The following is a 115,343-nucleotide window of genomic DNA, read 5'->3' as shown; positions in this document are numbered from 1 at the left end:
CGACCCCTGCGGTGTAGTGAAGCGTCCGGCCCTCGCGGTCCGTGACGCTCGCCAGCGCGGAGGGCATCTTGTCGTCAGTCACCAGGGAGTTCAGGCTTTTCTGAACGGGGTCCGGCTTGGCGGCGGAGGCCGCGGACGGGAACAGTGCGCCGGTGGTCATGACGGCCCCGGTGAGCACGGTCACGGCGAGCAAGGTCTTGCGTCGGCCGCCTCGCGAAAGAGTGGGACTGAACCTCGGCACACGTGCGTGCATGGAACAACTCCTGTCGTGACAGTGGAATGCAAGCGATGAGCGAGTCGGTACGCGCCCCGGTGACGGTGGCGGATTCCGACGCCGGCACCGGATACCGGCTCGTGCAGGCTGTGGGGCCATGCCGGACGGCCCGCCGCGCCAGGGCCTGGCGACGCTCGTGAGCACGGGCCCGCCGGGGTACCGGTCGCCGTTCCCGCGAGCGGGAGCGGCGACCGATACCGTCAAGCGCCGGTGGCGGCAGGGGCCCGCCCACCGGCCTGACCCGCCCTCATCGGGCGCCTGCGGCCGCGGTTCGGGAGCGGCGGCTTACCGGTTGGGTGAGTGAGGGTGTCAGCGGCACAGGGTCGTTTCGACGGCGGCCTGTGTGTGCTGTTCGGTGGCGCTGTCGGCCGGCATGGCGGTCAGCGCGAAGTTGACCGCACGGCCGTCCTCCGTGACACCTCCGAAGGTGGCGTATCCAGGAATGGTTCCGCCGTGGCCCCAGTAGACGCCGCCGCACGGCAACTGCGTGCTGATCAGGCCCAGTCCGTAACGGGCACCCGGGGCGCCTGTGGGGACGGTGGTGCGCATCTGGGCGAGCTGGGCCGGGGGCAGGAGCTTGCCGTCGAGGAGTGCGGTGTAGAAGCGGTTGAGGTCGCTGTTGGTGGTGATCACCGCACCCGCGGCCCAACCCCAGGACGGGTCGAGCTCGGTGACGTCGCGCCAGGGCGAGTCGGCTGTGTCCCGGTGGTAGCCCTTGGCGTGGGGCTCGCGGATGGTCATGTCTCCGGGGGTGGGGAAGTAGGTGTGGCGCAGTCCGATGCGGTCGACGATGCGCCGGTTGACCTCCTCGCCCAGCGGGCGGCCGGTGACCTTCTGGATGATCAGGCCGGCGACCAGGTAGTTCGTGTTGTTGTACTCCCACTTCGCGCCCGGGGAGAAGTGGGCCTTCTGTGCGAGGGCGGTGTCGAGGAGCTCGCGCGGCTCGTAGTACCTCTGCCGGTCCTTGAGGACCGCGCTCTTGTCCAGGTATTCGGGCAGTCCGCTGGTGTGCTGGAGGAGTTGGCGGATGGTGATGTGGCGTCCGTCGATGCCTTCGCCGCGCAGCAGGCCGGGCAGGTAGGTGTCGACGGGGGCGTCCAGGGCGAGCTTCTTCTCGGCGACGAGCTGCAGCGTGACCACGGCCGTGAAGGCCTTGGTGTTGCTGGCCGCCCGTACCTGCCCGTCCTTGGGTACCTTCGCGCCGGTCCTGAGGTCGCCGACCCCTGTGGTGTAGTGAAGCGTCCGGCCCTCGCGGTCCGTGACGCTCGCCGACGCGGAGGGTATCTGGTCGTCGACAACGAAGGTGTTGAGGCTCTTCTGAACGGTGTCCGGCTTGGCGGCGGAGGCCGCGGACGGGAACAGTGCGCCGGTCGTCATGACGGCCCCGGTGAGCACGGTCACGGCGAGCAAGGTCTTGCGTCGGCCGCCTCGCGAAAGAGCGGGACGGAAACTCGGCGATACACGTGCATGCATGGAACAACTCCTGTCGGTAGGGGAACAACGTCAGTGGGTCAGTGGGTCAGTGGGTCAGTGAGAGGTGGTCGCGGCGCATGAATGCGAACCGCGTGGCCCGAGTCGTCATCGGTTGCATGGTGGGTCCTCGGTCCCTCGGTTCCTTGATCGGTTAGAACCGATACCGAACGTAACCGCGCGAGGCGAGCGGACGGCAGCGGTCCCTCTCCCCGACCGGGGGTGTAGCGGGCTCCACCCGCCCGGTGTAGCGCGCACTTATGGCAGGGGAAGACCGTGAAGTGCCGTCTTGTTCCGTGGACTTGAAGGCAAGGGCACTCCACAGCCTGTGATCCGCGAGGTATCTGCTGGGTGGGCCCATCACCGCTCCGCCTTCGCCGGCCGGTTACGTTCTGTTGCCGCTGGTCCGCATCTCGCCGATCTTCGCCCCGGTCCAGCAGGTGTCGCTCCGGTACGACGGTCCATGCTGCACGTCGCCGTCCTGGACGTCCGGCTGTCCCGCACGGCGACGCGCCAGTCACCGCATGGGTGTAGCGGGCTACACCTCAGGTTCGGGGGACGGTCCGATGTGCCGACCGGGGGCGCGGGGAGAAGGTGAACGACGTAGGAGATCCCACCCCTGCACGTCAGGAGGGGGTGTCCGACAGTGAGCCGGAGACCCCCTCCTCACGCGTGACGCGGAAAACGGACACCCCCTCAGGAGGTGTAGTCCGCACCACTCCCGAACGGGGGGCCATCCCTGTCGTTCCGAAAAGACGCCGTTCATAGGCTCTTTTGTACGGACACAGGGCCTTCCTTCCCTCGCCTCTACGGAGAAGCAACTGATGCGCTCGCTCACTCGAACCACCCGACGACACACGGTGATCGCGGTATCGGCAGCCTGCCTGATCGTTCCCCTGGCGGCCTGCACACCGGACGACGGACCGCGACCGGCCGCCTCCGCCACCTCGAAGGACGGAGCAGCCCCGTACGCTCCGAAGAACGACGGGAAGCGCGACGGACGGCTGGACGAGAGGCTGGACCGCACCACGATCCTGGAACTCCAGGAGGAGATGAAGGGCAAGCGGCTGACGTCCAAAGAACTGACTCAGGCGTACCTGGACCGGATCCATCGCCTCAACCCCCGCCTCAATGCCGTCGTCACCGTGAACCCGGACGCACTGGACCTTGCACGCAAGAGCGACGAGCTGCGCCGCACCGGTGAAGAGCGGGGGCCACTGGAAGGCATCCCCGTTCTCATCAAGGACAACATCGACACCGCAGACCGCCAGCCCACCACCGCCGGCTCCACGGCCCTGTTGCACTCCAGGCCCGCACAGGACGCCTTCCTGGTGAAGAAACTGCGCGACGCGGGTGCAGTGATCCTGGGCAAGGCCAACATGTCGGAATGGGCCAACTTCAGGTCCCCCGAGCAGACGGCCGGATGGAGTGCCACCGGCGGCCAGACCCGTAACCCCTACGTACTCGACCGGAGCCCCTGCGGATCGTCCAGCGGCTCCGCGGTCGCCGCCGCAGCCGCCCTGGCCGCTGTGACCATCGGCTCCGAGACCGACGGCTCCATCGTGTGCCCCGCGAGCGTCACCTCCACCGTCGGCATCAAGCCCACCCTCGGCATGGTCAGCCGCAGCGGCATGATCCCTATCACCAGCCGTCACGACACCGCCGGCCCGATCGCCCGCAACACGACGGACGCCGCCCTGGCGCTCTGGGCCATCCACGGATCGGACACCGCCGACACGGCTACCTCCGACGCCGACACCGCCCTCCCCTCCGACTACCGCGAGGTGCTCGACCCGAACGCCCTGCGCGGCAAGCGCATCGGCGTGTGGCGCAAGGGACACACCGGCATCGACCCGGACGTGGACCGTACTTTCGACGCGGCTGTCCAGCGCCTACGAGCGCTCGGCGCAACCGTCGTCGAGGGCGCGGACGTGGCCGACTCCAAAGACATGATGCAGAAGGACATGCTTCCCGCCGTGCTGACCGAGTTCAAGCACGACCTCAACGCCTACCTGGCCGCCACCCCAGGCCCCCACCCCAAGAACCTCACCGAACTCATCACGTTCAACAAGCGGAACGCCACGGTCGAGATGCCGAAGTTCGGCCAGGAGCTCTTCGAGATGGCCGACAAGACCGACGGAGATGTCAACGCACCGGCCTACCGTCAGCACCGTAGTGCCGCGACCCGCCAGGCCCGTCAGGCCATCGACGGCGTTCTCGCCCACCACCGGCTCGATGCCATCGTCACTCCCACCGGAATCGCCGCTCCTACCGTCGAAGCGCTCGAACCCACCCCCTTCGAAAGCTCCACCCGCAACTCCGCAGTGGCCGGCTACCCCCACATCACCGTGCCCGCCGGCTACGCACGGGACACGCTGCCGCTGGGCGTCTCCTTCCTCGGAACGCGCTACAGCGACGCGAACCTGCTCAGCTACGCGTACGCCTTCGAGAAGGCCACCCCGGTCCGCAAGGCCCCCACCTACCTCCCCACCCTGCCCGGCCGGTCCTAGTACTACAACGGTCTTCGCTGTGAGTGCGGTCGGCGGGGGTGGTGGTGATGGCCACGGGCACGGGCACGGGCACGGACGCGGGTGCGGACGCCGTGGCGGCAGGGGATGCGCAGCGGCTGGTATCAGCGGCTCCTCGCCGGCCCGGGGCGGGGCTCGAGCCGGGTGACGGGGACGGGGTGGCTGGTCCGTCGTCGAGCCCGATACGTTCGGCGATACGCCCTTCCTGGCACCAGCGTCGCCATGCGGTACACCGCCGCAGCTCACCCGGAGCAGTCCAAGCTGCCCAAGTAGGCGCAGCAATGGGCCCGCGTGTGAGACTGGTGAGCTCCCATGTTCAGGTGTCGCGTATTCGCGGCCGAGTCCAGATGGGGACTCTAAGTTCTCAGGTGTTTCTAGAGGAGCGACTGTGGCGTTCGAGACCGAAGCCGATTTCGGAGTCGTCGAACGGGGTGAGTGGTCCTATTCGCCGGCAGTCGGCGTCGGACCGCTCCGGTTCGGTATGACCGTCGACGAAGTGGTCGAGGCGGCTGAGGTACTCGGCCGGACGAAGGTCAGCGAGTGTGCACGGGACTACGCGATCTTCTCGCCGACTTGGAAGATCGAAGTCCACCGTCGCGGAGCGGATTCTTCTCCGCCTGCTGTCACGGCCTATGTGAGCCAAGGCGTGGGGCTGTTCTGCATCGCTGCCGACGCCGTGCAGGGTCCCCAGGTCGCATTCGACGGACTTCCGCTGGTCGGGAGAGACCTGTCGGAGCTGGAAAGCGATGCAATCGCGTATGCCGAGGCGAAGGACGTGCACCTTCGCTTCACGCCCGAAGGCTACGCAGGACCGGACGACTCCGGGGTCCTCATGCGCGGGCAAGTAGTCGGGCAGATTCTCCGCTCGCGTCCGCTGTTCATGGTGACGCGCGACGGCGCGAATACCGAATGGGACTCGATGCCGTCCGACGAGTATCAAGTCAAAGGCAAGTACATGGTCTGAAGCAGTAGGACGGACAGCGATGTTCGGGAGTCTTCCCTTCGCTGGTTGACTTCGCCTTGTGATTGCGAGATTCCGCTTACGCCAGATAGAGAGCTGCCAAGCGGGGCAGTCGGCGAGCCATTTCGTGGTGGTCATCGAAAGCGAAGTTCCAGGTGGCGTCCAGCTCCGGGTAGCGGATGGTTGGTGGGCTCGCGGGGAGCTGTTCACCGGTCGCCGAGACACGCCGCTCGTCGGCGCGGACCTCGCCCTCGCGGCGGGAGCGGAGAGGAGCCTGCCCCCTGGAGCCCGACTTCGAGTACGCGGTCCTCGTGATGTCCGGCGAGGCCCACGTCGACGGCGTGCCCGTCCTGCCCGGTTCCATGCTCTACCTCGGCTGTGGCCGCACGGAACTCCCCCTCCGGGCCGTCTCGGACGCGGGCCTGATGCTCCTCGGCGACGCGCCCTTCGAGGAGGAGATCGTCATGTGGTGGAACTTCGTGGGCCGCACGGACGAGGAGATCCGCGAGGCCCGCGACCAATGGATGACGGGCGTTCGCTTCGGCGAGGTCAAGGGGTACGCAGGCGACCGCCTGGACGCCCCGATGGTCCCGCCGACCCCGCTGAAAGAGCGGGGTCGGGTGCGCTGACGGATTCGGGGGTCACCAGTCCACGGTGAGGAATCGGGAGGCGGCGAACGACTTGCCCCCGAGGCCCGCCCAGATCTTCAAGGCGCCTGTCGTGGCGTCGCGGGCGATGATGTCCGCCCGACCGTCCCCCGTGAGGTCCCCCGCCGAGGTCTGCGTGAGAGTCCAGCCCTTGGTGACATCCACGGGCCGATCGAAGTAGCCGTCGGGGTTGTGCGTCCACAGGTGCAGGAGGTTGTCGCCGTCCCGGGCGATGATGTCGGCCTGTCCGTCGCCGGTGAAGTCGGCGGCCGTGGTCTCGGTGAAGTTCCAGCCCGCGGTGACCTGACGGGGCGGGGCGAAGTGGCCGTTGTTCTGGCCGGCCCAGATCTTCAGGTTGCCCGCGGTGTCCCGGGCGATGATGTCGGCCCGCCCGTCGCCGTCGAAGTCACCTGCGGCGGTCTCGGTGTAGTTCCAGCCGGTGAGGGTGATCCAGGGGTAGGCGAAGTGGCCGTCGCCCTTGCCGATCCAGATGTTCAGGTCTCCGGCGGCGTCGCGGGCGATGATGTCGGCCCGGCCGTCGCCGGTGAAGTCGGCGGCCGTGGTCTCGGTGAACTTCCAGCCGTATGTGACGTGCTGTGCGGGCCGCAGGGTGGCGTCGCCCCGACCGAACCACACCTTCAGCGCGCCTGAACGGCTGTCGGCGGCGATGACGTCGGCGATGCGATCGCCGTCGAAGTCGGCGCTCGCCGTCTGTGTCATGTCCAGGGGCGAGCCGCCTGTTCCCGCCGCGAGAGTCTGGGCCATGCGCTCCTTGCCCGCCGCGTTGAGGTGGAGATGGTCGCCGGAGTCGTAGTCGGGGTCCAGCACGCTCGGGGCATCGGCGCTCCGGGTGGCCCGGTCGAAGTCGACGAAGTCGCCGGACTCTCTGATGTGGGCGTTGACCGTCTGCCGGACGAGGTCGTGTGCTGCGCTGTAGTGCGGGGATCCGGATCCGTAGGGCGGAAGGGTCGCGACGGTGACGCGCAGACCGCGGGACTCGGCCTGGGCCCGGACGGAGTCGATGCCCTTGATGAGGCAGTCGGCGCTGGTGCCGGCGTTGATGTCGTTGATGCCTTCGTACAGGACCACCCGACGGACGTTCGGCTGGGAGAAGACGTCGCGGTCGAGTCGATGGAGGGCACTGGGGCCCGCGGCGCTGATCAGCCCGTTGTCGCGGTGGTCGCCGAGAACTCTGTTCGCGTTCAGACCGGCATTGAGGACTCCGGGCCCGGCAGGGCCGCTGAGGGGGGTGCGGGCGTAGAAGTCGGGCCAGCGGTCTTCGGTGTCGACAGGGATTCCGGCCCCGTCGGTCTGGGAATCCCCGAGCGCGACGACGGTGCCCGGGTTGCCGCCGGTGTCGACGTCGGCTCCGGTCAGCAGGGTCCAACGCGGGAACGGCTGGGGGGTGTACGACGCTTTGCCGGTCTCGCCCGCGTGGTCCCCGCTGCCCGCCGCGCTCGCGTACGAGGTGGTCAGCGCAAGGGAATGAAGGGGCGCCGTGGTCACCACTCCGGGAAGGTACACGCTCACCAGGAGGTCCTGACGGGCGACCACGGGCAGGGGGACAGGGTCGCTGAAGGCCTCGGCTCCGGACGGCACGGTGACGCTCGAGGAGCCGTCGAAGGTGACGTTCACGGGCGTACCGGCCGCCGTGGCTTCGGTCGACCGGGTGGCCAGGGTGACCCGGCCCAGCGTGACGGGAGCCGGGGAGAAGGTGTTGCCGAAGCGGAGCCGGACCTTGCTGCCACTGGTGTGCGGGGAGATGGCCATGCGGATCGTCTGGTTCTCCCAGACGTTGGGCTGCGTGATGCCCCTGGGCGGAGCGAGGGACGCGGCCCAGCTCCCTGTCCACGCCGCCTTGCCGTCCGGGGAGTGCGAGGTGTCGCGCACGCTCATCGCGAAGATGTGCAGGGCCGGTGCGGCGGCCGGTCCGATGGCCGAGGGGCAGGTCTGGGGGAGGGCCGGCTTCGGCGCGGCGGGCAGTTTCACGGACGTGACGGTCTTGCCACGGGTGATGGGCACGGTGACCGCGTACAGATTGACGCGCTTCGAGGCGTCGTCGGTCGTGTGGGACGCCGGGACGGAGACCGCCGCGACTGCGTCGTTCACCGGACCGTTCTCCCAGTGGGGTACATCGAGCGTGTACGTGGAGGTGCTGCCGTCGCTGTAGGCGATGGTGCCGGTACCCGTGGCCGCCACCGGCAGCGTCGTGGCGGAGTCAGGCCCCGTCGTGGTGGCGGCGAGGAAGCCGAGGGCGTCGCCCTCGCCGGACAGCGCGACCTCCTGCCCGTCGGCCACGACGTTGTCGGGTTGGCCGTGGGCACCGGCCGGCAGGGCGTAGTCCGTACCGTTCACGATGACATGGGCCCCTGGAGTCCACCCCGCCGCCGCGAGACCAGTTCCGGGATAGCCGTGGTCGTGCCAGTCGAAGTTCGCGGGGGCCGAGCCGTCGGCGGCCGCGAAGGCGGTGTTGTCGAACAGCGAGCCGAGCGGTGCCGGTTCCGGTTCTACCGGTGCCGCCGGAGAGGCGACGGCAACGAGCAGCATCCCGGCGGCGCCGATCATGCCTGCTGTCCTCAGCATGGCGGGAAGGCGCGGGGGTCGGGGCACGGAGTGTCCTCATCTCCTGGGCTGGGATCCTTGTCGGCCACGAGAGCGGCGGGGTGCCGGTGGCCTTGACGCGCGGCGGTGTTCCCTCCGAGCGGGAGGAAGCGAACGGAGGGAACACCGCCGTGTCGTCCACGGGGCGGGGAGGGCGTCAGGACGCCCAGTTGGCCGCTCCGCGCAGGAGGCGGTGATCGGAGGACTGGGTGTCGAGCGGCTGGGAGTCACCGACGACGTCCTTGAAGTGACGCGTACTGAAGAACAGGTAGTCGATCTTGCAGTCGTAGTCGTCGACCGGGTTGGTGAGGTCCTTGCCCAGGCTCCGGAACGTGGATTCGCCGCCCCGGCAGGGTGTGGCGCCCGGCGCACACGCCGGGGTGTTGCCGGGGTCGGCATCGGACTGGTCGGCCTCGGTGAAGAGGCCGCGCGCGTTCCCGCCCACGGCAGGGCCGTAGTAGCCGTCAAGGAAGGGCTCGTACGGGAACCCGTTGAAGTCCCCGCCCAGGACGACCGGGGTGCCGGCCCGCTCCCAGGCCTCCACCTGCCAGCGGAGGTCGGCGGCTTCGGCGTCCCGCAGAGCGGTGTCGGACCAGTACAGGTGGACGCTGCAGGCCCAGCTCTGCCGGTTCTGGAGAGTACTCTTCACGCAGGGCACGCGGATCGGCTCGGACTCCGGACCCTGCGTCAGCTCCAGCGTCTTCGTCTGGACGATGGTGCCCTTGACGAAGACGGCCACGCCGTACGGGTCACCGCCGCACGCGTCGGCGCGTCCGGTGAGGGCTGCGGCGAAGCGGCCGTTGAACCCCAGCGGCGCGAGCTTTCCACTGAGCTCGGTGTACTGGTCCTGGCACACCTCCTGAAGGAAGATCTGGTCGGCCTTCCACTTGGTGGAGTTGGCCTCCTCGACGATGACGGCGATGCGGTGCGCGTTGTTGTATCCGGTGACGGTGTTGGGGCCGGTCTTCTCCTTGCACATGTTGCCGCACATGTTGTAGCTGACGAATCGCAGGGCCTGGGCGGTGTCGTCGGGAACGGTGTCCGCGGCGGCGGGGGAGGCGATGCTGGTGAGCAGGAGCGCCGCCGCGGATCCGAGGGCCGCGGCGAGGGCTTTGAGACTTCTCAACGGAGTGTCCTTCGGGCTGGTGTGCTTGCTGATGGCTCAGGCCGGTGCGCAGGGCGAACGGGCACTACGGGGCAACGCCCGTGGGTGTGCCGACGGCCGCGCCGCAGCGGAGCCCGTGGCAGGGGAGAGAGGGGGGAGGTACCAGCCGTGCGGGACCGGTACGCATCCGTGCGGGAGGACCGAGGTGCGCTCAGGCGAGCTGGCGGATGGTCTTCCAGGTGAGACCACCGAGCGGGATGGCGGTCTGGGCGTTGAGCTGGCCGTCGCCCTTGCCGATGTAGGAGTGCAGGCTGCCGTCCTCCCAGATCGCCATGAGGTCCGCGTGGCCGTCGCCGTTGTAGTCGCCGCCGACCATCTGCCGGACGGTTCCCCAGGTGGCGAGGCCGGTCGAGACCGGGACCTGGGTGCTGATCGTGCCGTTGTTGTGGCCCTGGTAGTAGTGCAGGGTGCTGTCGGTCCACACCGCCATCAGGTCGGCCACCCCGTCGCCGTCGTAGTCGGCGGCGGTGAGCTGGTTGAGGGTGCCCCAGGTGGTGCCGCCCAGGGCGATCGGGGTCTGCGCGTCGACCGTGCCGTCGCCCCTGCCGCGGTAGTAGTGCAGGGTGCCGTCCTCCCAGATCGCCATGAGGTCCGCGATGCCGTCACCGGTGAGGTCCCCGGCAGTGATCTGCTTGATGGTTCCCCAGGTCGTGCCGCCGAGTTCGATCCGGACGTGGTCGCTGATGGTGCCGTCGCCCTTGCCGCGGTAGTAGTGCAGGGTGCCGTCCTGCCAGATCGCCATCAGGTCCGCGATGCCGTCGTTCGTGAAGTCGCCCTTCACCAGGTGCTTGATGGTCATCCAGGACTGGCCGCCCACCAGGGGGATCTGAGCGTTGATCAGACCGCCCTCGCCGTCGCCGGGGTAGGCGTGCAGCGAGCCGTCCGTCCATACGGCCGTCAGATCGGCGACACCGTCGCGGGTGAGGTCGTCCTGGGAGCGGACGAGGGTCTCGTTCTTCACCTCGGTCCGGAACTCGGTCATCTGGGTGTAGACGCCGTAGCCGATCGAGTTCTTGCAGCCGGGGTTGAAGGACGCGATGCCGGCGAGCGCGCCGCCCACGACGAGAGGACCGCCTTCGTCGCCGCCGCAGAAGGTCGCAAGCGCGTCGGTGTCGCCCGCGCACACGGCTGTCGTGGTGTCGAGGGAGACGTTGTTCGCCGCGTACTGGTTCGCGCACGTCGTGTCGTCGACCATGGGCACCCGGGCGCTTTGCAGGTAGAGGCTCCCGTCGACGTCACCGCTGTGCGTGGCGCCCCAGCCGTAGATGGTGCCCAGTGTCCCGGGGGCGTAGACGGCGGTGCCGCTCGCGATGGGCAGCGGGGTGATGTTCAGCGGCTTGTGGAGACTCAGGAGGGCCAAGTCGTTGACATAGGAGGTGTCGCCGATGTTCTTGTATGCCGGCTGCTTCCACTTCTTGGTGACGAACCGCTCCTCGCCCGCGTCCTGAGTGAGGTTGGTGCGACCTGAGATGATCTTCAGGTCGCCGGCCGTCCTGGGTGCGACGCAGTGTTCCGCGGTCGCGACATGACTCGGGCTGACCAGGACGCCGCCGCAGCGGAACGCGTACCCGGTGCCGACCTTCTCGTAGACCGCGACCATCCAAGGGGCCTGTGCGATGTCCGTGTACGTTCCGCCGACGATGTACGGCGTGGCGGTGGGGCCGTCGTCGGCAGTCGCCGGGCCCGCTGTCGCGGTCGCTCCGATCACCGCGAGAAGGGTGCCGGTAAGACCTGAAATGAGTCGGCGCCCTGTTATGCGGCGCGCATTCGTACCCATGTGATGCTCCAGCTTGAAAAGCCAGGCGAAAGCGGTGCCACGCGGGGAAGAGTGAGCGCACCAAATTGCGCGACGCCTGAATCGAGTCGGGCATCGCGAAAAGGAACGAAAGTGATCCCCCCCGACTCCTGTGGGCCCCCCAGCTTGGCAGAGTCGATTGATCCGCTTCACCGTAGGAGCAGGTAAAGGGAGTGTCAACCTACTTCTTGGCGGGCCGTCAGACGTCTCATGGCTCACGTTATGTCGACCTCATTCTGGTTTGACCCTCGTTCGTCAGTGAGGGAGTGCCGAGGGTGGGAAGCGGTTTCCGCTGGAGGTGACACATTTTCCGGTGAGGGCTTCGCGATTACGCGATCCGCTGGTATATCTCTTGCCTTCCTGCGTCTGGAACAGGCGCATGGGGGGATTGAGAGAAAAAGTGAGAAACGCAAGTCTGCGCCCCGGAATACGAATCTGCGGGCGCGCAGTCCAACGTCGCCTCAAGGTGGTCGCCGGGGCGACGGTGCTCGCCGTCGCCCTGGCGCTGACGCCCGCGGACACGCTCCGGTCGCAGCCGGTGGGCGACGCACGTGCTGTCGGAGGTTCGACGGAGGAGATCGCCGGCGGACGGGCCCCGAAGCCACTGCCCGCGCCCAAGGCGATGCCCACCTCACCGAAGAGCGCCGCTCCCGTCTGGCCCGAGACCCGGACCAGGACGGTCACCCCGCGCCGCGGTCAGAAGACCACCGCGGCCGAGCCGGTGACGGTGACTCCGGTCGACGGTGCCGCCACCGGACAGGTGCGGATCAGCACGCTCGACCACACCACCGCCCGCCGACTCGGCGCGGGCGGCATCGCGTTCACTCTCGCTCCCGATACCTCGGCAGCCCACGGTGCCTCGGGAGCCGACGGCACTCTGAAAGCCGAGGGCACCGCGAAAGCGGAAGGCACCCCGAAGGCCGACGGCGCCCCGAAGGCCGACGCCGCCCAGCGGGCCGCCGACCGGCAGTGGGTCCATGTGAACTACAGCGGCGTCAAGAGCGCCGCCGGAGCGAACTTCGCCGACCGCGTCCGCCTCGTGCGCTATCCCGGATGCGTCCTGACCCGGCCGAGGGACGCCAAGTGCGCCAAGGCCGAACCCGTGGCCACCCGCAACGACCGGCGCACCGGGGAACTGATCGCCGACATCGGCCTCAGCTCCAGGACCTCCACCGCCGTCGCCGGGTCCGGTGGGGCCTCGGCCTCGACCGTCGAGCCGGCGGTCTACGCCCTCTCCGCCGGAACGTCAGGTGACACCGGCTCCTTCAAAGCCTCCGCGTTTCCCTCCTCGGGTTCCTGGCAGGCCGGTGGAAACACCGGAAACTTCTCGTACTCCTACCCGTTCACGCTCCCCGACGTGCCCGGCGGCTCCGACCCCGCGCTCGGCCTGTCGTACTCCTCCCAGGCCGTCGACGGCCGCACCTCCGCCAGCAACAACCAGGCCTCCGTGATCGGCACCGGCTGGGAGATCGGCCAGAGCTACATCGAGCGCCGGTACCAGTCCTGCAGCGAACAGGGCGAGCCCACCTGGGGTGACCTGTGCTGGGCCACTGACAACGCCACCATCTCGCTGAACGGCGTCTCCGGCGAACTCGTCAGGGTCGACAAGACCAACTGGCGGCTCAAGAGCGACCAGGGCTGGAAGATCGAGCGCTGGAACGACGAGGCCAACGGCGACGACAACGGCGAATACTGGGTCGTCTCCACCGCCGAGGGCACCCGCTACTACTTCGGCCTCGCCGCGCAGCCCACCACGGGCGCGGCCACCCATTCCACCTGGACGGTCCCGGTCTACGGCAAGAAGGCGGGCAGCCCCTGCGAGGGCACGTTCTGCAACCAGGCCTGGCGCTGGAACCTCGCCCTGGTGAAGGACCGCCACGACACCGAGGCGACGTACTTCTACGGCAAGGACACCAACCGCTACCACCAGCAGGGCGGCACCGCCGCCACCGTCCCCTACGACCGCGGCGGCTACCTCAAGTCGATCGCCTACGGGCACCGGCCGGGTGCCGAAGCCACCAACGCCCCGGGACGCGTCGCCTTCACCTACGCCTACCGTTGCACGGCGCTGAACGACACCTGTGCGGCCCCCACCACGACCAGCACCGCCGCCACGTACCCGGACGTGCCCGTCGACCTGATCTGCACGGCGACGTCGTGCCCGGACAAGTTCCAGCCCGCGTTCTTCGACACGCGCTTCCTCACCCGAGTCGAGGCCCAGGTCGCCGACCGCGACCCCGCCAAGGCCCACCGCACGGTCGACGCGTACACCTTCGTCCACCAGTTCCCGGCCACCGGAGAGACCAACTTCGATCCCAGCCTGTGGCTGTCGAAGGTGACGCGAACCGGCTACGCCGACAACGGCGCCACGCTGGCACTGCGCCCGATGGACTTCAACGGAACCCTCCTGCCCAACCGGGTCGACCCGCCCGCCGGCACCCCGAAGATGAACTCGTGGCGGATCGGCACCGTCACCAACGAACTCGGTGGCCGCACGCGCGTGACCTACGGCCTCGATGCCAACGGCGACGGCCAGGCCTCCGAGGGCTGTACTCCCACCACCCTGCCGACCGACGAGTCGACCAACACCCGCCTCTGCTACAAGGTCCACTACGTGCCCGACGGCGGTACGGAGACCACGGGCTGGTTCCACAAGTACCTGACCCTCAAGGTCACCGCACAGGACGGCGCCAACCTCAGCCCCGAGAAGCCCGTCACCTACCAGTACCTCGGTGGCGGCGCCTGGCACTGGAGCGACGACGACCTCACTCCGGTCGCGAAGCAGTCCTGGTCCGGCTGGCGCGGCTACCCCGAAGTCGTCGTCAAGGCCGGCGCCGGAGGCTCCGCAGCCGTCGCCCGCACCCGCTACCACCGCGGTATGAACGGTGACCGCACGGCGACGGGCGGAACCAGGACGGTCAAGGTCGCGGCGGACTCCTTCGCCGACCTCTATCCGGCGGAGGACCTCACCGACTACGAGTACCTCGCCGGTCAGGTGCGTACCACCGAGGAGCTCACCGGCGACGGTGCCACCGTCCTGAAGGCCACGAAGACGCAGCACTGGTACAAGCGACTCGTCGACGGCCCCGGAGACCACGACGCGTACTTCGTCCGCCCGGGGGCCACCACCAGCAAGGGCCGAACCGCAGCGGGCGGGTACCGCGTCACCCGGAACACCACCGCGTACAACGGCACCTGGGGCATGCCCGAGCAGGTTGTCGACGAAGGCGATCTGGCCGTGCCCACCGACTCCAAGTGCACGGTGACCAGCTTCGCCGTCAACAACGCCAGTCCCAAGTTCCTCCTGATCACCCCGTACCGCGTCGAACTCCGGGACGCCGCAGGCGCCACCTGCGGCACCACCCCCCACTCGCGCAGCGACAGCTACTACGACAAGAAGCACGCGCCCACGGACCTGGGAACGCCCGCCACCCAGGGAGACGTGACCCGCGTCGACATCTGGTTCAACCGCGAGACCTCGTCCCGCGCCTACACCACGTACGACGAGTACGGGCGCGGCCTGGACGCCGTCGACCCCGAGGGCAACACCACCAGCACCCACTACAGCCCGCCCACCGGGAACCCCGAACAGGTCAGCGTCACGAACGCCAAGCAACACAGGACCGACACGTACCTGGATCCGCTCCGCGGGAACCCGGTCAAGGTCGTCGACACCAACGGCGCCACCACGACCACCTCCTACGACGCCCTCGGCCGGGTCACCGAGGCACGCCTCCCCGGCGACCCCACCGCCGCCGAGTACGCGCCCACCTACGCGTTCGAGTACCAGATGGCGGCCAACACAGCCTCCCGCGTCACCACCCGGCAGCTCCTCGGCCTCAAGACGAAGGACGGCTCCATCCAGCCGTACTTCGCCACCTCCTACGCCTATCTGGACACCCTGGGGAACACCGTCGAGACCCAGACGCCCTCCCCGCTCGGCGGACGGATCGTCACCACGGGCACCGTCGACGACCAGGGCCGCGGCATCACCTCCTCAGGCCCGCTCTACGTGACGGGAGCGGCAGGCAGCGGACTCGCCTCGCCGCCCGCCGCGCAGTGGCCCTCCGAGACCCGCACCACGTACAACTCCCTGGGGCAGGCCACGGAGAGCGCCCTCTACTCCAAGGGCGTCTTCCAGTGGAAGACCACCACGGCGTCCGCCGCCGACCAGATGACCGTCACCCCGCCGATCGGCGGCACCACCACCACGTACGTCAACGGTCTGGGACAGACCACCAAGACGGTCGCTCAGGTGGCCTCCGGCAAGACCTCCACCACCACGTTCGCGTACGACATCCGTGGCGAGATGGTCTCGAAGAAGGACGAGAACCTCGACGTCACCTCGACCTATGCATACGACTGGCAGGGACGTGTCCTCGAGACCGACGACCCGGACCGCGGCCGGCAGTGGTTCGGCTACGACCTCGCGGGCCGGCTGAAGTCCAGCACGGACGCCGAACTGCGCGAGACCGTCTACACCTACGACGAACTCGGCCGCCCCGTCGACATCCACCGCGTCAGCGGCGGCTCCGAGACGCCCGTCGCCACGTTCACCTACGACACACTGGTCCGTGGTGTGGGCAAGCCGGTCGCGTCCACCCGCTTCCAGAACGGACGCGCGTACACGACCAGGATCCTGGGGTACGACGAGCACGGACGCCCCACCGGCAAAGAGACGGTCATCCCCGCCGAGGAAGGCGCTCTCGCCGGCACCTACTCCTACTCCTACGAGTACGCGAGCGGCGGCGCACCGACCTCGGTCGTCTACCCGGCCGCGGGAGGGCTCCCCGAGGAGCGCGTCAACACCCGCTACGACGACCTCGGCTTCGTCACCGGAGTCGGCAGCACCCTCGCCGACTACACCTCGGCACTCTCCTACGACGGTCTCGGCCGACTCGTCACCCGCACCGCCGGCACCGGCGACCACCGTGTGGACCGGGGCTACATCTACGACGAGGTGACCGGCCGCCTGACCAACATGAACGCCGCTTCCTACGGCAACCTCGTCCAGGACGTCAACTACCGTTACGACCAGGTCGGCAACGTCCTCGCCGTCAACGACGGCCTCACCGCCCAGCAGCAGTGCTACACGTACGACCTCGGTCATCGCATGACCCGGGCCTGGACCCAGATGTGGTCCAACGGTGGTGCCGGCTGCACGGCCGCCGGGACATGGGGCCCCGCGCCCTACGACGAGCAGTACACCTACGACGAGTCCGGCCGGATCCTGAGCACCGTCAAGGACGGCGTCAGCACGGCGCACTCGTACGGCCCCACGGGCGACACCGCCGCCCATTCGCACGCACCCGTCAAGGTCGGCGGCGCGACGTACCTCTACAACAAGACCGGGCAGCTCACCAGCCGCACGACCGACGGCAAGACGGACAACTTCACCTGGGAGTTCGAGCAGCTCACCAAGATCGCCACGGCCGACGGCAAGGAAACCTCCTTCGTCTACGGCTCCGACGGACAGCGCCTCATCCGTAAGGAACCCACGGGTTCGACGCTGTACCTCGACGGCATGGAGGTCACCACCTCCAGCACCGGCACGAAGGCCACCCGCTACTACGACGGCGGCGTCGTCCGCACCAGTACGGGCGCGGGCGCCGACACCACGAGCGTCCTGGTCAGCGACGCCCAGGGCACCGCGTCGGTCGCCGTCGACCAGTCCACCGGGGCCGTGACGCGCCAGCGCTACACCCCCTTCGGTGCACCCCGCGGCGGTGACGACCAGCTCGAGGGGACCACCGACCGGGACTTCCTGGGCCGACCCAGGGACGATTCGACCGGCCTCATCGCCACCGGGGCCCGCTACTACGACCCCGCCGTCGCCAGTTTCATCTCGGTCGACCCGGCCCTCGACCAGACCGGCGACGCCTACGGCTACGGCAACAACAACCCCGCGACGTTCGCAGACCCGACGGGCCTGGCCCCCGACGACTGCAGCTTCATCGGCGTCAGCTGCAAGCCCACGGGCAACGGCGGGTTCGACGTCACCTACAACGAGGAGTACTACACCAAGCGCGGGCACGAGACCCCGGCGGACAAGAAGGCACGGGAGGCTCGCAACCTCAAGGAGGCCGCCGAGAAGCAGGTGGAGGTGATCAAGAAGGAGATCATCAACATCATCGGCGACCTCATCGGCTACAACGACGCCCGCGACTGCTTCACCAAGGGCGATGTGTGGGCCTGCATCAACACGGCCCTCAACTTCGTTCCCTGGGGCAAGCTCTTCAAGATAGCCAAGGCCGGCTACAAGGCCTGGAAGGCATGGGGCCGTCTGTCCGAGGCCTATGGCGACATTCGAGCGGCCAAGAAGGCCCTCGCGGCGGCGGACGAAGCGGTGGCGGCCGAACGCCAGGCGGCGAAGCTGGCCGACGACGCGGCCGAGGCGAAGGCTTCCGACGACGCCCTGGAAGGCATCACCTGCAAGAGGGACAACAGCTTCACTCCGGGAACACCGGTCCTGATGGCCGATGGTACGACCAAACCCATCGAGGACGTCGCCAACGGCGACGAGGTACTGGCCACCGACCCCGAAACCGACACCACGAAGTCGGAAGAGGTCACCCACACCATCGCCCGCTCGGGCGAGAAGCACCTGGTCGAGCTGACCGTGGACCTGGACGGCGCCCGCGGCACCGATACAGGCAAGATCACCGCGACGCACAACCACCCCTTCTGGGTCGCCGACACGAAGCGCTGGACCAACGCCACCGACCTGAAGCCAGGCGACACCCTGCGCACGTCGGCCGGCACGTACGTCCAGATCACGGCGGTAGAACGCCACACTCAGCAGGCCAAGGTCCACAACCTCACGGTCAACAACCTCCACACGTACTATGTGCTCGCAGGCGCTACTCCGGTCCTGGTTCACAATTGCGACACGGCCTACCGCGGAATGGAGATGGCCGAGGACGGTCTCCCGGCAATGGGGGCTTCCGCAAAGAAGCTCGGTGTACGTGTCGAGGGGAATGCCGACGTTCACCCGTCAGTAAGTGGGACGGTCTCTCCCGGGGAGGGTATGTCCGGCGCGATCAGTCCTCAAGGATTGCCGGTTCACCGTCGCCCTGTGCCATTCGGTGGAACGGGTAAGAACATGGAAATGTTTTCCATTAGGACACGCGACCTACCGGAGGGGCTCACTGCCGTTCGGGATGGGAAGACACACGTGACGATCGGTCCTGCTTACGAGATGCCTCTAGAGCAGTTTGAGGGTCTACTGGCTTCGACGCGCCACCTTTGGAGTCGAGTTGAGCCGTAACGAAGAGGAGGCCGCGTGAGTGCAATGGTCCTTTCTGAAGCCATGGCGGACTGGGTCGAGTGGGATCAGGCCGCATACCTGCTTGGTGTGAGTGTGGGCGCGCTGACGGCTGACGTCCCTTTCTCGAAGAGCAAGAGGATCTTCTGGGAAGACAGTGCAGCTGGGCGAGGTCTTCACGCAGCCCTCCTGGCTTTGGTGGATGCGGGCCTGCTGGAGTCGCGAAACGATGACGAGGAGTTCAGGTGGGCGGCGACCAAGTTTCTCAATCAGTTTGACTGAGCTGTTGACGGGAACGCCCTCAAGGCAGATTGGGTTACCGCAAAAGCCTTGATGGTCAACTAGTCGAGTGAAGAGAAGAATTGCCGGGGAGTGGGCGGATGCACTTCCCGGCAATGTTCACTGCGCGGCAGGTGGAGGGGTTGACGGCATCGTTTTCCGGGATGGGTGCTGGAGACGGTCAGGACGTAGCCGGTCCGGCGCCGTTCCAGGGAGGCCCACGGGTGTGGGTTGTCGCCGCAGACCTCGACTCCCGTGACCCGGCGTGCGGGTGCTCCCGCGCCCAGGGCCCGCTCGATCATGCGGGTGGCGAGTTGCGTCAAGGGTGGCGTTCGGCCACCTCACTGTCGCCGCCCGTGGTGGCAACAACGGTGCCGACATCGGGACGACGAAGCGTGAGTACCACAGGAGGAGCGAGCGGTGGGAGCACCTGCCTCAGCGGGTCCCCAGGAACTGAATCGTGAGTTCGAGAAAGTCATCCGGGTCGCCGTTCTGCGGAGCCTCGACCAGAGCCAGGCCACCCTTGCCCGACTCGAAGCAGAACCGGTTCCCGGCCTCCAGGGTTGCGATGTCGATCATGCCGACGAAGCGAGTGACTGACTTGCACGTCGCAAGAGTGCCCGGTTCTTCGGGCTTCAGCGCGACAATCCGCGATCCGCTGATCGCCCAGAGCTCGTCATAGTCTCGGTAGAAGTCCAGAGTCCTCACGTAGCGCTCGACGGTCGGGGCGGGTCCTCGCAGACGGAACCCGTAGTCCGTCGACAAGGTGATCGCGGTGCCGTTGACTGCGGGAGGAGACGAGGAAGGTGCCGGCAGGCTGCTGCTCGTCACGGGGGTCGGCGTCGTCGCTGCGACGGTCGGGGTAGGCGTGGGGGTCACGGTGACGTACACCGTATTCGGGCGCGCCGTGGGCGACTTGACGAGCGCGGGCAGGCCGAGGAAACCCAGCGCCACACCGGCTACCGCTGCGACGGCAGAGATCAGAGCCGCCCACTCGCCTAACCGCCCGTTCGACCGCCGAGAGCTGTCCGACGCTTCACCTGCCGACGTCCCGGGCGGATCCTGCGGCGGTACCGCCCTTCCCGAGCTGTTGCCACTGTCCTGCGGGCTGCTGGTCATGCGTCTCGGCCTCCGCTGATGGGTGCGTCACGTCGTCGCGCAAGAAGAGTCATACAGCCCGACGAACGGAGGACCTCAACGGTTTCACCATTTCGTGACGCTCTGGCCTGACCTACGCCGCCCGCCGCCACCGGCGGCGCTGCGCCGGCGCTGCCGTGGCGACGTCGTCCTCGGACTTCAGCATGGCGCGGGCGGCAGCGACGGGCCTGGCCATGTGCTGGCTGTACTCGCCTCGCGCCGAGCTTGCCTGCATGTGGACGAAGACTTCGTTCGATTGCCGAGTGGTCGTCAACAGAAGAGTGTCCTCATCAGACAAGCCCGGTACAGCGGCAACCGCATGCGAGCGGTCGCTATGGTCCGCGCCGGGGACGAGCTGCTCCAACGCGTGCCCGGCACGCAGAAGCGGGCCCAACTCCCGACTCGGAGAGATCGGCCCGAGCGTAACGAGACACCGCATCCGCCTCTTGGGCAACGCTCGTCGGGGCGATGAGTTCCACCTCGGCCCTTCGCAGACTCACGTCGCGTCTGGCCGCGTTGGCCTGGTCGGGAATTTTTCGTCCGCTACCCGAAATTCACGATCACTGATCCGGATCACCTCGCGAGCAGCCTGAATGAACTCGGCCACCTTGACCTGCCTCCCCCCCCCCACAGGGGCGGCCGCCCGCTGAGCCTCGGCCGCGATCGTCGCCGCCTCGCGGGCTGCAAGTACCGATTCCAGAGAAGAACGTCGTAGTGGTACCAAGCGGCGGGCAGATAGATCCTTCGGGTGCCCATTCCGGTGAAGGGGGCACGGAACTCGGGGTGTTCACCGGTCCGGTGCGGCCTCCGGGCGCGTGTACGTCCGGCCCTTCCACGCCGCGCCCCGGCCGCGGTAGTGCCGGACCGCCGAGTCGACCGTCATCAGGAGGTAGAGGAACGCGGTGAACGGCAGCAGCGGGGCGAGCCACAGCGGCTGCCGGTAGTAGCGGAGCATCGGCACGTACGTCCCCGCCATCACCGCCCACGCGGCGCCCCCGGCCCACGCCGCCGCCGCGTCCCCGCTCCAGGCGCCCGCCGCCAGGGCCACCGGCGGCACCAGATAGACGAGCGCGAGACCCGCCACCGTCCCCACGAGGAGCAGCGGGTTGTGCCGCAGCTGCGCGTACGCGCTCCGCGCGATCATCCGCCACAGCTCGCCGAGACCCGGATACGGGCGGACGCTGTCGACCCGCTCCGCGAGCCCCAGCCAGATCCGCCCCCCGGCCCGCCGCACCGCCCGCGCCAGCGACACGTCGTCGATCACCGCCTGCCGGATCGCCTCCGGCACGTCCGCCGCCACCGCCGTCTCCGTCCGCAGCAGCACGCAGCCGCCCGCGGCGGCCGTCGCCAGGGGCCGCGGCCGGTTGATCCAGCGGAAGGGATACAGCTGGGCGAAGAAGTAGACGAACGCCGGGACGACCAGACGCTCCCAGAAGCTCGCCACCCGGAGCCGGGCCATCTGCGACACCAGGTCCAGGTCGTCGTCCACGGCCGCCGCCACCAGCCGCCGGAGGCTGTCCGGCTCGTGCGCGATGTCCGCGTCCGTCAGGAGCAGGAACTCGGGTCCCCGCGCGCGTGCCAGCGCCATGCCGTGCCGCAGCGCCCACAGCTTCCCCGTCCAGCCCGGCTCCGGTTCTCCCGGCGACACCACGGTCAGGGGCAGCCCGCCGTACCGCCCGGACAGCTCCACGGCGAGCTTCCCCGTGCCGTCCGTACTCCCGTCGTCGACGAGGAAGACCTCCGCGGTCCCCGGATAGTCCTGTACGAGCAGCGAGGGCAGGCTCAGCGGCAGGACCTCCGCCTCGTCCCGCGCCGGCACGACGACCGCGACCCGCGGCCACGCGCCCGGCGTCGAGTGCCGCACCGGCGGCAGCCGCTGGTCCGTGCGCCAGAAGAAGCCCTGGCCGAGGAGGAGCCAGAGCCAGGCGGCCAGGGAGACGACCGAGAACCAGGCGAGGGTGCTCATTCGCGGCAGTCTGCCCCAGATCGCGGGGGATGAACGGCTCATCGGCTAGGGTGACCGGGTGAAGATCGCGCTCATGGACTCCGGAATCGGCCTCCTCCCGGCGGCGGCCGCGGTGCGGCGCCTCCGGCCGGACGCGGATCTCCTCCTCTCCAACGACCCCGACGGCATGCCGTGGGGTCCGCGCACCCCCGAGGACCTCACGGGGCGCGCCCTCGACGTCGCCCTCGCCGCCGCCGGGCAGCGCCCGCAGGCGCTCATCGTGGCCTGCAACACCGCCACCGTGCACGCCCTGCCCGCCCTGCGCGCCGCCCTCGAACCGGACGTCCCCGTCATCGGCACCGTGCCCGCGATCAAGCCCGCCGCCGCGGCCGGCGGCAAGGTCGCCATCTGGGCCACCCCCGCCACGACCGGCAGCGCCTACCAGCGCGGACTCATCCGCGACTTCGCTACCGGCGCCGAGATCACCGAGGTGCCCTGCCCGGGGCTCGCCGACGCCGTGGAGCACGCCGACCGGGACGCCGTGGACGCCGCCGTCGCCGCGGCGGCCGCCCTCACCCCGCCCGACGTCCGCGCCGTCGTCCTCGGCTGCACCCACTACGAACTCGTCGAGGAACGGATCCTCGCCGCCCTGGAGGCCCGCCGCCGGCCGGGGCTGCCGCCGATCGTCTTCCACGGCTCCGCCGAGGCCGTCGCCGCGCAGGCCCTGCGCCGGATCGGCGCCGAACCCGCGCCCGACGCGGACCCCACCGGCACCCTCTCGGTCCTGCTCAGCGGCCGCCCGGGGCAGCTCCCCGCCACCGCCCTGGGGTACGCAGAGGGCCGCGCCCTCGCGGCCGCGGTCGCCGCGCACTGACCTCCCCCGGCATGCCCGTCACCGACCGTGACCGGGCGACCGCGCTCCGGCGCGCTCCCGTGCCGGATCCTGGGTACTCTCCCTCTATGAGGGAGTCTTCCCGGAACCAGGCCCCGCGCGCCGACGAGCCGTCATCCGCCGTCTGGACCGGCCGCGCCACCAACCGCTTCCAGTGGGTCGCGGCCGTCGCCGGAGCGGCCTGCATGGCCCTGGGCATCACCCTCGCCGTGGAGTCCCCGTGGACCTCCGGCACCGCCGCCCTCCTCATGGCGGTGATCGGCTGCGTCGCGGCCGGACTGCTCGTCCTCTTCGGCACCCTCGCCTTCGTCCACGTCGCCGTGCGGGTCGACGACCGCGCCATGGAGGTCCGCTGCGGCCACATGGGCGTGCCGCGCCGCCGCATCCCGCTCGCCCAGGTCGTCGGCGCCGACTTCGCGCCCAGCGTCACCCCGCGCCAGTGGGGCGGCTGGGGCTACCGCTGGCGGCCCGAGAAGGGCACGGCCGTGATCGTCCGGCGGGGCGAGGGCCTGGTCCTGCGCCTCGGTGACGGCCTCACCTTCACGGTGACCGTCGACGACGCCGAATCCGCGGTCCGCGTCATCCGCGACCGCCTCCACCGCCCGGCCCCACCGGTGCCACCCGCCCCGACCGGCGTCTGACCGGGCGGGGTCCGCCGGCCCCGTACGACCGACCCGAGCACGCGAGGCACGCCCGCACACCGCCTGCGGCCGCCCGGGGCCGGGCCGCACCTGCCTCCTCGTCCACAGGGGCGACACGTAGACTCCCCAAGGTGAGCGCCACCATCACCCCCGTCGACGCGCCCGGACCCGACACCGCACCCACGCCGGTCTCCCGGCTGAGGCGGTTCGTACGGCCAGGGGCGGCTCTGCTGTCCGGGTTCCTGCTCTACCTGAGCTTCCCGCCGCGCCCCCTGTGGTGGCTCGCGCTGCCCGCCTTCGCGCTGCTCGGCTGGACCCTGCGGGGCCGCCGGCTCCGCGCCGGTTTCGGCCTGGGCTACCTCGCCGGACTCGGCTTCCTGCTTCCGTTGCTCGTGTGGACCGGCGAGGAGGTCGGCGCCGGTCCGTGGCTCGCGCTCGCCGCCGTCGAGGCCCTCTTCGTCGCCGCCGCAGGGCTCGGCATCGCGGCCGTCTCGCGTCTCCCCTGGTGGCCGTTCTTCGCCGCCGGGGTGTGGATCCTCGGGGAAGGGGCACGCGCGCGCGTGCCCTTCGGCGGCTTCCCCTGGGGCAAGGTCGCCTTCGGGCAGGCGGACGGCTTCTTCCTGCCGCTCGCCGCCGTCGGCGGCACCCCGGTCCTCGGTTTCGCCGTCGCCCTGTGCGGCTTCGGCCTGTACGAGGCGGTCCGCCAGGTCCGCGCCCACCGGGCCGCCGGCACCGTCCCGCGCGGTCCGCTCGCCGCCGCGGCGCTCGCGGTCCTCGTCCCGGTCACCGGCGCCGTCGCCGCGCTGCCCCTCGTCGACGACTCCGCCGAGGACGGCACCGCCACCGTCGCCGCCGTCCAGGGCAACGTGCCGCGCCTCGGCCTCGACTTCAACGCGCAGCGCCGGGCCGTCCTCGACAACCACGTGGCCCGCACCCGCGAGCTGGCCCAAGCCGTCAAGGAGGGCCGCGAGCCGCAGCCCGACTTCGTGCTCTGGCCGGAGAACTCCTCGGACATCGACCCCTTCGCGAACCCCGACGCGGCCGACGTCATCGACGGCGCCGTCAAGGCGATCGGCGTCCCCACCGTGATCGGCGCCGTCGTCACCCCCGAGACCGGCAAGCTCCGCAACACCCTCATCCAGTGGGACCCCGAGGGCGGCCCCGTCGCGACGTACGACAAGCGGCACGTCCAGCCGTTCGGCGAGTACATCCCGATGCGTTCCTTCGTACGGATCTTCAACAGCAACGTCGACCGCGTGAGCCGCGACTTCGGCGCTGGCAGGAAGATCGGCGTCTTCGACCTCGCGGGCACCAAGGTCGGCCTCGCCACCTGCTACGAGGCGGCCTTCGACTGGGCCGTGCGCGACACCGTCACCCACGGCGCCCAGCTGATCTCCGTCCCCAGCAACAACGCCACCTTCGGCCGCAGCGAGATGACCTACCAGCAGCTCGCGATGAGCCGGGTGCGCGCGGTCGAGCACAGCCGGGCCGTCGTCGTGCCCGTCACCAGCGGGGTCAGCGCGATCATCCGCCCCGACGGCGAGATCGTCGCGCAGACGAAGATGTTCACCCCGGACGTCCTCGTCGAGAAGGTGCCGCTGCGCTCCTCGCAGACCCCGGCGACCCGCCTGGGCACCCTGCCCGAGGCCCTGCTCGCGGTGCTCGCGGCGGCCGGTCTCGGCTGGTCCGCCGCCCGTGCGGTGCGCGCCCGCCGGACTCCGACGGCCTGAGGAGGCCCCGAGCGGCCCCCGGCCCCGACCCGGAGATGATCTAGGGTCGGGGCATGGCTACTCCTGACTTCATCCGCGAACTGCGCAAGACGGCCGGCCACCAGCTGCTCTTCCTGCCGGGCGTCAGCGCCGTCGTCTTCGACGACCGGGGACGGGTCCTGCTCGGCAAGCGGGCCGACAACGGCCGCTGGGCGCTCGTCGGCGGAATCGTCGACCCGGGGGAGCAGCCCGCCGACGCCGTGGCGCGCGAGGTGTACGAGGAGACCGCCGTACGCTGCGTGCCCGAGCGGATCGTGCTCGTGGAGACCCTGCGCAAGCCCGTCGTCTACCCCAACGGCGACATCTGCCAGTACCTGGACGTCGCGTTCCGCTGCCGGGCGGTCGGGGGCGAGGCGCGGGTCAACGACGACGAGTCGACCGAGGTCGGCTGGTTCGAGGTGGACGCGCTGCCGGAGATGAAGCGCTTCTCGTACCTGCGGATCGAGAAGGCGCTCGCCGACGAACCCACATGGTTCCGCACCACTGCAACCGACTGAACTATGGCGTCAGCACACATCGGTGGGGGAGGGGCCCGTTCATAGGGTGCGGAGCATGAGCGCCCCCATCACCGTCCCCGGCACCGAGCCCGGTACGGACGCCGCCTCGCCCCTGCCCCGCGCCGCGGGACTCGCCCTCGACCTCACCGGCCGCACCGCGCTCGTCACCGGCGCGGCCGGCGGCATCGGGCGCGCCTGCGCGCTGCGGCTCGCCGCCGCCGGGGCCCGGGTGAGAGCCGTCGACCGCGCAGCCGAGGGACTGGAGACCCTGGCCGAAGAGGCCGGCGCGCTCCCCGGCGTCCTCGAACCCCGGCTCCTCGACCTGACCGACCTGGACGCGGCCGAGGCGGCGGCGGCCGGCACCGACATCCTCGTCAACAACGCCGGGATCCAGCTGGTCCGCCCCATCGAGGAGTTCCCGCCGGACGTCTTCCACACCGTGCTCACCGTGATGCTGGAGGCGCCCTTCCGGCTCATCCGGGGCGCCCTGCCCCACATGTACGCCCAGGGCTGGGGGCGGATCGTGAACCTGTCCTCCGTCCACGGGCTGCGCGCCTCCGCCTTCAAATCCGCCTACGTGGCCGCCAAGCACGGCCTGGAGGGCCTGTCGAAGACCGCCGCCCTCGAAGGCGCGCCGCACGGGGTCACCTCCAACTGCGTCAACCCCGGCTACGTCCGCACCCCGCTCGTCGAACGGCAGATCGCCGACCAGGCCGCCGTCCACGACATCCCGCCCGAGCGGGTCCTCACCGAGGTCCTCCTCAAGGACTCGGCGCTCAAGCGGCTCATCGAACCCGAGGAGGTCGCCGAAGCCGTCCTGTACCTGTGCAGCCCCCAGGCCTCGTTCATGACCGGCACCTCCCTCACCCTCGACGGCGGCTGGACCGCCCACTGAGGCGGACCCTGTGAAGCTCGTCCACAGGGGTGGTGCGACCACACGTACGGCAGGTATCCCTGTGTCCATGTCCCACGAACACGTCTCCTACCTGGAACTCCTCGCCCGGGGAGCAGGGACGGAGGCCTACGACCGGCCCGTGCTGCTCGCCCGTGCGGGCGGCGCGGGCCCCGAGGTACTGGCCGGGCTCGAAGAGGCCAAGCAGCTCGCGCTGCGGGTCCGGGCCGAGCTGGAGGGGCGGCGGCGCCGCGAGGCGGAGCTCTCCGCGCTCTTCGCCACCGCCCACGACCTCGCGGGACTCCGCGACCTCGACGCGGTGCTGCGCGCCATCGTGCAGCGCGCCCGCTCGCTCCTCGGCACCGAGGTCGCCTATCTCAGCCTCAACGACCCGACCGCCGGCGACACCTACATGCGGGTCACCGAGGGCTCGGTCTCCGCCCGGTTCCAGCAGCTGAGGCTGGGCATGGGGGAGGGGCTCGGCGGCCTGGTCGCCCAGACCGCCCGCCCGTACGTCACCGACGACTACTTCGACGACGCGCGCTTCCAGCACACCCGGACCATCGACACGGCCGTACGCGACGAGGGCCTCGTCGCCATCCTCGGCGTGCCGCTCAGCCTCGGCAGCCAGGTCATCGGCGTGCTGTTCGCCGCCGACCGCAGGGCCAGGGTCTTCGAGCGCGAACAGGTCGCGCTGCTCGGCTCCTTCGCCGCGCACGCCGCCGTCGCCATCGACACCGCCAACCTGCTCGCCGAGACCCGCTCGGCCCTCGCCGAACTGGAACGGGCCAACGACATCATCCGCGAGCACAGCGGTGTCATCGAGCGGGCCTCCGAGGTCCACGACCGTCTCTCCGAACTGGTCCTGCACGGCGGCGGCGTCCACGACGTCGCCGACGCCGTCTCCGAGGTCCTCGGCGGCACCGTCGAGTTCACCGAGGCGGGCGCCGGGTCCGCCCGCCGCGCCGGAGGCCACGCGGTCCGCGAGGGCGACGACTGGGTGGCCGCCGTGTCCGCCGGCGGCGAGACCCTCGGCGCGCTCGTGCTCCACGGGCAGCCCGACCTCGACCCCGTCGACCAGCGCACGCTGGAGCGCGCCGCCCTCGTCACCTCCCTGCTGCTGCTCGCCCGCCGCTCCGCCGGAGAGGCCGAGCAGCGGGTGCGCGGCGAGCTCCTCGACGACCTCATCGACGCCCCCGACCGGGACCGCCGTCTGCTGCGCGAGCGCGCCGCCCGCCTCCGTACCGACAGCGACGCCCCGCACGTCGTGCTCGCCGCCCGCATCGACCGGGCCGCCGGCGGCGCCGCCGACTCCGACGCCGGCCGCCGCGAGAGCGCCGACCGCCAACGGCTCTGGTCGGCCGCCTCGCACCTGGCCGCCACCCGTCACGGACTGGCCTCGGCACGTGACGGCGGCACGGTCCTGCTGCTGCCGCTCGGCCCGGGGGAGAGCGCCGCCGACCTCGCCCGGCAGACCGCCAAGGGACTCGGCGGCACCCTGCGCGAGCCGGTCACGGTCGGCGCGTCCGCGCCCGTACGGGCGCTGCTCGACCGGCCGGACCAGGTGGCCGTCGCGTACGGGGAGGCCCGCCGCTGCCTGGACGCGCTCGGCCTGCTGCACCGCTCGGGCCAGGGCGCGGCGGCCGAGGACCTCGGCTTCCTCGGCCTCCTCCTCGCCGACGGCCGGGACATCGACGGCTTCGTGGGCCGGACGATCGGGCAGGTCGTCGACTACGACCGGCGCCGGGGCACCGACCTGGTCCGCACCCTGGACGCCTACTTCGCCAGCGGCATGAGCCCGGCCCGTACCAAGGACGCACTGCACGTCCACGTCAACACGGTGGCGCAGCGCCTGGAGCGCGTCGGCCGGCTCCTCGGCCCGGACTGGCAGTCCCCGGCCCGGGCCCTGGAGATCCAGCTGGCGCTGCGTCTGCACGGCCTGTCGGACGTCGTCACGGGGACGTGACGCACACGGCCCCGTGCCCCGCTCTCGGTGAGCGGGGCACGGGGCTTTCGTGTGCCGGTCAGGCGTCGGCGCGGACGCGGGCGTCCCCGGGGGTCCGCTCGTCGATCTCCGCGAGGTCGCGGTCGCGGGTCTCGCGGGCGCAGGCGAGGGCGACGACGGTGAGCAGCGCGGCGGCGATCACGTAGAGGGAGATCGGCGTCGAGGTGCCGTAGTCGGCGAGGAGCGCGGTCGCGATGAGCGGTGCGGGGGCTCCGGCGGCCACGGAGGAGAACTGGGCGCCGATGGAGGCGCCGGAGTAGCGCATCCGGGTCGCGAACATCTCGGACAAGAAGGCCGCCTGCGGCGCGTACATGGCCCCGTGCAGGACGAGTCCGACCGTGACGGCGAGCAGGAGGGAGCCGAAGCTCCCCTCGTCGATCAGGAGGAAGAACGGGAACATCCAGGCGCCGACGCCTACCGCGCCGATCAGGTACACCGGCCGGCGGCCGATGCGGTCGGAGAGCGCGCCCCAGGCGGGGATGACCGCGAAGTGGACGGCGGAGGCTATGAGGACGGCGTTCAGGGCGGTCTGCTTGGTGAGGCCGACCTGGGTGGTCGCGTACACGAGGATGAACGCGGTGATCACGTAGTACGAGATGTTCTCGGCCATGCGGGCGCCCATCGCGACGAGCACGTCCCGCCAGTGGTGCTTCAGGACCGCCACGAGCGGCATCTTCTCGACCTGCCCGGCGAGCACCTTGCGCTCCTCGGCGGCGGCGAGCGCCGCCTTGAAGACGGGCGACTCGTCGACGGAGAGCCGGATCCACAGGCCGACGACCACCAGGACGCCGGAGAGCAGGAAGGGCACGCGCCAGCCCCAGGAGGCGAAGGCGGCGTCCGAGAGCAGCGCGGTCAGCGCGGAGAGCACACCGGTCGCGAGGAGCTGTCCGGCCGGTGCGCCGGTCTGCGGCCACGAGGCCCAGAACCCGCGTCGCTTCGCGTCGCCGTGCTCGGACACGAGCAGGACGGCGCCGCCCCACTCGCCGCCGAGCGCGAAGCCCTGCACGAGGCGGAGCGCGGTGAGGAGGACGGGAGCGGCGGACCCGACGGTCGCGTGCGTCGGCAGCAGTCCGATCGCGAACGTGGCCCCGCCCATCATGAGCAGGCTCAGGACCAGCAGCTTCTTCCGGCCGAGGCGGTCGCCGTAGTGCCCGAAGACCAGCGCGCCGAGCGGTCGCGCGGCGAACCCGACCGCGTAGGTGAGGAACGACAGCAGCGTCCCGACCAGGGGGTCGGACTCGGGGAAGAACAGCTTGTTGAAGACCAGCGCGGCGGCCGACCCGTAGAGGAAGAAGTCGTACCACTCGATCGTGGTGCCGATGAGACTCGCGGCGACGATGCGCTTGAGGGAACCGGGGGGCGTGGGAGCGGTTGTTGCGGCGGCCATGTGCACCACTTCCGAGCGGGTGACGGGGACGTTCTCGTGTCGCCACACCGTAGGAATGCACCGGTCAGCCGCGTATGTGGTGGGACACCACAGTTCGATGCCTCCGCATGCACCCGGCCGCCATGGCCACCCTTCGGGGCCTCGCGGAGACCTCCGGGGCGGCCGAACTGGCGCCTGCCCGCGTTGCGTTGATCAGGGATGATATGGGGCCACCGTGCCGACGCCCGTGCCGCCTGCGGAGAGGGGAACCGTGCTGAGGGGGACCTTCACATGCGTGGCAGTGCGAAGGGGACGTGTCCGGTGGCGAGGCCGGTGGTGTCGAGGAGGCGGCCCATGCGCTTGCGGGAGCGGAGGAGGACGGTGCGGTCGCTCACTTTCAGCTGGGGAAAGCGCTCGGCGAGCTGCGCCTCGAAGGGGTCGATCGCGTGCAGGCCGCGGAGCCAGAGCATCACGAGGAGGTTGTCGGAGCCACTGACGGAGACGGCGAGGCGGACCTCCTCCATCCGGGCCAGCGCGTTCCCCGTGGCCGCGAGGTGGGTGTGGGGGACCGCGGTGCGGTAGAGCACCACCGTCGAGAGTCCCGCGAGGGGATGGGCCAGGTCGCACCGGAACGTGATGTCGCCGTCGCAGATCATCCGCTGGAGCCGGCGGCGGGCGGTGTGTTCGCTCGTCCCCGCCTTCGCCCCGAGCTCGGTGTAGCCGAGGCGTCCGTCGACGCCGAGGGCCGCGAGCAGCGCCTGGTCCTCCGGCGCCGGCGGGTGGTGCGTGCGGGCGCTGTACACGGTGGACCCCGAAACTCGCGGAGCGGCGAGCTGCGCGTGCCCGGCGGGCTCCATGGCCCGCATCCGCCAGTCCCCGCCTTCGCTGTACAGCGTGATCCCGAGCCGGGTCCGGGTGGACCGGACGCCCTTCAGCCCGCCGATCAGGCCGTGCACCGAGCGGCCGAGGGACGGCAGGTCGGCGGCGGCGACGGACGCCAGGAGGTCGAAGTCGCCGGCGGTCTCGTCGACGCTGAAGACCCAGGGCATGTCGGCCAGGGCGCGGCTGACCGCTTCGAGCGCCCGCGGCCTGCACCGCACCTCGACGTAGGCGACGGTGGCCGATTTCGCCGCGTCGTACGCGGTGATCCAGGCCAGACCGGTCTCGCGCAGCCGTTCCCAGCGCCGGGCCACCGTCGTCGCGTCCACACCGAGCACCCGGCCGATCTGCGACCACGGCGCCCGGGGGGCGGCCTGCAGGGCGTCGACGAGCGCGAGGTCCAGCTCGGAGAAGCGTACGTCCGCACGAGTGTCGCGGGAATCGGGTGTCACGGTGCCCTCTCTGATGCTTTCCTGCAATTCTCCGGGGATTCCGGCCACGGGCCGGATCGTAGGGGCACTTCCGGCCGATGCCCAGCTTCGGCCACGGTGATGAGGAGTGCCGCGTGTCTGCTCCGTCCCCGCAGTCCGCCCGGAGAACCGTCCGGATCACGATCGTCCTGTTGTTCGCCGCCTGGCTGGTCGACTACGCCGACCGGCTCGTCATCAATCTGGTCCTGCCCTCCCTCGGTGCCGAGTTCGAACTCGGCCGCGGGCAGCAGGGCCTGATCGTCTCCGCGTTCTTCCTCGCCTACGCCCTCGCCCAGATACCCGGCGGGATGCTCGCCGACCGGTACGGCGCGCGGCGGGTCACGCTCTGGGCCCTGCTCGCATGGTCCGTGTTCACCGCGCTGACCGGCTTCGCCTGGTCGTTCGCCGTCCTGCTCGTGCTGAGGTTCGTGTTCGGCGCCGCGGAGGGCGTCTTCCCACCCGCCTCCCTGAAGGTCCTCGTCGAGCGGACCACACCGGGCGAGCGGATGGCCGCCAACGGTTGGATCATGAGTTCCAACGCGGTGGCCGGTGTGCTGACCCCGCTTCTCGTCGCTCCCCTGATCGCGGCCTTCGGCTGGCGGTCGGCGTTCTTCTCGACCGCGGCCCTCGGGGTCTTCGTCCTGGTGGCGATACGGATGCGGCTGCCCGCTCCGGTGCCCCGCACGGAACCGGCGGCGGGCACCCGTCGCCCCGGCACGGCAGGCGTCCTGCGGCTGGGGGTGATCTGGCGCTTCAGCGCCATGATGTTCGGTTACAGCGCGATCGTCTGGGGCTTCAACACCTGGGTCCCCTCCTACCTCGGCGCGGAGTACGGAGTCTCCCTCACCGTGGCCGGAGCCCTCGTGGCCGTCCCGGCCCTCGCCGCGGCCGGAGCGATCGTCCTCGGCGGCCGGATCTCGGACCGGCTCGGCGGCCACCACCGCAAGGTGATCGTGCCCGGCATGACGGTGGCCACCGTCGCGCTGCTGCTGGTCGCCTTCTCGTCCTCGCTCACCGGGTTCGTCGTCTTCGGCACGCTCGCGTCGGTCGCCGTGGCCCTCTGCTACATGCCCATCCTCGCCGTCCCGCTGAGCGGACTGGTGCCGGAACAGGTCGGCGTGGGCAGCGCGGTGGTCGTCCTCGGCGGTCAGGTGGCCGGCATGGTCGTCCCGCCCGTGGTCGGCGCGCTCGCCGACGCCTTCTCCTTCCGGGTGGCCTTCGCCTCCCTGGTCCTCGGCGCCGTCATCGCCGCCGTCATGGCCGTCCTGACCCCGCAGGACGCCGCCTCGTTCCGGACCGCCACCGGCGCGTCCCACCTTCCCGCACCCGTAAAGGAGCACCCGTGACCGCCGCCTCCCTCACCCGCCTGCTGGCCGCCCTCCCCGACCGGCTGCCCGATCTGCGTGCCGTCTACGAGGACCTGCACGCCCACCCCGAACTGTCCTTCCAGGAGTTCCGCACGGCCGGGATCGTCGCCGAACGGCTGCGCCGGCAGGGCTGGGACGTCACCGAGGGCGTCGGCGGCACCGGCGTCGTAGGAGTCCTGGCCAACGGCGAGGGCCCCGTGGTCCTGCTCCGCGCCGACATGGACGGGCTCCCCGTCCAGGAGCGGACAGGACTGCCGTACGCCTCCCGGGCGACGGCGGTCGACGGTGAGGGCGAGGAGGTGGCCGTGATGCACGCCTGTGGCCACGACATGCACGTCACCTGTCTGCTCGGCGCCGCCGCCCAGCTGGCCGCCGCCCGTGAGGCGTGGCGCGGCACGGTCGTCGCCGTGTTCCAGCCCGCCGAGGAGGTCGGCGGCGCGCCGGCGATGATCGAGGACGGCTTCCTGGAGCGCTTCCCCCGCGCCCACGTCTGCCTGGGCCAGCACGTGGCCCCCGCGCCCGCCGGGTTGGTCGGCACCCGGCCCGGACCGGTGATGGCCGCCTCCGACAGCCTGCGGGTCCGTCTCTTCGGCCGCGGCGGACACGGCTCGACGCCTGAATCGACCGTCGACCCGGTCGTGATGGCCGCCGCGGTCGTCATGCGGCTGCAGACGATCGTCTCCCGGGAGACGGCGGCGGCACAGACCGCGGTGGTGACCGTCGGCTCGCTGCACGCGGGCACCAAGGAGAACATCATCCCCGACACCGCGGACCTGCGGATCAACGTCCGCTCCACGACCCCCGTGGTTCGGGACCGGGTCCTCTCGGCCGTCGAACGGATCGTCCGCTCCGAGGCCGCCGCCTCCGGCGCCCCGAAGGGCCCGGAGATCACCGGGCTCAACTCGTTCCCCGTCACCGTGAACGACGGACCCGCCACGGGCACCGTCATGGCGGCGATCGCCGGGGTCCTCGGCCAGGAGCGGGTCTTCACCCTGCCCCAGACCCTCACCGGCAGCGAGGACTTCGGCGTCTTCGGCACGGCCCTCGGTGTCCCCTCGGTCTTCTGGCACTTCGGCGGCGCCGACCCCGCCCTCTTCCGGGACACCGACCCCGAGGCCCTGCTGACGGACGGCCTGCCCGAGACGGTCCCGTCCAACCACTCGCCGTACTTCGCCCCCCTGCCCGACCCCACGATCACGACCGGGGTGACGGCCCTGCTCGCGGCGGCCTCCCCGTGGCTGTGCTCCGAGGACACCCGAGTCACCGGAGGCCAGGAGGACTGACGTACCGCTCCCCGCACGGCACTTTCGCTCGTCCTTCCTTCCCCCCCGTCGTGGCCCTCCGGAAAGGCTTCCGCATGAACCCGTACGACTCCGGCACCGATCTCGCCTACCTCAGCGCCACCGAGGCCCGACGCCTGTTCGAGGCCCGTGAGCTGTCCCCGGTGGAGCTGATGCGCGCGGTGATCGACCGCGCCGAGCAGACAGAACCGGTCGTCAACGCCTTCACCGAGAGACTCTTCGACGAGGCACTCGCACAGGCCCGGCACGCCGAGGACCGCTTCCTCGGCAAGGGCGGCCTGGCGCCGCGCCCGCTGGAGGGCATCCCGGTCGCCACCAAGGAGAAGCACGCCATGGCCGGGCGCTCCCTCACCGAGGGCTCGCTCGTGAACGTCGGCACCACCGCGACCGAGAACGCCCCGGTGATCGACCGGATCCTGGACTCCGGCGGCATCATCCACGCCCGCACCGCCACGCCCGAGTTCTCCCTCGCCACCTTCACCCACAGCCGTCTCTGGGGTGTCACCCGCAATCCCTGGAACCCCGAGTTCACCCCCGGCGGCTCTTCCGGCGGCGCGGGCGCCTCGCTCGCGGCGGGCACCGCGCTGCTGGCGTCCGCCTCCGACATCGGCGGCTCCACCCGGATCCCCGCCGCCTTCACCGGCACCGTCGGCTTCAAGGCCCCGTACGGCCGGATCCCCGGCGTCGCTCCGCTGTCCGCCGACCACTACCGCGGCGACGGTCCCATGGCACGGACCGTGGACGACTGCGTCACCTTCGCCAACGTCCTGGCCGGCCCGGACCCGCGCGACCACGTGTCGCTGCGCCCGAAGCTCGTCCTGCCGACCGAGTACGACACGGTCGAGGGGATGCGCATCGCCCTGTGCCTCCGCCTCGGCGCGTACGACGTCCACCAGGAGATCGAGGCCGACACCCGGGCGGTCGCCCGCGCCCTCACCGACGCGGGCGCGATCGTCGAGGAGATCGGACTCCCGTGGACCAAGGACGACCTCCTCGTCAGTCTCGCCGCGCACTTCTCCACGATCTTCGGCGCCCTCGTCTCCGAGATCGAGGCGAAGCACCGCGACCGGATGTCGACCTACGCGGCGGCCTTCGCCGACGCCATGGCGGAGGCCCGCGAGCGCGTCACCTACCTCGACGGCCTGCGCGTCGAGACCCGGTTGCAGCGCGAACTGGGGGAGGCGATGGCACCCTTCGACGCCCTGATCTGCCCGACGACGGCCGTACCGGGCCTGCCCGCCGGAGACGACCTGCTGGGCCGCCTGGTCGTGAACGGCGAGGACCACGGCGAGCCGCTGTGGGCGGCCATGACAGCTCCCTTCAACATCAACAACCGCTGTCCTGTCCTCAACATCCCCAGTGGAATGTCCAGTTGGGGAATTCCCACCGGCGTCCAGATCGTCGGTCACACCTACGACGACCCGACCGTCTTCCGTATCGGCAAGGCCCTGGAGGGCCTCCGCCCCTGGGCCTACACCCCGGACCGCCGGCCCCCGATCAGGCCGGGTTCGGCGAGCAGCTCCTGAGCGCGCTCGCCGAAAGCCGGTCCCTACGATGAGGAAACCTGTCGAGACGTGAACGCCGCCTGACCGAACGGACCGAGAAGGACCATGAGCAAGCAAGTCGTCACCGTCTGTCTGCCGCCGTGCGAGCCGCACAAGGTGCGGGACGTGCTCGCGGCGGCCATGGCCCCGTTCGAGTACGACGCGCAGGTCGGCAAGCCGGACGAGGAGTGGCAGGGGGAGTGGGACCACTGGTTCGTCGACGCGTACGGCTGGGACCTCACCGTACGGCCCGGGCACGAGGACGATCCGCGGATCGTCCGGGACGAGGACGCCCGGCCGCGCCCCCGCTCGTTGTGCGACGGGGGCCCCAAGGGCCTGCTCGACCTCGACACGGGCCGCGTGGCCGCCGCCCGGGAGGCCGGGGAGAGGTGGGACGCCTGGAAGGCCTTCGCCGCGGGCTTCCCTCCGAGTCTGGCGTACACGCACTTCGCGGAGCGGGCGGCCGAGGATCCGGGCTACTCGCAGGACCGGGCACGGGCGGACTTCGGCGCCCAGCCGCTGATCCGCGCGCTCGCCCAGGACCCTGCCCTCAAGACGCGGTTCAGCTGGAACCCCGTGGCATGGTTCGGCGAGGACCGTGCCGCCTTCGTCGAGCGGGCGGAGGCGGACGTCCTGCCGACCTTCGCCCTCCTCACGCTCGACGGCCGCTGGCTGGACGGCAGTTCCCACCCGGCCAACGTCCGCTTCAACGCCTACGTCGACGGTCTGCCGGACACCACGCTCCTCGTCCGGGTGATGTACCACTCCTGAGCACCGCCCGCGCCGCTCGGACGGCGTGATCCCCGACTGCTGAGTCCCCGCACCATGCGCACGGCTTCCAATGTGTGGTTCGCCCCCATGCCCTGGGCGTCCGGGGCCGCCTACCGTGTGCGGACCCGATGCCGGGACGGGCATCGGGCGGACGCGCCGAGAGCGCATGAGTGGGGGAGGCCGGACCATGGCCGACAGACGGAGTCCGAGGAGCGGGTGGAGACAGCGCGCGGCCCGCGTCGTCGCCGTGCTGGGGGTGGTCGCGGCCGGTGCGCTCGCGGCACCCGCCACCGCGAGCGGCGCGGCGGCTCCCCCGTACCTCACCCTGGAGGCGAGCTACGGGGCCGGGACCGTCAGCAACGGCTGGGAGAAGGTCGAGCGCTATCTCGACACGACCACCGGATTCCGAACCGAGGGCTTCCCCGCGGACGGCCGGGGCGACCAGGACGGCAAGCGCGTCACGTACTTCGGCGGCGCCTCCCGTCCTTCCTCGGGCCGCTTCCTGCTCTACTCGGCCCCCGGCTGGAACACCGGCAGCCGCACCACCCCCGTCCTCCTCGTGCACGGGGCGAACGACACCGCGGACCGCGCCTGGGCCAACCCCGGCGAATCGGGCGGCTACGGCTGCGGCGCCGCCTCCTGCCCCTCCACCGGGCTCATGCAGTACCTCTCCGGCCGCGGCCACCGGGTCTTCGCCGTCGGCTTCGCGCACAAGCAGGGCGACAACCTGATGCAGGCACAGGTCGTCGGCGACGCGATCGCCGTCATCAAGGCCAGGCTGGGCGTCGACAAGGTCGACCTGGTCGGCTGGAGCAAGGGCGAGATGTCGACCCGCGCGTACGTGTCGTCCCTGAAGCCGAGCTGGGGCCGGGCCTACGCCGGCGACGTCCGCCGGCTGATCACCCTCGGCGGCCCGAACGGCGGCTACGACTACCCGTACGCCCACGGCTGGGCCCACGACTTCTCCATCTGGCCGGAGTGCGGCGGCAAGGTCAACGCGCCCTCCCCGCACTCCCACATGACCTGCTACGGCACGTACACCGCGCACCCCGAGTTCTCCATGACCCCCTCCGGCGGCCAGGACAACTACCCCGGCCAGCGCCAGATGCTGGCCCGCTGGGACGGGACGTACGGAGTCGACGGCGCCGCCCAGGACTGGTACACGACGTACTACGGCGGCCAGGGCTTCTACACGGCGGGCAGCGGCATCCAGGCCGCCATCGACGCCGGATCGCTCATCGCCCCGCTGCACGCCGCCGGGGTGCCCTCCTCCGTCACCACCTACCTGCTCGCAGGTGGATCCGCCGACATCGTGGGCATCTTCAACGAGAACCGCGGCCCCAGCGACGGAGTCGTGTTCATCTCCAGCGCGCTCGACACCACCGGCATCCCCACCGTCGGCGGCAAGGCCACCATCGTGGCCGCCAACCACCTCGAACTGGGCTGGAACAGCGCCGCCGCCGCCCAGGTCGCCACCTGGCTCTCCTGAAGGACCCGAGGACATGACCACCCTGCACACCCGCCGCGTCACCACCGGCAGACTCACCCAGCAGATCACCGAGGTGAGGACCGAGGGCGAAGCCGTCGTCTTCGTCCACGGCAACGTCTCCTCCTCCGCCTTCTGGCACAGCACCCTGACCACGCTGCCGGACCGGTACCGCCCCCTCGCCGTCGACCTGCGCGGCTTCGGCGGCACCGACCCGCTGCCCGTCGACGCCACGCGCGGCCTGCGCGACTACGCCGACGACCTCGCCGAGCTGCTCACGGCCCTCGGCGTCGAACGGGCCCACCTCGTCGGCTGGTCCATGGGCGGCGGCGTGGTCATGCAGTACCTGCGCGACCACCCGGCCGCGGTGCGCTCCGTCACCCTGGTCAGCCCGGTCTCCCCGTACGGCTTCGGCGGCACGCACGGAGTCGACGGAACCCTCAACTCCGAGGACGGTGCCGGATCGGGCGGCGGCACGGCCAACCCGGACTTCGTCCGGCTGCTCGCCGAGGGCGACCGCGGCGAGGACTCCCCGCTCTCGCCGCGCTCCGTCCTGACGTCCTGCTACATGAAGCCGCCGCTCCGCCCCGCGTACGAGGACGAGTACGTCGAGTCCATGCTCGCCACCCGCCTCGGCGACGACCACTACCCGGGCGACAGCAGGCCGTCCGCCGCCTGGCCCGGTATCGCGCCCGGCACGCGAGGGGTGCTCAACTGCATGGCCCCGACCCACTTCCGCGTCGACGACCTGCACCTCGTCGACCCCAAGCCGCCGGTGCTGTGGATCCGCGGCGAGGACGACATCATCGTCTCCGACACCTCGATGTTCGACCTGGCGCACCTCGGCTCGATCGGCGCCGTCCCGGGCTGGGACGGCACCCCGGCGCAGCCGATGCTGGCGCAGACCCGACACGTCCTGGACCGCTACGCGCAGGCCGGCGGCTCGGTGCGGGAGGTCGCCGTGGCCGGCGTGGGGCACGCCGTCCACCTCGAACGCCCCGAGGAGTTCGGCAAGGCGCTCCTGGAGGTCCTGTCGGCATGACGGTGTGCCGTACCCGGCAGGGGGAGGTCCGAGGCCGGACCTCCCCCGAGGGGGTGACCTCGTTCCTCGGCGTCCCGTACGCCGCTGCGCCCTTCGGCGCGCGACGGTTCCGGGAACCCGCACCGCCCCGGCCGTGGACGGGAGTGCGCGACGCCACGGCCCACGGGCCGACGGCGCCGCACGCGCCCTACGCCCCGCCCTTCGACGCCCTCATTCCGGACGACGTCGTCCCGGGGGAGGAGTGTCTGAACCTCGGCGTGTGGACCCCGGCCCCCGAGCCGGGCGCCGGCCTCCCCGTCATGGTGTGGCTGCACGGAGGCGCGTTCACCAACGGCTCGGGCTCGGCGTCCGCGTACGACGGGAGCGCCTTCGCCCGGGACGGCGTCGTCTGCGTCACGCTCAACTACCGGCTGGGCGCCGACGGCTTCCTGCGCCTGCCGGGCCGCCCCGACAACCGGGGCCTGCTCGACCAGATCGCCGCCCTCCGCTGGGTCCGCGACAACATTGCATCCTTCGGCGGCGACCCGGACCGGGTGACGGTCTTCGGCGAGTCGGCCGGCGCGATGAGCATCGGCGCCCTCCTGACCGCGGAAGCGGCTCGCGGGCTGTTCCACCGGGCGATCCTGCAGAGCGGGGCCTGCCACCACTTCCTGCGCCCCCCGTCGGCGGAGCTGATCGCGGCCCGACTGGCGGAGAAGCTGGGGATCGAGCCGAAGCCGGAGGCCTTCGAGACCGTCCCCCTGGAGGAACTCCTTCCGGCCCAGGCGGGGTTGCGGGCGGAGGTGGGTGCCGACCCGGACCCGGCGCGCTGGGGCGAGGCCGTCCTCAACATGATGCCGTTCGAGCCGGTCCTCCCCGGGCTCGCCCTCCCCGGACCGGACAGCGGCGTCGACCTCCTGATCGGCAGCAACCGCGAGGAGTACCGGCTGTTCCTCGTCCCGACGGAACGCCTCCACGTCTTCCCCGAGTCCTCACTGCGCGCCATGACCGCGGCCTACGGCCTCGACCCGGCCGAGGCCCTCCCCGTCTACCGGGCCGCCCGCCCGGACGCCATGCCCGGCGAACTGCTCGACGCGGTGGCCACCGACTGGTTCTACCGGATCCCCGCCATCCGCCTGGCCGAGTCCGTCCCCGGCTCGTACCTGTACGAATTCGCCTGGCGCTCGCCCCGGTTCGGCGGCGCGCTGGGCGCCTGCCACGCCCTCGAACTGCCCTTCGTCTTCGACCGCCTCCACGATCCGTCGTACGCCCCGATGCTCGGCGCGGACCCGCCGCAGGCCCTCGCGGACGCCGTGCACGGGGCGTGGGTCTCCTTCGCGAAGACCGGCAGTCCCGGCTGGAAGGCGTACGACAGGACGCACCGCACCACGATGACCTTCACCGGCGCGACCGGATCCGTCCCCGTCGCGGACCCCCGGGGCCGGGAGCGGCTCCTCTGGGAAGGGGTGCGCTGACGGGCCGCCGGGCGGTGGCATGCGCGGTCCCGGTGGGCGAAGACCCGTTCGAAAGCCTGCCGGTGGGCGTCCGGGCCCGGCACAATCGTCCGTATGACGATCACCATGGAACGGCCGTCGGCGGGCCGTCGAACGGTCGCCCTGGGCCGGGGATTCCTGACCGGTGGCGTGATCGGGATGTCGCCCGCCGCGCTCGTCGTCGGCACGGTCGTCGAGAGCGTGCCGCTGTTCGTCGCGGGCCTGGTCGTGCCCGTCGTGTACGGCCTGCTCCACGTCCTCGCCGGTGCGCCGAGGCGCGCCCGGGAGGCGGCCGTCGCCCCCCGCACGGCCCGCGCGCTGATCGAGGCCCTGAAGGCCGTCGAGGGCGAGACCAGTGACGTGCCGGTGCGGTTCGACCTCACCGTCGCACCGGACGACGAACCGCCGTTCCGCGTGGCGGTCACCCAGGACGTCAACGTCGTCGACCTCCCCGACCACCGGCCGGGCGGGGTCGTCGTGGTCGAGTACCCGCCGGACCGGCCGTGGCGGGTGAGGATCGTGAAACGGCCGACGCCGGAGTGGGAGGAGCGCGCGGCCGGCGCCCGGCCCGACTCCGCGCCCGGGGCGGCCGTGGTGGCCGAACCCCCGGAGGGAACCGCCGTCGGCTTCGTCACCCTCCTCGGCCTGGTGCTCGGCGCGACCGCCGTGGTCCTGCTGTTCCGCGCGGAGCTGTTCGGCCAGGACGCAGCCGCGCTCCCGCCCGCCACCCCCGCGCCCTCCGTCTCCTCCACCTCGTGGACCGTGGTCGTGTCCTCGGCGTCCGGCAGCGTCGCCCTGGGGCCCGACCGGTCGTTCCTGGACGAGGGCGAGCTGCGCCGGGCCGTCGACTCCCTCACCGGGGGAGCGGGAGCGCGCGAGGCGCTGACCGTCGTCGTACAGGATCGCCTGGTGTCGGTGGTGTTCGCGCCCGCCGGTGCGCGGGGCCCGCGGTTCTACCCGCGGTCCCTGCCCTACGAGCGGATCCCCGCCCTGGTCGAGGAGGCGAGGACCACGCTCGGTGTCCCCTCCGCGCCGGCCTGGCGACTCACCGCCGACCGCCTCACCGGCTCCCTCACGCTCAAGGTCGCCGTGACCGGACCCGAGGGCCCGGCCTCGCTGGAAGCCGATGGTCAGGGCAAGGTGGTGCGGCGTACACCGGCGCGGTGAGACGCGGGGGAGGGAGGAGGACGCATGGGCCTGCACGGGTATCTCGTGCTGTGGTGCGGGGTGTTCGGCGCGGCGGCGCTGATCGGGTACGGGCGTGCGCTGGCCGGGAGGACCCGGGCCCAGCGGACGGTCACGGCCGTGGGGCGGATCGAGAGGGTGAGCGAGCCCCGGCACGGGAGCTCCCCGAGCGACGGGATATCCGTGGTCGTCTCCTTCCGCGACCCTTCCACCGGGCGGGAGTTCACCGTGACCAACGACGGCGAGCGCGGCGAGCGGATCTCCACGGCCTGGACGGGCCGCGAGATCGGCGTCCGCTACCCGCGGGGCAGGCCGCACGCCTACCGCTTCACCTCGAACCTCGACGGAGCCGGACGAGGACTCGGCTGGCCGAACTTCGCCGCCTTCCTCGTGTACGCCGGTCCCGTGGTCGTCACCGCGATCGAACGGGGCTGGCCCTGGGCCCTGTTCGGCTTCGGCTGGCCGTGGGCGGTCTCCGGCGCGTACCACCTGCCCGGGAACGTGCGCCACGCACGGCGCCGCCTCGACACGCTGGCGTCCCTGACCGCCGTGCCCGGGCGCGTCACCGCCGTGCTCAGGCGCGTCAGCACCGACGACGACGGTCACACCTCCACCACCGTGATGCCCGTCGTCTCGTTCACCACCCGTGAGGGCGCGGCGGTCACCGCCTACTGCGACGCGGGTCTGCCGGACCCGGCCGGCTCGTACGGCCGGGACGTCGCGATCCGGTACGCGCCCGGCGACCCGTCCCTCTTCACGCTGGACGCCGAGGCCGAACGCCGCGGGTGGCGGTGGGAGATCGCCCTCAACGTCCTGACCCTGATCGCCGTGGCCTCGGCGGCCGTCGTGGGGGCGGTCCTCGTGTGACCGTCCGGCCGGTCGTCCGGTGGGGCCGGTTCAGCCCCGTGCCGGGGCCTCGCCGCGCCGGCGGGCGGCGCGCGTCTCCGACAGGGCCACGACGAGGGCCGCGAGGTTCAGCGGGAAGGCGACGGCGCCCGCCACCTCGGGGATGCCGACGGCGCGGAGCGCACTGGCCGCCGAGGCGGCGAGGAGGCAGACGAGCGGGAAGGCCCGGCGCCACCCGGGCAGGTCCTTCATCCGGAGGACGGTGACGGAGCACCACAGGGTGACGGCGAGGAGCGCGATGCCGAAGGCGGCGACGGCGAACAGCATGACGACGGACTTTCCTGGTTCTCGGGGATCCCCGGAATTCTCGGTGATCCCCCGGGCCTCGTCCATCCGTGCCGGCACCCATGTCCGGACGGCGGCCCCCGTCGGCCGTCCTACTTCTTCTTGTCGCGGGTGACGACGGCGCCGAACAGGGCCAGTCCCCTGATCACGACCCGGGGTGTGCCCGGCTTCCCGGTCCGCCGGGCGGCGCGCTTGTCGAAGACGCCGAAGAGTCCAAAGCCCCGCACCTCGACCTCGATGTCCTCCGGGACGACGATCCTGGTGCCGCCCCACAGGGCGACGGCGCGGATCTCGGTGTCCTGACTGCTGAACCGCGCCTCCGTGAGGTCGATCCTGCCGCCGCCCCACATCGACCAGACCGTCATCCTGGGCGGCACCACCCAGGCGCCCTTGCGCTCGAAGCCGCCGAAGACACCGACGACGAGACCGCGCGAGCTCGGTGCCCGGTCCACCACGAGCGCGTCCCGCGGACCGGGGAGCGGCAGGCCGCGGCAGGCCTCCTCCAGGTCGCCCCGGGTGCGCGCGGCGTGCACCTCGTCGAGCCGCGCCGACAGATCCGCCAGCGGGAGCCGGCCGTTCTCGACGGCGGCCCGCAGGCGCTCCTCGGCGCCGGAACGCTCCCGGTCCGAGGCGAGGATGTCCAGCTCGTGCGGGGTCATGGCGTCAGCCCTCCGAGATAGGCGGCGAGAACAGAGGAGAGTGCTGTGCGGTAGGCGGCGTCGTGACCGGGCAGGTCGGGGTCGTGCCCGAGGTCGGTGAGCCAGTAGCGGCGCCCGAGGGCGTAGCCGTACGCGCCGGACATGGCGAGCAGGACGACCCTCTCGATCCGCGCCCGGTCGGGCCCCTCGGGCGGGGGGAGCACCGAGCGGACGCCCTCCTCGATCACGTCGACGAGGCGGGAGAGGTTCGTGGGGGAGTCGGGGGCGGTTCCGTCGTCCCAGCCGTGGAGCTGCGACCACGTCCAGAGCCGGACGTAGCGCTCGTCGGCGAGGATCTCGAAGAGCACCTCCGTCATGCCGTTCGCGTACGGGACGCTGCCGTCGGCGCGCATCCGTTCCCGTACGAGCTCCCGCTTGCGTTCGTTCTCGCGTTCCAGGACGGCGCGCACCAGGGCGCGGTAGGTCCCGAAGTAGTGCGTGACGAGCCCGTGCGTCACCCCGGCCGCCTCCGCGACCCGGCGGAGTCCGACGCCGTCGGGCCCGTACCGCGCGATGAGTTCGGTGGCGGCGTCCAGGATCTCGGCACGTGCCTGGTCAGGGGTGCGCCGGCGTCGTGCGGCGGGCACGGCACCTCCTTGTTGGCATGGTGGACAACAGCTTGTTGTCCACCATGCCAACAAGGAGGGGGACGGTCAACTAGCCGCGTCCGGCGCAGACATGGAAGGGGGCCGTCCGCATACAGGAAGAAGGTCACCGGGTTCCGGAAATATTGGCCTGAATTCCTCTACGGAACGGCCCCCGATCATGGAAACTGTCCGCAACGGCCTAAAAAGAAGGCCGAGTTCGTCAAGAACTGACAAGTGCGGGGGATCAACATGGCAAGGATTGCTCACCGTCGTTCGGCGCGCATAGCGGGCGTGATGGCCGGCGCGGCTCTGATCGTCGGCGGCACGACCGGAGTCTCGAACGCCGCGACGACCCCGCCCGGGGCCACCGCGTTCACGGGCCTCGGGAACTACGGGGTGGTCACCACCACGCACCCCGACGCCACGGGCTGCAACGGCTACAAGGTGGTCGGTTCGGGGACCGTCACCGGCAACCGGATCACCGGCGGCGGCACCTGGTCGCAGAAGGAGGACGCGTGTACCGCCACCGTCCCCGGCAAGTGGGACATCAACGGGTCGGTGACGATCACCGAGGCCGACGGTGACCAGCTCTTCTTCACCTACCACCTCAGCGCGCCGCTGACCTCGGACAACTTGGTGTACCCGACCGGCACGTTCACGATCACCGGCGGCACCGGAAGCTTCGACGAGGCCGTCGGCGGCGGCAAGATGAACGCCTCGGTCAACCTGCTGGACAAGGCGCACGTCAGCGCCAACCTGGACGGCAGCATGGGCTTCCGGTGGCAGATCTGACCTAGGTCCGCAGTCGGGCGGGTGACGGCCGACCGTCCCCGCCCGCCGCCCCGGGCCGGCCTCGCCCCCGGCGAGGCCGGCTCCGCTTCTCCGTCCGCAACGCCAGTGGCGCGAATGCCTCGACGGAAGGGCCCCCGATCGGGGAAACTTGTCCCCAACAGCCCTGTAAATGGGCCTAGTTGGGCATCTGACAAGTTCGGGGGAGAACATGGGAAGAGTTGCCCGCCACTGGTCCGCGCGCATAGCGGGCGTGATGGCCGGAACGGTACTGATCGCCGGCGGGACGGCCGGCGTCACCTTCGCCGCCGAGACCGGCCGCGCGTCCGTCGCCGCCGAGACGTACGAACCGACGGTCAACATCACCAACAACTTCGCGGTGGTCGCGACCACGCATCCCGACACCGTGGGATGCAACGGCTACAAGGTGACCGGGAAGGGAACCTCCGTCGGCAAGCCGGTCACCAGCGCCACCTGGACCCAGGACGAGGTCGTGTGCACCGCCACGATCCCCGGGAAGTACGACATCAAGGGCACGGCGACGATGATCGAGGCCGACGGTGACAAGCTCACCATCAGCTACACGCTCTCCGCGCCGCTGACGGCGGACACCATGGTCTACCCGTCCGGGACGTTCAAGATCATCGGCGGCAGCGGCAACTACGCCTTCGTGGGCGGCAGCGGCAAGATGAACGCCCGCGTCAACCTCCTGGACCACGACCACGTCAGCAGCTCGCTGCTGGGTGACATCCAGTACCTGGGCTGATCCGGCCGACGGCCGGACCGCGACCGGTGGCGGCGGTGCGCCGCCGCCACCCTCCGTCAGAGCCGGCTCCGCCGTACGGGGCCGGCTTCGGCGTTCCCGCCGGGCTTCCGTCGGTCCCGCCGGGCTTCCGCAGTGCTTCCACATCCCGACGAGCTTCCGCAATCCCGCAGTACCTCCCCATCCCACCGCGCACTTCCGAGGGGCCGCACCATGAAGAGCACGATGCAGGACCGCGAACTGCTGGTTCGCGACATCCTCGCGCACGGACAACGCGTCTACGGGGACAGCCGGGTGGTGCGATGTGCCGACGGACCGACCGCACGGTCCTTACAGTCCTTCGCCGACATCGCCCGCCAGGCCGAACAGCTCGCCGCCGCCCTCGCCCGCCTCGGCGTACAACTCGGCGAGCGGGTCGCCACCCTGGCCTGGAACACCCCCGAGCACCTGGTGGCCTACCTCGCCGTACCGAGCATGGGGGCGGTGCTGCACACCCTCAACCTGCGCCTCCACCAGGACCAGTTGGGCTACATCGTCGAACACGCGGAGGACGCCGTCCTCCTGGTCGACGCGACCCTCCTGGACATGCTCGGACCTCTGCGGGACCGGCTGGGCAGCGTGCGGCACGTCGTCGTCATCGGAGACGCCCCGGAGCCGGACCTGCCCGCGCACATCGCCGTACACCGCTGGGACGCGCTCCTCGCCGCCGAGCGGCCCGGCTACGACTGGCCGGACCTGGACGAGCGGGAGGCGGCGGCGCTCTGCTACACGACCGGCACCACCGGCAACCCCAAGGGCGTCGCCTACAGCCACCGTTCGATCACCCTGCACACGCTCGGCGTCTCCGCCGGCGCCGGATTCGCGATGCACGACGGCGACCGCGTCCTGCCGATCGTGCCCATGTTCCATGCCAACGCCTGGGGCTGGCCGTACGCCGCCTGGCTGGCGGGCTCCGACCTGATCATGAACGGCCGGCAGCTGCACACCCCGGACCTGGCCCGCATCATCAACGAGGAGCGGCCCACCGCGGTCGCGGCGATCTGCACCATCTGGAACAGCCTGGTCCACCACGGCGAGGAGCACCCGCTGGACCTGAGCGCCGTACGGCTCGCGGGCTGCGGCGGCGCGACCCCGCCGCGCGCCCTGCTCGCGCGGCTCAAGGACCGCTACGGCGTCCGCCTGAAGCAGGGCTGGGGGCTGACCGAGACCAGCCCCCTCGCCACCTTCGCCGTCCCGCCGCACGGCACCCCCGACGAGGAGGAGGTCCAGTGGCTCGCCAAGAGCGGCCGCGTGATGCCCTTCGTGGAGGTCCGGCTGATCGCGGAGGACGGCACCGAACAGCCCTGGGACGGCACCTCGGTGGGCGAACTGGAGCTGCGCGGACCCTGGGTCACCGGCTCGTACTTCAACACCGAGGACTCCCCGGAGAAGTTCCACGACGGCTGGCTGCGCACCGGCGACCTCGGCGTGATCGAACCGGGCGGCTGGGTGGTGGTCAGCGACCGACTCAAGGACGGCATCAAGAGCGGCGGTGAGTGGATCTCCACCATCGAGCTCGAGAACGCGATCATCGAGCACCCCGCCGTCCTGGAGGCGGTCGTGGTCGGAGTGCCCGACCCCCGCTGGGAGGAACGCCCCCTGGCCTGCGTGTCGCTGGTGCCCGGAGCCGGGGTCGGCGGGGACGAACTGCGAGCGTTCCTCAGCGGGCGCGTGGCGCGCTGGTGGATCCCGGAGCGGTGGTCCTTCGTGGACGCCGTGCCCAAGACCAGCGTCGGCAAGTACGACAAGCGGGCCGTCCGCAGCCTGTACGGGGACGGCGCACTGGACGTCTGGGCACCGGAGGGGTCCGGGACGTCCCGGGACTGAGAGCGGAGGCGGCGTCCCGGGAGCGAAGACGAACGCGGCACTCCGCCACCGAGCACGAAGGCGGCGCCCCGGGTCACCGGGGCGCCGCCTCCCGTACGTCTCAGACCGCCGGCAGGGCCTCCGCGAGGAGTTCCCGCTGACCGTCGGGGCCGAGGCCCAGCTCCCGTACCCAGCGGAGCGTCAGGACCAGGCGCGCCTGCATCGTCCTCTCGGGGTCCAGGTGCTCACCGCCCCCCGCCGTCCCGCCGCTCAGGCCCTCGGCGACCAGGCGTTCGAGGGCCGCCGGGTCGAAGTCCTCCGCCCCGGCCTCCAGCGAGCCGAGGAACTCCGCGACGTACCCGCTGATCTCCGGCGCCGTCGCGCCCTGCGGGAAGCGGCGGCGGGCCGCGAGCCCGAACGCGGCACCGACCGCCTGCCCGTACTGCGGGTCGGTGGGGTCGAGCGTCGCGGACTTCTGCGCGAACCCGATGAAGTCGAACGCCAACAGGGCGCCCAGGACGTCGAGTTCCGTCGTGGCGGCGGTCGTCATGCCGGCTCACCTTCTGCCGTGGGGGAGGAGATCGTGCTGTTCCGGTCGGCGGCGGTGATCGCCGCCGCCGCGCGCTCGGCGTCGGCGCCGACGAAGCCGATCAGCGCCGAGCCGCGGGTACGCATCCGGTAGAGGCCCAGGTAGTGGCTGCCGGGCAGCACCCCCGTGCCCTCGGTGTGCCGGGGCTGCCCCTCCTCGTCGAGCATCTCCGGGTCCAGCCAGCTCCAGTCGGTGAGGTAGCCGGTCGCCCAGATCACCGCGGACGGCTTCACGCGCTCCCCGTCCGCGACCAGCAGCTCGGCACCCTCGGCCGCGGTGATCCGGCCCACCGTCCGCATCCGGCCCGCGGCGACGAGACCGGGCACCCGGTCGCCGACGACCGGGTCCGGCGCCTGCATGCTCACCGGCAGGCTCATCACGCCGAGGACGCTCATCCACCAGAACATGTCCCGGCCGACGACCGTCTGCGGCAGGGGCGGCGACACGGCCTCGCTGCAGCTGAGGACCACGGTGTGGGTCTCGGACAGCTCCGCGGCGATCTGCCGGCCGGAGTTGCCGTCGCCGACGACGACCACGGTGCCCGGCGGCACCTGGGAGGCGCTCCGGTACTCGCTGGTGTGCAGGGTGGGCACATCCGGGCTCAGCCCGGCGGCGAAGTCCGGGACCCGGGCCGTGCCGAACGCGCCGGTCGCGATGACGACCTGGCCGGCCCGGCACTCGCCGTGCGCGGTGGTCAGCAGATAGCCGTCGCCGTCCCTGCGCAGCGACAGCACCCGGTGGTCGGTCAGCACCGGGAGGTCGAACCGCTCGGCGTACTCCCGCAGGTACGTCACCACCTCGTCCTTGCCGGGGTAATGCGCCGCGTCGCCGGGGAAGGGGAGGCCCGGCAGTCCGGAGAACTGCGCGGACGTGAACAGCCTGAGCGTGTCCCAGCGCCGATCCCAGGTCTCGCCGACCTCGCTCCCCGCGTCGAGCAGCACGCACCGGATCCCGGCCTGCCGCAGGTGGTACGCGGCGGCGAGCCCGGACTGGCCCGCCCCGACGACGGCGACCGGCACGGACGCCGGCAGGGTGCTCGTCGGCCGACGCGTCGGGTCGGCCTGATCTATTCGCATACCGAGTGTCCTCGTCTCTTGGACCTGGAGCCCGCGGAACCGCGGGACCGGTCCGGGGTGAATCGGCCGGACCGGGGCGGACCCGGTCCGGGCCGGAACGGGGGCGCACCCCGTCCGGGGGCGGACCGGGTGTGCACCCGGTCCGGGGTGACCGGGCAGACCCCGGTCCTGGAGGCCGGACGGGCCGCCCGCGGGCGGCCCGGCCGGTTCGGGTCAGTGCGCGTCGAGCACCCGGCGCAGCTCGCCGGCCAGGACGCGCAGCCGCTCGCCGCGCATCACCGTGTAGTGGTCGCCGGGCACGTCCACGAGGGTCGCGTCACCGGGGAAGTACCGCATCCAGCGGTTCGCGGTCTCGACCGTCGCACCGCCGTCCGCGGCCCGCAGCGACACCACGCGCCCCGCGAAGGCGCTGGGCGTGTGACGCAGCAGGGCCCGGTAGTTGCTCCGGAACCTGCCGACGATCCCGCTCAGCGTGTCGAGGTCGATGTCCTCGGACAGCGCCCCCGCGGCCCGCGCCTCGGCGTGCAGCACCTCCACCGGCGGACGGCCGTCGAAGGCCTCGGCCGGCAGCTCCCACTCCACACCGGCCAGACCCGCGAGGTCCCGGGCGAACCAGGACAGCAGCGTCTCGTCGGAGACGGGCGCCCCCTCGGCCGGACCGGGCTCCACCATCAGGTCGATCACGGTCAGGAGCTCCACCTCGGCACCCGCCGCGGTGAGCTGGGCCGCCATTTCCAGGGCGATCACCCCGCCCATCGACCAGCCGCCGAGCCGGTACGGACCCTCCGGCAGCGCCTCCCGGACCGCGGCCGCGTAGTGGGCGGCCATGGCCTCGACACCGTCCAGCTCGGTGTCCGGCAGCTGCAGCGCGTAGAACGGCTGGTCGTCGCCGAGGAGTTCGGCGAGCTCCGCGTAGCAGAGCACGTCACCGCCGACCGGGTGCACGAACACCAGCGGCGTCCGCGCACCGCCCGTGCGCACCGGCACCAGCGCCCCGCGCCCGACCTCGCCGCTGCCGGCCTCCCGGACCGCCTGCGCGAGCAGCTCGATCGTCGGCCGGGAGAAGAGGGTGGACAGCGGCAGGCTGCGGCCGAGACCGCGCGCGATCCGGGCCATCAGACGCACCGCGAGCAGCGAGTCCCCGCCGAGGTCGAAGAAGCTCGCGGTCACCCCGATCTCGGTCACGCCGAAGAACTCCGCCCAGATCTCCGCGAGCCGGCGCTCCACCTCGTCGCGCGGCGCCACGAAGCCGGCGCCCTCCGCGGCGACCTCGTCCGGTGCGGGCAGGGCCGCCCGGTTGACCTTCCCGTTGTCGCTGAGCGGCAGTTCGTCCAGGACGAGGACCCGCTGCGGCACCAGGTGCGCCGGGACCACCCGGCGCAGCGCCTCGGTGATCTGCTGCTCCGAGTCGTCGCGCCCCTCGTCGAGGACGACGTACGCGATCAGCCGCTTCGGCCCGTGCTGCTCGCCCGCCGCGACGACCGCGGCGCTGCGCACCCCCTCGCACTGGGTGAGCCCGGACTCCACCTCGCCGAGCTCGATCCGATAGCCCTGGATCTTCACCTGCGAGTCGAGACGGCCGAGGAACTCGATGCTGCCGTCCGGCAGGAAGCGCCCCATGTCGCCGGTGCGGTAGAGCCGCTCGCCGGTGACCGGGTGGTGCAGGAACGCGGCGCGGGTCTTCGCCTCGTCGTTCAGGTAGCCGCGGGCCAGACCGACCCCCGCGATGTACAGGTCGCCCGGCACCCACACGGGGCACGGCCGCATCGAGGCGTCGAGCACGTGGAACCGCTGGTTACGCATCGCCTTGCCGTACGGGATGCTCACGCAGTCGTCCGCGACGTCACCGATGGGGTGCAGGATCGACCAGATCGACGCCTCCGTGGCGCCGCCGAGGCTCCACAGCTCGGCGTCCGGCAGGAGGAGCCGGATCCGTCCGGGCAGCGACACCGGTATCCAGTCGCCGCTCATCATGACCAGCCGCACCGGCAGCCCGGTGAGACCGTTCGACAGGGCGTGCTCGGTGAACATCTCCATCAGCGCGGGCACGCTGTTCCAGATCGTCACCTTGTGCTCGGTGACGAGTTCCGCCCAGCGGGCGGGCTCGCGGTGCGCGGCCGGCTCGGGCAGGACGAGGGCACCGCCCACCGAGAGCAGTCCGAACACGTCGTAGACCGACAGGTCGAAGTGCATCGCGGACAGTCCGAGGGCCCGGTCCGCCGCGGTGACGCCGTAGCGCTCGTTGACGTCGACCACCGTGTTCAGGGCCGCGCCGTGCTCGATCATGACGCCCTTGGGCAGGCCGGTGGAGCCCGAGGTGAAGATCACGTAGGCCAGGTCGCCGGGCTTCGCACCGGACTCGCCGAGCGGGCTCTCCTCACCCGCGTCCTCGGCCCGCACCACGGTCCTGACCACGCCCTCGGGCCACTGCGCCGTCTCGTCCACCCACGGCTGGGTGACGACCTGGCTGATCCCGGCACTGTCGAGCAGCACGTGGAGCCGCTCGACGGGCACCCGCGCGTCGATCGGGACGTACGCCGCCCCCGACCGCAGGATGCCGAGCGCCGCGACGACCTGCTCCCAGCCCTTGTCCATGACGATCGCCACCAGGTCGCCGGGACCGGCTCCCCGGGTCCGCAGCGCGTGCCCCACCTGGTTCGACCTGCGGTCGAGCTCTCCGTACGTCAGGGTCAGCGCCGGAGAGATGACGGCCGGCGCGTCGGGCGTGGCCTGCGCCTGGGCGAGCACCGCGTCGTGCAGCAGCCCGTCGGGCACGGGCCCGTCGGTGTCGTTGGCCTCGGCCCGTACGTCCAGATCGGCCGCGGGGACGAGCACCGGCCGGGGCCGCTGCCAGGCCGCCGGGTCACCCGCGAGCTCGTGCAGCATCCGCTGGTACGCGGCGAACATGGCGTCCACACAGCCCGCCGGGAACAGCTCCTCGATCACGTCCCAGTTCAGGACGAGCTCACCGGCCTCCTCGACCGCCTGGTGGTCCAGCCACACCTGCGGCGTACGGACCGAGCTGCTCACCTGACGGCCGTTCTCACCGATCCCGGCAAGGTACTGGACGACCCCGCGCCGCTCGGTGTCCTGCCGGCCCGCGAAGTTCACCAGGCTCGTGAAGACCACCGGCGCGGCGGCCCGCACCGAGGCGCCACGCGCCCGGTTCAGCTCCCTGAGCACCTGCACACCGCTGACCTGGCTGTGCTCCATGTCGCTCCACAGCCGGGCCTGCACGTCCTCGGCCCGGGCGGCGAACGTGTCGTCGGCCGCGTCGCGGATCTCCAGCATCAGCGTGGTCGAGAAGTTGCCGATCACGTCGCCGACCTGCGGGTGCAGCGGCAGCCGGTTGAAGTACAGCAGGTTCAGCGAGAAGTCGGGCGTGGCGCTCCATTCCGCGATCACCTGCGCGTACGCGGTGCACAGGGCCGCCGAGGGGCTGACCCCGGCCGCCGCCGCGTGCTCCTTGAACCGGTCCCACTCCTCCTTGGGGAGCGTCGCACCACGGTGGTTGAACACCGGCCGGTCCAGACTCGACGGGGCCACGGCAAGCGGCAGCTGGGGCGCCGCCGGCAGGGTGTCGAGCCGGTCCCGCCAGTAGGCGACCGCCCGGTCGTACTCGGGCCCGTGATCCAGCTCGCGGGCCTGCCGCACGTAGTCCCGGTAGCGCAGCTCCAGCTCGGGCAGCTCCTCACCGCGGTAGGTCGCGGCCCACTCCTTGAACAGGATCGACGTGCTGAAACCGTCGATGATCAGGGCGTCGAAGCCGGCGTGCAGCCGGATCACCCGGTCGTCGACCCGGGTCACCCGCACGTCGAACAGCGGCCAGCGGGCGGTGTCGAAGACCTGGTGCCGCATCTCCTCGTGGACGGCGACCAGCGCCGCCTCGCGCTCGGCCGGGGCCAGGGCGGAGACATCTCCCTCACGGATCACATAGGCCGGGACCTCGCGCAGGACGCGCTGCTCGCCCTCGTCGGTGAAGACGGCCCGCAGCATGTCGTGCCGCTCGACCATCGCCCGGAAGGACGCGCCGAGCCGGTCCAGGTCCACGTTCTCCAGGTCGATCTCGATCTGGAAGTACGTCGAGGTGTTGCCGAGTTCGAAGGCGTCACCACGGCCGACGAGGTACGCCTGCTGGAGGTCGGTCAGGCCGAACGGCTCGTACCGCTCCGTGTCGTCGGCGGACGAGGACGCGGGGGGCTCGGAGTACGTCTCCGGCGATTCCTCCCCGGCTCCCGCGCCGAGGGCGTCGAGCACGTCCCCGGCGATGTCCTCGGTGCTCCGGCCGTTGAGGAACGCCGTCATCGGCAGCAGGACGTCGAACTCCCGGTTCAGCGCCGTCCGGATCTTCATCGCGATCAGCGAGTCCAGGCCGAGGGCCTGCAGGGACTGCCCGGCGTCGAGCCGGGCCGCCACGGTGCCGAGGGCCTGCGCGACGGTCCGCGTCACGAGGGCGCGCACCGCCTCGGGCGCCACGGCCGGTGTGACCTCGGGCGCTTCGACGGGGGCGAGCGCCGGGGCCGCCGGAACCACGGCTCGACGCACCGGCTCCGGCGTGACCGGGGACACCCGGTCGGCCGCGGGCGCGGGGGCCACGGCCGGCTCCGCCACCGGCCGGTTCAGGGCCGGGACGAAGCGCACGCCGCAGGCCTCGGCGACCAGCCGGCCCTGCGCGGTGATGAGCCGGATGCGCGCCCGCGTACCGCCCTCGAACAGTTCGGCATGACAGCGAAGCCCTTCCTGGGCCCCACCGCGGTCGTAGTGCACGAAGCGGTCGAGACCGGCCGGCACCAGGGCCGGTCCGTCCGTCGGGAAGCAGGCCAGCGCCGTCTGGAACATGGCGTCGACGAGACCGGGGTGGATCAGGTACCCCTCCGCCTCGCCGGGCAGCGCGGAACGGATCTCGGCGGTGGCCTCGCCCCGGCCGAGCCGGATCCGCTCCACCCAGCGGGCGGCGGAGCCCAGGTACAGGGCGCGCTGCCACAGCAGCCGGTACAGCTCGTCGCCCGTCAGCTCACGGCCCGAACCCACCGGGGCGAGCGTGACCGTGGGCGCGGCCGGCGCACCCGCCGTGGCCCGGCCCTGCGCGTGCAGCTGCCAGGTGCCGGAGACGTCCTGGGCGTAGTAGCGGAACAGGCCCCCGTCCACGATGAGCTGGGCGGCACGCTCGGCACCGGCCGCCGACGGGTCGGCGCCGACCGGTTCCAGCACCAGGTCGACGGGGAGTTCCAGGTCCTCGACGGACACCGGACCCGGCCCGGCGAGCTCGGTGACCGCCTCGACCAGCGACTCCACGAGCACACCGGCGCTGACCACCGGCCGCCCGCCGACCACGAAGTCACCCAGGCAGGGGTGCGCCACCGCGTCGAGGCGCGGGGCGAACTGCGCCTGTGCGAGCGGCGACGACGGCAGCCGGACGCCCAGCAGACCGGCCGGCTCGGCGGCCCGGTCCACCCGCCGCGACGTGTCACGCGGAGCGGCGGTCGGCTCGTTCAGGAGCCAGAAGTGCCGGCGCTGGAACGGATACGACGGGAGCTCGACGACGTGCGTGTCGTACGGCGCGAGGAGCGTCGTCCAGTCGACGGCGACGCCGTGGGACCAGGCTTCGGCGGCGGATTCCGCGAAGCGGTCGAGGCCGCCGGTGTTGCGGTGGAGGGTGCCGACGACGGCGCCCGTGTCACCGAGGGTCTCGGTGATGCCGGAGACGAGGACGGGGTGGGCACTGACCTCGACGAAGACGACGCCGGGCGCCGACAGCTGGGACACGACCTCGGCGAGCCGCACCTTGCTGCGGAGGTTGCGGAACCAGTACGACGCGCCCAGCTCGGCCGTGTCCAGGAGCCCACCGGTCACCGTGGAGTGGAAGGCGACCCGGCCCGAACGGGGGGCGACGTCCTTCAGCTCACGGGCGAGGATGTCCTGGATCTGGTCGACGTGGGCGGAGTGGGAGGCGTAGTCCACCGGGATGCGGCGGGCCCAGACGCCGGACGCCTCGCACTGGGCGAGCAGCTCGTCCAGTGCCTCGGGCTGTCCGGCGACCACGGTCGACGAGGGGCCGTTGACCGCCGCGACCGAGACGCGTCCGCTCCACGCGGTGAGGAGTTCCTCCGCCTGCGCCTCCGGGACGCTGAGCCAGGCCATGCCTCCGCCGCCGGAGAGGACGCGCAGGGCCTTGGAGCGCAGGGCGACGACGCGGGCGCCGTCCTCCAGGCTCAGACCGCCCGCGACGACCGCCGCGGCGATCTCACCCTGGGAGTGGCCCACGACCGCCGTGGGGTTCACGCCGTTGGCGCGCCACAGGGCGGCGAGGCCGACCATCATGGCCCAGGAGGCGGGCTGGACGACGTCGACGCGGTCGAAGCCGGGGGCGCCGTCCTCGCCGCGCAGGACCGCGGTGAGCGACCAGTCGACGAAGGGCGTCAGGGCCGCTTCACAGTCGGCGATCACGCGGGCGAACTCCGGCGAGGAGTCCAGCAGGCCGGTGGCCATGCCGACCCACTGCGAGCCCTGCCCCGGGAACACGAACACCACGGGAGCACTCGACGTGCGGCCCGGCTTCGCACCGGTGACGGCCGAGGTGACGGCTTCGATCTCCCCGGCGGCCAGGGCGTCCAGGCCGGCGAGCAGTCCGTCGCGTCCCTCGGTGCCGGGGACCACGGCCCGCGACTCGAAGGCGGAGCGCCCGGTCGCCAGCGAGCGGGCCACATCGGCGGTGCTCAGCGCGGGCCGCGCCCGTACGAACGCGGCCAACTGCCCGGCCGCCTCGGCCAGGGCCTCGGACGAACGCGCCGAGACCAGCCACGGCAGTCCCGCGCCGTCCAGACCGGCTTCCTCCGGCGTCGTGTCCTCGGCGGACAGATCCGCCGGGGCCTCGGCGAGGATGATGTGGGCGTTGGTGCCGCTGATGCCGAAGGAGGAGACGCCGGCGCGGCGGACCCTGCCCTCGGTGGCGGGCCACGGCCGGGCCTCGGTGAGGACCTCGACGCCGCCGGTCTCCCAGTCGACGAGCTCGCTGGGCTTGCCGACGTTGAGGGAGGCGGGGAGTTCGGCGTGGCGCATCGCCATGACCATCTTGATGATGCCGCCGACACCGGCGGCGGCCTGTGCGTGGCCGAGGTTGGACTTGAGGGAGCCGAGCAGCAGGGGCTGCCCGTCGCGCTCGGTGCCGTAGGTGGCGAGGAGGGCCTGTGCCTCGATCGGGTCGCCGAGGACGGTTCCGGTGCCGTGCGCCTCGACGGCGTCGACCCCGGCGAACGTCACGCCGGCGTCCTGGACGGCGGCGCGGATCACGCGCTCCTGGGCGGGTCCGCTGGGCGCGGTGAGTCCGTTGGAGGCGCCGTCCTGGTTCACGGCCGTACCGGCCACCACCGCGAGGACGGTGTGTCCGAGGCGGCGGGCGTCGGAGAGGCGCTCGACGACGAGGACACCGACGCCCTCGGCCCAGGCCGTGCCGTCCGCGTCGGCGGAGAACGACTTGCAGCGGCCGTCCGCCGCGAGACCCCGCTGCCGCGAGAACTCGATGAACGTGTTCGGCGTGGACATCACCGCGGCACCACCCGCCAGCGCGAGCGAGCACTCGCCCGACCGCAGGGCGCGCACCGCGAGGTGCAGGGCGACCAGCGACGACGAGCACGCCGTGTCGACGGTCAGGGCCGGGCCCTGGAGGCCCAGCGTGTAGGCCACCCGGCCGGTGGCGACACTGCCCGCGGTGCCCGTGAGGAAGTGGCCCTCGGCCTCCTCCGGAAGCCGGCCGCCACCCCCGTAGTCGTGGTACATCACACCGGCGAACACCCCGGTGTCACTGCCGTGCAGCGAACCGGGCGTGATGCCGGCCCGCTCCAGCGCCTCCCACGAGACCTCCAGGAGGAGCCGCTGCTGCGGGTCCATCGCCAGCGCCTCGCGCGGCGAGATCCCGAAGAAGGCGGGATCGAACTCGGCCGCCTCGTGGAGGAACCCGCCGTGCCGGACGTACGACGTCCCGGAATGGTCCGGGTCCGGGTGGAAGAGGTTGTTCAGGTCCCAGCCGCGGTCGGCGGGGAACTCCGAGATCACGTCGCGCTGCTCGGCGACGACCCGCCACAGCGCCTCGGGCGACTCGACCCCGCCCGGGAAGCGGCAGCCCATGCCGACGATCACGATCGGGTCGTCGTCCGTGCGCGGGACGGCGGTGGCGACGGGCTGCGCGGGTGCCGCGCCCTCGGCACGCTCCCGCGCGAGCGCGAGCGTGAACTCGACGACGGCGGTCGGCGTGGGGTGGTCGAAGACCAGGGTGGCCGGAAGCCGCAGACCGGTCGCGGAGTTGAGCCGGTTGCGCAGCTGCACCGCGAGCAGCGAGTCGATGCCGAAGCTCTTGAACGGCTGGTCCGGGTCGATCCCGTCCGTCGACTCGCTGCCGATGACCGAGGCGAGCTGGGCGCGTACGACGTCGAGCAGCAGGCGACGGCCCTCCTCCTCGGACATCCGGCCGAGCTTGCGGCGCAGGCCCGACTCGCCGGCGCGCCGCTGCGGGACCCGCACCAGGGAACGCAGCACCGGCGACAGCGTCCCGGCGAGCGCGTCGGAGCGCAGCGAGGCCGGGTCGAGGCGGGCCGGTACGAGCATCGGGTGGTCGTCGGCGAGCGCCCGGTCGAGGAGTCCGAGGCCCTGCTCCGTGGAGAGCGGGGCGATGCCGCGCGTCGAGAGGGTCCCGTCGTCCAGGTGACCGGTCAGACCGGTGCGTTCGGCCCACAGGCCCCAGGCGAGCGAGGTGGCGGGGCGCCCGGCGGCCCTGCGGCGGGCGGCGAGCGCGTCGAGGAAGACGTTGCCCGCGGCGTAGTTGGCCTGGCCCGGGTTGCCGAGCACGCCCGCCACCGACGAGTAGAGGACGAAGGCGGCGAGGTCGTGGTCCGCCGTCAGCTCGTCGAGGTGCGCGGCGGCGTCCACCTTGGGCCGGAGGACGGCCGAGAGGCGGTCCTCGGTCAGCGACTCGACCACGCCGTCGTCGAGCAGACCCGCCGTGTGGACGACGGCGGTGAGCCGGACGCCGGCCAGCAGCCGGGCGAGGGCCTCGCGGTCGGCGGTGTCGCAGGCCGCGAGGGTGACCTCGGCGCCCAACCCGGTGAGTTCGGCGGCGAGTTCCCCGGCGCCGGGGGCGTCGGGGCCGCGGCGGCTGACCAGGAGCAGACGGCGGGCGCCGTGCTCGGTGACCAGGTGCCGTGCGACCGAGGCGCCGAGCACGCCCGTTCCGCCGGTGACGAGCACCGTGGCGTCCGGGTCGAGCGGGGTGGCGAAGCCGGCCGGGTCGGCGGCGGAGGCGTGCCGGACGAGGCGGGGGGCGAGGAGCGCGCCCGCCCGCAGGGCGAGCTGCGGTTCGGTGAGCACGGCCCCGGGCACGGTGCCGGCGTCGTGCGCCCCGTCCGTGTCCAGCAGGGCGAAGCGGTCCGGGTGCTCGGACTGGGCGGTCCTGATCAGGCCCCACACGGTGGCCTGGGCGGGGTTGTCGATCTCGGGGCCGGCGGCGCCCTCGGTCAGTACCAGCAGGCGGGAACCGGCGAAGCGGGCATCGGCCAGCCACGCCCGGACCAGACCGAGCGCCCAGCGCGCCGCCTCGTGGGCGGTCGCGGCGAGACCGGCTCCCGTGCTGTCGGGGTCCTGCGAGGGGCCGGGACATCGTGCGGTGACCGGACATCGTACGGCGACCAGCTGTGGCACCTCGTCCGGGACGTCGGCCAGGTCCGCGACCAGGCACACGTCGGTGTCGGCCGAGGCGGTGACGGGCTGCCAGTCGAGGCGGAACAGCGCGTCGGTGCCGCGTCCGGCCGTCAGGTCGGCGGTGAACGGCCGCATCGTGACGCTCTCCGCGGACAGCACGGGCTTCCCCGCGCCGTCGGTGACGCGCAGGGTCACGCCGTCGCCCCGCGGGCTGAGCCACACCCGCAGGGCGTCCACGCCGTCGGTGTGGCGGGTGACACCGGACCAGGAGAAGGGCAGGACGGTGCCGGCGTCCTCACGGAGCAGACCGACCGCGTGCAGCGCCGCGTCCAGGACCGCCGGGTGCACCCCGAAGGCCGTGGCGTCCAGCTCGGCGGGCAGGCCGACCTCGGCGTAGACGTCACGGCCGGAGCGCCAGGCGGCGCGCAGGCCCTGGAAGGCGGGGCCGTAGTCGTAGCCCGCCTCGGAGAGGGTGTCGTACCGGCTCTCGACGTCGATCTCCTGGGCGCCGGGCGGCGGCCACTCGGAGAGGTCGAAGTCGGCGCTGTCGTCGTCGAGGTCGAGCACGGCGGCGGCGTGCCGGGTCCACGGGGTGTTCGCGTCGGCGTCCTGCGGCCGGGAGTGCACGGCCAGCTCACGCTGCCCGTTCGCGGCCGGCGGCTCGACGGTCACCCGCAGCTGTACGGCTTCGCCGGGCGGGAGCACCAGCGGCGCCTGGAGGGTGAGCTCGGCGAGCCGTCGCCATCCCACACGTGTGCCCACGGCCATCGTGAGCTCCAGGAACGCGGTGCCGGGCAGCAGGACGGTGCCCTGCACGGCGTGATCGGCGAGCCACGGCTGGGTGTCGAGGGCGAGCCGCCCCGTGTACACCAGCCGGTCCTCCTCGACCAGTTCGACCACGGCGCCGAGCAGCGGGTGCCCGGCCGACGTCAGACCGAGCCCGCGGGCGTCGGTGGACGCGGGCTCCGGCTCCAGCCAGTACCGCTGACGCTGGAAGGGGTACGAAGGCAGGTCGACGGTGCCGGCACGGTAGGGCGCGAGGAGCGTGGCCCAGTCGACGGCGATGCCGTGGGACCAGGCTTCGGCGGCGGATTCGGCGAAGCGGTCGAGGCCGCCGGTGTTGCGGTGGAGGGTGCCGACGACGGCGCCGGAGTCGCCGAGGGTCTCGGTGATGCCGGAGACGAGGACGGGGTGTGCGCTGACCTCGACGAAGACGACGTCGGGGGCGGCGAGCTGGGACACGACCTCGGCGAGCCGCACCTTGCTGCGGAGGTTGCGGAACCAGTAGGCCCCGTCGAGCTCGGCGGTGTCCAGGACGGCGCCGGTCACGGTGGAGTGGAAGGCGATCTGGCCCGAACGGGGGGCGACGTCCTTCAGCTCGCGGGCCAGGGTGTCCTGGATCTGGTCGACGTGGGCGGAGTGGGAGGCATAGTCCACGGGGATGCGGCGGGCCCAGACGCCGGACGCCTCGCACTGGGCGAGCAGCTCGTCGAGCGCTTCGGGCTGTCCGGCGACCACGGTCGACGAGGGGCCGTTGACCGCGGCGACGGAGATACGTCCCTGCCACGGGCCCAGAAGCTCTTCGGCCTGCGCCTCCGGGACCCTCAGCGACGCCATGCCTCCGCCGCCGGAGAGCACGCGCAGGGCCTTGGAGCGCAGGGCGACGACGCGGGCGCCGTCCTCCAGACTCAGGCCGCCCGCGACGACCGCCGCGGCGATCTCACCCTGGGAGTGTCCGACCACGGCGACCGGGTTCACGCCGTTGGCGCGCCAGAGCGACGCCAGGCCGACCATCATGGCCCAGGACGCGGGCTGGACGACGTCGACGCGGTCGAAGCCGGGGGCGCCGTCCTCGCCGCGCAGGACCGCGGTGAGCGACCAGTCGACGAACGGGGTCAGGGCGGTCTCGCACGCGGCGATCACGCGGGCGAACTCCGGCGAGGAGTCCAGCAGGCCGGTGGCCATGCCGACCCACTGCGAGCCCTGCCCGGGGAACACGAACACGGCACGGGAGGCGGACACCCCGTTCTCGCCCTCGACCTCCCGGGACGCCAGGGCATCGAGCCCGGCGAGCAGTCCGTCGCGTCCCTCCGTGCCGGGGACCACGGCCCGCGACTCGAAGGCGGAGCGCCCGGTCGCCAGGGAGCGCGCCACGTCGGCGATGGCGAGCTCCGGCAGCGCCCGTACGTGCGCGGCCAACTGCCCGGCCGCCTCGGCCAGGGCCTCGGACGAACGCGCCGAGACCAGCCACGGCAGTCCCGTGCCGTCCAGACCGGCTTCCTCCGGCGTCGTGTCCTCGGCGGACAGATCCGCCGGGGCCTCGGCGAGGATGATGTGGGCGTTGGTGCCGCTGATGCCGAAGGAGGAGACGCCGGCGCGGCGGACCCTGCCCTCGGTGGCGGGCCACGGCCGGGCCTCGGTGAGGACCTCGACACCCCCGTTGGCCCAGTCGACCAGCTCGCTGGGCTTGCTGACATTGAGGGAGGCGGGGAGTTCGGCGTGGCGGAGTGCCATCACCATCTTGATGACGCCACCGACGCCGGCGGCCGCTTGGGAGTGCCCCAGGTTGGACTTGAGGGAGCCCAGCATGAGGGGCTGACCGTCGCGCTCGGTGCCGTAGGTGGCGAGGAGGGCCTGCGCCTCGATCGGGTCACCCAGCACCGTGCCGGTGCCGTGCGCCTCGACGGCGTCGACCCCGGCGAACGTCACGCCGGCGTCCTGCACGGCGGCGCGGATCACGCGCTCCTGGGCGGGTCCGCTGGGCGCGGTGAGTCCGTTGGAGGCGCCGTCCTGGTTCACGGCCGTACCGGCCACCACCGCGAGGACGGTGTGTCCGAGGCGGCGGGCGTCGGAGAGGCGCTCGACGACGAGGACACCGACGCCCTCGGCCCAGGCCGTGCCGTCCGCGTCGGCGGAGAACGACTTGCAGCGGCCGTCGGTCGCGAGCCCGCGCTGCCGCGAGAACTCGACGAAGATGCCGGGCGTCGACATGACCGTCACACCGCCGGCGAGCGCCAGCGAGCACTCGCCCGACCGCAGCGCGTTGACCGCCAGGTGCAGGGCGACGAGCGATGACGAGCACGCGGTGTCGACGGTCAGGGCCGGGCCCTGGAGGCCCAGCGTGTAGGCGACGCGTCCCGAGGCCACGCTCGACGTGGTACCCGTCAGGCCGAACCCGGTGGCCGCCGCACTCGCCTCGCCGAGGCGCGGACCGTACTCCTGCGCGATGGCCCCGAGGAACACGCCCGTCGACGAGCCGTGCAGCGAACCGGGCGTGATGCCGGCCCGCTCCAGCGCCTCCCAGGACGTCTCCAGGAGCAGCCGCTGCTGCGGGTCCATCGCCAGTGCCTCGCGCGGCGAGATCCCGAAGAACGCGGGGTCGAACGCGGAGGCGCCGTCCAGGAAACCGCCGTTGCGCACGTACGACGTCCCGGAGTGGTCCGGGTCGGGGTGGTACAGGCCGTCGAGGTCCCAGCCCCGGTCGGTCGGCAGACCCGAGATCACGTCGCGCTGCTCGGCGACGACCCGCCACAGCGCCTCCGGCGAGTCCACCCCGCCCGGGAAGCGGCACCCCATGCCGACGATCACGATCGGGTCGTTGCTGCCCGCCTCCAGCTCGCGGACCCGCTGACGGGACTGGTGGAGGTCGACGGTGAGGCGCTTGAGGTATTCGACGAGTTTGTCGTTGTCCGTTGTTGTCATGGTGATGATGCCCCCGTAGGCGTTGTGGAGCCGTGCGTGCGCGGGGTTCGGGCATGGCTGCCCGTGCGGCGTGCCGGAGCACGCCGCGCGCAGCGATCAGGACGAGAAGGGTGTGGGTCCGGCGGCGCGGACGTGGGATCAGAGTTCGGTGTCGATGAACGCGAGGAGTTCGTCGACCGACGCCGACTGGACGCGTGCGGACAGGTCGTCGTCGGCCGGGGACCGCTGGGCCGGGACCCGGGCGGCCAGTGCCTGGAGCCGCTGGACGATCTCGGCCCGGACGTCGTCCTGGGTGTCGTCCGGCAGTTCGCCGAGCGCCGCTTCCAGCCGGTCGAGTTCGAGCAGGCCGGGCGCGGACGCCGAACCGTCGGAGCCGGTCGCGGATTCCGTTTCGGCCGGGGCCAGTTCGGTGTGCAGCTGGGCCACGACCGCCAGTGGTGTCGGGTAGTTGAAGAGGAAGGTGGCGGGCAGTCGCAGACCGGCGGCGGTCTGCAGTCGGTTGCGCAGTTCCACGAGGGTGAGCGAGTCGCAGCCCATGTCCTTGAAGGGCCGGTCGGCGGGAATGCCGGCCGCGGAGGACCGGCCGAGTACGGCGGCGGTCTGCACCCGTACGAGGTCGAGGAGCAGTTCCTCCCGCTCGGCCGCGCTCAGCACGGCGAGCCGGTCGCGCAGGGTCTCCGTCGCGCGGGGCGCGGCCGCGGCCGGCGAGGCCTGGGCCGGTCGCGGGGCGGCCGGGGCCAGGTCCCGCAGGACGGTGGGCAGCTGGGCGCCCAGCGCGCCGAGCGCGGTCCGGTCGAGCGGTGCGGGAACGAGCGCGGCGGACTCCAGGCGCAGGGCCGCGTCGAACAGGGCCAGGCCCTCGGCCCGGTCGATGGGCGCCAGGCCGGTCCGGGCGATGCGCACCCGGTCGGCTTCGGACAGGCTGCCCGCCATTCCGGCGGCGCCCGGCCGCCCCGCGGTGTCCGCCCACATGCCCCAGGCCAGGGAGACCGCGGGGAGGCCCCGCGCCGAGCGGTGCTGGGCCAGGGCGTCCAGGTAGGCGTTGGCCGCGGCGTAGTTGCCCTGGCCGGCGCCGCCGATGACGCCCATCACGGAGGAGAAGAGGACGAAGGCCGAGAGGTCCTGGTCCGCGGTCAGTTCGTGCAGGTGCCGGGCCGCGGTGGCCTTTGCGGCGAGCACGGTGTCGAGGCGCTCGGGGGTGAGCGCGGTGACCACGCCGTCGTCGAGCACGCCTGCCGCGTGGACGACGGCGGTGAGCCGTACGCCGCCGAGCAGCCGCGCGACCGCGTCGCGGTCGGCGGTGTCGCAGGCCGCGAGGGTGACCTCGGCGCCCCACCCGGTGAGCTCGGCGGCGAGTTCCTCCGAACCCGGGGCGTCGGGACCGCGGCGGCTGACCAGGAGCAGACGGCGGGCGCCGTGCTCGGTGACCAGGTGCCGGGCGACGAGCCCGCCGAGTGCGCCGGTGGCGCCGGTGATCAGGACCGTGCCGTCCGGGTCGAGGGCCGCGGGCAGGGTGAGGACGACCTTGCCGATGTGGCGTGCCTGGCTGACGTACCGGAAGGCGTCCGGTGCGCGGCGGACGTCCCAGGTGCTGACCGGCAGCGGGGTCAGGGACCCCGCCGAGAGGAGTCGCAGGACGGCCGTGAGCATCTCGGAGATCCGCTCGGCCGGCTCCTGCAGCAGGTCGAAGAAGCGGTAGTCCACGCCCGGGTGGCCGGCCGCGACCCGGGCCGGGTCGCGCAGGTCCGTCTTGCCCATCTCGACGAAGCGGCCGCCGTGCGGCAGCAGCCGCAGGGACGCGTCCACGAACTCGCCGGCGAGCGAGTTCAGTACGACGTCCATGCCGCGGTCCCCGGCGGCCGCGCCGAACGCGGTCTCGAAGTCCAGGGTGCGGGACGACGCCAGGTGCGCGTCGTCGAGGCCCAGGGCCCGCAGCGCGTCCCACTTGCCGGGACCCGCCGTGCCGTAGACCTCCGCGCCCAGGTGCCGGGCCAGCTGGACGGCGGCCATGCCGACACCGCCGGCCGCCGCGTGGATCAGGACGCGCTCGCCCGCCGAGAGACCGGCGAGGTCGACCAGGGCGTGGTAGGCCGTCAGGAACACGATGGGCGCGGACGCCGCCTCGGCGTACGTCCAGGCGTCGGGCATGACCGCGACCAGCCGGTGGTCGGTGACGGCGACCGGACCGAACGCCCCGGAGAAGAGCCCCATGACCCGGTCGCCGACGGCGAGACCGGTGACACCGGGACCGACCTCGGTGACCACACCGGACCCTTCGAGGCCGAGCGGGCCGGGATCACCGGGGTAGAGGCCCAACGTGCCCAGGACGTCGCGGAAGTTGACGCCCGCGGCGCGCACCGCGACCCGGACCTCACCGTCGCCCAGCGGCGCCAGGGCCTCCGGGAAGGGTTCGAGCGCCAGGTGGTCCAGAGTCCCGCGCTCACGCACCACCATGCGCCAGGCGGACGTACCGGCGGGCGGCACCAGCGTGCCGCCGGCCGCGGCCGGGCCGAGCCGGGGCACGAGCGGCTCGCCGTCCCGCACGGCGAGCTGCGGCTCCGCGCCGAGCAGCGGCAGCGCGGTGCGGCAGTCGTCGGCGTTCTCCACGTCGAGGAGTCCGAACCGTCCGGGGTTCTCGGTCTCCGCCGAGCGCACCAGACCCCACACGGCCGCGCCGTCCGGGTCCGCGTCGGCGTCCGCCGCCGTGGCGACGGCGGCGCGGGTGACGAGCACCAGGCGGGAGTCGGCGAAGCGGTCGTCGGCCAGCCACTCCTGGAGCAGTCCGAGCGCGCGGTGCACCGGGGACCCGGCGACGGGCGTCGGGCCGTCCGTGAACGCGGTGAGCGGCGCGAGGACCACCGCCGGGGCGAGCATTCCCGCGTCGACGGCCTGTCCCAGCTCCGCGAGACCGGCGTATCGGGGACCGACGCCCAGGTCGGCCGAGCCGAGGGCGACGGAGCGCGGTGACTCCTCCCCGTCCGCCGCGGCAGGCTTCCAGCCCAGGCGGTGGAGCGAGCGCGGCACGGCCACGGCGTCGCTCACCGGGCGCAGGACGAGCTCCTCGACCTCGGCGACCACCGCGTGGGACTCGTCGAGCAGGGTCAGCGACACGGCGTCCGGTCCCGTGCCGGTGATCAGGGCGCGCACGGAACGGGCGCCGGGCTGGTGGACGGTCACACCGCGCCACGAGAAGGGCAGCAGACGGCGTCCGCCGTCCTCCAGGGCGGTGATGACGATCGGGTGCAGGGCCGCGTCGAGCAGCGCCGGGTGGACGCCGTACGAGGCGGCGTCGGTGACGGAGGCCGGCAGGGCGACCTCGGCGAACAGGTCGGAGCCGTGCCGCCGGGCGGCGCGCAGGCCCTGGAAGACCGGGCCGTAGGCGTAGCCGGAGGAGGCCAGTTCGGCGTAGCAACCGTCGACGGGCAGCGGTTCGCCCTCGTCGGCGGGCCGGGCCGCGGCGGGCGAGGGGGAGCCGTCGTGCGGGGCGAGCGCGCCGGTGGCGTGCAGGGTCCACGGTCCGACGGCGCCGTCCGGCGTCTCGGTGCGGGCGTGCACGGTCAGTGCGCGCCGGCCGTCGTCGCCGGGTGCGGCCACGACGACCTGCACCTCGGTACGGCCCTCATCGGGGATCACCAGGGGCGCGACGAGCGTGAGCTCGGCGACCCGCGGAGTGCCGGTCTCGGCGCCCGCACGGGCGGCGAGTTCGAGGAACGCGGTGCCGGGCAGCAGGACCGAGCCGAGGACGGCGTGGTCGGCGAGCCAGGGGTGCGTACGGCGGCCGAGCCGGGCGGTCAGGACGGCCTGCCCGGATTCGGCGAGCTCGACGGCCGGGCCGAGCAGCGGGTGGCCGGCCGCCCCCTCGGTGCCGCGCGCGGTGAGCCAGTAACGCTCACGCTGGAAGGGGTACGTGGGCAGCGCGGGCGTCCGGCCCGGGCCGAACACGGCCCGCCAGTCCGGGCCGCGGCCGCGGACGTGCAGGGTGCCGAGCGCGGAGGCCAGGGTGCGGCGCTCCGGCCGGCCCCGGCGCAGCACCGGGACGAAGGCGAGCGCGTCGTCGTCCAGACAGTCCTGGCCCAGGGCCGACAGCACGCCGTCCGGGCCGAGTTCGAGGAAGGTCCGCATCCCGAGGCGGTGGAGCGCGGCGAGGCCGTCGGACATCCGCACCTCGCGGCGCACCTGCCGCACCCAGTAGTCGGCGGTGACCTCGACGGGCAGGCCGGTGACGGTGGACACCATGGGCACGCGCGGCTCCGCGTACCGCACCTGCGCGGTGACGGCGGCGAACGCGTCGAGCATGCCGTCCATGCGGTGCGAGTGGAAGGCGTGGCTGACGACCAGCCGGCGCGTCTTGCGGCCGGTGGCGGCGAACGTGGCGGCGACGTCCTCGACGGCCTCGACGTCGCCGGAGACGACGACGGCCAGGGGGCCGTTGACCGCGGCGATGCTCACCTCGTGCTCGCGGCCGGCGATCAGGGCGCCGACCTCGTCCTGCGATGCCTGGACGGCCATCATGGCGCCGCCGGACGGCAGGGCCTGCATGAGCCGGCCGCGCGCGGCGACCAGGGCACAGGCGTCGGGCAGCGTCAGGATCCCGGCGACGTGCGCGGCGGCGAACTCGCCGATGGAGTGGCCGAGCACGGCGTCGGGGGCCAGGCCCCGGTGCTCCAGGAGCCGGTACAGCGCGACCTGGAGGGCGAAGAGGGCGCACTGGGTGTTCTCGGTCCGGTCGAGCGCCTCGGCGTCGTGGAACATCACCTCGCGGACCGGCGGCACGCCGGGCACGGAGGCGCGGCAGGCGTCGAGTTCGGCGCACACCGCGTCGAGGGCGGCGGCGAAGACCGGCTCGGCCTCGTACAGCTCACGTCCCATGCCGACGCGCTGACTGCCCTGCCCGGTGAAGAGGTAGGCGAGACCGTCGTCGGTGCGCGCCGTGCCGACGGCCAGGGCGGAGTGCGGCTCGCCGCGGCCGAGCGCGGTCAGCGCCGCGAGGGCCTCCGTCCGGTCCTCGGCGGTGACGGCCGCGCGGTGGTCGAGGGCCGTACGGGTGGTGGCGAGGGCACGGCCGAGGTCGCGCGCGGACACCCCGTCGAGTGCGTCGAGCGTTTCGACGAGGGCGGTGGCCTGGGCGCGCAGCGCCGGTTCGGTGCGTCCGGACAGCACCCACAGCGGGTCGGAGTCCCCGTCTCCCGCCTCACTGCCGGGCGCGAGGGGCTCGGCGGGGGCCTCGGCGAGGATGATGTGGGCGTTGGTGCCGCTGATGCCGAAGGAGGAGACGCCGGCGCGGCGGACCCTGCCCTCGGTGGCGGGCCACGGCCGGGCCTCGGTGAGGACCTCGACGCCGCCGGTCTCCCAGTCGACGAGCTCGCTGGGCTTGCTGACATTGAGGGAGGCGGGGAGTTCGGCGTGGCGGAGCGCCATCACCATCTTGATGACGCCACCGACACCGGCGGCCGCTTGGGAGTGCCCCAGGTTGGACTTGAGGGAGCCCAGCATGAGGGGCTGCCCGTCGCGCTCGGTGCCGTACGTCGCGAGGAGGGCCTGCGCCTCGATCGGGTCACCCAGCACCGTGCCGGTGCCGTGCGCCTCGACGGCGTCGACTCCGGCGAACGTCACGCCGGCGTCCTGGACGGCGGCGCGGATCACGCGCTCCTGGGCGGGTCCGCTGGGCGCGGTGAGTCCGTTGGAGGCGCCGTCCTGGTTCACGGCGGAACCGGCCACCACCGCGAGGACGGTGTGTCCGAGGCGGCGGGCGTCGGAGAGGCGCTCGACGACGAGGACACCGACGCCCTCGGCCCAGGCCGTGCCGTCCGCGTCGGCGGAGAACGACTTGCAGCGGCCGTCGGTCGCGAGCCCGCGCTGCCGCGAGAACTCGACGAAGATGCCGGGCGTCGACATGACCGTCACACCGCCGGCGAGCGCCAGCGAGCACTCGCCCGACCGGACGGCGCGCACCGCGAGGTGCAGGGCGACGAGCGATGACGAGCACGCGGTGTCGACGGTCAGGGCCGGGCCCTGGAGGCCCAGCGTGTAGGCGACGCGTCCCGAGGCCACGCTCGACGTCGTTCCCGTCAGGCCGAACCCGGCGGCGCCCGCCCCCGCCTCGCCGAGGCGCGGACCGTACTCCTGGGCCATGACACCGGCGAACACGCCGGTCTGGGTCCCGCGCAGGGAGTCCGGGGCGATCCCGGCGCGCTCCAGCGCCTCCCAGCAGACTTCGAGGTAGGCGCGCTGCTGCGGGTCCATCGCGAGCGCCTCGCGCGGCGAGATCCCGAACAGCTCGGCGTCGAACTCCGCGGCGCCTTCCAGGAATCCGCCGTCGCGGACGTACGTGGTGCCCACGTGGGCCGGGTCGGGGTGGTAGAGGCCGTCGAGGTCCCAGCCGCGGTCGGCCGGGAAGCCCGAGATCACGTCGCGCTGCTCGGCGACGACCCGCCACAGCGCCTCGGGCGAGTCCACCCCGCCGGGGAAGCGGCAGCCGATGCCGACGATCACGACGGGGTCGTCCTCGCCGGTACGGGCCTCCGGCGCCGTCCCGGCCTCGTCCCGCGCGTCGGCGAGCAGGGCGGCCAGCCGGGCGGGGCTCGGGTGGTCGTACACGACGGTGGTGGGGAGCCTGCGCCCGGTGGCGGTGACGAGCCGGTTGCGGAGCTCGACGACCATCGCCGAGTCGATGCCCAGCTCCTTGAACGTCCGCCGGGGCTCGACCTCGGCGGCGGAGTCGTGGCCCAGCACGGCGGCGGTGTGTGCCCGTACGAGCTCCAGGGCGGCCGGTCCGGTCAGGGAGAGGCCCTGCTCGGGCTCGGGGGTGTCCGCGGCGGTCTCGGGGAGCACCGCGGCGGTGGGCGCCAGGGCCCGGGCGGCGTGGGGCTGCCCGGAGATCCAGTGACGCCGCCGCTGGAAGGCGTACGTCGGCAGCTCGGCGCGCGCGGTCCCGGCGGGCGGGGCCGGCAGGAGGGTGTCCCAGTCCACCTCGGCGCCGTGACAGAACGCCTCGCCGAACGCGAGCAGCAGGCGCTGCGGCCCGCCCTCGCCGCGGCGCAGGGTGCCGAGCGCGGCCACGGGCAGGTCGGCGTCCTCCGCGGTCTGCTGGACGGCGAGCGCCAGGACCGGGTGCGGGCTCATCTCGATGAAGAGCTCGTGCCCCGCGTGGAGCAGGGCCCGTACGGCGGGTTCGAAGCCGACGGGTTCGCGGAGGTTGCGGAACCAGTAGTCGACGTCCAGCTCGGAGCCGTCCAGCGCCGTGCCGGTCACGGTGGAGTGCAGCGGCACGGTTCCGGCGCGCGGCGCGATCCCGGCGAGCTCGGCGGGCAGCGTGTCGCGCACGGCGTCGACGTGCGGGCTGTGCGAGGCGTAGGCGACCGGGATGCGGCGGGTGCGGACGTCCTCGCCGTAGTGCGCGGCCAGGGCGTCCAGGTCGTCCCCGTCGCCGGCCACCACGGTCATGCCGGGCGAGTTGACGGCGGCCACGCTCAGGCGCGGGAATCCGGCCAGGTCCCCGCGGACCCGGTCGGCGGGCAGCGACACGGTCATCATGCCGCCGCCGCGCCCGGCGAGCGCGCCGAGGGCGGTGCTCCGTACGGCGATCAATCGGGCCGCGTCGTCCAGGGTGAGGGCGCCGCTGACGGTGGCGGCGGCGATCTCGCCCTGCGAGTGGCCGACGACCGCGGCGGGCTCGACCCCGGCCGCCCGCCACAGCGCGGCGAGTCCGACCATCACGGCCCACAGGGCGGGCTGCACGACGTCGTCGCGGTCCAGGGCGGGGGCGCCGGGGCGGCCGCGCAGCACGTCGGTCAGGGACCAGTCGCGGTACGGGCGGAGCGCGCGCTCGCAGTCCTCGACGACGCGGGCGAACACGGGCGAGCTGTCGAGGAGTTCGGCGGCCATGCCGGCCCACTGCGAGCCCTGGCCGGGGAAGACGAACACGGCCTCGCGGGCGGCGGCTGGGGTGGTGCCGGTCACCGCGGCCTGGGTGACCCCGGCGTCGGCGACCGCGTCCAGGGCGGTCAGCAGTCCGGCCCGGTCGGCGCCGGTCAGGACGGCCCGGTGGCCGAAGGCGGTGCGGTCGTGGACCAGGGCCCTGGCGACCTCGGCGGCGTCGAGGTCCGGGTGGGCCGTGAGGTGCTCGCGGAGTCGGGCCGCCTGGGCGCGCAGTGCCTTGTCACCGCGTCCGGAAAGGACCCAGGGGATGAGTGCGGACGCGTGCGGACCCTGTGCCTGTTCCGGCTCGTTCTCGACGGTCGGGGCGGTCGTGCGCGGCCATTCGCCGAGGACCAGATGGCAGTTCGTACCGCCCATTCCGACCGATGTCACACCCGCGTAGAGCGGAACGTCGGGATTCGGCCACGGCCCGGTTTCGGTGACGGCGGCGAGTCGCAGTTCCTCGAACGGGATCTGCGGATTGGGGGTGCGATAGTTGAGGGTTGGAACAAGTTCCCGCTCTTTGAGACAGAGAATCGTCTTCACCAGTCCGGCAATGCCCGCGGCGCCTTCGAGGTGGCCGATGTTCGTCTTGACGGAACCGAGACGGAGCGGATTTTCCGGAGAGCGGGAGGAGGAGAATACGGCGCCCAGAGCAGAGGCTTCGATGGGATCGCCGACACGGGTTCCAGACCCGTGTATTTCGATGTACTGCGCGTGTTCCGGCGTTAAACCGGAGTTAACCCAGGCGTCACGTATGACGCGTTCCTGAGCTTTTCCGTCAGGGGTGGGGAGGGTGTCGCTCGCGCCGTCGCTGCCGACGGCTCCACCGTGCAGGAGACAGTGGATGCGGTCCCCGTCGGCGATGGCCCGACTGAGGAGTTTCAGCGCCACGACGCCGCCGCCCTCACCTCGCACATACCCGTTCGCCCGGGCGTCCAACGAGTAACATCGGCCGTCGGGCGAGAGGCTGCCGAAGGCCGCCAGGGCCTCGGTGCTCTCCGGCGCGAGGTTGAGGTTGACGCCGCCGGCCAGCGCGGTCACGGACTCGCCGCGGCGCAGGCTCTCGCACGCCAGATGCACCGCCACCAGCGAAGACGACTGTGCGCTGTCGATCACCATGCTGGGGCCCTGGAGCCCGAGGGCGTAGGAGACCCGGTTGGCGATGATGCCCCGGTGCAGGCCGGTCACGGTGTGGGCGGAGGTGGCCTCGGGGCCGGCCGCGTGGGTGACCGCCGTGTAGTCGTCGGCGATCGCGCCGACGAAGACGCCCGTGGCGCTGCCGGCGAGGGTGGCCGGGACGATGCCGGCGTCCTCGAGGGCCTCCCAGGCGAGCTCGAGCACGAGTCGCTGCTGCGGGTCCATCGCGGCGGCTTCACGCGGGGATATGCCGAAGAACTCGGCGTCGAACGTGTCGACACGGGGCAGAAAACCGCCGTGACGCGGGGAACCGTCGTCCCGGACACCGAGGTGGGCGCGATCGGCGGGCGGTTCCGCTATGGCGTCGCGGCCGCTTTTCAGGAGATTCCAGAATTCTGCGGGGTCGGCTCCGCCGGGAAAACGGCAGGAAAGTCCGACGACAGCGACGGTGCGCTCGTCGAACTGGTCGGGCGTCAGGCGCGACGGTGCGTCCCCGACCGAATCTTTCCGGTTCTGGGCATGGCGGATCATGGTGTTGTTGCTCCCCCCGTGAAGCACGATCAACGGCGTTGCCGACTCAGCGGACCTGCCGGACTCAACTCGTTTTGGACCCTAGCACCGAGGCGGCTCTCCGTAAACCAATGGCCAGGACGGGGGGTTGGTATGCAAAACGAATATGACGGACCATCCCGAACGTACTTGTGTGAGCTTCTTGAGATGGTCGTCTCATATTCGTTTCGGCGCATGGGCAGAGCCTCCCGGCCCGGTGACACCACCCTCCGGGACGGACTGCGGGAGGGTGGGGGCCGGGGCAGGAGGCCGGAGAGCCTGGGGGGTCAGTCGTTCTTCGCCCCCGGCTGCGCCTTGGTGAGGGTGCAGACGCCGTCCACGCACTGGCGCTCCAGACGGCCCCGGGAGATGGTCTGCGCCAGGCCGACCATCCAGCAGGTGGGGCAGCCCCGGAAGGCGATGAGCGCCAGCGGCGCCGCGAGCAGAGTGGCCGGGCCGGCGACCGGCACCATGGCGATCGAGCCGATGATCAGCCCGAAGCCGATGACGCCGCGCGCCAGGTGGCGCGGGACGGACTTGCTCGCGAAGTTCGGCGCCGCGGACGGCGCGGAGATCGGGGTCACGGTCGGTGCGGTGACCGGGGCCTTCACGCCCTCGGGGGGCTTCACGATGTTCACGGTGTTCATGGTCGTGAGTCTCCTTCGACTGGTCGGTCGATGGCTTGATCTGATGGCTGGTCGGTCGCTTCCAGCGCGTCACGCAGTGCCGCACGCGCCCGGTGCAGCCGCGACTTCATCGCGGCGGTGCTCAGACCGAGCGCGTCGGCGACGGCCTTGCCGGGCAGGCCCTGGACGTCCCGCATGATCAGGACCTGCCGCTGGTCACGCGGAAGGGCGCTGACCGCGGCCGCGATCCGCTCCACCTCCAGCCTGTACAGCACGGCCTCCTCGGCCGACGGCTCCGCGCATGCCTCCGGTTCCGCGGATACTTCGTCACGTCGCGCGACGAGCAGCCGCAGCGACCGGAGGCACTCGTTGCGCACGATCCGGAACATCCACGAGGCGAGCGCACCGGTGGCCCGCAAGGTGCCGATCTTCCGGTAGAGGATGATCAGCGCCTCCTGTGCCGCGTCCTCCGCGTCCTGCGGCGAGGCGCACAGCGATATGGCGAACTTGCGCACATGCGGCTGCGATTCCATGACGACGGTGGTGAGCGACGTGACGTCGCCGTCCTGAGCGGCCTTGATCAGCCGCTCGTCAGGCCAGGGGAAGCGTTGGTTCATGTGCTACTCATACCGGAAGGCGCCCCGCGCGCAGGCGCTGGTCAGCTTCGGCTCTTGTTGAAGCGCCGCATCAGGTGCCAGCTGCACGCACCCACGAGCACCACGCCGATCACGATGATGGCAGTCACCATTTTGCTGTTTCCTCCCGGTTACGCCGGCCCCGTTCGGCCGGTACACACATAAGAGACGGGGAGGTCCCCAGAGGATTCAGCTCTCGCGGAAGTTTTTTCCGAACCGTCCCGGAGGGCCGGACGGGTGACCCCCGGCAGCCGCCCGGACGGCGGGGTGCGGACCGCGCCAGGGGCGGGAATCGGTCCTACCGGCGACGCACCGCGCGCCCTAGCGTCGTCGGGTGACCAAGATGCTCAAGTCCTCGGTGGAGGGCGCCCGTTCACGGCCGCCCCTGGTGACGCGGCCCCTGCTGCTGCGTTTCGTCTCGATCATCGGCGCCTCGACGAGCTTCTACCTGCTCCTGTCGGTCGTCCCCCTCTACGCCGAGGCGTCCGCCGGGGGCCACGGCGACGCCGCCGGGCTCGCCACCGGCGCGCTCATGCTGGCCACGGTCGGTGGCGAACTGGCCACGCCCCGGCTCGTCGCCCGCTTCGGCTACCGCCTCGTGCTCGTCGCGGGACTCGTGCTCCTCGGCGCGCCGGCCTTCGCGCTCTCCGCCTCCGGGAGCGGGGTCAGGATCGCGACGGTCTGCGCCCTGCGCGGTCTCGGCTTCGCGTTCACGGTCGTCGCGGGCGGCGCCCTGACGGCCTCGCTCATACCGGCCGAGCGGCGGGGCGAGGGTCTTGCCCTCGTCGGCATCGTCTCCGGGGTCCCGTCCCTCGTGGCGCTGCCCCTGGGGGTGTGGCTCGCGGCGCACGTGGGGTACGGGCCGGTGTTCGCCACCGGAGCCGTGGCCGCGCTGGCGGCCGTCGTCTCGGTCCCGGGCCTGCCGGACCGCGAAGCCGCCCCGGGGCGGGAGATCGGGGTGACGGCCGGATTCCGGACGGCCGCGCTGCTGCGGCCCTCGCTGGTCTTCGCGGCCACCGCCCTCGCCGCCGGAATCCTCGTGACCTTCCTCCCGCTGGCCGTCCCGTCGGCCTCCGCGGGCGTCGTCGCCACGGCCCTCTTCGCCCAGTCCGCGACCTCGACCGCGGCCCGCTGGGTCGCGGGCCGGCACGGCGACCGGCACGGGCCGGCCGCCCTCCTGCTTCCCGGCCTCGCCGCCGCGGCCGGGGGAACGCTGCTCACCGCCCTGACGCACAGCCCGGCCGCCGTGATGCTCACCGCCCTCGTCCCGGCCCTGCGCGACCGCGGCACGGAGGACGCCCGGGCGGCGGCTCAGTCCGTGGGCGGGGCCGAGGAGGACAGCGGGTCGGGCGGCCGGTAGCGGACGCCCATCCGGTCGAGCCGGGTCAGGTGCGTCCGCAGCCGGCCCAGGAACTCGCCGAGGTCCCGGCCGGCGGGAGGCGACCAGGCCACCTCGGCGAGGGCGCACAGCCGGGGGAAGGCCGCGTACTCGACCCGCTCCGGCGTCGGCAGGTACTCCGTCCACAACTGGCCCTGGGTGCCGAGGACCTGGGCGTCCGTCAGCGGGGCGGGGACGGGATCGAAGGCGTACACCTTCTCCAGGGTGGTGACGTGCCCCATCGAGAGCGGTTCCCCCGGACCCTCGGCCTGGCCGTAGTCCAGATAGGTCCAGTCGTACGGCGTCATGATCACCTCGTGTCCGGCGGCCGCGGCGGCCAGCGCCCCCTCGGCACCCAGCCACGACATGACCGCCGCGCCCTCGGACAGCGGCCTCGCCCGGCCGGCGACGAGCACGTCGTCCCAGCCGACCGTCCGGCGACCCCGCGCGTGCAGCCAGGCGTCCAGCTCCCCGGTGAACCAGCCGTGCAGACCGTCGACGGAGAGGCCCAGCTCACGGGCCCTGCGCCGGACGGAGGGGGAGGCCCGCCAACGGGTGGTCGGCACCTCGTCGCCGCCGATGTGGACGAACGGGGAGGGGAAGACGTCGAGCACCTCCTCCAGCACGTCGCGGCAGAAGTCCAGGGACGCCTCGCCGGGGTCGAGGATCCGGTCGTGCACGCCCCAGCGGGGGGACACCTCCACGGGCTCGTCCGGCCCCGGGAGCTCGCCGCCCAGCTCCGGGTAGGCCGCGATCGCCGCCTGCGTGTGCCCCGGCAGGTCGATCTCGGGGACGACGGTGACACCCCGCCGCGCCGCGTACGCCACGAGATCGCCCAGCTCGCGCCGGGTGTAGAAACCACCGTGCGGAACGTCGTCGTACCGCTCCTCGGCGAGGGCCCCGGCCATGCTGTGGGACCGCCACGCGCCCACCTCGGTCAGCCGGGGACGACGCTCGATCTCCATCCGCCAGCCCTGGTCGTCGGTGAGATGGAGATGCAGCACGTTCATCTTGTGGGCGGCGAGCAGGTCCACGTAACGGAAGAGGAAGGAGGGCGGCATCCACCAGCGCGCCACGTCCAGGTGCCCGCCCCGCCAGCGGAGGCGCGGCACGTCCCGCACGGACACACAGGGCAGCTCCCAGCGGACGCCCCGGACCGGGCGGTCGCCCCACGCCTCCGGCGGCAGCAGCTGACGCAGGGTCTGGACGCCGCGCAGGAGCCCGGTGGGCGCGGCCGCCGTCAGGAGCGCCCGTTCGGGGGAGACGTCCAGGCGGTAGCCCTCGGCGCCCAGGTCCGCCGCGCGCTCGTCGACGCGAAGGGCGATCGCGTTGCCGCGCGCGACTCCGGCGGGGGCGAGCGGCAGCCCGGTCGCCGGGCGGAGCAGGTCGCGCAGCAGGGCCGCCGCCCCCTCGGCGCCGGGGCCCGCCGTCAGCGAGGTCGTGGGCGTGAGCCGGAAGCCGCCGGTGCGGCGCAGGACCGACGTCGGCCGGGGTATCAGGTCCATCTCAGGCGCCCGGCGGTCGCGGCGCGGGCAGCGGGGCGTCGACGTCGTAGAGGCGCGCGTCGACGTGGTCGAGGGCGTGCCGCACGGCTCCGAGGACCACCGCCTGGTCGCCGAGGCCGGAGATCGCGAGCGCGGGAGGCTCCAGGCACAGCGGGTCCAGGTGGCGTCGCAGGGGTTCCATCAGCACGTCCGCCGAGCGGGACACCCCGCCGCCGAGCACGACCAGGTCGGGGTCGACGGTGAGCACCAGCGCGGCGATGCCCTCCGCGAGGTCGTGGGCGAACTGCTCCACCGCCCAACGGGCCGCCGGATCGCCGGACCTGGCCGCCGCGAAGACCAGACCGCCCGTCTCCTCGGGCGGCGTCCCCGGCGGAAGCCCGGGAAAGGAGGCCAGGTGCGAGGGGGCCCGGTGCCAGCCGACCAGCGGAAGTGCGCCGATCTCCCCGGCCGCGCCCCGGCGGCCCCGGTGCAGCTCGCCCCGGATGAGCATGCCGCAGCCGGTGCGCATGCCGGACAGTACGAAGACCACGTCGTCGACCTGCTGGGCCACCCCGGCCCAGCGCTCGGCGAGGGCGGCCAGGTTGCAGTCGTTCTCCACGAGGACCGGGGCGTCGAAGTCCCGGCCCACCTCGGCCGCGAGGTCGAGGCCGGTCCACTCGGGCAGGCTGACGGAGAGCTTCACCGTTCCCGCCGCGGTCACCACTCCGGTCGTGCCCACGCACACGGCCATCACCGCGTCGGCGGACACCCCGGCGGCGCCGAGCGCCCCCGCGGCGGCGGACCGCATGGCGGCCAGTCGCTCGGCGCGCCCGGACGACGCGTCGGCGCGGACGGCGAACCGGCCGGCCGTCTCGCCGTCCAGGTCGCACACCGTGGCGCGGACGCTGGAGGAGCCCACGTCGATGCCGAGGACGTGCCCGGCCTCGGCGCGGAACCGGAAGAGCCGGCGCGGCCGGCCCATCTGCCCGCTCTCCCGGGGCATCTCGCTCAGCCACCCCAGGCCGAGCAGATCCTCGACGAGCCCCTCGACGGTGGGGCGTGAGAGCCCCGCGCGAGCGGCGAGTCCGGTGAGTCCGATGGGTGCCTCTCCCCGCAGCGCGCGCAGGGTGGCGGCCAGGTTGATCCTTCTCAAGCGCGAGCCGTCGCTTCCCCGGATCTTCAACTACTCACTCCTCCGCAGGTGTTGACAGGATCCCACTCCACAAATAAAAACATCCTTCATTAGTAAGTCGCAAGCCACGGAGGACGTCGATGCGGGGTTCCGAAGTACAACTTGCCGTCATCGGGGCGGGATTACGCGGCACGGGGTACGCCCGCCGCGCCCGGACCACCGGACGGGCGCGGGTGGTGGCCGTGGCCGAACCCGACGAGGAGCGCCGCGCGAGGTTCGCCGCCGAGCACGGCATCCCCGGCGAGAACGTCTTCGCCGACTGGCGCGAGCTGCTCGACCGGGACCGGCTCGCCGACGCCGCGATCATCACGACCCAGGACCGCATGCACGTCGGACCCGCGGTCCTCGCGGCCGAACGCGGCTACCACCTCCTCCTGGAGAAGCCGATGGCGCCGACCGAGGCGGAGGCCGTCCTGATCGCCGAGGCCGCCGAGCGCCACGGCGTCCTGCTCGCCGTCTGCCACGTCATGCGGTACACGCGCTACACCGAGGCCCTCAAGGAGCTCCTCGCCAAGGGGGCCATCGGTGAGATCATGAACATCCAGCACCTGGAGCAGGTCGGCTGGTGGCACCAGGCGCACTCCTTCGTACGGGGGAACTGGAGCAACGAGGCCGAGTCGGCGTCGATGCTCCTGGCCAAGGCCTGCCACGACCTGGACTGGATGGTCCACGTCAAGGGGGCCCTGCCGGAGCGGATCTCCTCCTTCGGGAACCTCGTGCACTTCCGCCCGGAGAAGCGGCCCGAGGGCGCCGCCGCCAACTGCCTGGACTGCCCGGTGGAGGCCGGCTGCCCGTACTCCGCCAAGCGGATCTACCTCGACTGCCTCGGCGATCCGGTCAAGGAGTGGTGGCCGCTGTCCGCCGTCACCGACGACCACACCGAGCGGGGCGTGCTGACGGCCCTGCGGGACGGTCCGTACGGCCGCTGCGTGTACGGCGCCGGGAACGACGTCGTCGACAGCCAGGTCGTGGACATGGAGTTCGCCGACGGCACGACCGCCAGCTTCACCATGACGGCCTTCGCCGCCCTGGAACACCGCAAGACCCGGATCTTCGGCACCCACGGCTCCGTCGAGGGCGACGGCGTACGGCTCCACGTCCATGACTTCGTCACGGACAGCCACACCACGATCGTCACCGACACGGGCACCGACGCCTCCGCGGCCGAGGGCCACGGCGGCGGCGACGAGGCCCTGCTCGACGCCTTCGTCGAGGCGGTGAGCAGCGGGGATCCCGGCTCGATCCGGTCCACCGGGCGCGAGAGCCTGGCCACCCACCGCGTGGTCTGGGCCGCCGAGACCGCCCGCCGCACCCACACCGTCACCACCCTTTCCTCCCAGGCCCCATCCCTCCCGGAGAAGACGCGATGAAGCAGCTCAGCACACGGGTGACCGCGCTCGCCCTGCTCGGCGCACTGGCCCTCACCACCACGGCCTGCGGAAAGAAGAACGGCGGCGACTCCGCCGCGGGGGAGACGGCCAAGTCCTTCTCCTACACCTCGACCTGGGGCAAGGACGAGCCGCAGGCGAAGATCTTCCAGGCGGCCCTCGCCGACTTCACCGCGCAGACCGGCATAGCCGTCGACGTGAAGTGGATGGGACGCAACGGCACGGACAGCCTCGCCACCGAGATGGCGGCCGGCCGTGGACCCGACCTGTTCGACACCGCCACCGACAACATGGGCAAGTTCCGCGCCCAGAACCTGCTCGCCCCCGTCGACGACGTCCTGAAGGCGAAGATCCCGGGGGAGGGCGGCACCGTCGGCGACGCCCTGTCGGCCGCCGCCGAGCAGGCCTCCTCCGACGAGAAGGGCCTTGCCCTCATCCCGCACACCGTCATCTCCACCGGCGTGTGGTTCGACGCGAGCCGGCATCCCGAGCTGACCACCCGGCCCCCGCGCACCTGGGCCGAGTTCGTCGCGTACCTGGACAAGGCCAGGAAGGCGGGCCGCACCCCCGTGGGCCAGGACGGCACCGTCCCCTTCTACAACGCGTACTGGTTCTACTCGGCGCTGGTCCGCGCCCACGGCGCCGGCAGCCTGTACGCGCTCGGCACCGACCCCGCGGCCTGGGACCGGCCGGAGGTCCTCGCCGCCGCACGGCAGGTGGAGAAGCTCGCCGGGGGCGGCTACTTCCAGAAGGCGTTCACGGCCACCAAGTTCCCCGCCGCACAGGACCGGTTCGCCGGCGGCGGGTACGACCTGAACATCAACGGCACCTGGCTGACCAGCGAGATCAAGCCCAAGCTGCCCGCCGGCGCGCGGATCGAGTCCTTCCAGTACCCGGCCGGCGGAAAGAACTCCGTCGAGGCCGGGACCCTCGGCTGGGGCGTCAACGCCAAGGGCAGGCACCCGGAGGCCGCGAAGAGGTTCCTCGCGTTCTTCCAGCAGAAGAAGTACACCTCGCGCATCGGCACCGAGGCGCTCAACATCCCCGCCCGCTCCGACGTGCCGGCGCCCGCGAACCTGATCGGTCTGCAGAAGGCCATCACCGGGGCCACCGCGGTCCACAAGCCGTACGACGGCGCCCCCGGGCTGAACGCCTGGTGGACCGACGTCTTCCTGCCCCTCGACGACAGGCTGATCGGCGGAAAGATCTCCGCCGAGGAGTTCGTGGCCCAGGGCAGGCAGAAGAGCGCCGCCTTCATCGCCTCCAACGGCTGACCCACCTCCCACCGCCCCGACGTCCCCGAAGCAGGTGACCATGAGCGCGACAGCGGTCCGGATCTCGCGCGAACCCCGCCCCGACACCCCGGCGCGGGAGCGCGAGCGGCGCAGGCGACGCGGCACGCGACCGGCGCGGGAACGGTCCTTCTGGCCGTTCCTGCTCCCGGCGCTCGTCCTCTACTCCGCGCTGTTCGTCGTGCCCGCGCTCTACGGTGCCTGGGTCAGCCTGCACCGCTGGGCGGGCCCCGGCGCCGAGATGTCCTGGCGGGGGCTGCGGAACTACACGTCCCTGCTCCAGAACGAGGCGTTCCTCTCCTCGTTCCGGAACACGCTGGTCCTGGCCGTGGGCGGCGGCGCCGCCGTCTTCGCGGTCACGTTCCTGGCGATGACCGTGCTGCGGCAGGCGAAGGGCCGGGCGTTCATCCGGTCCGTGGTCTTCCTGCCCATGATCATCTCGGCGATCGCCGTCGGTGCGGCCATCGGCTTCCTGCTCAACCCCGACGGGGCGGTCAACGACCTCCTCGGGGCGGTGGGCGTCGAGGGGCTGCCCTGGCTCGGCCCCGACCTGGTGTTCCGCTGTGTCATCGCCGGTCTCGTCTGGTCGTCGACCGGCTTCTACATCGCCCTGATGATGTCGGCCGTGGACGCGATCCCCCCGCACCTCTACGAGGACGCCCACCTCGGCGGGGCCACCACGTGGCAGCAGTTCCGGCACATCACGCTGCCGCTGACCTGGGACGTCTTCTCTGTGGCCGCCGTGCTGTGGGTCGTCAACAGCCTCAAGGTGTTCGAGATCGTCCTCGCGTTCACGACGGGCGGCACCCCCGGCAGTCCTCCGCTGGAGGCCCGCACGGTCGCCGTCCAGCAGTACGTCACCGTCTCCGGCGGCAGCACCGTGCCCGACCTGGGCCAGGGCGCGGCCATGGGCGTGTTCGTCGTCCTCGTCACCGCGGTCCTGATCGTGCTGATCCGCCGCGTCACACGCCGCGACCGAGTGGAGCTCTCGTGAAATCCGTCCGTGGCATCCGTCCGGCGGCCCGGTTCGCCGGCGACGTCCTCGTCCCCAGGCTGACGTCCACCGCGCTCTGGCTGTGGGTCGTCTTCAACCTGGCGCTGGTGGCCTGGGTCGGTCTCCAGTCGCTCAAGTCGCCGGGCGACGTGTGGCTCCACCCCTTCTCCCTGCCGTCCGCGCCGGAGTGGCAGAACTGGTCGAGGGCGTGGCAGGCCGCGCAGTTCTCCAGGGCCGCACTGAACAGCGTCCTGCTGACGGCGGCCGGCTCGTTCCTGATCGTCGGTATCGCGGCCCCGGCGGCCTACGTCCTCGCCCGTTCGACACGGCGCGCGGCGGGCGCTCTGACCGGCTACTTCGCGATGGGCATGAGCATTCCGCTGCAGACCCTGATCATCCCCGTCGTGGTCGTCAAGCTGTCGCTCAGCACCTTCATGGTGGACTGGGTGACCGGCTGGTGGGACGACCGGATCACCCTGCTGGTCTTCGAGGTCGCGCTCTCGCTGCCCTTCGCCGTGTTCGTGCTCAGCGGCTACCTCCGCTCCCTCCCGCAGGAGGTCGAGGAGGCCGCGGAGCTGGACGGGGCGGGACCGCTGCGGACCTTCGTCCAGGTGATCGTCCCGCTGGCCCGCCCCGGCATCGTCACCGTGCTCGTCCTCAACGTGATCGGACTGTGGAACTCCACCCTGCTCGTCATGGTGATCGCCCCCGGCGAGGACGAGCGCACGCTTCCGGTCGCCCTGCTCCACCTCTACGGGACGATGCAGTACTCGTCCGACTGGGGCGGCATGTTCGCCGGGATCGCCATCCTCGTCTTCCCGATGATCGTCCTCTACCTGTGGTGCGGACGGCGCATCGTCGAGGGCATGACCGCGGGGATCGGCAAGTAGGGGCGGGCGACCGCGATGTCGACTTATGAAAGTCCCTTTGTGATGTAGGCACTTCTCCAGGAGGCTTCATGCACAGCAGGCGCACCCTTCTCTCGGCGGCCCTCGGCACGGCCCTGGCCGTCGCCGTACCGCCCGCCGCCGCCCGGGCGGCGGCGGGCACCACGTACCACGTGGACTCCACGGGCGGGAACGACTCCGCCGACGGCACCTCCACCGGCACCCCCTGGCGGACCCTGGCCCGGGTGAACCAGCAGGTCTTCCAGCCGGGCGACACCGTCCGCTTCCTCGCCGGACGCACCTGGACCGGCCAGTTCGCCCCCAAGGGGTCGGGCTCCGCGGGCGCCCCGGTCACCGCCACCTCCTACGGCACCGGCGCCAAGCCGGTCATCGCCGGAGCCAACACCGTGCCGTCGGCCGTCCTCCTGGAGAACCTGAGGCACTGGACGCTCGACGGCCTGGAGATCACCAACGGGACGGGCTCCACCACCTGGCGGGTGGGCGTCGAGGTCAGGGCCAAGGACATCGGCGCCGTCCCCGGCATCACGCTGCGCAACCTGTACGTCCACGGCATCGACGGCGTCGCCCAGGTCGGCAAGGGCAACATCGGTTCGGCCGGCATCCTCGTCGACGTCCGGGGCAACAGCGTCCCGACGTACTACACCGGCATGCTGATCGAGAACAACGAGATCGCCGACACCCGCGCGTACGGCATCACCACCTGGTCCACCTGGATGCAGCGCGAGGGCTGGACCTCGCTGTGGGGGGAACTGAACATCCCGTCCACCGAGTACGGCCCGTTCACCCCCAGCACCGGCCTGGTGATCCGCGGCAACCACGTCCACGACGTCGGCTCCGGCGGCATCAACCCCAACCAGGTCGCCGACACCCTCATCGAGTACAACACCGTGGCCCGGCCCACCTCCACCACCACCAACGTCGGCATCTGGTGGTCCGGCGCGGACCGCACCACCGTGCAGTACAACGAGGTGTACGGCGCCCGCTTCGGCGGCCGGGGACTCGACTGCACCGCCTTCGACGCGGACGCCTCCACCCACGACAGCCTGGTCCAGTACAACTACAGCCACGACAACGGCGGCGGCTTCTTCCTCTCCGTGTCCCTGGGCTCCGCCCCCGCCAGTGCCGTCGTCCGCTACAACATCAGCCAGAACGACGGCAACGAGATCTTCACCTTCTCCACCAACACCGACGGCGTCGACGTCTACAACAACACCGTCTACGTCTCGTCCTCGCCGAGCCGGCCGCTGTACAAGATCGCGCAGGTCTACCACAACCCGAAGAACGTCACCTTCCGGAACAACCTCTTCGTCAACCAGGCGAACCTGCCGTACGACACCGCGGGCATCACCTACCGGAACAACCTCTACCGCGGCGGACCCGTCCCGCCGGACACCGCCGCGATCACCGGCGACCCGAAGCTCACCGCGCCCGGCACCGCCACCTCCCGCACCGACCTGGCCGGCTACCGGCCGCTCCCCGGGTCCGCCGCCATCGACGCGGGTCTGGCCGTCGCGGGCAACGGCGGCCGGGACATCCTCGGCGCCGCGCTCCCCGCCACCGTCGCCGTCGGAGCCGTCCAGGGCGCGCCGGGCAGCTACGGGGCGCCCCTCGCCTCGACCACCCTGGGCACGGGCCAGGGGACCGTCGCCGCCCTGGCCGACGGGAACGAGGCGACGAGCTGGGCGAGTCCGGTCGGCGTGACCCTCCCGGGCAGCATCACGCTCGACCTCCGTTCCGTCCGCCGGATCGCCGCGGTGACCCTGGCCACCCACTTCGGCCAGGGGCAGGGCTTCACCGGGGTCGACGTCCAGACCTGGGACGGCTCGGCCTGGACCTCCCGGCTCACCGACGCCGCCGTCACCTGGAACAGCAACAGCTCCACCGTGGAGCGGCGCACCCTCACGCTGCCCGCGCCCGTGGACACCGCCCAGGTGAGGATCGTCGTCAAGGCGGCCAACCGCCAGTGGGGCAACATCGCCCTGAACGAACTGACCGTCACCTGACGGTCGTCCGCCGCCGTCACTGGAGCGGCGGCTGGGCGGGGGCCGGGCCGAGGGTGGTGGTGCCGGCCGTGCGGTGTCCGAGCCCCGTGCGGTACGCGTCGAGGGCCGCCTCCACCCGGCCCGTGCGGCGCAGCAGGTCGCCGAGGAGCCGGCACAGGTCGGCGAGGTCGCCCGCCGCGCCCGCCCGCTCCAGGAGGCCCAGGGCCCGCACGTACTGCTCCTCGGCCGCCGCGGTGTCGCCGGCGTCCTCGGCGATGATGCCGAGGAGCCGGTGCGCGGCGGCGGCGTGGACGGCGCCGCGCTCCGGGGACAGGCCCCCGAGCACCCCGTGCAACAGCTCGGCGGCCTCCTCGGACCTGCCGCGCCGGTGCAGCACGTCGGCGAGTTCCACGGAGACCTGGCTGCTGTAGAGGGAGGCCCGGTGCGAGGTGAGCATGGCGCGGGCGGCGCGCAGCTCCTCCTCGGCCAGGGCGAGCTCGCCGTTCTGCGCGTACACGTAGCCGCGCATCCAGCGGCAGTTGGCCAGTTCGGTACGGATCTCCAGCTGGCGGTACATCTCGGCGGCCTTGCCGAGCGAGGCGTCCGCCTCGGCGATGCGGCCCTCGGCGAGCAGGGTGCGGGCGACCGAGCGGTGCATCCGGGCGATCAGCGCGGGGTCCTCGGCCCGAGGGGCGAGCGCGAGGGCCAGTTCGGCGGCCTGGGCGGCGCGGGCCTGGGCGCCCATGTCCATGTAGGGGGCGATCACGGCGGTGTAGAGGAGGAGCAGCGCGTCGGGGTCGTGCAGTCCGGCGAGGTTGAGCTCGTCGAGAGTGGACTCCAGGAGGTAGACGGCGTACCGGAGTTCGCCCGCAAGGTAGTGGGCGACGGCGCGGCCCCGACGGGCCGGGACGCGGGCGGGCAGTGAGGCCTCGGCGAGGATCCGCTCGGCGTGCTCGAAGTGCTCGCGGGCGGCCACGAGGTCGCCGGTGGCGAGCCCGCACTCGCCGAGTCCGAGCCGCGCGGTGGCCTGTTCCTCGACGAGCCCGTGGGCCACGGCCTCGTCGAGCAGGCCGGCGTACTGTCCCGCGGCCTCCTCGGCCGCGCCGTCGGCGAGGGTCCGCTGCGCCCCGGTGAGCCGGAGCCGCAGATCGGTGGCGAGGTGGGCGGGCCGTCCGGTGGCCAGTTCGTCGAAGGCGACGCCGAGCCGGTCGGCGAGGTGGTGCAGGGCCTCGTCGGAGGGGCGTACCCGGCCGGCCTCCAGGGTGGAGACGTAGGCGGGGGTGTAGGAGGGCTCGGCGAGCTGGCGCTGGGTCAGCCCGCGCTGGAGCCGCAGCCGGTGGACCCTGCGGCCGATGGTCTCCGGGTCGTCCCGCTGTGCCATGTGCCTCATCATGCCAGTTCCCACCCCGCCCACGTGGTCCTCCCGCGCGCCGAGGGCTTGTGCCCTCTCCTCTCGACCCTCTAGCTTAAGCGGCTACTTAAGCACAGTTAACCCACTACTTGAGAGAGGTTGTCGTGCCCGGAATCAGATCAGCCCGCACACGCTGGATCACCTCCGTCGGAGCCGTCGTCACCGCCGCCGCCCTGCTCGCCGGCGCGCACACGGCAGGAGCGGCGCCGGTTCCCGCCACCGGCCCGGGCGCGGGTGGGACGCACCAGGTCGAGTACTTCGACGGGCCCGGCGGCACGCCCCGGCACAAGACCGTCCCCGCCGAGGCGCCCGCCGGGATCGCCCGGCACCGGGCGTCCGCCGCCGCGCCCGCGGCCGCGGCGGTCACGCCCGTCCAGGAGACCGGCCCGGTCTCCGGGCGGCTCGACCTCGTGCTCATGGGTGACGGCTACACCGCCGCCCAGCAGGCCGACTTCCACGCGGACGCGCAGGCCACGCTCGACCACGTCTTCGCCATCGAGCCGTACGCCAGCTACCGGGGCCTGTTCAACATCTGGCTGGTGGACACCGCCTCCGCCGAGTCCGGCGTCTCCGGTGACCCGACCGCCGGTGTCGTCAGGGACACCGCGCTCAGCTCGTACTTCTTCTGCGAGGACACGGAGCGGCTGCTCTGCCTCGACACGTCGAAGGTCACCGCGTACGCCAACCGGGCACCGGCCTCCGACATCGTCTTCGTCATCGCCAACTCGGCCAAGTACGGTGGCGCGGGCTACAGCTTCCCCACCCCGCCCGACGGGGCGTCGTACCACGGCGTCGCGACCATGTCCTCGGACAACCCCCAGTCGTACCTGATCGGCGCCCATGAACTCGGCCACTCCATAGGCAACCTGGCCGACGAGTACCAGTACGCGGGCTTCGGCGCCTACCCGTACCCCGTGTCCGGCAGCTCCAACATCTCGGTCACCCCGCAGCTCGGCACGAGCAAGTGGTACCGCTGGCTCGGCGAGCAGGACCCGACCGGCTCGGTGATCGGCGCCTACGAGGGCGGCGACTACTACGAGACCGGCGTCTACCGCCCCACCAGCACGTCGCTGATGCGCACCCTGGCCTCCACGGAGTTCAACCACGTCGGCCGCGAGGCGATGATCAAGGGCTTCTACACGTACGCGGACGGCATGACCTCGACCGTGCCGGCCGGCACCCGGGTCCGCCCGGGGCAGAAGATCGGTGTGCGGCTCGCCCCGGTGACCGGCCTGTCCGGGCTGAAGCTGACCTGGTACGTCGACGGCAAGCAGGTCACCCGGGCCGCGGGCGCTCTGTCCGTGACCCCGGCCCAGCTCGGCGCCCCCCGCAGCGGCCAGCGCGTCACGGCCACGGTCACCGACACCACGGCGGCGGTCCGCGACCCGGCGGTCCGCGCGGCGACGTCCAACTCGCTCACCTGGCAGGTGCGCTGACCCCTCCCCAGCCCGGCCGTACGCACGTCGTCACCCCCGGTGACCGGACCGTCCGGGTCCACCGGGGGTGAGGGCCGTCGCCGGTTCCGGCCGGACCGCTGGTTGCCCGGGCGCCGCGGTTCTACCGTGGAGGGATGGTCCCCCGTCCAGTCGGGCGATGGCGCCGGGCCGGGCGGATCCGCAGCGTGATCCGCCGGGTCCGGGCCGGGCACCGGTGGGCGCCGGTCAGGGAGCTCGGGCTGTGGCAGCGTGCGCTGGGGTTCGCCGCGCTCGGCTTCCTCACGCTCGTCCCGCTCCTGATCGTGGTGTCGGCGGCGGGCGCGGGCAGCGGGAAGGGGTTCGCGCAGTGGCTCGGGGACGGCATCGGGGTCTCCGAGCCGGCCAGGGCCGAGATCGAACGGCTCTTCTCGCTGCCGGGTCAGGTGTGGCGGACCACCACCGCGTTCGGCCTCGCCCTGCTCGCCGTCTTCGGCCTGACCTTCGGCACGGTGGTGCAGAGCGGATACGAGAAGGTCTGGGACCTCCCGCAGGCCCACTGGCGGGCCCGGTGGCGTCACGCGCTGTGGCTCGCCGTGCTCATCGGGGTCCTCTACCTCTTCGCCGTCTCCCGGTTCCGGCACGGGACGCCGGCGGGCGGGATTGTCTCCCTGCTGAGCGGCACGCTGTTCTTCTGGTGGTCGCAGCGCCTGCTCCTCGGCGGCCGCGTCCCGTGGCTCAGTCTGCTTCCGGGGGCGTTGTGCACCACGCTCGGACTGCTCGGGCTGAGGATCTTCTCCCGGCTCGTCTTCTCGCCGCTGATCGCGTCCAGCGCCGTCACCTACGGCCCGTTCGGGGCGTTCCTCGTCATCCAGACCTGGCTCGTCGCCGTCGGCGTCGTCGTGTTCGGGGGCGCGCTCGCCGGGCGCCTGGTCCACGAGGAGCTGAACCGTGCGCCGCCCGCACCGAAGCGGCGGGAGCCCCCTGGACCCTCGCCTCCGGCGTGACAACTCCCGTGCGTGCGAGGGTGGTTGACTAAAGGTCTGGACCAACTTACGGTCTGCTGGAGCGCGCGCCATGCCCAGGACCACCCCCCCCCACGTCCCCAGGAGCACGCATGCCAGCCCCCCGGATCACCCGTGTCCTCGGAGCGGGGCTCACCGCCCTGCTCGCCGCCGCCTTCCTCACGGGCCCCGCCGCCGCCGAAGGCGCGCCGCCCGCGCAGTCCCCGTCGTCCGCCGCCGCCGACACCTGTGCCCTCAAGCCGAGGCCCACCGGGAAGGTGCTCCAGGGGTACTGGGAGAACTGGGACGGCTCGGCCAACGGCGTCCATCCGCCGTTCGGCTGGGCGCCCATCGACGACCCGCGTTTCGCCGCCCACGGCTACAACGTGATCAACGCCGCGTTCCCGGTGATCCGCTCCGACGGGACGGTGCTGTGGGAGGACGGCATGGACAGCACCGTCCGGGTCTCCACCCCGGCGCAGATGTGCGGCGCCAAGGCCGCCGGCGCCACGATCCTGATGTCCATCGGCGGAGCCGCCGCGGGCATCGACCTGAGCTCCCGCGCGGTCGCCGACCGCTTCATCGCGACCGTCGTCCCGATCCTGCAGAAGTACAACTTCGACGGCATCGACATCGACATCGAGACCGGTCTCGTCGGCAGCGGCAGCATCGGCACCCTGTCCACCTCGCAGGCCAACCTGGTGTACATCATCGACGGAGTCCTCGCCCGGATGCCCGCCGGCTTCGGACTGACGATGGCGCCGGAGACGGCGTACGTCACCGGCGGCAGCGTGGCCTACGGCTCGATCTGGGGTGCCTACCTGCCGATCGTCAAGAAGTACGCGGACAACGGACGCCTGTGGTGGCTCAACATGCAGTACTACAACGGCAGCATGTACGGCTGCTCCGGCGACTCGTACTCCGCCGGCACCGTCGCCGGGTTCGTCGCCCAGACCGACTGCCTCAACCGCGGTCTCGTGATCCAGGGCACCACCATCAAGGTCCCGTACGACAAGCAGGTCCCCGGCCTCCCGGCCCAGCCCGGCGCGGGCGGCGGGTACATGGCGCCGTCCGCCGTGGCCCAGGCCTGGAACCGCTACGGGGGCTCGCTCAAGGGCCTCATGACCTGGTCGGCCAACTGGGACGGCTCGAAGGGCTGGACCTTCGGCGACAACGTCAAGGCGCTCCAGGGACGCTGAACCGCGCCGACCCCTCGCCTGTTACCCACTGGTAGGCAATGATGGTGGGCGACCATCCACACGGCCGGGGGCTGAGGCAGCGGTGACGACTTTCGACGAGAAGACCAGGGTGCACGCCTTCCGGGACGACGCCCTGGGGGAGCACGACGCCGTCGGGCTCGCCGACGCCATCCGGCGCGGCGAGGTCGGCGCCGCCGAAGCCGCCCGCGACGCGGCCGAGCGGGTTCGGACCGTCGAGGAACGGCTTCACGCCGTCCAGACCCACGCCGACGCCCCGGCGCCCGCCGCCGGGTCCGGCGGTACCTTCGCGGGCGTCCCGACCTTCGTCAAGGACAACACCGACCACCGGGGCCTGCCCACCGGCCACGGCAGCGCGGCCTTCACACCGGCGCCGGCCCGACGGGACGCCCCCTTCGCCCGCCAGTTCCTGAGCAACGGGTTCACCGTGCTCGGCAAGACCCGGCTGCCCGAGTTCGGCTTCAGCCCGACCACGGAGTACGAGAACGCCGAGCCCGTCCGTAACCCCTGGAACACCGGCCACTCCGCCGGCGGCTCCTCGGGCGGCAGCGCCGCGCTCGTCGCCGCCGGAGCGGTGCCGATCGCCCACGCCAACGACGGCGGCGGATCCATCCGGATCCCCGCCGCCTGCTGCGGGCTCGTCGGCCTCAAGCCGACCCGCGGCCGGCTCGTGCCGAACGAGCAGAGCCGCCGGCTGCCCCTGGACCTCGTCGTCGACGGCGTCGTCAGCCGTTCCGTACGGGACACCGCCGCGTTCCTCGCCGGCGCCGAGTCGTACCGGCGCAATCCGAAGCTGCCGCCCGTCGGCCTGGTCGAAGGGCCCTCCGGGCGCCCCCTGCGCATCGGACTCCTGCTGGACTCCCCGAACGGCGTCGCCTCCGACACCGTCACCCGGGAGGCCGTCACCGAGACCGCGACGACGCTCGAACGGCTCGGCCACACCGTCGAGCCGGTCGAGATGGACATCGATCCGCGCTTCACCGAGGACTTCCTCACCTACTGGGGCATGCTGTCGTTCCTCCTCGGCGCCACCGGCCGGACCTTCGGCGCGGACTTCGACCGGCACCGCATGGACGGCCTCAGCCGCGGGCTGCGCGCCACGTACCTGGAGAACTGGCACCGCACCCCGGGCGTGCTGCGGAGGCTGAAGCGCACCAAGGTGGCGTACGCGGCGGCCTTCCGCGGGGTCGACCTCCTCCTCACTCCCGTCCTCGCCCACCCCGCGCCGGAGATCGGGCACCTCGCGCCGACCGTCCCCTACGCGCGGCTCATCGAGCGGATCCTCGCGTACGTCGCGTTCACCCCGGTCGACAACGTCGTCGGCACCCCGTCGATCTCCCTTCCCGGCCCCCGGGCCACCGCCGGGGGACTGCCCGTCGGCGTCATGTTCTCCGGCCGCCCCGGCAGCGAACGGACCCTCCTGGACGTGGCGTTCACCCTGGAGGCGGAGCGACCGTTCCGGCGGATCCAGGACGCGTGACCATACGGTGAGCCGGCGGCCGCCTGAGGCAACCGGTCGAATTCCCGGACGCGGCCGAGGCGTCGCCGCGTCCGGCGCCGGTGCTTCCCCTAGCCTCGGCCGGAACCACCGGCCCGTCAGGAAAAGGGGAATCCCGTGCCCTCTCGGCTCAACCCGTACATCAGCTTCGACGGCGACGCCCGAGCCGCCCTGGAGTTCTACAAGGAGGTCTTCGGCGGCACCCTGGACCTCAACACCTACGGCGCCTTCGGCGAGGACAAGGCCGGGGACGCCGCAGACAAGATCATGCACGGCATGCTGGAGACCGACAGCGACTTCACCCTCATGGCCGCGGACGTCCCCCCGGGCATGCCGCACGACCCCGGCAACAACATCGCCGTGAGCGTGAGCGGCGAGGACGCCGACGAACTCCGCGCCTACTGGGAGAAGCTCTCCGGCACCGGCACCGTCGCCGTCCCCCTGGAGAAGCAGATGTGGGGCGACGTCTTCGGCATGTGCACGGACCGCTTCGGCATCACCTGGATGGTCAACATCACCGGCCGCGACAGGTCCTAGCCGGCGGCCCGTTCGGCCAGGCGCGCCATGGCCTGCTCCAGCTCACGGCGCGCCCCGAACGGGACCAGCGCGGCCCGCCCGGGGACGCGGACACCGCCGGTGAGCGCCACCCGGGTCCGGCCGCCCTCGTCCACCGCCGCCATCCCGATGATCAGGAACCGACTCTGCAGCCAGCACCAGCCAGGCCGCAGCACACCGTGGAAGCGCGCCCGGAAACCGTGACGGCTGCGGGCGAGCGCCTCCACCCGGTCGCCGTCCCGGCGCAGGATCCGCACCGACCGCATGTCGGGCTGGAACTCCCCGAAGCCGCCCTCCAGATCACCCATCACGCCCCACACCGCGTCCAGCGGCGCCGGCAGCACCCGCTCCACGATCCGCGCGCCCCGCACCCCGGCGGCCATGACCCGCAGCCGCCGCACCTGGTCGATCACCGGGCCGTTCCCCTCGCCGGTCGTCTTCTCGTCGCTCACGCGGACCACGCCTTTCGGAAGCTCTGTCGTGCCCGGTGCAGCCGGGACTTCGCCGTGCCCGCCGGCACCCCGAGGAGCGCCGCCGCGGACTCCTCGTCCATCCCCTCGACGTCCCGCAGCACCAGCACCGCCCGGTGCGCGGGCGACAGCCGGGCCAGGACGTCGCCGATGTCGGCGGCCAGCTGCGGATCCCCCCGTCCGGGTACGTCGGGGAGCTCCGCGGGCCGCGCCCGCGCCGCGCGCCTGGCGACCCGTACCGCCTCCCGTACGGAGATCGCCCGCACCCACCCGTACAGCGCCTCGGGCTCCCGCAGCGACCGCAGTGACGTGAAGACGGCGACCAGGGCCTCCTGGGTGGCGTCCGGACCGTCGTCGAGCGCGATGGGACCGCAGATCCGGGCGATGTACGGGGTGAGGTGGTCGAGCAGGTCGTGCAGGGCCAGGGTGTCGCCGCGCCGGGCGGCCCGGACGAGCGCGACACCCCGGTCCACGGGAGCGGGGGTCTCAGCGGGCGGCACGCAGGGCCGTCCAGCCGAAGACCAGGCTCAGCGGGGTGTAGAGCAGCGCGTTCAGCCAGGGGAAGGCCGCCCCGGAGCCGTCCCGGCCCAGCACGATCCACACCAGACCGGCCGCCCCGCGCAGCAGCATGCCCCCGGCCACGGCGTACGTGACGAGGCGCGGGATCCGGCGCCCGCGGACGCCGCGCGCGTGGGCGGCCACGGCGACCGCGGCGCACCCTTCGAGGAGCGCGAGCGGCAGCACCACCGAGGGCCCGAAGGACACGACGCTGCCCAGGACGGCCAGCGAGAGGCCCCGCTCGTCGGCGGCGGGCCAGGTCAGCCCCGTCGCCCAGTAGACGTGCGTCAGCGCGAGGACGGCGAGCAGTGCGGCGACGGCACGCCCGCCGCCGGCCGTGCGAGGCCGCTCGATGTCGATGACCGCCATGAGGTCCCCTCCGTGTCGGGATCGAGGTCGGGTTCGGGGCCGGCGCCGAAGGGCGTCGACACCTGAAGGAGGCCCCGGACCCGGCGAACGTTCCCTGTGATCCGGATCACGTACGGACGCCCGGGCGCCGGCTATCCGATCTCGACCACCCGGGCCCAGTCCGGCGGCCCGGCAGGGACGTGGTCGGGATCGTCCTCGTCCCACGAACGGAACCTCCGCGAGCGCGGGAACAGCCCCACCACCGTCCGGCAGGCCGGCCGCGCCGCCGGCCACGGCGTCTGACCGTCGGTCAGGACCACGAGCACGTCCGGGCGCGGGCGCGCCCGCAGCGCCGCGGCGAAACCGGTCCGCAGATCCGTGCCGCCGCCGCCCAGGAGCGGGATGCCCTCCGCGCGGCACAGCGGATGGACGATCCGCGCCGCCGCGTCACAGGGCAGCACGGTGACCAGGTCGCGCCGGCCGCCCACGGCCCGGGCGATCGCCGCGACCTCCAGGAGCGCGCTGCCCAGCTCGCCGTCACTGACCGAACCCGAGGTGTCGATGACGACGGAGACCCGCGGCGGGCTGCGCCGCAGGCTCGGCAGCACGGCGCCGGGCACCGAGGCCGAGCGCCGGGACGGCCGCCCGTACACGTAGTCGTCCCCGGAACCCGAACCGTGGGCCGCCGACCGGACGGCCGCCCCCAGCAACTCCCGCCACGCCTGCGGCGGATGGAACGCCTCCTCGGCCCACCGCCGCCAGCCCTGCGGCGTCCTGCCCGGACGGCCCGTGATCGCCTCGGCCACCCGGAACCGTACGGCGTCCTGCTCCTGGGCACTGAGCCCGCGGGCGCCGTCCGCCCCGAGGTCCCACTCCCGTTCCCGGCCGTCGGCGCCGCTGCCACAGTCCAGCCAGCCCGCGTCCCTGGTCCGCGGACCCAGCTGGAACTGCCGCAGGTAGTCCTCCATGAGCTCCCCCTCGGGAAGCCCCAGCATCCCGGGATGGACGGCCCCTTCGGGCCTCGGCAGCCCGCCGTCGAACACGTCGTCGTTGATCTCGCAGTCCGCTGCGATGTTCATCCGCAGCCGCTCGCCCGGACCCGTCAGACCGCGCTCCCGCGCCACCCGGTCGCTGCGCCCGTGATGGTCGCGGAGCAGGTGCGTCACCTCGTGCACCCACACCCCGGCGAGCTCGCGCACCGGGGTCCGGTCGACGAACGACGGCGAGACGTAACAGCGCCAGTGGCGGTCCACCGCCATGGTCGGCACGTCCCGCGACTCCACGGTGTGCAGGGCGAACAGCGCGGTCGCCAGATACGGCCGGACACGTACGGCGTGCAGACGGGCGGCGTACAGCTTCTCCAGGTCCAACGCGGCCACCGCGCTCACCGCCCCGCCCCTGCGGTCGCGCCCGCCGGCACGCGCCCGCCCGCCCGGTCCGCGCGCCGGGACAGGGACACGACACCGGCGAGCCGCTCGATCGACGCCGGAACGTCCCAGTCCTCCCGGCGCAGCCCCGCAAGCGTCGTCGCCGGCACCACCACCAGATCCGGTGGACCCGACTCCAGGGCCCGGGCGAGCAGCGCCCACGCCGCGTCCCAGCGGGACTTCTCCGGGCGCCGCGCCACCGCCTCCACGACCCCCTCCAGGGCCGCCAGGCGGCGGTCCCCCCGCTCGGGCAGATCGGCGCCCTCGGGATCGGCGAGGAGCAGTTCGGGATCCGGGAGGTCCATCCGGTCCAGCCAGGCCAGGAGTTCGAGTCCCGGCCCGTCCCCGACGGCGCCCCGGACCACCTGCGAGAGCACGTCCCGTGAGGCACCGGCGGCGGTCGCGAAGGCGATGAGCCTCAGCGCCATGTCCCAGCTCCGGGGCGAGGGCCAGGCACCGCCCCGCATCGTCTCGGCGCCGGGCAGCCGGTGCACGAGCGCCGGGCGGGCCGTCAGCAGACCGCAGACCGCCCGCCGGGCGACGTCCACGGCCTCCGTCAGCCGCTCCGGGTCGAGCCGGGGGAGCGTGGCGCGGGGCCAGGTGCCGCCGAGGCCGCGCACCACGACCTCGGTGTCGTGGGTCCACCGCAGATGGACGAAGCGGTTGGCGAGCGGCGGGCTCAGCTCCCAGCCGTCGGCCGCCGAGGACCGGGGATTGGCGGCGGCCACGATCCGCACGTCGGGCGGTAGGACCAGGGTCCCGATCCGCCGCTCCAGGACGAGCCGGAGCAGGGCGGCCTGGACGGCCGGGGGAGCGGTGGACAGCTCGTCCAGGAACAGCAGGCCACGACCCGCCCGCACCAGACGTACGGCCCACTCCGGCGGCGCCATCGGCACGCCCTGTTCCCCGGGGTCGTCACCGACGACCGGCAGACCGGAGAAGTCGGTGGGCTCGTGCACGCTCGCGATGACCGTGGTCAGGGGAAGGCCGAGCGAGGCGGCGAGCTGCGTCAGGGCCGCGGTCTTGCCGATCCCCGGCTCGCCCCACAGGAGGACCGGCAGGTCGGCGGCGACCGCCAGGGTCAGCGCCTCCAGCTGGGGATCGGTCCGGGGCTCGGTCGCGGTGTCGCGGAGCAGCGACAACAGGGCCCCGGCGACGTCGAGTTCCCCGGACGGGGGCGGGGTGGAGGGAGAGGCGGAGGACACGGGTGCGGGCATGGAGGATCACCTGGGGGAGGAAGAAGGGGAGACGGGGTCTCCGTCAGCGGGGCGAGGATCAGCGGGGCGAGGAGGAGGGGAAGGCGGACGTGGCGTGGCGCGGGCGCGCGCCACGCGCGCGCGTACGGCGGCTGTCCGGACGTGTTCGGCGGGTGGACAGGGAGGACGGCGCCACGAGCGGCCGGTCCGGCGAGGGGCCGATGAGCCCGGCCCGGTAGAGCCCGTACGTGACGCGCCGATCCGCCGCTGCCTCCAGCGCGTCCCGGAGCGCCCCGTCACGCAGCAGCGCGGCGGGACCGAGGAGGCCCTCGACGACGGCCAGCGCCCCGGCCACGTCACCGTGGTCGAGCCGCTCGCGGACACCCCGGAGGCAGTCCGGGCGCCGGTGCGCCTCGTCGACGGCCCTGACGCAGGGGAGCGCGGTGCCGGTCAGCGCGACGAGAAGCTCCTCGCGGCGGAGTTCGGCCGGGTCGTGGTCGAGCGGTGTCAGCACCCCGTCGACCAGGCCGATCCGGTGCACGGCACCCCGGCACTCGACGAGGCGCGGCGCCCCCGCCCGGTCGGGCGGCAGGGACGGCCCGGTCGGTACGTGGCCGGGTACGAGCGCGGCGGCGACCAGTGGGTGCAGACGCCCCGCCTCGACGAGACCGGCACGCAGCAGCTCCAGGTCGGGCGGCAGCCAGGTCGCCGCGTCGGGCAGGACGGGCACCCGGTCGGAGCCGCGCCGGGCGGGCTCGGTCCGCGGAACGGCCGGGGACGGCGGGCGGCCGGGCTCCTCGGACGGGTCGGCGTCCAGGAGCAACCGGCGCCCCCTGCCCAGGCGTACGGACACGGGGCCCGCCGGCCGGCCCTCGGCGCGCAGCAGGATCGCCGCCTCGTCGGCCCACCGGTCCACGGCGCAGGAGAGTCCGTCCCACGGCAGATCCGGCCCGGGCGGGGCGACGGACGGTCCGTCGGCCCCGGAGCGCGTCCGCAGTTCACCGGACCGGCTCGCGTCCCAGAGGTGCCGGTGCAGGTCGAGCCGGAACCGGGGGTGCGGATGCGGATGCGGAGGGGACCACGCGGGGCCGGTGCCGGACGGGGACCGGCCCCAGAGGGCGAGGCTGATCCGCTGTCCGGAGTCCGCCCAGGCCGGGGCGGTCCGGGCGACCAGACGCAGGGCGCTCGTGCCGTCGCCTCCGCCGGTGCCGTACCGGGAGAGGGCGACGGTGAGACCCGGGCGCAGCAGCCCGTCCGGGGCGATCCTCGGCATGTGCCAGCGCAGCAGATCCGGGGCGAGCCGGCGCAGATCGGCCCGCACGCGGGACGCGAGTTCCGTGCCGTGACTCCGTGCCAGTGCGCGGAGGTCGAGATCCACGTCGACGTGTGCGGCGGCGCAGGCCCCCGCCCAGTCCCCGGCCTCACGGCGGGTGGTCGCGGTCTCGATCATGGAGGGCGGCACGGCGAACTCGCGCACGCGCAGCCAGCGGGAGAGGTGGGAATCCTCGTACGCGGAGGGAGTGGTCATCAGCACTCACCTTGCGCGGACGGGACCCCCGATCTGTGAAGGAGGTGAGTCGTCATCGCGATCATCGTACGACGTCCCGCCGATGACGGCACGGGCTTTTTCGTGGTCACCCGTGTCGGCCAGTCCGTCACGTGCCCGCTCGTACGGCCGGGGATGGTCCACGGCGTCGGGCAGGGAGAGGGCGGTCCTGAACTCCTGGTGCGCCTCGGCGCGACGGCCCGCCGCCGCGTACGTGCTGCCGAGCCGGGTGCGGACCTCCATCTCCAGCCAGGTGCTGGTGTGTCCGGTGAGCGTCGACAGGGCCTCGTGGTGGGTGTCGACAGCGGCGCGCAGCCGGCCCTCGGCGTGCTCGGCGGTCGCGAGCCGGGAGAGGGCCGCCGCGCGGAGCGGCGCGTCGTCGGCCTCGCGGGCGAGGTCCGCCGCCCGCCGCAGCAGGCCGACGGCTTCCGTGGTCCGGCCCAGCGCCAGGAGGGCCTCGGCGACGAAACACAGAGCGCTGCTGATCGTGCGGGGCCGTCCGCTCCGCTCGGCCAGCGCGAGGGCGGCGGAGTACAGCTCCAGCGCCTGCTCGTGGCGACCCTGTCCGTGGTGGATCGCGCCGAGGTTGCAGCTCACGACGCCGGTCAGCCAGTCGTCGCCGAGTCCCGCCGCGAGGCCGGCCGCCTGCTCCAGGCACGCCGTCCCCTCCTCGACGCGGCCCCGCGTCCACTCGGCGACACCGATGCCGGCCATGGCCCGGGCCCGATCTCGCGGGCCGGTGTCGCCGGGGCTGAGGCGCAGCGCATCGGTGAACCAGGCGTGCGCCTGCCGGAACCGTCCCTGATGGACGTCGACGAAGCCCCTGCAGTTGCGGAGCGAAGCCGGCATCCGCCGGTCACCGGCCCGGTCGGCGCACCCCAGCGCGAGCTCCAGGACGGTCCGGCACTCGAGGTGCTGGCCGTGGCGCAGCAGGTGGTCGACCAGGGCCTCGGCGATCCAGCAGGCGTGGTCGAACTCCCCGGCGGCCACCGCGTACGCCACGACGTCGACCAGCTCGCCGCCCGCCGCGTCCAGCCACGCGGAGGCCTCCCGCCCGTCGGCGAACGGGGCTTCGGCGGCTTCGGGGCCGGTCGGGAACGCGTCCGGGCCCCAGTCGCCCGCGAGCCGGCCGGCCGCCGAGTAGAGACGCAGGACGGCCGCGCGGTCCGCAGCCGCCTCCACGGGCGAGGCGGCGGCGAGCTGCCGGGCGTGGACCCGGACGAGATCGTGCAGCCGGTAGCGGCCGGGATGCGGCTCCTGGAGCAGACTCGCGTCGACCAGGTCCTCCAGGATCCCCTCCGCGTCGGTACGGGGCCTGTCCAGTGCGGCGGCGAGACCGAGCCCGTCGAAACGGACAGTCGGAACCACCCCCAACGCCCTGAAGCCACGACGAAGTTCGGGTTCGAGCCGGTCGTACGAGAGCCGGAAGGCGGCCTCCACGCTGCGGTCCTCCGCGCGCAGCTCGCCGAGGCCCCGTGTGTCGTCGGACATCCGGCCGGCCAGGAACGCCAGGGTCCACGACGGGCGGTTCTGCAGCCGGGCGCTCGCGATCCGCAGCGCGAGCGGCAGGCCGCCGCAGCGCCGGGTGAGCTCCAGGGCGGCCTCGGGCTCGCGGTCCGCCCGCACCTCCCCGAGGAGGGTGCGGAGCAGGCCGAGCGCGTCCTCGGCGGCCAGGGGCTCCACGGTGAGCCGTACGTCGGCGTCGAGGCCGGGCAGCCGCTGTCGCCCCGCCACGAGGACCCGGCTCCCCGGTCCCGCGGGCAGCAGCGGACGGACCTGCTCGGCGCCGCGGGCGCCGTCCACGACGAGGAGCAGCCGCAGCCCGCTGGTGGCCGCGCGCCAGGCCGTGACCAGGTCGTCCAGGTCGTCCGTGGCGTCCGGGGCGTCCGGGGCCACGGGGAGTTCCTCGCCGCCGCCCCGTACCGTGCGGAGCAGTCGGCGCAGGGCCCGGTGCGGGCCCGCACCGTGCGCCTCCAGGTCCACGAACAGACACCCGTCGGGGTGGTCGCCCGCGAGCGCCCAGGCGGCGCGCACGACGAGCGCGGTCTTGCCGACGCCCGCCGTCCCGTCCACGGTCATGACGGACACGGCGCCGGGGTGGACGGGAGCGGTGAGGAGCGCGAGCTCGGCCCCGCGCCCGACGAGACAGGCGATGTCGCCGGGGAGCTCGTTGCGCCGGGGGAGAAGGGTCGCCCCGGGCGCACCGCGCGTGTCGCCCACGCCGACGGCGCCGGAAGCGACGGACTCGGCGGGGCGAACGGCTCCGCCCGCCTCGCCGGTCGGAACAGGCCCGGTGACACCGCCGGTTGAGCCCATCTCGGAGGCACCACCGGCTGCGCCGCCTCGGCGAGGCGCGTCCACTGCGCCGTACCCGCCGGGGCGCACGGTCCCTCCGGTGCCGGGCGTCCGGTCCGCCTCGGAGGCGTCCCGCAGGGCGTCGGCGGATGCCCGCCGGTCCCGTTCTCCCCGGCCGAGCAGCAGCGCCTCGTCCCGGCGCAGGACCGCCTGGTGCACGCGGCGCAGGTCCTCGCCGGGCTCCACGCCCAGTTCGTCGAGGAGCCGGTCGCGGGTCTCACGGTAGACGGCCAGCGCCTCGGCCTGCCGCCCGCTGCCGTAGAGCGCGCGCATCCGCAGTGCGGCGAGGGGTTCGTCGTACGGCAGGGCCAGGGGCGCCGCCATGAGGCCGTCCAGGGCCTCCGAGTGGCGTCCGAGCAGGACGAGGCACTCCGCGCGCTCCTGGTGCAGCACCCGGCGCAGCCGGGTGAGCCGTTGCCGCTCGGTGTCGGCGAGCGGCCCCGGCAGGCCGGGCAGGGGCTCGCCGCTGAGCAGCGCGAGGGCCCGGCCGCCCGCGTCGAGGGCGCCGGCGAGGTCGCCGGAGGACTTCGCGTGCCGGGCGAGCACCACCCGCTCGGCGAGCTCGGCGAGGTCGGTGCGGGCCCCGGAGGGCTCGAAGCGGTAGCCGCCGCGCCCGCCGCCGATCACAGACCCGTCCGGCCCGGAGTCCGCGGGGTCCAGTGCCCTGCGGAGCGCGTAGACGTAGCTCGGCAGGACGCGGTGGCCCGTGCCCGGCGGTTCGGCGCCCCAGACGTCGTCGAGGAGCTGCCGGTACGTCACGAAGCCCGGGGCGCGCAGGACGAGGGCGGCGAGCACGGCCTGGCGGCGTACCGGACCGAGGGGGACGGGGACGTCGCCCCGCCGGGCCCTGACCGGCCCGAGCAGGTCGATCCGCAGGGACCCGCCGGCTTCGGCCGGGCCCGCGCCACGGTCCTCCGGTTCCACACTCACGTCCACGCCCCCACGTCCCCCGTGCGCGCGGTGCCCGCACCGCTTCCCAAGACCTTCGCTTCAGCAGCATTTCATCGGCCTTGCAGCGGGCGGCGTCAGGGTGGGCGCCGTCGGGCCGGCTGCCGCCGTGGGGGCGGCAGCCGACCCGCGTCGTCGACAGAAGGAGTGAGCGTCATGGCACAGGCCGGCACGCCCGGCGCGCGGCCCACCCGCCGCGCCGGCCGTTGGGAGCGCTACCGGGTCACCCACCCGTTCTCGGCGCGGGACCAGGCGGGGCTGTGGGGAGCGATCGTGGGCGTCGTCGCGCTCGCCGTCCTGCTCGGCTGGGCGCTCGACATGAAGGGCGGCGTCGTGATCGTCGCCGCCGTCCCCTTCATCGTCTCCTGGTACGAGAACAGGCGTACGGCCTTCCAGTTCGACGCGGCCGGCGCCCGGTTCGGCACGGTCCCGCTGCCCTGGAGCGATGTCACGCAGCTCGTCGTGGCCACACCGGAGGGCGGCACGCGGGTCCTGATCGGCGCGCGGTTGCGCCCCGGCGCCTCCCTGCCGGCGGGCGCGGCCCCTGCCGCGCACGACCCGGCCATGCCCGCGCCGATCCATGTCGCCGTCCTCCGCGACAAGTTCGACCTGCGGAAGATGGTGGGCAAGGCGCGCAGGTACGCCCCCGCGCACCTGCAGATCGTCGTCGCCGACGCGTCCGGCGAGCGCGTCGCGGGCTAGACACCCCCCAGGGCCTGTCGTCAGGCGCGGAAGCCGGCCGGGCGCTCGGGGGTGGCCTCGGCGAGGGCCTTGACGACGGCGTCGACGCCGGCGCGCAGCCCGTACACGGGGGTTTCGGGCTGCTGGCGCCACGACTCGTCGATGCCGCCGGCGTCGACGGTGTCGAAGCCGAGTTCGTCGATCAGCGCGCGGACGGTGTTCTTGGCGGTCTCGTCGTCGCCGGCGACGGGCACGGCGAGGCGGTCGGGGTCACCGGCCGGGCGGGGCCGCTCCAGGATGTCCTGCGCGTAGGTGCCGTTGAAGGCCTTCACGACCGGGTGCCCCAGGTGGTTCTGCGTCCACCGGCTCTCCGTGAGGCCCTCGTCCTCGATGGCGGCGATGCGGCCGTCCCGCTCCTTGGGGTAGTAGTTGCCGGTGTCGACGACGACGAGGCCCTCGGCGGCTCCGTCCAGCACCTTCTCGGGCAGGTCGGGGATGTTCTTCAGCGGGATGGTGACGACGACGAGCTCGGCGTCGCGTGCCGCCTCGGTCACGGCGACGGGGGTCGCTCCGGTCTCCTCGGCGAGGGCCGTGAGGGTCTCGGGGCCGCGGGAGTTGGCCACGGACACGTCGTGGCCGAGGGCGGTGAGACGGCGGGTGAGGTTGCCGCCGATGTTGCCTGCGCCGATGATGCCGATCTTCATGAGCTGTCCTTCGTGGGTGCGGGCGGACCGGATCCTGACCGGGGCCAGCGAGCTCCCCGTCGGTGAGTCCGAACGCCGCGACGGGGGCGTTTCTTCCGAACCAGTGGAGCAGGAGGCCGGGGAGTGGTCGCACGGCGTCGTGATGTGGCCCGTGGTTCGGGTGATCCCGCACGGGCCCGGGTGCGACTCAACTATGTTGCTGTCGTGGACCAGTTGATCACCGAAGACCCGACACGCATCGGCCCGTACCGTCTGATCGCCCGGCTGGGCGAGGGCGGGATGGGACTGGTGTACCTCGGCCGGTCCGAAGCCGGGCGGACGGTCGCCGTGAAGGTGGTGCAGGCGGAGCACGCCCAGCACCCCGAGTTCCGCCGGCGCTTCGCACGCGAGGTGGAGGCCGCCCGGCGGGTGGGCGGGGAGTGGACGGCCGCGGTGCTCGACGCCGACACCGAGGCGCCGGTGCCCTGGGTGGCGACCCAGTACATTCCGGGACCCGACCTGACCGCCGTGGTGGCGAGGGACTTCGGTCCGCTGCCCGAGCACTCGGTGCGCACCCTCGCCAACCGGCTCGCCGTGGCGCTGCAGTCCGTGCACGGGGCGGGGCTGATCCACCGCGACCTCAAGCCGTCCAACGTGCTGGTGACCGTCGACGGGCCGCGCGTGATCGACTTCGGCATCGCGCGGGCCATGGACGGCCTGGGCGGGGACAGCCTCCACACCCGGACGGGCATGCTCATCGGCTCGCCGGGCTTCATGTCGCCCGAGCAGGTGCGCGGGCTCGAACTCACCCCGGCCAGCGATGTGTTCTGCCTGGGCGCGGTCCTCGTGTACGCGGCCACCGGCCGGCTCCTCTTCGGAGCCACGGACACCGGCCTCAGCGCCCACCTGTTCCGGATCGCGGAGGACGAGCCGGACCTGACGGGCGTGCCGGACTCGCTGGTCGATCTCGTACGGGAGTGCCTGCACAAGGACCCGGCGCGCCGGCCGACACCCGCCGACGTGGCGGCGCGCACGGTGACGGACCGAGCCGAGGAGTGGCTTCCGGGCTCCGTGCTGGCCCAACTGGGCCGTCGCGCTGCCCAGTTGCTGGACTTCGCGCCGGAGGCCCGGGAGTCGCCAGGGGCGCCCGAGCCGCAGGTGACACCGGTGGACCCGCGGATCCCGGCCCAGCACCCCGTCCAGCCCCCGACGTACCCTTCGCACCCCGCGTACACCCCGGCGGCCCCGGTCGGCGGGGGCGCGGTTCCGCCAGGGTTCGGGCCCGCCGTAGACGCCGTGCCCGGCGCGTGGGGAGCACCCACGGCACCCGACGGTCAGGCGGGCCCGTCGCCCCGGCGATGGGCGGGCCTCGCCGTCGCCGCGCTGGCGCAGTTCCTGGTCCTCGTCGGCTCCTCCGGCACGAACGCGGCGCTGCCGGTCATCCAGGCCGACCTCGGGCTCTCCGTCGATGACCTGCGGATGATGCCCCTGGCGTACGGGCTCGCGTTCGGCTCCCTGCTCCTGCTCGGCGGACACCTCACCGACCTCCTGGGCCGCAAGCGGGCCGCGATCATCGGCCTGGCGGGATTCGCCGGGGCCTCCGTGCTCGGCGGGCTCGCTCCCGCCGCCGGCGTGCTGATCACGGCGTTCGTCCTCCAGGGCGTGTTCGCGGCACTGCTCTCCTCGGCCGCGCTCGCGCTGGTCGCGGGCGGCTTCACCGACCCGAGGGAGCGCGGCAGGGCCTTCGGGGTCTACGCGGTGATCGCGGGTGGCGGCCTGGCCATCGGCACGTTCACGGGCGGGTGGCTGGCCGAGGCGCTCAGCTGGCGCTGGTCCCTGTACGGCACGGTCCCGCTCGCGCTCGTCGCCGTGATCCCCGCCGTCCGGCTGACGGACGACCGGTCCGACCGTGCCTCCGCCCGCCTCGACGTGCCGGGCCTGCTGCTCGGCACCGGCGCACTGGCCGCCCTCCTGCTCGGCTTCCACCAGGCCGAAGGGGGGTACGGCTCGGCGGGCTCCGGCGGCAGCGGCTGGGCCTCACTCCTGACCGTGCTCCTGCTGCTGCTCGGCGGGGCGCTCCTGGCGACCTTCGTGTGGTGGCAGACCTGGTCGAGCGGCCCGCTCGTTCCGGCGGGGCTCTTCCGGGACCGTGACCGCGCCGGGTCGCTCCTCGCCCTCCTCCTCGTCGGCGCGAGCACGCCCACGGTGTTCCTGATCCTGGTCCTGTACCTCCAGGGCGCCCTGCGCGACAGCCCGTTCTCGACGGGCCTCGCCGTCCTGCCCATGGCCGGCGCGGTCCTCGTGGCGGCCCTGGTCTCCGGTCCCCTCCAGGCCCGGCTCGCCGCGCGCCATCTGATCGTCCCGGGGCTCGTCCTCGCGGCCCTCGGCGTCGGGCTCCTGGCCCGCCTGGAGGCCGACAGCTCGTACGCCGCGCTGGTACTGCCCGCCCTCCTCCTGCTGGGACTCGGCCTCGGTCTGGCCCTGGGCCCGCTGCTCGCCACCGCGACCGGCGCGAACGGCCCCCGGGGCTCCGGCGGCACGGCGGGGACGGTCCTTGCGGCCCAGACCGTCGGCGCCGGTCTCGCCGTTCCGCTGTTCGGCAACGTCCTCGCCTCGATGATCTCGGGCAGCCTGGAGCAGGGTTCGGACATGCCGCCGCTCGTGGCGGAGGCGATCAGGAGCGGTGTCCTGATCGACCCGTACAACCTCCCGGCCTCCCTGGCCGGCGCGGTCGAACGCGCGAACGCGGCCGTCCTGGACGGCTACTCCGTCATCCTCTGGTCGGTGACCGGCCTCCTGGCCCTGGCGGCCCTCCTCTCGGGCCTCCTGGTGACGAAGAGGCCCACGGAACAGGCTCGGTAACTTTAGTTTCCATTCGAGGGCAAGTGAACTATGGTTGTCGCATGACGGTTCCTGAGATCACGCCCGAAGAGCAGACCGCGCTCGACACGGCCCTCCTCGAAGCCCTTAATCCGCTCGCCTCGGCGATCCGCTCCCGCGCGACCGGTCTCCCCGAACACCGCATGTGGGACGGGGACCCGGCCGAGGTGGCCCTGTCCGTACTCGCCACCTGGAAGCTCGTGGACGCCGAGGTCAAGCGTCTGACCGCTACGGCGGCCGGAACCGCCGGATCGTACGGCGCGAGCTACGAGCAGATGGGTGCGGCGTGGGGCATCACCCGTCAGGGTGCCCGCAAGAAGTGGCCCGACGCCGTCGTCCGCACCCCCCCGACGGCCCCGATCGCCCTCGAACTCTTCGGGGGCACGGCCGAACTCACGCAGGACACCGCTTCCGGCCGGTGGACGTGGACCGGCCGGGGTGCCGACGGGGAGCAGGGCACGGCCGGTGCGGACGCGCGGTACGGGACCAGGGAAGAGGCCGCCGCCTACGCGGGCGCCTTCCTCCAGGAGCACACCGCCGCCACGCCCTGACCGCGTCGCCGGTTCAGGGTCCGGTGCCGGGGAGGAACTTCGCGGACTTCTCCGCGAGTACGGCCGCCAGGTACGCGGCAGGGTCGTCGGGCCGCATCCGGGCCAGTGCCACCATCCCGGTGATCACGGCGTCGGCGACCTCCTCCTGGACGTGCTCCCAGCTGTGGCTGCGGCCCTTCCGGGGGTTCGTCGCCCGGACGCCGATGACGGCCTGGGCGGCCTCACCGACCTCCTCGGAGAGCTTGAGGACCTGGAGGGTCCACTGCTCGTCCAGCGTCAGCCCGCGCTCGGAGTCCAGCCGCGCGAACAACGCGGCGAGCGAACCGATCGTGTCCCACGGCGTGCCGTCCTTCATGGGCCCTCCCTCGTCCGTCCGTCACCGGGACCAACGAACGGGAACGAGGACGGACACACGGGATCGAGACGCTCCGGGGGATCCGGTCAGCCACCCCGGCGGATCTTCGCGGCCCGGCGGGCCTCGGCCGTCTTGCGGGCCTCGGCGGCGCGGCGGGACTCGTTCTTCGCGCGTCCCGGGCGGCCCGGGACGGTGCCCATGCCCCGGAAGGCCGCGCCACCGCGCTTGATGCCCTCCTGGCTCGGCGCGCTGCCGTCGACCGGTACGCCCGAGGGCTTCCGTGCGCCGGTGATACGGGTCAGCTGGGCCTCGCCGGAGCGGACCCGGGTGACGGTGGGCCGGATGCCCGCCTCCGCCATGAGCCGGGCCACGTCCCGGCGCTCCTCGTCCGTGACCAGGGTGACGACGACCCCGGACTCCCCGGCGCGCGCGGTGCGTCCGCCGCGGTGGAGGTAGTCCTTGGAGTCGGCGGGCGGGTCGACGTTGACGACGAGGTCGAGCTCGTCGACGTGGATGCCGCGCGCCGCCACGTCGGTGGCGACCAGGACGGGGACCTCGCCGGTCCTGAAGCGGTCCAGGGTCCGGGTCCGCAGCGGCTGGGACTTGCCGCCGTGCAGCGCCGCGGCCCGCACGCCGCTGCCGAGGAGGTGCTTGGTGAAGCGGTCGACGGAGGCCTTGGTGTGCAGGAACATGATCACGCGTCCGTCGCGCGCGGCGATCTCCGTGGCCGTGGCGAACTTGTCGGCGCCGTGCACGTGCAGCACGTGGTGCTCCATCGTGGACACGGCCGCGGCCGAGGGGTCGACGGAGTGGCCGGCCGGGTCCTGGAGGTAGCGCTCGACCAGCTCGTCGACGTCACGGTCGAGCGTGGCCGAGAACAGCAGCCGCTGGCCGCCGTGCGGCACCTGGTCGAGCAGCTCGGTGACCTGTGGAAGGAAGCCCATGTCGGCCATCCGGTCCGCCTCGTCGAGGACGGTGACGGCCACCCGGTCGAGACGGCAGTCCTTGCGCTCGACGAGGTCCATGAGCCGGCCGGGGGTGGCGATCAGGACCTCGGCCCCGTCGCGCAGCGCGCCGGCCTGCCGTCCGATCGACATGCCGCCGACCACGGTGGCCAGACGCAGCCCGAGGGCCTCGGCGTAGGGGGCGAGGGCGTCGGCGACCTGCTGGGCGAGTTCACGGGTGGGGACCAGGACCAGGGCGAGGGGCTTGCGGGCCTCGGCCCGGCGACCGGCGGTGCGGGCGAGCAGCGGCAGCCCGAACGCCAGCGTCTTGCCGGAGCCGGTCTGCCCGCGTCCGAGGACGTCGCGGCCCGCGAGGGCGTCCGGCAGCGTCGCGGCCTGGATCGGGAAGGGCGCCTCGACACCGCGGCGGGTCAGCTCCGCGAGCAGGTCGGCCGGCAGGCCGAACGCGGCGAAGGTCACGGCCGCCGGGGAGGCGTCCGTGCGGGGCGTGGTGTTCATGCGGCACCTGGTCCGTCGGAAAGGTCTGGAAAATGCGACGGGCCGGAGCCCGCACCACGAGGGTGGGGCTCCGGCCGCGTCGGACGTGTCAACGTCAGGCGGGGAGGATGTTCTCCGCCTGCGGGCCCTTCTGGCCCTGCGTGACGTCGAAGGTCACCTTCTGGCCTTCCTGGAGCTCACGGAAGCCGGAGGTGGCGATGTTGGAGTAGTGGGCGAACACGTCCGGGCCGCCACCCTCCTGCTCGATGAAGCCGAAGCCCTTTTCCGAGTTGAACCACTTCACGGTGCCATTAGCCATGTCAAATCTCCTTCGGGGCGTAGCCCTGGGGACCGCACTGTGCGGCACCCGGCGTCGCCGTGATGATTGCCCCGTCCGGAAAACTGCACCGAAAACACATCAAGTGCCTGACGATGTCGAATCGTCGAAGGCACTTGTCAGCTCAATGGGAACCACGACTGCAACTGATCACTACTGTAGCACGACGCTCCCGGTCGCGCACGAAGAATGCCCGATTAGTCCGTATAGCCGAGAGTCGCTTCCGTGCGGACGCTCCGTGAGCGCGCCCCTGGCCGCCCCGTACGGTCAGGACGAAGGTGACCGTGACGAGCAGCGCCCAGGCGCCGAACTTCGCGAGGGAGACCGGCTGCCAGCCGTCCAGCTGGTCCGGATAGCTCCAGGCGCCGACGTACGTGGCCGCGTTCTCGGCGACCCAGAGGAAGAAGCCGATCAGGACGAAGGACAGGGCCAGCGGCATCCGGAGGTCGCTCCCGCCGACCCGGAAGCGGACCCAGGTCCCCGCTGTCGCGGCCAGGAGCAGCGCGGCGAGCGCCCAGCGGGCGTCGGGCAGCCAGTGGTGGCTGAAGAAGTTCACGTACACGGCCCCGGCGAGGGCCGCCGTGACGCGGGGCCGGTAGCCCGTGAGCCGCAGGTCGAACAGGCGCCAGGCCCGGCAGACGTAGCTGCCGAGCGCCGCGTACAGGAATCCGCCGTACAGCGGCACCCCGCCGAACTTCGTCAGGGCGTCCTCCGGATAGCTCCACGAGCCCATCCGCACCTTGATCAGCTCGAAGAGGAGCCCGACGGCATGGCAGCCGGCGATCACGGCGACGTCCCGGCCGGAGTCCCAGCCGACCCGCCACGCGAGGACGGTGAGCCCGATGCCGTACAGGAGCAGCAGGTCGTAGCGGGCGACCGGCAGGTCGGGCAGCAGCGACGAGACGGCTATGCCGCCGACGAGCGCGAGGGCGAAGGCGCAGCAGCGCGCCTCCAGGACCGCGAAGCGCAGCAGCTGACGCGTTCCGTACGTGAACGTGTTCATGGCGGGAGGGACGCCGGGCGGCCCGTGATCGGTTCGCGGGCCGGGCCGGGCCGGGCCAGACGGAACGAAGCGGCGCGCCGCACCCCCGGACGGGAGGGTGCGGCGCGCCGCTTCGCTGTGCGAGGGGGAGATCAGACCGCCGGGGACGGGAAGGTCGGGTACTCCACGCCGGAGACGTGCTGGACGACCCGGATGACCTGGCACGAGTAGCCGAACTCGTTGTCGTACCACAGGTACAGGATCGCGTTGTCGCCGTCGACCTTGGTCGCACCGGCGTCGACGATGGACGCGTGGCGCGAGCCGACGAAGTCCATCGAGACGGCGTCGGGGGCCGTGGTGAAGTCGATCTGGCGCTTCAGCGGCGAGTGCAGCGAGACGTCGCGGAGGTACTCGAGGACCTCCTCGCGGGTGGTCTCGCGGCCCAGGCGCAGGCTCAGGATCGCGATCGAGACGTCCGGGACGGGGACGCGGATCGAGCTGCCGGTGATCGGGGCCTTCAGGTCCGGCAGCGCCTTGGCGACGGCCGAGGCGGCACCGGTCTCGGTGATCACCATGTTGAGCGGCGCGGAACGGCCGCGACGGTCGGCCTTGTGGTAGTTGTCCAGCAGGTTCTGGTCGTTCGTGAACGAGTGGACCGTCTCCACGTGACCGCGCAGCACGCCGTACTCGTCGTCCATGGCCTTCAGCGGCGGGACGATCGCGTTGGTGGTGCAGGAGGCGCAGGACAGGATCTGCTCGTCCGGCTTGACCGTGTCGTGGTTGACGCCGTGCACGATGTTCGGCACGTCACCCTTGCCGGGCGCGGTCAGGACGACCTTGTCGATGCCGGGGCGCAGGTGCTTGGAGAGGCCCTCGCGGTCCCGCCACTTGCCGGTGTTGTCGATGAGGATGGCGTTGTCGATGCCGTACGCCGTGTAGTCGACCTCGGAGGGGTCGTTGGCGTAGATCACCTTGATCGTGTTGCCGTTGGCGACGATGGTGCTGTTCGCCTCGTCGACCGTGATCGTGCCCTGGAACTGGCCGTGGATGGAGTCGCGGCGCAGCAGCGAGGCGCGCTTCACGAGGTCCTGCTCGCCGCCGCCGCGGACGACGATCGCGCGCAGGCGCAGACCGTTGCCGGAGCCGGCCTTCTCGATGAGGAGGCGGGCGACGAGGCGGCCGATGCGGCCGAAGCCGTACAGGACGACGTCGCGACCGTCGCGGCGCTCGATCTTGTTCTCACCGGTGGCGCCGGCGACGGCCTCCGCGGTGAACTCCGCGACCGAGAGACCGCGGTCGTCGGTCTTGTAGTCGGCGGCGAGCACGCCGATGTCGATCTGGCAGGGGCCCAGGTCGAGGGTCGTGAGCGTCTGGAGGAACGGCAGCGTCTCGGTGACCGAGAGCTCCTCGCCGTCGATCTGCCGGGCGAAGCGGTGGGTCTTGAGGATGCTGACCACCGACTTGTTCACCAGGGAGCGGCTGTGGACCAGGACGGTGACGTCCTGCTCCCGGTGCAGCTTCCCGATGATCGGGATCATCGACTCCGCGATCTCCTCGCGGTTCTTCCAACTGGTGAACGAGTCGTCATTGACAGTCACAAGATTATCTTTCGAGCTAGGCGGCGCTCATATGGTAACCCGTGGCTGGTTTGATCAATCAAGGGGTGCCGAACCGTACGATGGGGACCGTCGGGATCCGCCGCAGGCGGGCGGGCCCGCCTACCTTGATGCGGGGGCATGGTGGTGAAGTTCGGGCTGCTCGGATCGCTCGTCGTCCACGACGGGACGGAACCGCGGCCGGTGACCGGCCCCAAGGTCCGCGTACTCCTCGCCGCACTGCTGCTCCAGGCCAACCGCACGGTCTCCCGGGACGCCCTCAAGGAAGCCCTCTGGGGCGACGCGGTCCCCGCCAGCGCCGACGCCGCCCTCGCCAACCACCTCACCCGGCTCCGCCGCGTCCTCGCCACCGCCGACGGCGGCACCGACGAGCGCCTGCGCACCGTGGCCCCCGGCTACCAGCTGATCGTCCACGAGGGCGAGCTCGACGCCGACGCCTTCGAGACCGGGGTCCGCGCGGTACGCCGGGCGCACCAGGAGGAGGACTGGGAGGCGGTCCGCCGGGAGACCGACCTCGCCCTGTGCCTCTGGCGCGGCAGTCCGCTCGCGGATCTCGCCCCCTTCTCCGAGACCGAGGCGCCCGCACTCCGGGTCCACCAGCTCGCGGAGGCGCGCCTCCAGGCCCTGGAGTGGAGCTTCGACGCCGAACTGTGCCTCGGCCGCCACCACGAGGCCGTCGCCCCGCTCACCACCCTGGCCGGCGAGCACCCGCTGCGGGAGGGCTTCCACCGGCGGCTCATGCTCGCCCTGCACCGCTCCGGACGCCAGGCCGAGGCCTTCTCCGTCTTCCACCGGCTGCGCCGCAACCTGGTCGAGGAGCTCGGCACGGAACCCGGCTCCGCCGTCCGGGAGGCCTACGCCGAGGTGCTCGCGGGAGAACCCGCGCCCCGCCCCCGGTCCGCCTCCGCCCGCCCGCCCTTCCAGTTGCCCTGCGAGGGCGACGCCTTCACGGGCCGGGCGGCCGAGGTGGCAGCCGTCCGGGCCCTGCTCGGAGTACGGGGAGAGGGGAGCGCCGGGACCGGCCGGACCGGCCCCGAGCAGCCCGGAACGGGCGGTGACGGGGGTACGGGCCGGGGCGCGGGCACCGGCACGGGCTCCGACACCGGCTCCGGCGGCGTCGGCGCGGTCGGCCACGCGGGCGCGGGGTCCGGACCCGGCGGGGTGGGCGCCGTAGGCGGCACGGGCGCGGACGGCGGGCCGAGCACGCCCTCCCGCGCCCGGGCCGTCGTCATCTCCGGCATGGGCGGCGTCGGAAAGACCGCCCTCGCGGTGCACGTCGCCCACCGGGTGCGCGAGGCCTTCCCCGACGGTGCCCTCTACGCCGACCTGCGCGGTTACTGCGTGGGCGGGGCGCGCACGGCCCACGAACTGCTCGCCCGGTTCCTGTCCGACCTGGGCGTCCACCAGGACGCACTGCCCGAGGACACCGACGACCGCGCCCTCCTCTTCCGCTCGGCGCTCGCCGAGCGCCGAGTGCTCCTGGTCCTCGACAACGCGCGCAACGCCGCCCACGTGGCCCCCCTGCTCCCCGCCGGCGGGGAGAGCGCCGCACTGATCACCAGCCGTCAGCTGCTCGCCGACCTGCCGGGCTCCGCCAAGGTGCCGCTCTCCCCGCTGCCCGAGTCCGACCAGCACGCACTCCTCGCCAAGCTCGCCGGGTCCGCCCGGGTCCGCAGCGAGCCCGAGGCGCTGGCCGACATCATGGCCGCCTGCGGGGGCCTGCCGCTCGCCCTGCACATCGTCGGCGGCCGGCTGGCCTCCCGGCCCTCCTGGCCGCTCGCGCTCCTGGCGAAACGGCTCACGCCGCACCAGGGCCGGCTCGACACCCTCGCCATGGGGGACTTCGACGTCCGGCGCACCTTCGCCATGAGCTACGTGGCCATGCGGGACAGCGACCAGCCCCTGGAGCGCGAGGCGGCCCGGGCCTTCAGGCTGCTGGGCCGGGTGTGGTCGGCGCACGCCGTCACCCCGCAGTCCGCCGCGGCGCTCCTCGACGTCACGGAGCCCCGGGCCGCCGCCGTACTCGACGTCCTCGCCGACGCCCACCTCGTCCTCAACCCGGAGCCCGACCGGTACCAGTTGCACGACCTGCTCGGCGAGTACGCGGCGCAGCGGGACGAGGAGGACACCGAGGAGGAGCGCACCACGGCCCTCCTCCGCCTGCTCTCCTGGTACGCCGCGGCCCTCGCGGCCGCGACGCTGGCGGCCACCCGCGAGACGCAGTCCCCGCCGCCGCTCGACGCGGAGACCGTGAAGAGGCTTTCGCTGCCCGAGTTCGGGGACGACGACGAGGCGATCCGGTGGACCGCGAGGGAGCTGCCGGCCGTCCGGGACGCCCTCACCCTCGCCGGGGAGCTGGGCCGCTCCGACATCGCCTGGCGGCTCGCGGTGGGCCTCTTCGGGCACGCGAGCACGCACTGGTGGACGGGGGAGTGGGACGCCTGCCTGGAGCAGGCCATGCGGATCGCCCGCGCCCACGACGACCGGCTCGGCCAGGCGTGGCTGCACCGGCGCACGGCCGTCGCCCACGGCATGGCCTACCGGAACGAGGCCTGCCTGGAGCACCTCGGGATCGCCCTGGACCTCTTCACCGAGCGCGGCGATCTCGCGGCCCAGGCGTCGATCCTCGGGAACATGGCGGCGGTGTACCTGCAGAGCGAGGATTCCGCGCAGGCGCTCGTGCACGCCGAACGCTCCCGCGACCTCTACCACGAGGTGGGGAACACCCGCGGCGAGGCGCTCCTCCTGAGCCGCATCGCCGACGTCCGCAAGCTGCGTGGCGAGCCCGGACTCGCGGCCGCGGACTACCGCCGGGTGATCGAGCTGGTCAGGGGCAGCGGCCACGGGGTGTTCCTCGCCACCGTCCTCACCAACTACGGCGACGTGCTGCGCATCCTCGGAGAACGCGACGCGGCGTTCGAGTCCCTGGCCGAGGCGCTCTCCATCCGGCTCAGGATGAACGACCAGGGCGGTACGGCGGACTGCCTGGTCTTCACGGCCCGGGCCCACCACCACTTCGGGGAGTGGGAGGCGGCCCGCGAGACCTGGGAGTCGTGCCTGGAGCTCGCGCGCCGGCACAACCTGGCCAAGCAGGTCGACGTGTGCCTGGAGGGTTTGAAGGACCTCGCGTCCCAGGCCCTCCGGGACGAGCGGTAGAGGACGGGGGATAGAGGAGGGGGATAGAGGACGGGGGTTAGAGGAGGGGCGGGCGGGCGTCCCGGACCGCGAACCGGGGGAGCCCGGGACGTCCTGGAGACGGCCGGGACGGTGGGGGAGAGGGCCTCCGGCCCTAGGGTTCGGGATACCGGCGGGCCGCGACGCCCGCCCACCTCCCCGTTCCCACCTCCTTCCCACGTCCCTTCCCCCGTCACGGAGTTCGGCATGCCCGCGTCCGCAACACCCCTGCGTCTCCTCGCCCTCGGCGGGGCCCTCGCCTCCGCCCTGCTCGCCGGCCCGGTCCCGACGGCTTCCGCCGCCACGACCGCGGCGCCCGCCGCGGTCTCCGCCACCCCGGAGTGCGAGTCGGCCTGTTTCCTCGCCGTACGGACCGGCGCCCACCCGGACTTCGACCGGGTCGTGGTCGACCTGGGAGGTCCCGCCCTCCCGACCGTCCTGAACACCTCGGTCGACACCTCGGGCATCTACACCGACAACGCCGAGGGCGAGCCCAGGCGCGTCCCGCTGGAGGGCACGTCCTACCTGACCCTCCAGCTGATGGGCGTGAACAACCTGACGACCACCGGCCAGACCTCGTTCACCGGCCCCGGCGTGCAGCAGCTCGCCCTCCCCTCCGTGAAGGGCTACGCCCTGGCCGGCGGACACGAGGGGTACTTCCGCTTCGGTCTGGCCCTCGGCGGCCACAGCAGCTACCGGGTCTTCACCCTCACCAGCCCCAACCGCCTCGTGATCGACGTCTATCACTGAGCCGGCGCGCGCCGCTCCCGGACGCGGGCCAGGCGCTCTTCGAGCGCCGCCCGGCGTCCGGGCCACTCCTCGGCGATGATCGAGAAGACGGCGGAATCGCGCAGGCGGCCGTCCTCGCCCGGTGCCCAGGAGCGGGCGAAGTTCCGGAGGACGCCCTCGAAAATCGCGCCGACGGCCGCGATCGCCGCCCGGGAACGGGCGTTGCGGGCATCGGTCTTGAGGTCGACCCGGGCCACGCCCCAGCTCTCGAAGGCATGCCGGAAGAGGAGGTACTTGGCCTCGGTGTTCACCCCCGTGCCCTGGGCGGAGACGGCGAGCCAGGTGTAGCCGATCTCGACCGCGCTCAGGCCCTCCCCCGAGGGCCAGGGGCGCGGGTCCAGGAACGCGGTGGCGCCGAGCACCCGGCCGGTCGCCGGGTCGACCTGCGCGAACGGGACGACGGAGGCGTCGGCGGCGCGGCCGAGCTGCCCGTCGACGTACGCCCCGAACGCGTCCCGTTCCGGCACCCACGTGAAGCCGTACGTGTCCCGGTTCTCCTCCGCGGCCTCCGCGAGCCCGGCGGCGTGGTGGTGTCCCAGCGGTTCCAGGCGTACGAACGCGCCCTCCAGAACCGGCCCTTCCCCTGTGAAGCCCATCGATCCGCACCCCGTTCGTGTCCCTGTCGAAGATCGTTCGATCGGGGTGCAGGGTTGCAGAACGCGGGCGGTGTCGGCATCTCGATTCCGATCGCCTGTCAGCTGAACACCAGGCTCCGGAAGGTGTCCCGGACCCGGGCGAGGGGGCCGGGGTCGCGGGTGAGGCGGAGCCGGTTGGTGAGCAGAACGGCCCAGCGGTCCCGCGCCGGCGACACCCACAGGCCCGTACCGGTGAAGCCGAAGTGCGCCCAGACGTCGTCCGAGGGTTGCGTGCCGGGCGCCGGATGCCAGAAGAGTCCGCGCGGCGGGACGAGCCCGCCGGTGTGGACGCGCAGCGACGTGGCCGTCCACTCGGCGGAGAAGGTGCCGGGCACCGGGTCGAGCAGATGGCGCAGGAACCGGCCGATGTCCGCTGTGGTCGTGAAGACCCCCGCGATCCCGCAGGCGCCCCCGAGGAGCCGGGCCGAGAAGTCGTGGACGGTGCCCCGGAGCGGGGCTCCGCTCTCCTCGTCGTACTCGGTGGGCGCGCACCGCTCGCCGACCCCGGCGGGCAGCGGCCCGTACCGGGTCTCCGTCATGGCGAGTGGCGTCCACACCCGGTCCCCGGCGAGCCGGGGGAGCGGCTGCCGGGTGAGGTGCTCGGCGAGGTAGCCGAGGATCAGCGCCGCCCGGTCGGTGTACGCGACGGCCGCCCCGGGCCGGTGACGGAGCGGCTCGGCGAGGACGCCGTCACGGACGTCCTGCGGATCGGAGCCGTACAGGTGCCGGAGATTGGCGCGGAGCGGCAGGCCCGCCGTGTGAGTGAGGAGATGGTGCGCGCTGGCGCCGGCGAGCGGCCGGCCCGCGGCCTCCGGCCAGTACGAGTCCAGCGGGGCGGCCGGATCGAGCTTCCCGGCGTCGACGAGGGTGCCGACGACCGCCCAGACCGCGAGGATCTTGGTGAGGCTCGCCACGTCGAAGAGCGTGTCCGGACGGGTCGGCCCGGCGGGGTCCGCCGGGTCGAGCAGCCCGACCGCCCCGGACGAGAGGGTCGTGCGGGCGTCGCCCACGGCCCACGCGGCACCCGGGTACGTGCCCGCGCGCGCGGCCTCGCCGAGGAGCCGCTCGAAGGGGTCGCTGCGCTGTGCCAAGGCGTGCCTCCGACGGTCCGGGGAGGTTCGGTGCGGCCCGTCGAAGGGGGCGACGGGCCGCGCTCCGAAGACATGCCCCGGCCGTGAGGGAAGACACCCTTCCGTCAGCGGCGGTCGGCGCC

General features: G+C 72.7%; 75 protein-coding genes and 1 pseudogene (2 of these 76 cut by a window edge). 39 read left to right on the top strand and 37 right to left on the bottom strand.

The window, feature by feature from the left end:
- Window positions 1–253, bottom strand: the 5' portion of a protein-coding gene (locus ACN9MM_RS05635; protein ID WP_426362598.1) for a serine hydrolase domain-containing protein. Its footprint begins 920 nt before the window's first position; only the first 253 of its 1,173 coding nucleotides appear in the window; the start codon lies at window positions 251–253; its stop codon lies beyond the left edge, outside the window.
- Between the two features lie 330 nt (window positions 254–583).
- Complete coding sequence (locus ACN9MM_RS05630) at window positions 584–1,684, bottom strand: serine hydrolase domain-containing protein (protein WP_426362597.1); 1,101 nt, start codon at window positions 1,682–1,684, stop codon at window positions 584–586.
- Between the two features lie 884 nt (window positions 1,685–2,568).
- On the opposite strand from ACN9MM_RS05630, the gene ACN9MM_RS05625 reads away from it, so the two are divergent.
- The 3 genes and pseudogenes from ACN9MM_RS05625 to ACN9MM_RS05615 form a co-directional block, all read left to right on the top strand.
- The gene (locus ACN9MM_RS05625) at window positions 2,569–4,254 is read left to right on the top strand and encodes an amidase (protein ID WP_426362596.1); all 1,686 of its coding nucleotides are present in this window, start codon (window positions 2,569–2,571) and stop codon (window positions 4,252–4,254) included.
- A gap of 406 nt (window positions 4,255–4,660) precedes the next feature.
- A complete protein-coding gene (locus ACN9MM_RS05620; protein WP_426362595.1) occupies window positions 4,661–5,236 on the top strand; it encodes a hypothetical protein in 576 nt (191 codons plus the stop codon).
- A 214-nt stretch (window positions 5,237–5,450) separates the two neighbouring features.
- Window positions 5,451–5,862, top strand: a pseudogene (locus ACN9MM_RS05615) (pirin-like C-terminal cupin domain-containing protein); the annotation flags it as partial.
- A gap of 12 nt (window positions 5,863–5,874) precedes the next feature.
- Here ACN9MM_RS05615 and ACN9MM_RS05610 read toward each other — a convergent pair.
- The 3 genes from ACN9MM_RS05610 to ACN9MM_RS05600 all read right to left on the bottom strand — a co-directional run bounded on the left by ACN9MM_RS05610 (window position 5,875) and on the right by ACN9MM_RS05600 (window position 11,354).
- The gene (locus ACN9MM_RS05610; protein ID WP_426362594.1) at window positions 5,875–8,463 is read right to left on the bottom strand and encodes an FG-GAP-like repeat-containing protein; all 2,589 of its coding nucleotides are present in this window, start codon (window positions 8,461–8,463) and stop codon (window positions 5,875–5,877) included.
- Between the two features lie 175 nt (window positions 8,464–8,638).
- Entirely contained in the window at window positions 8,639–9,607 is a 969-nt protein-coding gene (locus ACN9MM_RS05605; RefSeq protein WP_426362593.1) for an endonuclease/exonuclease/phosphatase family protein, read from the bottom strand.
- A gap of 190 nt (window positions 9,608–9,797) precedes the next feature.
- Window positions 9,798–11,354 (bottom strand): trypsin-like serine protease, encoded by a 1,557-nt coding sequence (locus ACN9MM_RS05600; protein ID WP_426362592.1) that lies wholly within the window; start codon window positions 11,352–11,354, stop codon window positions 9,798–9,800.
- 553 nt (window positions 11,355–11,907) lie between these two features.
- Here ACN9MM_RS05600 and ACN9MM_RS05595 point away from each other — a divergent pair.
- Both ACN9MM_RS05595 and ACN9MM_RS05590 read left to right on the top strand, forming a co-directional pair.
- Window positions 11,908–18,708 carry a polymorphic toxin-type HINT domain-containing protein gene (locus ACN9MM_RS05595; RefSeq protein ID WP_426362591.1) on the top strand — a complete coding sequence of 2,267 codons (6,801 nt, stop codon included), beginning with the start codon at window positions 11,908–11,910 and terminating at the stop codon, window positions 18,706–18,708.
- A 15-nt stretch (window positions 18,709–18,723) separates the two neighbouring features.
- Complete coding sequence (locus ACN9MM_RS05590) at window positions 18,724–18,987, top strand: hypothetical protein (protein ID WP_426362590.1); 264 nt, start codon at window positions 18,724–18,726, stop codon at window positions 18,985–18,987.
- A gap of 432 nt (window positions 18,988–19,419) precedes the next feature.
- On the opposite strand, the gene ACN9MM_RS05585 is transcribed toward ACN9MM_RS05590, so the two are convergent.
- Together ACN9MM_RS05585 and ACN9MM_RS05580 are read right to left on the bottom strand one after the other, a co-directional pair.
- A complete protein-coding gene (locus ACN9MM_RS05585; protein WP_426362589.1) occupies window positions 19,420–20,103 on the bottom strand; it encodes a hypothetical protein in 684 nt (227 codons plus the stop codon).
- Window positions 20,104–20,908: 805 nt separating this feature from the next.
- Window positions 20,909–22,087 (bottom strand): glycosyltransferase, encoded by a 1,179-nt coding sequence (locus ACN9MM_RS05580; RefSeq protein ID WP_426362588.1) that lies wholly within the window; start codon window positions 22,085–22,087, stop codon window positions 20,909–20,911.
- Window positions 22,088–22,145: 58 nt separating this feature from the next.
- Between ACN9MM_RS05580 and ACN9MM_RS05575 the strand changes: the two genes are divergently transcribed.
- The 6 genes from ACN9MM_RS05575 (at window position 22,146) to ACN9MM_RS05550 (ending at window position 28,723) form a co-directional block, all read left to right on the top strand.
- Window positions 22,146–22,940: a glutamate racemase gene (locus tag ACN9MM_RS05575; protein WP_426362587.1), complete on the top strand. Its 795-nt coding sequence runs from the start codon at window positions 22,146–22,148 to the stop codon at window positions 22,938–22,940.
- Between the two features lie 86 nt (window positions 22,941–23,026).
- A complete protein-coding gene (locus ACN9MM_RS05570) occupies window positions 23,027–23,599 on the top strand; it encodes a hypothetical protein (RefSeq protein ID WP_426362586.1) in 573 nt (190 codons plus the stop codon).
- Window positions 23,600–23,730: 131 nt separating this feature from the next.
- Window positions 23,731–25,329 carry an apolipoprotein N-acyltransferase gene (gene lnt, locus ACN9MM_RS05565; RefSeq protein ID WP_426362585.1) on the top strand — a complete coding sequence of 533 codons (1,599 nt, stop codon included), beginning with the start codon at window positions 23,731–23,733 and terminating at the stop codon, window positions 25,327–25,329.
- Window positions 25,330–25,382: 53 nt separating this feature from the next.
- On the top strand, window positions 25,383–25,865 hold the full coding sequence (locus tag ACN9MM_RS05560; protein ID WP_383667796.1) for an NUDIX hydrolase: 483 nt from the start codon (window positions 25,383–25,385) through the stop codon (window positions 25,863–25,865).
- A gap of 55 nt (window positions 25,866–25,920) precedes the next feature.
- A complete protein-coding gene (locus ACN9MM_RS05555) occupies window positions 25,921–26,760 on the top strand; it encodes a 3-hydroxybutyrate dehydrogenase (protein ID WP_426362584.1) in 840 nt (279 codons plus the stop codon).
- A gap of 67 nt (window positions 26,761–26,827) precedes the next feature.
- A complete protein-coding gene (locus tag ACN9MM_RS05550) occupies window positions 26,828–28,723 on the top strand; it encodes a helix-turn-helix domain-containing protein (protein ID WP_426362583.1) in 1,896 nt (631 codons plus the stop codon).
- Between the two features lie 58 nt (window positions 28,724–28,781).
- On the opposite strand, the gene ACN9MM_RS05545 is transcribed toward ACN9MM_RS05550, so the two are convergent.
- Together ACN9MM_RS05545 and ACN9MM_RS05540 are read right to left on the bottom strand one after the other, a co-directional pair.
- Window positions 28,782–30,149, bottom strand: coding sequence for an MFS transporter (locus ACN9MM_RS05545; protein ID WP_426362582.1), 1,368 nt, complete (start codon window positions 30,147–30,149; stop codon window positions 28,782–28,784).
- 266 nt (window positions 30,150–30,415) lie between these two features.
- Window positions 30,416–31,459 carry an Lrp/AsnC family transcriptional regulator gene (locus ACN9MM_RS05540; protein ID WP_426362581.1) on the bottom strand — a complete coding sequence of 348 codons (1,044 nt, stop codon included), beginning with the start codon at window positions 31,457–31,459 and terminating at the stop codon, window positions 30,416–30,418.
- A gap of 113 nt (window positions 31,460–31,572) precedes the next feature.
- Here ACN9MM_RS05540 and ACN9MM_RS05535 point away from each other — a divergent pair, with 113 nt between their 5' ends.
- From ACN9MM_RS05535 to ACN9MM_RS05495, 9 genes are all read left to right on the top strand, one after another.
- The gene (locus ACN9MM_RS05535; protein ID WP_426362580.1) at window positions 31,573–32,823 is read left to right on the top strand and encodes an MFS transporter; all 1,251 of its coding nucleotides are present in this window, start codon (window positions 31,573–31,575) and stop codon (window positions 32,821–32,823) included.
- Window positions 32,820–34,127, top strand: coding sequence for an amidohydrolase (locus tag ACN9MM_RS05530; RefSeq protein ID WP_426362579.1), 1,308 nt, complete (start codon window positions 32,820–32,822; stop codon window positions 34,125–34,127). The genes ACN9MM_RS05535 and ACN9MM_RS05530 overlap by 4 nt, the downstream gene beginning before the upstream one ends.
- A 74-nt stretch (window positions 34,128–34,201) precedes the next feature.
- Window positions 34,202–35,671: an amidase gene (locus ACN9MM_RS05525; protein ID WP_426362578.1), complete on the top strand. Its 1,470-nt coding sequence runs from the start codon at window positions 34,202–34,204 to the stop codon at window positions 35,669–35,671.
- A gap of 84 nt (window positions 35,672–35,755) precedes the next feature.
- A complete protein-coding gene (locus ACN9MM_RS05520) occupies window positions 35,756–36,460 on the top strand; it encodes a hypothetical protein (RefSeq protein WP_426362577.1) in 705 nt (234 codons plus the stop codon).
- Window positions 36,461–36,647: 187 nt separating this feature from the next.
- Window positions 36,648–37,949: an esterase/lipase family protein gene (locus ACN9MM_RS05515; protein ID WP_426362576.1), complete on the top strand. Its 1,302-nt coding sequence runs from the start codon at window positions 36,648–36,650 to the stop codon at window positions 37,947–37,949.
- A 13-nt stretch (window positions 37,950–37,962) separates the two neighbouring features.
- Complete coding sequence (locus tag ACN9MM_RS05510; protein ID WP_426362575.1) at window positions 37,963–38,988, top strand: alpha/beta fold hydrolase; 1,026 nt, start codon at window positions 37,963–37,965, stop codon at window positions 38,986–38,988.
- A complete protein-coding gene (locus tag ACN9MM_RS05505; RefSeq protein ID WP_426362574.1) occupies window positions 38,985–40,442 on the top strand; it encodes a carboxylesterase/lipase family protein in 1,458 nt (485 codons plus the stop codon). Before ACN9MM_RS05510 ends, ACN9MM_RS05505 begins: the two co-directional genes overlap by 4 nt.
- Window positions 40,443–40,535: 93 nt before the next feature.
- Complete coding sequence (locus tag ACN9MM_RS05500; RefSeq protein WP_426362573.1) at window positions 40,536–41,627, top strand: hypothetical protein; 1,092 nt, start codon at window positions 40,536–40,538, stop codon at window positions 41,625–41,627.
- Window positions 41,628–41,651: 24 nt separating this feature from the next.
- The gene (locus tag ACN9MM_RS05495) at window positions 41,652–42,512 is read left to right on the top strand and encodes a DUF3592 domain-containing protein (RefSeq protein ID WP_426362572.1); all 861 of its coding nucleotides are present in this window, start codon (window positions 41,652–41,654) and stop codon (window positions 42,510–42,512) included.
- A 30-nt stretch (window positions 42,513–42,542) separates the two neighbouring features.
- On the opposite strand, the gene ACN9MM_RS05490 is transcribed toward ACN9MM_RS05495, so the two are convergent.
- The 3 genes from ACN9MM_RS05490 to ACN9MM_RS05480 form a co-directional block, all read right to left on the bottom strand.
- Window positions 42,543–42,818 (bottom strand): hypothetical protein, encoded by a 276-nt coding sequence (locus ACN9MM_RS05490; protein WP_426362571.1) that lies wholly within the window; start codon window positions 42,816–42,818, stop codon window positions 42,543–42,545.
- Between the two features lie 110 nt (window positions 42,819–42,928).
- Window positions 42,929–43,495: a DUF1707 SHOCT-like domain-containing protein gene (locus tag ACN9MM_RS05485; RefSeq protein ID WP_426362570.1), complete on the bottom strand. Its 567-nt coding sequence runs from the start codon at window positions 43,493–43,495 to the stop codon at window positions 42,929–42,931.
- Entirely contained in the window at window positions 43,492–44,121 is a 630-nt protein-coding gene (locus tag ACN9MM_RS05480; RefSeq protein WP_426362569.1) for a TetR/AcrR family transcriptional regulator, read from the bottom strand. Before ACN9MM_RS05480 ends, ACN9MM_RS05485 begins: the two co-directional genes overlap by 4 nt.
- A gap of 294 nt (window positions 44,122–44,415) precedes the next feature.
- Here ACN9MM_RS05480 and ACN9MM_RS05475 point away from each other — a divergent pair, with 294 nt between their 5' ends.
- The 3 genes from ACN9MM_RS05475 to ACN9MM_RS05465 all read left to right on the top strand — a co-directional run bounded on the left by ACN9MM_RS05475 (window position 44,416) and on the right by ACN9MM_RS05465 (window position 47,539).
- Window positions 44,416–44,913: a hypothetical protein gene (locus ACN9MM_RS05475; RefSeq protein WP_426362568.1), complete on the top strand. Its 498-nt coding sequence runs from the start codon at window positions 44,416–44,418 to the stop codon at window positions 44,911–44,913.
- Between the two features lie 208 nt (window positions 44,914–45,121).
- Window positions 45,122–45,676 (top strand): hypothetical protein, encoded by a 555-nt coding sequence (locus ACN9MM_RS05470; RefSeq protein ID WP_426362567.1) that lies wholly within the window; start codon window positions 45,122–45,124, stop codon window positions 45,674–45,676.
- Window positions 45,677–45,886: 210 nt separating this feature from the next.
- Window positions 45,887–47,539 carry a long-chain fatty acid--CoA ligase gene (locus ACN9MM_RS05465; RefSeq protein WP_426362566.1) on the top strand — a complete coding sequence of 551 codons (1,653 nt, stop codon included), beginning with the start codon at window positions 45,887–45,889 and terminating at the stop codon, window positions 47,537–47,539.
- Between the two features lie 100 nt (window positions 47,540–47,639).
- Here the strand turns inward: ACN9MM_RS05465 and ACN9MM_RS05460 are convergent, their stop codons facing one another.
- From ACN9MM_RS05460 to ACN9MM_RS05435, 6 genes are all read right to left on the bottom strand, one after another.
- Window positions 47,640–48,068 carry a hypothetical protein gene (locus ACN9MM_RS05460; protein ID WP_426362565.1) on the bottom strand — a complete coding sequence of 143 codons (429 nt, stop codon included), beginning with the start codon at window positions 48,066–48,068 and terminating at the stop codon, window positions 47,640–47,642.
- The gene (locus ACN9MM_RS05455; RefSeq protein WP_426362564.1) at window positions 48,065–49,183 is read right to left on the bottom strand and encodes a flavin-containing monooxygenase; all 1,119 of its coding nucleotides are present in this window, start codon (window positions 49,181–49,183) and stop codon (window positions 48,065–48,067) included. Before ACN9MM_RS05455 ends, ACN9MM_RS05460 begins: the two co-directional genes overlap by 4 nt.
- 213 nt (window positions 49,184–49,396) lie before the next feature.
- Window positions 49,397–62,575, bottom strand: coding sequence for an amino acid adenylation domain-containing protein (locus tag ACN9MM_RS05450; RefSeq protein ID WP_426362563.1), 13,179 nt, complete (start codon window positions 62,573–62,575; stop codon window positions 49,397–49,399).
- Between the two features lie 138 nt (window positions 62,576–62,713).
- Entirely contained in the window at window positions 62,714–72,163 is a 9,450-nt protein-coding gene (locus tag ACN9MM_RS05445) for an SDR family NAD(P)-dependent oxidoreductase (RefSeq protein ID WP_426362562.1), read from the bottom strand.
- 305 nt (window positions 72,164–72,468) lie between these two features.
- Window positions 72,469–72,828: a hypothetical protein gene (locus ACN9MM_RS05440; protein WP_382871071.1), complete on the bottom strand. Its 360-nt coding sequence runs from the start codon at window positions 72,826–72,828 to the stop codon at window positions 72,469–72,471.
- On the bottom strand, window positions 72,825–73,424 hold the full coding sequence (locus ACN9MM_RS05435) for an RNA polymerase sigma factor (protein WP_383667195.1): 600 nt from the start codon (window positions 73,422–73,424) through the stop codon (window positions 72,825–72,827). Before ACN9MM_RS05435 ends, ACN9MM_RS05440 begins: the two co-directional genes overlap by 4 nt.
- 361 nt (window positions 73,425–73,785) lie before the next feature.
- On the opposite strand from ACN9MM_RS05435, the gene ACN9MM_RS05430 reads away from it, so the two are divergent.
- Window positions 73,786–74,802 carry an MFS transporter gene (locus ACN9MM_RS05430; RefSeq protein WP_426368681.1) on the top strand — a complete coding sequence of 339 codons (1,017 nt, stop codon included), beginning with the start codon at window positions 73,786–73,788 and terminating at the stop codon, window positions 74,800–74,802.
- Here ACN9MM_RS05430 and ACN9MM_RS05425 read toward each other — a convergent pair.
- Together ACN9MM_RS05425 and ACN9MM_RS05420 are read right to left on the bottom strand one after the other, a co-directional pair.
- Window positions 74,754–76,325, bottom strand: a complete 1,572-nt coding sequence (locus ACN9MM_RS05425; RefSeq protein WP_426362561.1) for a beta-N-acetylhexosaminidase — start codon at window positions 76,323–76,325, stop codon at window positions 74,754–74,756. The two genes, ACN9MM_RS05430 and ACN9MM_RS05425, sit on opposite strands and share 49 nt — an antisense overlap.
- A 1-nt stretch (window position 76,326) precedes the next feature.
- A complete protein-coding gene (locus ACN9MM_RS05420; protein ID WP_426362560.1) occupies window positions 76,327–77,457 on the bottom strand; it encodes an ROK family protein in 1,131 nt (376 codons plus the stop codon).
- A 119-nt stretch (window positions 77,458–77,576) separates the two neighbouring features.
- Between ACN9MM_RS05420 and ACN9MM_RS05415 the strand changes: the two genes are divergently transcribed.
- From ACN9MM_RS05415 to ACN9MM_RS05395, 5 genes are all read left to right on the top strand, one after another.
- The gene (locus ACN9MM_RS05415) at window positions 77,577–78,866 is read left to right on the top strand and encodes a Gfo/Idh/MocA family protein (RefSeq protein ID WP_426362559.1); all 1,290 of its coding nucleotides are present in this window, start codon (window positions 77,577–77,579) and stop codon (window positions 78,864–78,866) included.
- Window positions 78,863–80,158: an extracellular solute-binding protein gene (locus ACN9MM_RS05410; RefSeq protein WP_426362558.1), complete on the top strand. Its 1,296-nt coding sequence runs from the start codon at window positions 78,863–78,865 to the stop codon at window positions 80,156–80,158. The genes ACN9MM_RS05415 and ACN9MM_RS05410 overlap by 4 nt, the downstream gene beginning before the upstream one ends.
- A gap of 40 nt (window positions 80,159–80,198) precedes the next feature.
- The gene (locus ACN9MM_RS05405) at window positions 80,199–81,170 is read left to right on the top strand and encodes a carbohydrate ABC transporter permease (RefSeq protein WP_426362557.1); all 972 of its coding nucleotides are present in this window, start codon (window positions 80,199–80,201) and stop codon (window positions 81,168–81,170) included.
- Complete coding sequence (locus tag ACN9MM_RS05400) at window positions 81,167–82,060, top strand: carbohydrate ABC transporter permease (RefSeq protein ID WP_426362556.1); 894 nt, start codon at window positions 81,167–81,169, stop codon at window positions 82,058–82,060. The genes ACN9MM_RS05405 and ACN9MM_RS05400 overlap by 4 nt, the downstream gene beginning before the upstream one ends.
- 68 nt (window positions 82,061–82,128) lie before the next feature.
- The gene (locus ACN9MM_RS05395; RefSeq protein ID WP_426362555.1) at window positions 82,129–84,081 is read left to right on the top strand and encodes a discoidin domain-containing protein; all 1,953 of its coding nucleotides are present in this window, start codon (window positions 82,129–82,131) and stop codon (window positions 84,079–84,081) included.
- Window positions 84,082–84,097: 16 nt separating this feature from the next.
- Here ACN9MM_RS05395 and ACN9MM_RS05390 read toward each other — a convergent pair whose 3' ends face one another.
- Entirely contained in the window at window positions 84,098–85,441 is a 1,344-nt protein-coding gene (locus ACN9MM_RS05390) for a helix-turn-helix domain-containing protein (RefSeq protein WP_426362554.1), read from the bottom strand.
- A gap of 134 nt (window positions 85,442–85,575) precedes the next feature.
- Here ACN9MM_RS05390 and ACN9MM_RS05385 point away from each other — a divergent pair, with 134 nt between their 5' ends.
- From ACN9MM_RS05385 to ACN9MM_RS05365, 5 genes are all read left to right on the top strand, one after another.
- On the top strand, window positions 85,576–86,907 hold the full coding sequence (locus ACN9MM_RS05385) for a M64 family metallopeptidase (RefSeq protein WP_426362553.1): 1,332 nt from the start codon (window positions 85,576–85,578) through the stop codon (window positions 86,905–86,907).
- A gap of 134 nt (window positions 86,908–87,041) precedes the next feature.
- Window positions 87,042–87,890 (top strand): ribonuclease BN, encoded by an 849-nt coding sequence (locus ACN9MM_RS05380; RefSeq protein ID WP_426362552.1) that lies wholly within the window; start codon window positions 87,042–87,044, stop codon window positions 87,888–87,890.
- 110 nt (window positions 87,891–88,000) lie between these two features.
- The gene (locus ACN9MM_RS05375) at window positions 88,001–89,086 is read left to right on the top strand and encodes a chitinase (protein WP_426362551.1); all 1,086 of its coding nucleotides are present in this window, start codon (window positions 88,001–88,003) and stop codon (window positions 89,084–89,086) included.
- Between the two features lie 82 nt (window positions 89,087–89,168).
- Entirely contained in the window at window positions 89,169–90,584 is a 1,416-nt protein-coding gene (locus ACN9MM_RS05370) for an amidase (RefSeq protein WP_426362550.1), read from the top strand.
- 135 nt (window positions 90,585–90,719) lie between these two features.
- Window positions 90,720–91,139, top strand: coding sequence for a VOC family protein (locus ACN9MM_RS05365; RefSeq protein ID WP_426362549.1), 420 nt, complete (start codon window positions 90,720–90,722; stop codon window positions 91,137–91,139).
- Here the strand turns inward: ACN9MM_RS05365 and ACN9MM_RS05360 are convergent.
- The 7 genes from ACN9MM_RS05360 to ACN9MM_RS05330 all read right to left on the bottom strand — a co-directional run bounded on the left by ACN9MM_RS05360 (window position 91,136) and on the right by ACN9MM_RS05330 (window position 99,993).
- Complete coding sequence (locus ACN9MM_RS05360) at window positions 91,136–91,609, bottom strand: hypothetical protein (RefSeq protein WP_426362548.1); 474 nt, start codon at window positions 91,607–91,609, stop codon at window positions 91,136–91,138. The two genes, ACN9MM_RS05365 and ACN9MM_RS05360, sit on opposite strands and share 4 nt — an antisense overlap.
- Window positions 91,606–92,100 carry an RNA polymerase sigma factor gene (locus ACN9MM_RS05355; RefSeq protein WP_382871039.1) on the bottom strand — a complete coding sequence of 165 codons (495 nt, stop codon included), beginning with the start codon at window positions 92,098–92,100 and terminating at the stop codon, window positions 91,606–91,608. The genes ACN9MM_RS05360 and ACN9MM_RS05355 overlap by 4 nt, the downstream gene beginning before the upstream one ends.
- 13 nt (window positions 92,101–92,113) lie before the next feature.
- Window positions 92,114–92,554 (bottom strand): DUF3995 domain-containing protein, encoded by a 441-nt coding sequence (locus ACN9MM_RS05350; protein ID WP_426362547.1) that lies wholly within the window; start codon window positions 92,552–92,554, stop codon window positions 92,114–92,116.
- A 131-nt stretch (window positions 92,555–92,685) separates the two neighbouring features.
- On the bottom strand, window positions 92,686–93,921 hold the full coding sequence (locus ACN9MM_RS05345) for a DUF2201 family putative metallopeptidase (protein ID WP_426362546.1): 1,236 nt from the start codon (window positions 93,919–93,921) through the stop codon (window positions 92,686–92,688).
- Window positions 93,918–95,177, bottom strand: coding sequence for an AAA family ATPase (locus ACN9MM_RS05340; protein WP_426362545.1), 1,260 nt, complete (start codon window positions 95,175–95,177; stop codon window positions 93,918–93,920). The genes ACN9MM_RS05345 and ACN9MM_RS05340 overlap by 4 nt, the downstream gene beginning before the upstream one ends.
- 58 nt (window positions 95,178–95,235) lie before the next feature.
- Window positions 95,236–96,684 carry a hypothetical protein gene (locus ACN9MM_RS05335; RefSeq protein WP_426362544.1) on the bottom strand — a complete coding sequence of 483 codons (1,449 nt, stop codon included), beginning with the start codon at window positions 96,682–96,684 and terminating at the stop codon, window positions 95,236–95,238.
- 6 nt (window positions 96,685–96,690) lie between these two features.
- Window positions 96,691–99,993 carry an AfsR/SARP family transcriptional regulator gene (locus tag ACN9MM_RS05330; protein ID WP_426362543.1) on the bottom strand — a complete coding sequence of 1,101 codons (3,303 nt, stop codon included), beginning with the start codon at window positions 99,991–99,993 and terminating at the stop codon, window positions 96,691–96,693.
- A 168-nt stretch (window positions 99,994–100,161) separates the two neighbouring features.
- Here ACN9MM_RS05330 and ACN9MM_RS05325 point away from each other — a divergent pair, with 168 nt between their 5' ends.
- Window positions 100,162–100,707, top strand: a complete 546-nt coding sequence (locus tag ACN9MM_RS05325; RefSeq protein ID WP_426362542.1) for a hypothetical protein — start codon at window positions 100,162–100,164, stop codon at window positions 100,705–100,707.
- Window positions 100,708–100,727: 20 nt separating this feature from the next.
- Here ACN9MM_RS05325 and ACN9MM_RS05320 read toward each other — a convergent pair whose 3' ends face one another.
- Window positions 100,728–101,423, bottom strand: coding sequence for an NADPH-dependent F420 reductase (locus ACN9MM_RS05320; protein ID WP_426368680.1), 696 nt, complete (start codon window positions 101,421–101,423; stop codon window positions 100,728–100,730).
- 171 nt (window positions 101,424–101,594) lie between these two features.
- On the opposite strand from ACN9MM_RS05320, the gene ACN9MM_RS05315 reads away from it, so the two are divergent.
- Both ACN9MM_RS05315 and ACN9MM_RS05310 read left to right on the top strand, forming a co-directional pair.
- On the top strand, window positions 101,595–104,231 hold the full coding sequence (locus ACN9MM_RS05315) for an MFS transporter (protein ID WP_426362541.1): 2,637 nt from the start codon (window positions 101,595–101,597) through the stop codon (window positions 104,229–104,231).
- A 41-nt stretch (window positions 104,232–104,272) separates the two neighbouring features.
- Window positions 104,273–104,800 carry a hypothetical protein gene (locus ACN9MM_RS05310; RefSeq protein WP_426362540.1) on the top strand — a complete coding sequence of 176 codons (528 nt, stop codon included), beginning with the start codon at window positions 104,273–104,275 and terminating at the stop codon, window positions 104,798–104,800.
- Between the two features lie 13 nt (window positions 104,801–104,813).
- Here the strand turns inward: ACN9MM_RS05310 and ACN9MM_RS05305 are convergent, their stop codons facing one another.
- From ACN9MM_RS05305 to ACN9MM_RS05285, 5 genes are all read right to left on the bottom strand, one after another.
- On the bottom strand, window positions 104,814–105,155 hold the full coding sequence (locus ACN9MM_RS05305) for a MazG-like family protein (RefSeq protein WP_426362539.1): 342 nt from the start codon (window positions 105,153–105,155) through the stop codon (window positions 104,814–104,816).
- Window positions 105,156–105,241: 86 nt separating this feature from the next.
- Window positions 105,242–106,618, bottom strand: a complete 1,377-nt coding sequence (locus ACN9MM_RS05300) for a DEAD/DEAH box helicase (protein ID WP_426362538.1) — start codon at window positions 106,616–106,618, stop codon at window positions 105,242–105,244.
- Between the two features lie 94 nt (window positions 106,619–106,712).
- Window positions 106,713–106,916 carry a cold-shock protein gene (locus ACN9MM_RS05295; RefSeq protein WP_015031667.1) on the bottom strand — a complete coding sequence of 68 codons (204 nt, stop codon included), beginning with the start codon at window positions 106,914–106,916 and terminating at the stop codon, window positions 106,713–106,715.
- A 142-nt stretch (window positions 106,917–107,058) separates the two neighbouring features.
- Window positions 107,059–107,937, bottom strand: a complete 879-nt coding sequence (locus ACN9MM_RS05290) for a DUF817 domain-containing protein (protein ID WP_426362537.1) — start codon at window positions 107,935–107,937, stop codon at window positions 107,059–107,061.
- Window positions 107,938–108,068: 131 nt separating this feature from the next.
- Window positions 108,069–109,514 carry a glyceraldehyde-3-phosphate dehydrogenase gene (locus tag ACN9MM_RS05285; protein ID WP_426362536.1) on the bottom strand — a complete coding sequence of 482 codons (1,446 nt, stop codon included), beginning with the start codon at window positions 109,512–109,514 and terminating at the stop codon, window positions 108,069–108,071.
- Between the two features lie 138 nt (window positions 109,515–109,652).
- Between ACN9MM_RS05285 and ACN9MM_RS05280 the strand changes: the two genes are divergently transcribed.
- A complete protein-coding gene (locus ACN9MM_RS05280; RefSeq protein WP_426362535.1) occupies window positions 109,653–112,688 on the top strand; it encodes a BTAD domain-containing putative transcriptional regulator in 3,036 nt (1,011 codons plus the stop codon).
- Between the two features lie 225 nt (window positions 112,689–112,913).
- Window positions 112,914–113,456, top strand: coding sequence for an AMIN-like domain-containing (lipo)protein (locus ACN9MM_RS05275; protein WP_426362534.1), 543 nt, complete (start codon window positions 112,914–112,916; stop codon window positions 113,454–113,456).
- Here ACN9MM_RS05275 and ACN9MM_RS05270 read toward each other — a convergent pair.
- The 3 genes from ACN9MM_RS05270 to ACN9MM_RS05260 form a co-directional block, all read right to left on the bottom strand.
- Window positions 113,450–114,091, bottom strand: coding sequence for a GNAT family N-acetyltransferase (locus tag ACN9MM_RS05270; protein WP_426362533.1), 642 nt, complete (start codon window positions 114,089–114,091; stop codon window positions 113,450–113,452). The two genes, ACN9MM_RS05275 and ACN9MM_RS05270, sit on opposite strands and share 7 nt — an antisense overlap.
- A 98-nt stretch (window positions 114,092–114,189) precedes the next feature.
- Window positions 114,190–115,221: a serine hydrolase domain-containing protein gene (locus ACN9MM_RS05265; protein WP_426362532.1), complete on the bottom strand. Its 1,032-nt coding sequence runs from the start codon at window positions 115,219–115,221 to the stop codon at window positions 114,190–114,192.
- 104 nt (window positions 115,222–115,325) lie between these two features.
- Window positions 115,326–115,343, bottom strand: the 3' end of a protein-coding gene (locus ACN9MM_RS05260) for a VanW family protein (RefSeq protein WP_426362531.1). It continues 1,779 nt past the right edge of the window; 18 of the gene's 1,797 nt are visible here — the last part of the coding sequence; its start codon lies beyond the right edge, outside the window; its stop codon occupies window positions 115,326–115,328.

Origin of the sequence: Streptomyces sp. E-08 (genome assembly GCF_049913095.1) — a bacterium.
Taxonomy (GTDB): Bacteria; Actinomycetota; Actinomycetes; order Streptomycetales; family Streptomycetaceae; genus Streptomyces.
Note: the sequence above shows the minus strand (reverse complement) of the source record. Positions and strands in the feature narration are given on the sequence as shown.

Bases quoted from the DNA above. Each gene is read 5' to 3' on its own strand.
- ACN9MM_RS05375 (WP_426362551.1), top strand. From the start codon at position 88,001: ATGCCAGCCCCCCGGATCACCCGTGTCCTCGGAGCGGGGCTCACCGCC.
- ACN9MM_RS05280 (WP_426362535.1), top strand. From the start codon at position 109,653: ATGGTGGTGAAGTTCGGGCTGCTCGGATCGCTCGTCGTCCACGACGGG.
- ACN9MM_RS05505 (WP_426362574.1), top strand. From the start codon at position 38,985: ATGACGGTGTGCCGTACCCGGCAGGGGGAGGTCCGAGGCCGGACCTCC.
- ACN9MM_RS05585 (WP_426362589.1), bottom strand. From the start codon at position 20,103: ATGACCAGCAGCCCGCAGGACAGTGGCAACAGCTCGGGAAGGGCGGTA.
- ACN9MM_RS05515 (WP_426362576.1), top strand. From the start codon at position 36,648: ATGGCCGACAGACGGAGTCCGAGGAGCGGGTGGAGACAGCGCGCGGCC.
- ACN9MM_RS05490 (WP_426362571.1), bottom strand. From the start codon at position 42,818: ATGCTGTTCGCCGTCGCCGCCTTCGGCATCGCGCTCCTCGCCGTCACC.
- ACN9MM_RS05625 (WP_426362596.1), top strand. From the start codon at position 2,569: ATGCGCTCGCTCACTCGAACCACCCGACGACACACGGTGATCGCGGTA.
- ACN9MM_RS05465 (WP_426362566.1), top strand. From the start codon at position 45,887: ATGAAGAGCACGATGCAGGACCGCGAACTGCTGGTTCGCGACATCCTC.
- ACN9MM_RS05415 (WP_426362559.1), top strand. From the start codon at position 77,577: ATGCGGGGTTCCGAAGTACAACTTGCCGTCATCGGGGCGGGATTACGC.
- ACN9MM_RS05325 (WP_426362542.1), top strand. From the start codon at position 100,162: ATGGCACAGGCCGGCACGCCCGGCGCGCGGCCCACCCGCCGCGCCGGC.
- ACN9MM_RS05340 (WP_426362545.1), bottom strand. From the start codon at position 95,177: ATGCCCGCACCCGTGTCCTCCGCCTCTCCCTCCACCCCGCCCCCGTCC.
- ACN9MM_RS05270 (WP_426362533.1), bottom strand. From the start codon at position 114,091: ATGGGCTTCACAGGGGAAGGGCCGGTTCTGGAGGGCGCGTTCGTACGC.
- ACN9MM_RS05450 (WP_426362563.1), bottom strand. From the start codon at position 62,575: ATGACAACAACGGACAACGACAAACTCGTCGAATACCTCAAGCGCCTC.
- ACN9MM_RS05525 (WP_426362578.1), top strand. From the start codon at position 34,202: ATGAACCCGTACGACTCCGGCACCGATCTCGCCTACCTCAGCGCCACC.
- ACN9MM_RS05335 (WP_426362544.1), bottom strand. From the start codon at position 96,684: ATGACCACTCCCTCCGCGTACGAGGATTCCCACCTCTCCCGCTGGCTG.
- ACN9MM_RS05545 (WP_426362582.1), bottom strand. From the start codon at position 30,149: ATGGCCGCCGCAACAACCGCTCCCACGCCCCCCGGTTCCCTCAAGCGC.
- ACN9MM_RS05295 (WP_015031667.1), bottom strand. From the start codon at position 106,916: ATGGCTAATGGCACCGTGAAGTGGTTCAACTCGGAAAAGGGCTTCGGC.
- ACN9MM_RS05380 (WP_426362552.1), top strand. From the start codon at position 87,042: ATGGTCCCCCGTCCAGTCGGGCGATGGCGCCGGGCCGGGCGGATCCGC.
- ACN9MM_RS05310 (WP_426362540.1), top strand. From the start codon at position 104,273: ATGACGGTTCCTGAGATCACGCCCGAAGAGCAGACCGCGCTCGACACG.
- ACN9MM_RS05440 (WP_382871071.1), bottom strand. From the start codon at position 72,828: ATGAACACCGTGAACATCGTGAAGCCCCCCGAGGGCGTGAAGGCCCCG.
- ACN9MM_RS05580 (WP_426362588.1), bottom strand. From the start codon at position 22,087: ATGAGCACCCTCGCCTGGTTCTCGGTCGTCTCCCTGGCCGCCTGGCTC.
- ACN9MM_RS05520 (WP_426362577.1), top strand. From the start codon at position 35,756: ATGAGCAAGCAAGTCGTCACCGTCTGTCTGCCGCCGTGCGAGCCGCAC.
- ACN9MM_RS05500 (WP_426362573.1), top strand. From the start codon at position 40,536: ATGACGATCACCATGGAACGGCCGTCGGCGGGCCGTCGAACGGTCGCC.
- ACN9MM_RS05495 (WP_426362572.1), top strand. From the start codon at position 41,652: ATGGGCCTGCACGGGTATCTCGTGCTGTGGTGCGGGGTGTTCGGCGCG.
- ACN9MM_RS05425 (WP_426362561.1), bottom strand. From the start codon at position 76,325: ATGGACCTGATACCCCGGCCGACGTCGGTCCTGCGCCGCACCGGCGGC.
- ACN9MM_RS05305 (WP_426362539.1), bottom strand. From the start codon at position 105,155: ATGAAGGACGGCACGCCGTGGGACACGATCGGTTCGCTCGCCGCGTTG.
- ACN9MM_RS05475 (WP_426362568.1), top strand. From the start codon at position 44,416: ATGGCCGGCGCGGCTCTGATCGTCGGCGGCACGACCGGAGTCTCGAAC.
- ACN9MM_RS05395 (WP_426362555.1), top strand. From the start codon at position 82,129: ATGCACAGCAGGCGCACCCTTCTCTCGGCGGCCCTCGGCACGGCCCTG.
- ACN9MM_RS05470 (WP_426362567.1), top strand. From the start codon at position 45,122: ATGGGAAGAGTTGCCCGCCACTGGTCCGCGCGCATAGCGGGCGTGATG.
- ACN9MM_RS05455 (WP_426362564.1), bottom strand. From the start codon at position 49,183: ATGCGAATAGATCAGGCCGACCCGACGCGTCGGCCGACGAGCACCCTG.
- ACN9MM_RS05290 (WP_426362537.1), bottom strand. From the start codon at position 107,937: ATGAACACGTTCACGTACGGAACGCGTCAGCTGCTGCGCTTCGCGGTC.
- ACN9MM_RS05485 (WP_426362570.1), bottom strand. From the start codon at position 43,495: ATGACCCCGCACGAGCTGGACATCCTCGCCTCGGACCGGGAGCGTTCC.
- ACN9MM_RS05550 (WP_426362583.1), top strand. From the start codon at position 26,828: ATGTCCCACGAACACGTCTCCTACCTGGAACTCCTCGCCCGGGGAGCA.
- ACN9MM_RS05405 (WP_426362557.1), top strand. From the start codon at position 80,199: ATGAGCGCGACAGCGGTCCGGATCTCGCGCGAACCCCGCCCCGACACC.
- ACN9MM_RS05275 (WP_426362534.1), top strand. From the start codon at position 112,914: ATGCCCGCGTCCGCAACACCCCTGCGTCTCCTCGCCCTCGGCGGGGCC.
- ACN9MM_RS05555 (WP_426362584.1), top strand. From the start codon at position 25,921: ATGAGCGCCCCCATCACCGTCCCCGGCACCGAGCCCGGTACGGACGCC.
- ACN9MM_RS05300 (WP_426362538.1), bottom strand. From the start codon at position 106,618: ATGAACACCACGCCCCGCACGGACGCCTCCCCGGCGGCCGTGACCTTC.
- ACN9MM_RS05350 (WP_426362547.1), bottom strand. From the start codon at position 92,554: ATGGCGGTCATCGACATCGAGCGGCCTCGCACGGCCGGCGGCGGGCGT.
- ACN9MM_RS05435 (WP_383667195.1), bottom strand. From the start codon at position 73,424: ATGAACCAACGCTTCCCCTGGCCTGACGAGCGGCTGATCAAGGCCGCT.
- ACN9MM_RS05570 (WP_426362586.1), top strand. From the start codon at position 23,027: ATGAGGGAGTCTTCCCGGAACCAGGCCCCGCGCGCCGACGAGCCGTCA.
- ACN9MM_RS05390 (WP_426362554.1), bottom strand. From the start codon at position 85,441: ATGGCACAGCGGGACGACCCGGAGACCATCGGCCGCAGGGTCCACCGG.
- ACN9MM_RS05560 (WP_383667796.1), top strand. From the start codon at position 25,383: ATGGCTACTCCTGACTTCATCCGCGAACTGCGCAAGACGGCCGGCCAC.
- ACN9MM_RS05410 (WP_426362558.1), top strand. From the start codon at position 78,863: ATGAAGCAGCTCAGCACACGGGTGACCGCGCTCGCCCTGCTCGGCGCA.
- ACN9MM_RS05445 (WP_426362562.1), bottom strand. From the start codon at position 72,163: ATGATCCGCCATGCCCAGAACCGGAAAGATTCGGTCGGGGACGCACCG.
- ACN9MM_RS05610 (WP_426362594.1), bottom strand. From the start codon at position 8,463: ATGCTGAGGACAGCAGGCATGATCGGCGCCGCCGGGATGCTGCTCGTT.
- ACN9MM_RS05460 (WP_426362565.1), bottom strand. From the start codon at position 48,068: ATGACGACCGCCGCCACGACGGAACTCGACGTCCTGGGCGCCCTGTTG.
- ACN9MM_RS05510 (WP_426362575.1), top strand. From the start codon at position 37,963: ATGACCACCCTGCACACCCGCCGCGTCACCACCGGCAGACTCACCCAG.
- ACN9MM_RS05430 (WP_426368681.1), top strand. From the start codon at position 73,786: ATGCTCAAGTCCTCGGTGGAGGGCGCCCGTTCACGGCCGCCCCTGGTG.